This window comes from Natrinema sp. DC36 (assembly GCF_020405225.1).
Classification (GTDB): domain Archaea; phylum Halobacteriota; class Halobacteria; order Halobacteriales; family Natrialbaceae; genus Natrinema.
In genome coordinates this window covers 2,411,847-2,524,239 of sequence record NZ_CP084472.1, presented here as the reverse complement: position 1 = coordinate 2,524,239, position 112,393 = coordinate 2,411,847, and the positions used below count along the sequence as shown (strand labels likewise).

The following is a 112,393-nucleotide window of genomic DNA, read 5'->3' as shown; positions in this document are numbered from 1 at the left end:
CTCGAGGCCATTCAGGAACACGACCTGCTCGATAACGCCACCCGCCGCGGCGAGCAGGCCAAGGAACTCATGCGCGACGACGCGCCCGACTCCGTCGTGGACATCCGCGGCAAGGGCCTGATGCTCGCCGTCGAGTTCGATACTCCCGAACGGCGCTCCGCCGTCGTCGAAGCCGCCCTCGAGCGCGGCCTGCTAACCCTCGGTTGCGGGAAGAAGACCATCCGGCTGCTCCCGCCGCTGGACTCGAGCGAGCGCGAGATCGAACTGGGTATCGGTATCTTCCTCGAGGCGATCGAGGCCGTCAGCCCGAACGCGAAAGCGGCGTAATCTCGCCACCCGATTGTCTGATCGATTTTCGTTTCTCTGGCTGGCTCGAGCGCATTTTCTCATCGCTTCTGAACAGTCTAATAAACGAATACTGATCCACTCGTGCTGTCGACGATTATCCGACTCCCCACGGACGGTATAGCGAACGGACTGCGTTCCGATTCGCGCGGCCGAACGACGACCAGACGCATGCGCGGACGGCTCGTGGCCGAGGCCGTTTCTCACCCGTTCTTAGAGCACGACCCACAGTATCGCCGCGAGTACCATGAGTCCCGCTCCGGCCACCGAGAGCCGGAATACCGTGGGAGTCAGTTCGGGTGAGTCGGCATCGGAGCGGAGCAGTTGATAGCAGTTCACGAGAACGACTCCGCCCCCGCCGATTCCCAGCATCGCCGCGAGGAGGCCGTGGAACGCGTCGTCGAAACCGTCACCCAGAACCGACGATACTGCAAACAGGAGGAGGCCGCTACCGACGACTATCTGAGACACGTGATACACGAGGGGTCGATTCACACTCCCACTTACCTGATAACTATCTAAAAGTTTTCGCTGATATGCCGTCCCGCTCGTCCGTAAGACGGCCGAGAATCGGGACCAGTCAGTCGAGCGAGCGCTCGAGGACCGAAACGCCGTCGAGCGCATCCAGCGCCTCGAGCACCCCTTCGAGATGCCCGGGGCCGCTCCCCTCGAGCCCGATCGTCACGGGCGTCCGATTCGGGTGGTCGACCGCGGTGCGACGGGCGCGCTCGAGGACGTCCAGTTCGGCACCCTCTGTTTCCACCGTCTCGACTACCGCACCGACGCTCGTCGGCCAGCCCGCGAGCGCGAGTCTCGCTTCGGCGTAGCGCTCGAGTTCGTGCAGCCCGGTTCTGGTCAGTTCGGCGTGCTCGGTGAGGTTCACGTTTCCGCCAGAGATGACGACCCCGACGTGTTCGCCCTCGAGAGTCAGATCGTCCGACAGCGCGGCGGCCAGCGGGGCGGCGCCGGCGCTCTCGGCGACCGTCTTCGCGCGCTCGGCGAGTAGTGCCACCGCGGCGGCGATCTCCCGATCGCTCACGCTGACCACGTCGTCGACGACCTCGCGGGTGATTTCGAACGTCGTCTCGAGCAGTCGCGTATCCGCGATCCCCTCCGCGACGGTGTCGACGTCCGGGAGCTGGCGGATCTCGCCGGCCTCGAGCGACGGTTTCGCGTGCGCTGCGCCCTCCGGTTGCACTCCGATAACGCGGATATCGCGCTCTGCGGCCTTCAGTACCGTCCCGATTCCCGAAATGAGCCCGCCGCCGCCAATCGCAACGAGGACGGTGTCGATCCGGGGGTACTGCTCGAGCAATTCGAGGCCGATCGTCCCCTGTCCGGCGACGATGTCCGTGTCGTCGAAGGGATGGACGAACGTCTCACCGGTTTCGCCAGCCCGCTCGAGGGCGTACTCGTAGGAGCGCTCGTAGATGTCGCCCTCGACGACGACCTCGGCCCCGTAGCCGCGGGTGGCTTCGATCTTCGCGGCCGGCGTCACCTCGGGAACGACGATCGTCGTGTCGATGTCGAGCAGATTGCCGGCCAGCGCCACACCCTGCGCGTGATTGCCCGCGCTCGAGGCGATGACACCCGTCTCGCGCTCTTCGGAGGACAACTGGGCCATCGTGTTGTACGCGCCGCGGATCTTGAACGAGCCCGTTCGCTGAACGTTCTCGAGTTTGAGCCCGATCGAGTCGGCACCGCTCAGCTCGGCGAATGTCCGTGACGTATCCAGCGGCGTCCGGTGGACGACGTCGTCGATTCGGTCTCGAGCGGTCTCGACGTCCTCGAGGGTAACGAGCGCCTCCCCAGCGTCGCGATTCCTGCTCATCCGTCGTCCTCACCGAGCGCTCCGCTCTCCCCGAGCGGCCCGCTTTCCCCGTGCTCTACGGTCGCCCCGTCCTCGACGCGTGGAACGGGATGCCGGCGCTCGAGTTCCCGGATCGTGCCGACGAGCACGTCGACGCCGTGTTGCAAACTCGCCTCGTCCACGTCGAACGTCGGCGTGTGGTGGCTCGTCGGGTGGTCGGTGCCGACGATCATGTAGGTCGCCAGCCCGCCCTCGTCCTGGACGCGCTCCATCAGGAAGGTCGCGTCCTCGCTCGCGCCGAAGTCGGCGGCCGGTAGTACGTGGTCGATCCCCTCGACGCCGCTCGCTACCTCGCTGACCAGGGCCTGCAGTTCGGGGGCGCTGTCGGCCCGCGGAGACTTGCTGACCACGTCGACCTCGGCCTGGCAGCCGTGCATCTTGGCCGCCGACTTGATCGTGCGCTCGAGTCGCCGTTCCATGAACTCCATCAGCGCGGTCGTCTCGCCGCGGGCTTCGGCTTCCATGTACGCGTGCTCGGCGATGACGTTGCTCGCGGTCCCCGCCTCGGCCTTGCCGATGTTCACCCGGGTCATCCCGTCGCTGTGGCGCGGGATGCCGTAGGCGTTCACGATCGCGGCTCCCATCGCGTGCATGGCGTTGGCACCCTCCTGCGGGGCCTTCCCCGCGTGCGCCGAGGTGCCCTCGATCGTCGCGTCGACGTGGCACATCGCGAGGGGCTTCTCGATGCCGGCGACGATCTCGCCCGTGGGATGGTCGAGCCCGACGTGGATCGCGAGCAGGTAGTCCAGCCCCTCGGCGAACTGGCTTTTCGCCATCGGACAGCCCCCGCCGCCCGTCTCCTCCGCGGGCTGGAAGAAAACGACCAGCCGCCCCGAGAAGTCGCTTTCGGCGATTCGCTCGAGGACAGCCAGTCCCCAGGTCATGTGGGCGTCGTGGCCGCAGGCGTGCATCGTCCCGTCGATCTCGGAGCGAAAGCCCTCGTCGACCGGCTCGTGGTCCTCGTCGGTCGACTCCTCGATGAACAGTCCGTCGATGTCGACGCGCAGTCCGATCGCGGGCCCCTCGCCGCGCTCGAGCACCGCGACTGCGCCCGTGTTGCCGCCGGTCATCCGCTCGAGGAGGTCGTCGTCCGCGCCGCGCTCGCGGGCGCGTTCGACCCAGGGCTCGAGGTCGTCGTCCGTGACGGCCATCCGATCGGCGGGATCGTAGGCGTCGGGGCCGACGGCCAGTTCGTCGACGCCGATGGCCCTGATCTCCTCGACGAGTCGGGCCGTGGTAAGGAATTCGCGCCACGCTGGCTCGGGGTGGCGGTGGAAGCTGCGCCGGAGGCTGACGAGACGGTCCCGTATCGGCTCGGTCATGCGGGGTACTGACGCGCCCCAGGGACTTAGTTATACACAATCAGTGTTTACGACGGCTACACAAAAAGGATAAGAGAGCGCGTGACAATGGTAGGCCAACACGGAACTCTCCATGAGCACGGATCCAGACATCGTCGTTCTCCGAGAGGGGACGGAAGGGCTGTCGATGGAGTCGTACGCCGAAACATTGCGCGAACGGTTGCCCGATCACACCGTCGCGCTGGCGCGAACGCCGACGGAAGAACGCGAACTCGTTCCGCAGGCGCGGGTCGTGACCGGTATCACGATCGAGGAGAACCTCCTCGAGCGCGCCGACCGGCTCGAGCTGTTCGCGTGTACCTTCGCCGGCACCGACCACGTGCCGATGGACGCCCTGGCCGACCACGGCGTCACCGTCACCAACGCGGGCGGCATCCACGCGCCCGGCATCGCCGAGCAGTCGATCGGCAACATGCTCGTCTTCGCCCGCCGGCTCCACGAGGGGTGGCGACGGAAGGCGAACGACGAGTGGCGCCACTTCCAGTCCCACGAGTTCACCGACAGTACCGTCACGATCGTCGGTCTCGGCTCGATCGGTCAGGCGATCGTCCAGCGCCTCGAGGGGTTCGAGGTCGAGACGATCGGCGTCCGCTACACGCCCTCGAAGGGCGGCCCGACCGACGAGGTGCTGGGCTTCGACGAGGACGATATCCACGAGGCGTTCTCCCGGAGCGACTACGTCGTCCTCGCGTGCCCGCTCAACGACCTGACCCGCGGGCTGGTGGGCGAAGACGAACTCGCCACGCTCCCGCCGAACGCGGTCGTCGTCAACGCCGCTCGCGGCGGGATTATCGACACCGACGCGCTCGTCTCGGCGCTGCAGTTCGAGGGGATCCGCGGGGCCGCACTCGACGTGACCGACCCCGAACCGCTCCCCGCCGATCACCCGCTCTGGGACCTCGAGAACTGTCTCATTACGCCCCACACGGGCGGTCACACGCCGAAACACTGGGACCGACTGGCCGACATCGTCGCGCACAATGTGACGGTGCTCGAGGATCGAAACGACCGCGGGGACGGCGGCGACCTCGAGAACGCCGTCGCTCGACCGAACGCGAACTAACACCGATGGCCACTGACGATCCCGAACCCACGACGGACCACAGCGATCAGACCGCGACACCGAACGAAACCCACCTCGGGCCGCCGTCGGATCCGCGAGCGGGCGATCCTGCGGCGGATCCGCGCGCAGACTACGACTACGTCGGCGGTGGCATCGACCGCCCCGAACTCGTCTCCGCGCTCGACGAGCGCGTCGACGGCGAGGTCCGCTTCGACGAGTACAGCCGGCGACTCTACGCGACCGACGCGAGCGCCTACGAGGTAACGCCCGTGGGCGTCGTGCTCCCGCGCTCGACCGACGACATCGCCGCGGTCGTCGACTACTGCGCCGACGAGGGGATCCCGGTCCTCCCGCGCGGCGGCGGCACCAGCCTCGCCGGCCAGGCGGTCAACGAGGCCGTCGTCCTCGACCTCACGACGCACATGGACGGACTGTGCGAGGTCGCGCCCGACGAGCGGCGAGCGACGGTCCAGGCGGGGACCGTTCTCGCCGATCTCAACGACGAACTCGCGCCACACGACCTGAAGTTCGCGCCCGATCCCGCGGCCGGGAACCGGAGCACGATCGGCGGCGCGATCGGGAACAACTCCACCGGCGCGCACTCGCTGCAGTACGGGAAGACCGACGCCTACGTCGAGGAGGTAGAAATCGTCCTCGCGGACGGGTCCATCGAGCGCTTCGGCGAGGTGACGGTGGCCCAACTCCGCGAGAAAGCCGATCCGGACGGCGACCCGCTCGAGCGAATATACGACATCCTCCTGCGGGTTGTCGACGAGGAGGCCGACGCGATCAGCGAGGTCTTCCCGCAACTCAAACGGAACGTCTCCGGCTATAACCTCGATCGGCTGGTCGCGGAAGCATACGGCGAGCCCGAGGCGTTCGACGAGAACACCGACGAGACGGTCGAAATCGGCGACGAGCCCGACCCGAACGCGACCGTCAACCTCGCCCGCGTCTTCGCCGGGAGCGAGGGAACGCTCGGCGTGGTCACGGAGGCGACCGTCTCGCTCGAGCCGGTCCCCGAGACGACGGGCGTCGTCCTGTTGACATACGAGGACCTGCTCGAGGCGATGGCCGACGTCGACACCATCGTCCGAAACCACGACCCCGCAGCGATCGAGGCGATCGACGACGTGTTGCTCGAGCTCGCCCGCAATACCGAGGAGTTCGCCGATGTCGCGGCGAACCTCCTCGAGGGAACCGAGACGGCGCTGCTCGTGGAGTTCTACGCCGAGAGCGAGGCCGGCGCTCGCGAGAAAGTGGAGGCGATGCTCGCGGATCGACTGCCCGATTCGAGCGCGCCGGAATCCGACGGCGGCGCGACTGCAACTGAGTCAACTACCGATTCGGACCCCGTTCGCGCGTTCGATGCTCTCGAGGCATACGCGCCCGACGACCGCGCGGAACTCTGGAAGCTCCGCAAGAGCGCGGCACCCATCCTACTCTCTCGAACGTCCGACGCCAAGCACATCTCCTTCATCGAGGATACGGCCGTCCCGACCGAGAACCTCGCGGACTACGTCGCCGACTTCCAGGACGTACTCGAGGAACAGGACACGTTCGCGAGCTTCTACGCCCACGCGGGGCCGGGCTGCATGCACATGCGGCCGCTGGTCGACACCAAGAGCCCGGCGGGGTTGAACCAGTTCGAGGCGATTTCCGACGCCGTGACCGATCTCGTCGTCGAGTACGGCGGCTCCGTCTCGGGCGAGCACGGCGACGGCCGGGCCCGAACCCAGTGGAACCGCAAACTCTACGGCGAGGACGTCTGGTCGCTCTTCCGCGACGTGAAGACCGCGTTCGACCCCGACTGGCTCCTGAATCCGGGCACCGTCTGCGGCGACCACGACATGACCGAGCACCTGCGGTTCTCGCCGGAGTACGAGTTCGACGCGGGCTTCGAGCCCGTCCTCGAGTGGGAGAACGACAACGGCTTCCAGGGGATGGTCGAACTCTGCCACGGCTGTGGCGGCTGCCGTGGGTCCCAGGAGACGACCGGCGGTGTGATGTGTCCGACCTACCGCGCGGCCGAGGAGGAGAGTCTGAGCACCCGCGGGCGCGCGAACATGCTCCGCGGGGCGATGAACGGCGAACTCGACGCCGATTCGACCGATCCGGAGTTCCTGGCCGAAGTGATGGACCTCTGTATCGGCTGCAAGGGCTGTGCGCGGGACTGCCCGAGCGAGGTCGACATGGCCAAACTCAAAGCCGAGGTCGAGCACGCGAACCATCGGGAAAACGGCTCGAGCCTCCGCGACAAGCTGTTCGCGAACGTCGACCGGCTGAACGCCGCCGGCTCCGCGCTCGCGCCGCTCTCGAACTGGGCTGCGTCGCTTCCCGGTGCGGGCACGATCGCCGAGAAAACGGTCGGCATTGCACGTGAACGCGACCTCCCGACGTTCGAGAGCGAGAGTTTCGAAGACTGGTTCGAGAAGCGAGGTGGCTCTCGAATCCCGCTCGAGGACGCCTCCCGGAAAGTCCTCCTCTTCCCGGACACGTACACGAACTACAATCACCCGCGGGCGGGGAAGGCGGCCGTCCAGGTGCTCGAGACGGCGGGGGTCCACGTCGAAATCCCCGACGGCGTCACCTCGACCGGCCGGCCGGCCCACTCGAAAGGGTTTCTCGACGTCTCGCGCGAGCGCGCCCGAACCAACGTCGAGACGCTGGCTCCGCGAGTCGAGGACGGCTGGGATGTCGTCTTGGTCGAGCCCTCGGACGCCGTCATGCTCCAGTCGGACTACCTCGATTTGCTCTCGGGACGCGACGCCGAGCGGGTCGCGGCGAACACCTACGGCGTCATGGAGTATCTCGATCGGTTCGACCTGGCGGCCGGGCTGCCGACCGCCGAACTCGACGAGCGGCTGACCTACCACGGCCACTGCCACCAGAAAGCGACGAAGAAGGACGGTCACGCGGCCGCGGTCCTGCGAACGGTCGGCTACGAGGTCGACGCGCTCGATTCGGGCTGCTGCGGGATGGCCGGCTCCTTCGGCTACGAGGTAGAACATTACTCCCTGAGCCGATCGATCGGAGCAATCCTCTTCGATCAGGTCGACGACAGCGAGGGCGAGACCGTCGTCGCGCCGGGCGCGTCCTGCCGGACGCAGCTTTCGGGGTATGAGAACTGTGACGATCCGCCCCATCCGATCGAGACCGTCGCGGCCGGGCTCTCGCGGTAACGCGCCGTCACCCTCGAGCAGTCGCAGTCGTTCTTCGTCCGTCTATCGGACCTGCGGTCACTCGTCGTCCGTCGACCCCTCATCGGTCGTGTCGACCGGTGCCCGCGGCCGCTCCTTTCCCGGATGTTTTGACTCTCCGAACCCGCCGCTCAAGACCCGTGCGAGCGTCTCTTCGACGGACTCGTCGGTTTCGGTGACGCGGTCGGGGTCGGCCTCGACCGTGAACCCCGACGAGATGTTCGGCGCCGTCGGAATGAAGAGGACGATCCGTCCGTCACTCGTGGTGTGTCCGGTCTTGAACGCCGGCATCTGGGTGCCGTCCCAGCCCTCGACGCTGACCGATTCCTGCAGCGCCTGTTCCTCGCCGAACGTGGTCTCGGCGGCGACCTTCGACGCGTTGTAGAGGACGCGAAGCCCCGGAACGCGGTTGACGACGCCGTCGACGCTCCGCGAGAAGACGCCGCCGATCGTCGTTCGGGTGAACGAGCCGACAACGATCGCCACCAGGACGAACACTCCGAGCGGAACGACGATTCGGAGGACGTAGGCCACGAACGCTCGAGTCGGCTCGTGGCCGATCAGGCCGCGGAGCAATTCGCCGTCGTACACGATCGTCGGTGTGAGTCCGGCGATGATCGCGTAGACCCGATAGACGACGTACAGCGTGACGAGTATGGGGCCGATGATGATCAGCCCGCTCGCGAAGACACGCTTCCACGACCTCATGCTCGTAGCGTGTGTCTGCTGGGACATGATACCTTCCTTTCGCTGGCACCGTCTAGTTCAGCACCTCCTCAGCTAGTCTTCGGCCATTCAGCGCTTGATTCGGTCGATCCGCATTGAAACAGTCTGAAACCACTTTTCGACGTGTTTCGCTCGCTGTAGTTGCGGTGACCGCTCAATTCGTGACGTGTAAGGGCAGTCAGCTAGCCGCCAGCATCGACGACAAACTCTGTTTCGGCGAGGTTGTATTTCTCACCTCGGTAGTATTTTTTTCAGATAGTTTAAACGAAATAAATATGTTCTTGAGGTCGGAACACGTTCAGCATGCAGCGTCGATCCATTCTTGCGTCTATTGGAGTCGGTGTGGCCGCCGGTAGCGCCGGTTGCGTAGAATCTGTCGCCGATATAATTGACAGTTCAACGAGGATCGGCTGGATAGGCGTAAGTAACTACGATACTGAGCCTCACCGGTTCGAGGTACAAGTGGAACGTGGCGGTTCTACTGTTCATGAATCCTCGCACGGAATTCGAGGCAAAGAAGACGACATGCTTTTTGGAGAGGCTTTAGAGTGTACGTGGGGTGACACAGAGGGAACGTATCGTATTCGTTCAAGAATCGACGAAAGTGAGTGGGTTGAACGATCCGTTGCTGATGCGATAGACGGTACTGTCGACTGTGTAACAGTGAGGGTGAGTTACGGCGATCTCGGGGATACGCTGGACGTATTCATCAGAGAGAACTGTGATGACGTTCCGACATACGATGGAGGGTGTGCATTCGCAAACGAATGAGCGAGCGTGGATCGTGACGGCCGACCCGTGCGCTACGGCCAGAGCCCGCGCGTCTCCTTCGCCTCTGCGATCCGTGACAGCGCCACCACGTAGGCGGCGTCGCGCCACGTCAGTCCCTCGGCGTCGACCTCGGCGCGGACGTCGCCCCACGCATCGAGCATGTGTTCCTCGAGTTCCTCGTTGACCCGCTCGAGCGACCACTGGCGGCGGTTGATATCTTGCAGCCACTCGAAGTAGCTCACCGTCACCCCACCTGCGTTCGCCAGGATGTCCGGAATCACCGGGACGTCTCGCTCCTCGAGGATGGTGTCCGCGGCGAACGTCGTCGGACCGTTCGCGCCCTCGACGACGATGTCGGCCGCGATGGCGTCGGCGTTGTCCGCGGTGATGACGTTGCCGACGGCCGCCGGAATCAGGACATCGGCGTCTAACTCGAGGAGTTCGGCGTTCGAGAGCCGACGGACGCTGTCGTCGTCGTCGAGTTCGTTCGCGAAGCTGGTGACCGCTTCCGGCTCCTCGTCGTGCGATGGGATCGCATCGACGTCGATCCCCTCTGGATCGTAGATCGCGCCGTTGACGTCGCTCACGGCGACGACGGTCGCGCCCCAGTCCTCGAGCAACCGGGCGGCGTTGGCACCGACGCTGCCGAAGCCCTGGACGGCGACTGTCGTGTCCGAAATCTCGCGATCGTAGTACCGAATCGCTTCTCGCGCGGCGATCGCCGTCGAGCGGCCGGGGGCCTCCTCGCGGCCGTAGGAGCCGCCGATGACCGGCGGCTTGCCGGTGACGACGCCGGGGATGGTCTCGCCCTGTTGCATCGAGTAGGCGTCCATGAACCAGGCCATCGTCTGGGCGTCGGTGCCCATGTCCGGCGCGGGGACGTCTTTCGTCGGCCCGACGGCGTCGCGCAGTTCCTCGGCGAACCGGCGGGTGAGCCGTTCCGTCTCGTCGTCGGTCAACGATTTCGGGTCGACGGCGATGCCGCCCTTTCCGCCGCCGAAGGGGAGGTCCATCACCGCGCACTTCCAGGTCATCCACATCGAGAGCCCGGTACATTCTTCGGCACTCACCTCGGGGTGATAGCGCAGGCCGCCCTTGTAGGGCCCGCGAACGTCGTCGTGCTGGGCCCGATAGCCGGTGAAGACCTCGACATCGCCGTCCTCGCGCTCGAGGGGAACCGAAACCTGCTGAACACGCGTCGGGTGCTTCAGCCGTTCGACGACGCCGGGGTCGACGTCGACGTGGGTCGCGGCTCGCTCGAGTTGCCTGCGGGCGGTGATCAGCGCCGAGTCCAGGTCGTCGTCCGATACAGTCTCGTCCGCGGATGGTGTCGTGCTCATGAGTTAAGCGATTGTGATGGTCGGCGGCGTTCGGTGATCGCGTGTTCGATGGCGGGCAGCGTCAGGTCGTGAACAGTCGTCGCGGGAAGTCCGCCAGCGTCTCCGCGCCGTCGCTGGTAACGTGAAACGTCTCGCTGATCTCCATGCCGATCTCGTCGGTCCAGATCCCGGGGATCATGTGGAACGTCATGTCCTCCTCGAGGATAGTCTCGTCGCCCGGTCGGATGCTCGCGGTGTGCTCGCCCCAGTCCGGCGGGTAGCCCAGCCCCATCGAGTAGCCGATGCGGTCCTCCTTCTCGAGGCCGTACTGCGCGATGGTGTCGCGCCACGCCTTCTCGACCGACTCGCAGGTGACGCCGGGTTCGGCGGCGTCGAGCGCGGCCTCGAGCCCCTCGACGACGATATCGGCGGTCTCCTGGAGTTCGTCGGGCGGGTCGCCGACGAACGTCGTCCGGGCCAGCGGCGAGTGATACCGGTGACGACAGCCCGAGAGTTCGATGATGACCGGATCGCCGTCCTCGAACTCGCGGTCGGTCCAGGTCAGGTGGGGCGTCCCGGTGTGATCGCCCGAGGGCATCAGCGGGACGATCGAGGGGTAGTCGCCGCCGTACTCCTCGGTCCCGGTGATCAGTTGCTCGTAGATCGCTGCCGCGGCCTCGTACTCCGGCACGCCCTCCGCGATCGTCTCCAGGCCCGCCTGCATGGCGTTTTCAGAAATCCGGGCGGCTTCGCGCATGTACTCGAGTTCCTGTTCGGACTTTTTGATCCGGACCCAACCGACTAGCAAGGTTGCGTCCTCGAACTCCGCTTCGGGTAGGTTCTCCTGCAGGCGCGTGTACGATTTGGCGGTGAAGTAGGCGGCGTCCATCTCGAGGCCGATCCGGCCGTCCGCGACCTCGAGTTCCTCGAGGACGCCGGCGACGTAGTCCATCGGGTGGAGGTCGTGGGGGGAGTGGACGTGGTCGTCGCTGTAGGCGCGGATACTGTCGTCGCCGAGGTGGGTCGTCGCCCGCGCGCCGCCCCCGTCCATGTCGCGGCCGATCCAGACGGGTTCGTCGCGATCAGGGGTGACCACGACGGCCTGATGGACGTAGAACGACCAGCCGTCGTACCCCGTCAGGTAGTTCATGTTCGCCGGATCGGCGACGACGATCGCGTCGAGGTCCTCCTCGCGCAATCGCTCTTTGGTCCGAGCGACCCGCCGCTCGTACTCGGCCTCGTCGAAAATATGCTCTCGTGGCATGATAACAGGGCTTCTACGAGCAGCATCGATCAGGAGCGCTAAAAGTTTTTCGTGTATATAGAATACAGATACTGTTTACAACTTCGGGCTGTGCCGTCGAGAGCATCGGACAGCGACTCGAGAGCGGGTGAGAAACAGTCGGTTCGCACACGCCCACTCCGCTCCCGGCGAACCACCGCCCGTTAAGACACGTCGGTTCGTCCCGGCGGATATGGCAATCCTCGAGACTATCGCGATCGCGTTCTGGGCGATGTTGCCCGCCTACGTCCCCAACAACGCCGCGGTGCTGGCCGGCGGCGGTCGGCCGATCGACGGCGGCCGAACGTGGGGCGACAAGCGCGTACTGGGCGACGGAAAGACCTGGCGCGGGACGGCGATGGGAATCGCCGCGGGCCTCGCGCTCGCGGCCGTGCTCACCCTCGTCGAGCCGGCCGTCAACGACGCGCTCGGCTTCGCACTCCCCGAGTTCACGCCGCTCGCGGCGCTCGGCCTCGCCGGCGGTGCCATGCTCGGCGACATCCTCGCGTCGTTCCTCAAACGCCGAAGCGGCCGCCAGCGCGGCGCGATGTTCCCCGGCCTCGACCAGTTGGACTTCGTCGTCGTCTCCCTCCCGCTGGTCGCCCTGCTCGATTTCGAGTGGTTCAGCGAGTGGTTTTCGCTCGAGGTCATCCTCGTCGTCGTCGTCCTCACGCCGATCCTCCACGTGACGACGAATATGATCGCGTACGAGCTCGGGCTGAAAAACGAGCCGTGGTAGTCGTCTGGAAAGCGGGCGGTTGACTGCTTGCTACTCGAGCGTCGCTTCCATGTCCGCAACTGCGGCGGCGTGGGCCTCGTGTGCCCGTTCCAGATCGATCGGATCCGAGATCATGCTGAAGAAGCCGTGGATCATGTCGTCGTAGTTGTGGTACTCGACGGGGACGCCGGCGTCCGCGAGTCGGTCGGCGTACTTCGCACCGATGTCGCGCAGCGGATCGAAGCCGGCGGTGATGATTGTCGCCGGCGGGAGTTTCGAGAGGTCGTTCGCGCGCAGCGGCAGTGCGTAGACGTTTCCGAGGTCGATATTGGTCTCGTAGAGGTGGCCACGGAACCACTCCATGTCGTCTTCCGTGAGGAAGTAACCCTCCTTGTTCTCCTCGTAGGCCTCGGTGACGGTCGCGTCGCCGACACTGGGGTAGAGCAACAGCTGATACGCGATCTCGGGGCCGCCCCGATCTCGAGCGAGCAGCGACAGTCCCGCCGCGAGGCCGCCGCCGGCGCTGTCGCCACCGACGACGATCTTCTCCGGGTCGGCGTTCAGTTCGTCGGCTTCCGCGGTCGCCCACTCGAGCGCGGCATAACAGTCCTGTAACCCCTCGGGGAAGGGGTGATCCGGCGCGAGCCCGTAGTCGACGCTGACGACGGGATAACCGGTGTCGTCGGCCAACTTCCGACAGACGCCGTCGTGAGTGTCGATGCTGCCGACGACCCACCCACCCCCGTGGAAATACAGGAGCAGCGGCCGGTCCTCCCCTTCGGTTCCGGGGTCGTAGCTCCGCACCGCGAGGTCGCCGTGTGGCCCGTCGATGGTGTGGTCCTCGACGGACGCGAGTTCGATGTCGGGCTCCTCGACGACGCGCATCTCCTCGAACATCCGTCGAGCCTCCTCGGGCGTGATTTCGCTGAACTCCGGAGTGTCGAGCGATTCGTAGAGTTCGAGAAACGCTTGCACGTCCGGATGCGGCTCGGCTGCACTGGCTGGTGTCATCAGGGAACACACGCGCTAGCAGCTATAAAAATGTATACGTACTGGCATTCTCCGCTCGTTCCCTCCCAGCGTCCCGTTCCACACCGCTTATTTCGGTTCGGCGCGCTCTCTCGAGCAATGACGAATCAGGACCTCATCGACGCCCTTCGCGCGGCAGACGCCGTCCAGTTCGGCGAGTTCGAACTCTCCCACGGCGGCACCAGCGAGTACTACGTCGACAAGTACCTCTTCGAGACCGACCCGGACTGCCTCGAGTTAGTCGCCGAGGCCTTCGCGGACCGAGTGTCGGCCGACGACAAACTCGGCGGCGTCGCGCTGGGCGGCGTCCCCCTCGCCGCCGCAACGAGCGTCGCGGCCGGCGTCCCCTACGTCATCGCGCGAAAGCAGCGCAAGGAGTACGGCACCGGCAACCTGATCGAGGGGCGACTCGAGGACGGCGAGGAGGTCGTTATCGTCGAGGACATCGTGACCACGGGAACGAGCGTCGTCGAGGCCGTCGAAGCGCTTCGGGACGCCGGTGCGACCGTCGAGCGCGCGCTAGTTGTCGTCGATCGCGAGGAGGGCGGCCGCGAGAACATCGAGGACGCCGGTGTGGAGATGGAAGCGCTGGTGACTGCGAGCGAGTTACTCGCCGATCGCGACTGACCGACCGGCGTCCCGGTAGCGAGCGGAACGGCGGTTCACTGCCCGTAGGATTCGAACTGCTCGAGCACCGTTTCCAACTGCTCGTCCGACAGCGTCTGGGGCTCGAGCCCGGCCGCGCGGGTCTCGAGGTACAGTCGAGCGAGGCTCTCGACGTGGTGGGTGTTCTCGAGGGCGGTTTCGATATCTGACGCAGTAACCACGAGCCCGTGGTTTTCGATGAACGTCGCCGTCGCGTCTGCTTCGTCCATCGCGCGGACGATGTGTTCGGCCAGCTCGTCGGTCCCGTACGGCGCGTACTCGGCGACCGGGACGCGCTTCCCGACCGCGACGATCATGTAGTGAATCGGCGGCAGCGGCTCGTGTGCGACGGCCATCGCGGTCGACCACGGCGAGTGGGTGTGGACGATCGCGCCGACGTCTTCGCGCCGGTAGATCGCGGCGTGCATCGGGACCTCGCTGCTCGGGGCCATCTCGCCGCCGCGCCGATCGCCGTCGACGCCGACGACCGGGACGTCATCGACGTCGAAACTGTCGTAGGGGACGCCGGTGGGCGTGACCGCGAATGCGTCGCCGCCGGCACCGTCGCGGACGCTCAGATTCCCCGTCCGGCCGGGCGTCAGCGCGGCGAGTGCCGGCGCGTGCTCGACCACCGCTCGTCGCTGGGACTCGAGCATCACAGTACCACCGCCGTTAGCGCCGCGAACGAATCTATCCTGTGGTCCGGCCGGCGATTCCCCTCGAGCGCCTCGCCGTCGCGTTCGCCGTCGGGGTCGAACAGCACCGTCTCCAGCCCGACGGCGTTCCCGCCCGCGATGTCAGACTCGATGTCGTCACCCACCATCACCGCCTCCGACGGCCGCCGGTCGAGTCGCGACAGGGGCAGCGTGAACATGACAGAGCCCGGCTTCTCCCGGCCGGTCTCTTCGGAGGTGAGAAGCAGGTCGATGTGGGACTCGAGTCCCAGTGCGGCGAGTTTCTCGAGTTGGATGCGCGTCGTGAGATTCGTGACGATGGCGACGTCGATCCCGTTTTCGCGAAGCGTCTCGAGGGTTCGCTCGACATCGGGATAGAGCGCCATTTCGTCGATATACGCCTCCCAGTAGGCCTCACCGAGCGCGAGCGCGTCCGCCGGTTTCGGGCGACCGACGCGGCGCTCGAGGGCGCGTTTGAAGTAGAGGAAGCGCTCGTGGGAGGCCGCCGTCCCGGGGAGTTCGCGCTTCGTTGCACGGCGTCCCGCCTGGTAGAACTCCTCGAACGACTCGCGGTCGAAGTCGTAGCCGAGGTCCCGCGCAGTCGCTCGAGCGGCGTCCTTTCCCGCCTCGTTACACGGCGAGTAGGGATAGAACGTGTCGTCGAAGTCGAAGAGAACGGCGTTGACGCTCATACCGGCCTATCGAGGGGACGGGAAAAACGAGTACCGGTCCCGAGAGCGACGCGGCGATGAAGGGACGCGAAGGCGATTCCACGGACGAATCGGATCGGCAGACGTCCGGACTGGCAAGTTCGGCGGGAACTGATCGCCCGGCTCTGTTACTCTGTTAATCAAAACGACGGGGGTTCGTGAAAACATCACGTTTTTAAGATGATGCCGACTCTAAACGGAACTCGAGGGGATACTTGATGATCGACGATGACGAGATATTCGAGGCGTTGGCGGACGTTCGCCGGCGTGAGCTATTAGTCGAGTTACTGGGCCGAGATCGGCTCCGCATCTCCAAACTGACTGGCATTTCTCGACAAATCGCCGAAGCAGACGGGGGATTGCTCCGCACGTATCTCTCCGGATCCGGCGAGAACTCGGACGCGGACGTGGAACTGCTCCGGAAGCACCACGTTCACCTGCCGAAACTGGCTTCGTACGGCTTTATCGAGTGGGATCGGGACGAACACATCGTCACGCGAGGCCAGCGATTCGAGGACATGAGACCGTTTCTCGAACTGATAGACGAGCATCGGAACGAGCGTCCGATACCGGAACGGAACCCGGTACGTCTCTCCGTCGACGACCGGTGACCGCACACTCGGAGTTGCGTTCTCGTTCGCTCGCCCGCTTCGCCTGCGTTGGAATTCGATCGCGTACTGACAGTCTCCGGTCGAGTGCGATAGTTCCCCGTCGACTCCCATTCGAGCGACGGCAACCACATCGCCGTCCAAGCCCCATCACAACGCTTTTATTCCGTTCGAGAGTAGCCGTAGCCACGATGGTAGGTGTCCGCTTTACAGGGGCGTTTGCCCGTTTCTAATTCCCACCTACCGCGTATTGCGTCGGCCACAGTCGACCAGTGTGCGGGACGCGGCGCGGACACGCCACCGGGATTTTCACCACTTCCACAGTCATGTCAGAATCAGATTCACAGCGGCAGATAGCGGTCGTACTACCCGACGGATCGGAGCTCGAGGTCGCCGAAGACGCCACGGTCGAGGACTGCGCCTACGAGATCGGCCCCGGTCTCGGCAGCGACACGATCGCCGGCAAACTCGACGGCGAACTCGTCGCCAAGGAACAGCCGGTCTACGACGGCGCGGAACTCGAGATCGTCACGAACCAGTCCGAGGAGTACCTGCAGGTCATGCGCCACTCCGCCTCGCACTGTCTCGCACAGGCCGTCGAACGGCACTACGACGATGTCGACCTCGCCATCGGCCCGCCGACGGACGAGGGCTTCTACTACGACTTCGACAACCTCGATATCGACGAGGAAGACCTCGCGGCCCTCGAGGACGAGATGGAAGAGATCATCGCCGAGGACTACGAGATCGAGCGCGAGGTCGTTTCGATCGACGAGGCCGAGGAGCGACTGGCCGACGAGCCCTATAAACTCGAACTCCTCGCGGAGTTCGCCGAGGAGGGAGACACGGTCACGTTCTACAGGCAGGGCGAGTGGGAGGACCTCTGTGCCGGCCCGCACGTCGAGTCGACGGGCGAGATAGGTGCCGTCGAACTGCTCGAGATCGCGGGTGCCTACTGGCGCGGCGACGAGGAGAACACGATGCAGACGCGCATCTACGGCACCGCCTTCGAGGACGAGAGCGATCTCGAGGAGTTCCTCAATCGCAAGCAAGAAGCCGAGAAACGCGATCACCGCCGAATCGGCAACGAGATGGATCTCTTCTCGATCCAGGACGTGACGGGGCCGGGGCTGCCGCTCTATCACCCCGCCGGAAAGACCGTGCTCAAGGAACTCGAGGGATTCGTCGAGGATCTCAACGAAGACGCGGGCTACGACTACGTCGAAACCCCCCACGTCTTCAAGACGGATCTCTGGCACCGCTCGGGTCACTACGAGAACTATCAGGACGACATGTTCATCTTCGACGTCGGCGACGACGAGTTCGGCCTGAAACCGATGAACTGTCCCGGCCACGCGGCTATCTTCCAGGATCACTCCTGGAGCTACCGCGACCTGCCGATCCGCTACGCGGAGAACGGCAAGGTCTACCGCAAAGAGCAGCGCGGCGAACTCTCCGGACTCTCGCGGGTCTGGGCCTTCACGATCGACGACGGCCACCTCTTCGTCCGCCCCGAGCAGATCAAATCGGAGGTCGAGCAGATCATGGACATGATCACGGACGTGTTGGACACGTTCGACCTCGAGTACGAGATGGCCCTCGCCACCCGCCCCGAGAAGTCGGTCGGGAGCGACGAGATCTGGGACCGCGCAGAGGAGCAACTCGAGAGCGTGCTCGACTCACACGGCCACGAGTACGAGGTCGAGGAGGGCGACGGCGCGTTCTACGGGCCGAAGATCGACTTCGCGTTCGAGGACGCCATCGGCCGCTCGTGGGACGGTCCGACGGTCCAGTTGGACTTCAACATGCCCGAGCGCTTCGACCTGAACTACGTCGGCGAGGACAACGAGGAACACCGCCCGGTCATGATCCACCGCGCGCTCTACGGCAGCTACGAGCGGTTCTTCATGATGCTCATCGAGCACTACGAGGGTCGGTTCCCGCTCTGGCTCGCGCCCGAACAGGTCCGCGTGCTGCCCATCTCCGACGACAACCTCGGCTACGCCCACCGCGTCGCCAACGAGTTCGACGACTTCCGCGTCGAGGTCGACGGCCGCGATAGCACCCTGGAGCGGAAGATCCGCGCGGCACACGACGATCGGGTCCCCTACCAGATCATCGTTGGCGACAACGAGGAAGACGACGGCAGTATTTCGGTCCGGGACCGCTTCGAGGACCAGGAGTACGACGTCGAAATCGAGGCGTTCCGGAGCCATCTCGAGGCCGAGCGCGAAGAGCAGCGGACGGAACCGGACTTCCTGCGGTAACGACCGCTACCGAGCGGTTCGACATTTCTCTGCTATCGTGCTGCCATAGTGGCCGCTCAGTTTGGGTATCGGTCGCTCGCTCGGACTCACTCGAGTGAGACACTGCCCGCTCGAGTGCGTGCCACATTCGTGCTGATTTCACGAGCAGAACCCGATCGTAATACCCATAGTTGCGGAATCGTGCATATCCGTATGAACAGAGCCGAGAAGGCAGCCCTCCAGCTGCGGGCCGTCGACGTACTGCGGATGTTGAAGGAGACGAGAACGTACGATGAACTCGCCGAGACGACGGGGCTGCCGGCGGGCGATCTCAACCGATACGTCAACGGGCACGTCCTTCCCGGTGCCGATCGCGCGCGCGAGGTCGTCGACGAGCTCGGCCGGGAGGCATTAGCCGAGGAGCTCGACGCGCGCATCCGCGTCGACGACGAGGGGTACGTGGACAATTCGGCAACCGTCTTCGATCAGCCCTTCCTCGATCTGGCCGCGCCGGTCGTGGCCAACGGCTTCGACTTCGAGCGACCCGACGTCGTCCTCACCGCCGCGACCGACGGAATCACGCTCGCGGCGGCGCTCGCGAGCTACTACGGCGTCCGCTGTGCCTACGCGAAAAAGCAAAAGGAGACCGCCGTCGAGGAGTTCATCGAGGCCCGCCAGCGACTCCAGTCCGGAATCGAACTCACCTACTATCTGCCCGCCTCCGCGATCGATCCGGGCGAATCGGTACTGGTCGTCGACGACCTCATTCGCTCGGGCGAGACCCAGGAACTCCTGTTGGACATTGCCCACACCGCCGAGGCCGAGGTCGCCGGCGTCTTCGCGCTCATCGCGGCCGGCGAGGACGGCATTCGGCGCGCCCGCGAACGCACCGACGCCCCGATCGGCTCGCTCGTTACCGTCTGATACGGACTGCTGTCCGTCGTGTTCGGCCCAGTCGTCGGACGGCCGCGAGTCGGATGGTCGCAGTCGGACGGCCGCAGTTGTACCAGGAACCCGGTCCGGCAATCCGTCTGACAGGGTGCCCGAGTGACTCGAGTTTCGATCCTCGACGTGACGACCGAACGGCGATCGTCCTCAAGATCGAACGGACGATTCGTCGAGCGATTGGTTCGCCAACAGCTGCCGAGTAATCGCCCGAGGGGAACCGTGTGAACGGTTGGCACATTATTAATCATTAGGTTTATGGTGGTGTCGCCAGTTAGTGGAGGTACGCACATGACGAAGACAGTCATCCTCGGCGTGATCGGGTCCGACGCACACGTCGTCGGGATTACCATCCTGGAACAGGCGCTGGAGGCAGCCGGATTCGACGTCGTCAACCTGGGCGTGCAAAGCTCCCAGGAGGAGTTCGTCGAAGCCGCGTCCGCCAACGACGCCGAGGCTGTACTCGTCTCGTCGCTCTACGGCCACGCCAAACAGGACTGCGAGGGCTTCCACCAGCGAATCGCCGAATCCGACATCGACGTCACGACCTACATCGGCGGCAACCTCGCCGTCGGACAGGACGACTTCGACGAGACGCGGTCGTTCTTCCGAAAGATGGGTTTCGATCGGGTCTTCGACTCCGAGACCGACCCCGAGGAGGCCATCGAGGCCCTAAAAGCCGACCTTGACATCCGTTCGGCCGAGTCCGAACGGGAAGGCCAGACCGTCTCGGTCTAATCAGTACCGTTTCTTGTCATTCCGTTTCGCGTCACACTGCTCGATCAGTAGTCGCTGTTCGTTACTCTGCGTAGTCGCTGTCGACGTCTGCAACAGGGACTCCGACGGCGACGAACGATCACCGAACGATCGTCACCGGCACCGGCGACCGGCGGGCGACCGTCTCCGCGACGCTGCCGAGAAGGATTCGACTCGCGCCAGTCCGGCCGTGGCTGCCGACGACGATGTGGTCGATATCGTGTTCGGCGGCGTAATCCACGATCGATCGTGAGACGCTCCCGAGGACGTGTTCCGTCTCGAGTTCGACGCCGTGTTCGGCCGCCTGTTCGCGCGCCGTCTCGAGGATATTCTCGGCTCGCTCCTCGTGGTGGCCCTGTACCTCGTCGTAGTTCGCCATCGCGGTCCCTTCGATGCCGCTGACCGCGTAGAAGTCGCCCGGATCGAGGACGTAGAGTGCGGTGATCGTCGCCTCCGGATACTCCGTGCAGGCGAACTCGAGTGCCTCGGTAGACTGGTTCGAGTCGTCGACCGCCACGAGAACGTGTCGTGCCATACGAGATCGTTCGCGTGCCGACGGAATAAGTCCACCTCTGGACCCGGCGAGTTGGGAATCGGATACTTCTACGGAGCGAGTACTCGTTCGATTGCCGCCCGAATCCGCTCGGAGCCCGGCCGATACGCGTCCTCGCGGGCTGGAAGCGGAATCGGCACGTCGTAGCCCGTCACCCGCTCGATGGGTGCCTCGAGCGACCAGACGGCCTCGTCCGAAATTCGAGCCGCGATCTCGCCGGCGAACCCGCCCGTCCGCGGGGCCTCGTGGACGACGACGCAGCGACCGGTCTTGCGGACGGACTCGAGGACCGTTTCGGTGTCCATCGGACTGATCGTCCGCAGGTCGATCACCTCGATATCGGCCTCGAGACCCGCGACCGCGTCCTCGACCTCCCGGACCATCGCGCCCCACGCGATAACCGTGGCGTCAGTTCCCTCCTCGACCACGCGCGCCTCGCCGAGCGGGACGACGGTTTCGTCGGGGACCGGTCGCCGGGCCGCCCGGTACAGCGGCATGGGTTCGAAGAAGAGCACCGGATCGGGACTTCGAATGGCCGAGCGCAGCAGTCCGGCCGCGTCCCGTGCGCTCGAGGGGATCGCGACTTTCAGCCCCGGGATGTGGGCGTAGCCCGCCTCGTAGCTCTCGGAGTGGTGCTCGAGGGCCGAGACGCCGAGGCCGTACGGCGCGCGGACGACCATCGGACAGGTGATTTTCCCGCGCGAACGGTGGCGAATTCGCGAGAGGTGCTGGTGAATCTGGGCGAACGCCTGGAAGCTGAACCCGGCGAACTGGATCTCGGCGACCGGCCGGTAGCCCGCCGCCGCGAGGCCGACGCCGAGGCCGACGATGCCCGCCTCGGCCACCGGCGCGTCGTGAACCCGACCGGGGAAGGCGTCGAGGAGGCCCTGCGTCGCCCGGAAGACGCCGCCGTCGACGCCGACGTCCTGGCCGTAGACGAGCACGTCGTCGTCGCGCTCGAGTTCGGCGCGTAGCGTCCCCCGGATGGCTTCGACCATGTTCAGTCGGTCGGCGTCCTCGAGGGCAGCCTCGGTGGCTTCTGCCGTCTCGCTGGCGCCGCTCCCCTCACCGATACCCGTGTCCGACGTCGATGACCCACCGTCACCTCGCTGGCCCCCCTCGGCTGGCGCGACCGTGTGCCCGTCGTCCGCGACGAACGCCTCGCGCTGGCGCTCGAGATACGGTGGTCGTTCCGCGTACGCGTAATCGAACATGTCCACCTGTTCGGCGGTCGCTTCCGTCTCCCGGGCCGCCTCGAGTGACTCCTCGAGATCGGTTTCGATCTCGGACTCGATCGATTCGATGGTCTCGTCGTCGAGAATTCCGCGGTCTCGGAGGTAGCGTTCGAACCGCAGGATCGGATCCAGCGGTTCCCACTCTTCTTCTTCCTCGGTCGTCCGGTAGACGGAAGGATCGTCCGCCGTCGTGTGCATCTCCCGCCGGTAGGTCGTCGCCTCGATCAGCGTCGGCACGCCGCGCCGAGCGCGCTCGATGGCCGCTTTCGTAACCGCGTAGACGCCCAGAATATCGTTGCCGTCGACCTGAACCGGTTCGATCCCCGCGGCGACGGCTTTCTGGGCGAGGGTCGCGGCCCGCGTCTGTTTCGACAGCGGCGTCGAGATCGCGTACTGGTTGTTCTGGCAGAAGAAGACGGTCTGGGCCTCGTAGACGCCGGCCAGATTCATCGCCTCGTACACCTCGCCCTCGCTGGTCGCACCGTCCCCGAAGTAGGTGAGCGCGACCGACTCCGTATCGTTCATCGACTCCGCCCAGCCGATTCCGGCGGCGTGAAGCGGCTGGGTCCCCACGGCGATCGACGGCGGCATCATCGGCACGCCCTCGGGCGGTGCTCCGCCCTCCTCGAGTCCCATCGCGTACTCGATGATTTCCTGTGCCGACCCGCCGCGGGCCAGCGCCGACGGATGTTCGCGGAACGCGGGTACCGTCCAGTCGGTCTCGTCGAGCGCCGCGGTGCTCCCGACTTGGGCGGCCTCCTGCCCCGTCGCGGGCGCGAACGTCCCTAGCTCACCTCGTCGCTGGAGAGCGATCACCCGCCGGTCGAGTCGCCGCGATCGCTTCATCGTCCGGTACCACTCGAGCAGTCGCTCGTCGTCGATTTCGGGCTCGAGGGACTCGTCGACCCGACCCTCCTGATCGAGTATCTCGACGCGATCGATCGAGAACGCGGCGACCTGAGAGCGCGGCATATCTCCGGTACGACGGTTGGCTACTTAGTGCCCGTCTCGGCCATCGCGTGGCCGGCGCTCGGCGCTGCTGTGGGAGTCGTCGGATAGGCGACTGCACGGTCCGCACGGTCGCTCTCGACTCGAGTCGCAGAAAAATCGACGTGAAATCGGCTGTGGTGACTATCCGCGTTACTTCGCGCGGCCTTGACCGCCGTTGTTGGACGGACGGACCTTCTCTGCACCTTTACCGCGGTTGTTGAGGCCGCGGTTCGACTTGCCGGCGTTGGTGAGTCCGCGGAACGCGCGGTTCGTGTGGTCGTCGTCGCAGATCCAGTTGAGATCGTCGTCGTTCTCGATCGCGGGGTGGTTCGGATCTACGAGGATCATCTCGAACCACTTCTGGCTGCCGTCTTCCCCGACCCAGTAGCTGTTGAGCACGCGCAGGTTGGGGTACTTCCGGGAGACGCGTTCCTCGCCGATGCGCTGGATGTTCTTGCGCCGCCCGATGCGGTTGACACCCTGGCGCTTGGAGCGCCGACCGGCCTTGTGTCGCTGTTTCCGGGCGGTCCCTTTGCGGACCGAGACCCGGGTCACGATGATGCCCTGTTTCGCCTTGTAGCCGAGTTCGCGCGCCTTGTCGAGTCGCGTCGGGCGATCGATTCGCTCGATCGCGCCCTGATCGCGCCACTCCTGTTTGCGCTGCCACTGTAGCTCCCCGAGCTTGCCGTCGTCGGGGTCCTTCCATGCGTCCTTGATGTGGGAATAGAAGCTTTTTGCCATTGTATTCACCCGCGGGCGTTGCGTGGTTCAATCCCGACCGGGGCCGAGCCCCGCGGATCACATCCCGACCTGTGACGTGATGTCGTACAGGTGCCCGCTGATGCCCGCGCGAACCAGCGAGTCTACCGAACCTACCCAACTCTCGAGTATAAGGGCTTCGAACTCCGATGCGGAACGATTCCAGCGAGACGAGTGAACGCCGCCTATCGCATCAACGGGTTACCGCACCGGGACGCGCTCGTGCACGCCGCCGGGCGTAATTCCGTTGACCGTCGCGAAGACGGCTCCCAGGACTAGCCCGTAGACGAGGTGGCCGAGGCCGAACACGAGCGCGCTGACGAGTTCCGCCGTGGCTCCCGAGACGGGGAGGAACGGCAGCGGCAATGCCGCAACGCCAGCCCGTTCCATCGCCAGCGGAAACACGACGCCGCCGGCGAAGAGCCCGATAACGGAACCGAAGACGAGTCCCATGATGACGTAATCGCCAAACGAGCCGATCTGCTCCCGGACGAACGACCGCGAGGCGATAGCGGCGAACAGAAGCCCGAAGATGATGCTAATCATCAGGTGAATCGTCCAGCCGATGCCGATCGCCGTGCTGGGCTCCGTCGCGAGTCCGCCGAGTAGTTCGATCTGGTTCCCACCCAGGTGAAGGACCAGTCCCATGGCGATACCGGCGATGAGGCCACCCGTGACGCCACCGCCCCAGATTCCGATGCTGTCGGTATCGTGCTTGTTAGTACCACTCATATGTCGAGATACGGATCTGATCCTGATCAAGGTCTCCATTCGTCGGTTTTCGAGACACACTGGAAACGGTGAGTGTCCCTGAAGCTGCCGTTGCGGACGAACGCGTAATTGGGGCGTCTCTCATCCGATAGTGCCACGGATAACCACTCGAAACCGATCCGATAGTACTGCTCCCGAGATCTTGCTTTGGGGCGATACAGCGGTTGAGAAGTCGTTATTCAGGATTTGTGTAGTAGCTACTATATACGGGTTGGGCGCGTGTTTCTCACATGGTCTTTCGCATCATCGACGCGATGACCGACGGGTTCTCCCGCACTACCGAGCGGAACGGACTCGTCTTCGTCGCCGTATTCGCCGTTCTCGCACTGTTGAACGCACTCGTCGCCCCGGTGGAAATCGGAACTGCCACCGGTGCAACGCCCGCTACGGGACTGGTCGGACTCGCCACCGGAGTGCTCTCGCTCCTAATCGGGCTCGGAACGATCGCCGCGGCCATCGTCGCGCTCCGGACGTTTGCGTCCGACGAAACCGAGACGATTCCCCGCGAGTTCCGCCGCCGGAAGATCGCCACTGCCACGCTCAACGCCTTCGTCGGCACCATCGTCTTCGTGGTGCTCGTCGCCGTCGGCAGTATCTTCCTGCTCGTGCCGGGACTGTTCGTGCTCGTCAGCCTCTACTACTGGAGCGCGTTCGTCGCGATCGAGGATCAGAACTTCGTCCGGGCGTTCCGCAGCAGTTGGACGCTGACCCGGGGAAGTCGCCTCCGCCTGTTCGGCCTCGGAATCGCTGTCGTCGTCCTTGGCCTCGCCGTTAACGCGACCGTCGCGATTCCGTCGCTCCTGCTCGGCGACGGCGCCGGGCTCGTCCTCACGCAGCTCGTCGCTGCGGTCGTCACGGTGTACACCATCGCGACCACCGCCCGCGCATACGACCAGCTTCGCGGCCTCGAGCATCCCGCTGATCCGGAGCCACGACCGGGATCCGCCGGAATGGCCGCCTGAGACGGCACTCGAGCGTTTCGAACGGCCGCTACTCGAACGGGCGGGTATCACGCGTTCCCGAATTTCATATAGCGGTATGAAATTCATTGGGCCGAACGGAGGGCCGTATTCCATCGATTGACCCGCTGCGCGATCGATCTCGAGAACGCTGCTCGAAGCCGTTGGGTGGGCGAGCCGTGTACTGATTGGGGAGGAAAGCGTTTTTCACGCCGATCGTCCGCTCACTGTCGTTTCCGGGGGTATCCGTCCGATACCCGACTTCGAACCCTGTAACGGAGCCGAGACGTACGGCTCCGGTATCGGGAAGAATCAGCTCGAACCGCCACTTGCAGAAAATCAGGGTCTCAGACGAATTCGGCGACCGTCTCGAACGAGTCATCGGCGATCGCCTCGGCGAGTTCGTCGCTCGCGAGTCCGTCGGGGACGTGCTGGGGGTACTTGCGCCGGAAGTAGCCGACGATGTTCGTCAGATCGCGTCGGAGGAATTCGTCGGCGTTCTCGTGGTCCGTCGGGACGGCCTGGGGCCAGTCGAAGACTTTCACGCCCTCCTCGTTGACGAAGACGTTGTACTCGCTCATGTCGGCGTGGACGTACCCCTTCGCGTACGCGCGCGAGACCTCCGAGAGCAGGAGATCGAGGACGCCCAGGACTTGCTCGTCCTCGAGTCGGGTCTGGGAGAGTTCGACGCCGTCCATCTTCTCCATCACGATGGCGTGGCGGTTCTGGCCGATCGGCTGTGGCACCGCGACGTCGGGATAGAGTTCCTCGAGGATGCCGTGTTCGCGCTCGGCAGCCTTTCGGGCGGTGTACATCCAGGAGACGTGGTCGTTCTCGGACGTGTAATCGCGCTCCTTGTGGACCTTCCGAAAGTTCGTATAGCCCTCGCGGTGATACTTCAGCGCCAGCGGCTTGTACGACTTGACCTCGTAGACGTCGCTCTCCTTGCCGACGCCCAGCGGCGAGCCGAACTCGGAAATGGTATCCTGTTCGACGAGCGCCCGCAGGGCCAGGGTATCGTAGCCTTCGAACTGGAGGGTGTAGCCCTCGTACTGGATCGTTTTCTTCTCGACCAGTCCGCGCTCGAGACAGCGCCCGAGCCGATAGTCGACCTCCTCCTCGCTCAGATCGGAGAACTTCGGGAGCTTCTCCCGCTGGACCCACTCGGAGAACCGCATCCCCTGTTCGACCCCCGAGAGGAGATAGAAGTCCTCCGCCTCGAGTTCCGGGAGCAACCCGGCGACGTTGCGCACCATACGAGCCGATAGCCGGCGTGTACGTAAAAACGGCGTGACGAGCGCTCGTACTCGGGGCCGATCAGCGGGATCGGCGCTCGTCCCTGGGATCGATCGGCGATATTGGCGTTCGTACCGCGATCGGGAGCGTGTCGATGCTCGCTCGAGGCGACGTGACCTGACTCGAGGCTCCCGTTCGAGGGAGCTCGAAGCCGCGTTTCCACCCAGAATAAACCTTCTAGTGCTATACGAAATGTCGATGGCGTCGGAATCACTTTCCACCTCGTCCGCGTGGAGTCGGACATGACGGCACTGTCCGATCGGGACTGGCGACTGATCCGGGACGAACCCCGTGACGGGGCGACGCAGATGGCCCTCGAGGAGATCGCCGCACGAACGGCGCTCGAGGACGACGTTCGAACCGTTCGAACCTACTCGTGGGAGCCGAGTACGCTCTCGCTGGGGTACCGGCAGGACGCCGACACGGTCGACTGGGACTTCTGCGAGCGCGAGGGGGTCGACGTCACCCGCCGGCAGACCGGCGGCGGCGGGATCTATCACGACCGACACGCCGATATTTCGTACACGATCGTGGCTCCCGCCGACGAGGTTCCGGGGGACCTGATGGAGTGCTACGAACTGTTCTGCGAGCCGATCCTCGAGGCCTTCGATCGGATGGGCGTCGACGCCGCCTTCGCGTCGGCCGAACGGGACGCGATCTATCAGCCCTCGTGCTATCTGCGGGACATCAACCCGGCACACGACATCGTCGCGCCCGCGGAGGCGGGCACGGGAGCACGTAAGATCAGCGGCAACGCTCAGTACCGCCAGCGCGACGTCGTCATCCAGCATGGTTCAATCAGTTACGCCCTCGAGCCCCGGAAACACGTCGGGGTGTTCGATACCGAACTCGAGGAGTCGACCTTCACCGATCGGGTGACGAGCATCCGTGACGAGACCGGGATCGATCGCGAGGAAGCTGTCGACGCGATCGCGGGGGCGCTGCGAGACTGGTGTGACGCCGAGGAGTCGACCTGGAACGACGGCGACCTCGAGGCCGCCCGTGATCTCGCCGACCGGAAGTTCGGTTCTGATGCGTGGGTTCGGAATCGGGAGATGCTCGAGGTGGACAACCAGTGACCGTCGGCGATCGACCGGCGTCTCGTAGACGGGCTCGAACGATTGCTGCGGTGGCGCGTGCTGTCCTGCGATGAACGACCAGTGAATCGCAGGTAAAACACCGCGCGAGGGATGAGCGAACGTAGTGAGCGAATCGGCTGGGGAGGACGTGGTATTCCTAGTTACCAGAAGTAGGTGACAGCTATTTACTCCGGTATGATACAACCTATCTGTTCAAAACCGATCACCGGTTCTCATACTGGCATCTAGGGATTTCCACACCCTCCCCAACCGATTCGCTCGGTCTTTTCATTCCCTCGCTCATCCCTCGCGCGGATTCGAGCGACGGTTCGCCGGTGGCGAACCGTAGCGCGGCACGCGCCACCGCACGTCTCTCGGCCGGTATGGAGTCGTCGTCCGAACTCGAGTCGCTCCGAAGTACCTATCACGAACGGGTACTGACGAGTGGCCATGAAGGTCGGCGCACACGTTTCGATCTCCGGTTCGCGCGTCTCGTCCGACGAGGAAACGCCGCCGTACGACGATCTCCGCAACGCGGTCCACCGCCAGACCGCGTTCGGCGGCAACTGCGGGCAGGTGTTCACCACCTCGCCGCAGGTCTGGGCACAGCCCGAGATCAGCGACGAGGCGGCCGCGGGCTTCCGAGAAGCGAGCGACGAACGACTCGAGGGGCCGTGGGTCATCCACTCGGCCTACCTCGTCAATCTCTGCACGCCGAAGGACGACCTCCGCCGGAAGTCCATGGAGAGCATGCAGGCGGAACTCGACGCCGCCGAGCGACTCGGGATTCCGTACGTCAACGTCCACCTCGGGGCCCACACCGGCGCGGGCGTCGAAGGCGGGCTCGACAACGCCGCGAGCGTCATCGACGATCTCGAGGTGCCCGACGACGTTCGGATCCTCATCGAGTCCGACGCGGGTAGCGGGACCAAGCTGGGCGGCGAATTCGACCACCTCGCGGGGATCATCGACCGCACCGAGACCGATATCGGAATCTGCATCGACACCGCTCACACGCTCGTCGCGGGCAACGACCTAACGACGCCCGAGGCCGTCGACGAGACCGTCGGCCGCTTCGACGACGTGGTCGGCCTCGAGTACCTCGAGTACATCCACCTCAACGACTCGAAACACGACGTGGGCACGCACAAGGACGAGCACGCCCACATCGGCGAGGGCTACATCGGCGAAGACGGGATGAAGGCAATCGTGAACCATCCGGATCTTCGGGAGCTGCCGTTCGCGCTCGAGACGCCGACGGAGGACGGCCGCGGCTTCGCGTGGAACATTCAGCGGGTCAAAGAGCTTCGCGACGACGAGTAGCCGAGACCGCCAGGGTAGCGCCGAACGTCACGGACCTGCAGCGGATCCGGGAAATCGACCCGTTTTTACTCGAGACGCTCGAAACGCCGTCCGTGCGCGAGTTTTCCGAATCCTACCTCAGTCGGACCCGCGAGGGGATGTGGGCCGATTCCCGCGATGCGCTCGAGCCGCTCGCCCTCGACTCTCGCGACCGTATTCTGGACGCGGGCTGTGGGACCGGCGAGTTGAGCCGCGTCCTCGCGGCGGAGTCGCCGGGCGAGGTGATCGGCTGTGACGCGGATTCCGACCTGCTCGCGGCCGCGAGCGAGCACGTTCCCACCGTCGCCGGCGACGCCGTTCAGCTCCCGTTTCCCGACGACACCTTCGACCTCGTGGTCTGTCAGGCACTCCTGATCAACCTCCCCGATCCCGCGGCCGCGCTCGAGGAGTTCGCCCGCGTCTCCACCGACCTCGTCGCGGCCGTCGAACCCGACAACGCCGCGGTCGAGATCGACTCGAGCGTCGACGCGGAAGGCCGACTCGAGCGACGGGCGCGGCGGGCCTACCTCGAGGGCGTGGACACGGACGTGGCACTCGGGGCTGGCGCTCGCGACGCGTTCGAGACGGCGGGGCTCGAGGTGCTCGCAACTCGCCGGTACGACCACGTTCGAACGGTCGAACCGCCGTACAGCGACGGCGCGCTGACGGCGGCCCGCCGGAAGGCGACCGGCGACGGGCTGGCCGACGACCGGGAGACTATCCTCTCGGGGGCGGTGACCGAGTCGGAGTACGACGAGCTTCGCAGTTCGTGGCGGGAGATGGGGCGAACCGTCGTCGAGCAGATGGGTGCGAAGGAGTATCGCCGCGCGGAAACGGTCCCGTTCTTCGTCACCGTCGGGCGGGTTACCGCCAGTAGCCACTGAAACGAATCACACACCGATGGCAACGCCATTGTACGAGCGGGGGTGCAGTGACTGGGACTGGTAACTGGCAGTGGCTGCTATCGTCCAGTTCCGAGAAAGGGACGTGTGGCAGCGGCGTTGCGCCACGGCTCACCACGGGAGAAGCGCCCGCAGACCGCTCCCGACCAGTCCGCCGACGAACCCGTCGATGGCGGTCAGCACGGAGAATGCGAGCACGATCAGAACGACGCTCGGCAGTCCGAGTCCCGTGAGCATCGGGCTGATCGGGCCGATCGATGCGAGTACCAGCAGCGGCGGTTCGTTGTACAGTCCGAGAAGCGTCCCGAGGAACGCCGTCACCGTTCCCGCGACGCCACCGACGATCGCGCTCGCGATCACCGCGTGACCGATGCCGGAGACGATCCGACCGACGGCGTACGCGGCGATGAATCCGGCGACGACGCCGCCGCCGAGACGAGTGAGCAGCGGGACCATCAACCCGGTGAGGTTGACGAGAACGCCGACGGTGGCGGCGCCGGCGATGATCCACGTGTCGACCGCCTCGATCGATGGGTCGTTCGCTTCGACGCCGACCGTCTCGTATTCACTCATCTCTCAAGTTCACCACGTTTCTGAACAGCGTACCGATTGCGTGCGTCTGCATTACTAGCTTAGCGGTTCCGTCGTCTCTTCGGTCGTTTTTCGAAGGAAGTCGGTCGGTTCCTCGGCCGTTTTCTCGACGTAGTCACCGGTTTCGTTGGTCGTTTCCTCGACGTGATTACCGGTTTCGGTGGCCGTCTCTTCGGTCGATCCGACGAGCTGTTCGTCCGTCTCGTTCGGTTCGCTGGTGACTGTCTCCGTCACGTCTTCGGTGGTGTTCCCAACGTGGTCAATCGTCCCGGTGACCGTTTCTTCGGTGTGATTAACAGTGCCTTCGACCGTTCCTTCGGTGTGGTCGACGGTGTCGTTGACTGTCTCCTCAGTGTGATCGACGGTGTCGTTGACCACCTCTTCGGTTCGGTCGAGCGAGTCGTCGACCGTCCCGGTGGTCTCATCGAGGGGGTCACCGGGTTCGTCGACCGGTTCGGTCACGGCGTCGTCATCCCGTCCGTCAGTCTCGTTCGATTCGTTTCCAGTGTCACCCAACGTCTCATCGGATCTGTCCGCTCCGTTCGGCCAGTTTGCGGAGTCGTTGGCCTCATTCTCGTCCGGCGTCCCGTCGGTTTCGTCGTTCGTCCCGTCGCTCTCGGTAGCGGATGCGCTCTCGTTGGCGGGCGCGTCGAATATCGCAGGCTCGGGGATACCCGCGCTCGAGTCCGTTTCGACCGAATAGCCGCTCGTCGAGAGTCCTCGCATGGTGATCGAGCGAGCGTTGACGACGACGTTGCTCCGGTCGGCGGTGACGCACTCGCCGACCTCGGAGAGGTTGTTTATCCCCTCGTTTTGCCGGTCGGTCTGCAACGCGATGGTCGCCTCCGGTTGCGTCTGCTCGAGCTCGACCCGTCTGTTCCCGTCGAGATAGATGGTGACGTCCTCGTACGCGTCGTTGCGGACGACCAGTCGATTGGTATCCGACGAGAGTTGCTGGACGCAGACGGTGGCACCCTCGATCACGCCGAGTTCGACCGTGGAGAGGCTATCGTCTTCCTGTGCGGCTGCTGGGAGCGTACCGATTCCGGTCGCAGTACTCCCGACGACGACCAGCAAGACGACGCCGAGCGTGCGGGGTCGGCTCATGTATCGGGCGAGTCAACCGGCTGCGTTCGTAGTAGCGTCGTCGCTCGTGCCGGTGTCATTCGTCGGCACTCCGTTGGGTGTTGGTTTCGGCGCTCTCGCGGAGCCGTGCGCTCGCTTTCTCGACGACACGTCCGACTCGCTTTCGCAATCGCGCGATGGCTCGGTCGACCTTGCTCGGTTCCGCCAGCGCGTCGTCGGCAACGTCGTCTCGGGGTTTCCACGCGATACAGAGGTTGCCGCCGAGGATGCCCAGCAGCATCCCCAGGAACAGCCCGCCGAGGGAACCGAACAGCGAGAAGATCGACAGAACGACGCCGATAACACCGATCTCGTGGGATTTAGACGGGCTGTACAGTGCGTACACGCCCGTCAGGAAGACGAACACGCCGATCAGGGCACCGATGGTGAGAAAGCCCGCCATCTCTCCGCCGATGAAGATGAGATCGGGCAGTATCTGCATCGGTACCCAGGTGATGAGGATCCCAGCCAGACAGAGCAGGACGCCGCCCATGAACGGGCGTCGCGTCCGCCAGTCGTTGAACCGGTTCCATCGGCTCCCGATCCACCCGGTTCCCCGCTTCCACCGGCTTTCAAATCGGTCGGGATCGGTTTCGGAGTCGCTCTGGCTGTTTTGAGTTGCCATTGAAAATCACTCGCTCGAGTTGTATTCAACGCCGACGTCGAGACCGGGGAGGGTGATCTCGTTCGAGGCGAGGTACACCATGTCGATTTCGACGTCTTCCTGAACCATTCCGGGCGCTTCTCCGCTAACGTTGGTGAGGTAGCCCTCCTCGGGATCGGCGTTCTCACCGGCCGTCTGCTGGAACTGCTGTTCGGGGTTTTCGCTGGACTGGGCGTTGATGACCTGACCGTTGAACTCAGCGTTCTCCGCGTCCAGCCCGGTCAGCTTGATGTACTGCTCGTCCGCCGTGACCGTCTCGTCGGCGGTGAACGAGATCTCCATCGTCCCGTCCATCATGGGCACTTCCTGCTCTCTCGTCAGCACCAGTCCGTCGATTTCGACGCCGCGCTGCTCGACGACCACGACCGGCGTCTCTCCTTGATCGCCTTCGCCGGCGCTGGGGTAGAGGAGGAACTCGTCGGATCTGATCTCGTCGGCCTCGACGGTGAACCCGCTCCCGCTCGCCAGCGGCGCAGCGTAGGCCGTCCCCGACGAGAGGACGATCATTCCTACGAGCGCGACAACCAAGAACGATGCACCGGTTCCGCCCACTAGTCGCTTTTTATTGTACATATTACTCCCTTTTATCGATTAGTATCTCCGAAAATTCGCGGCGATTCGCCGAGATCGGGCCTGAATCGTCCGATAATCGGCCGAGTCGGTGTTGCATTGTGAATGACACAAGAACACACCCAACACGATTTGTAATCATTTTACCTCCTTGTATACGGGGGGATTTATACGAAATTCGGCCACAAATAGTATATATTTGAGATGAATCTCCCGAGTAGTCCACTCCTCGCTGCTGTCTCGACGAGCCGAGAGAGAAGCGAGTGACGCCGTTTGTGAGTGGAACGGTATAAATCGACGTGGAAACGCGGGAGAAGGACTATTGGACGGAACGGTCCGCCTCAGAGCATGCAAACGCAACGGTTCGACGCCGACGAAATCGTCGACTTCTACAACGAGACCGCGTGGGAGTATCGCGTCTTCTGGAGTACCGCCAACCTTCACTACGGCTTTTACGACGACGAATCCACGACCCACCGAGAAGCCATGACGAACTCCAACCGCGTCTACGCCGACACGCTCGAGGTCGACGAGACGGACACGGTGTTGGACATCGGGACGGGGCGCGGCGGATTCCCGACGCACGTCGCTGCCGAACACGGAGCCGAGGTCCACGGCATCGACATCGATCCGCTGCACGTCAGCGAAGCCCGGGCGAACGCCCGCGAGCGCGGGGTTTCCGAGTCGACCGAGTTCAGCGTCGGGGACTACCACGACATTCCGTATCCAGACGATACGTTCGACGCGGTCTCCGGTATCGAAACGGTCTGTCACTCGGATCGCAAGGAACGGGTCCTCGAGGAGATTCGCCGCGTCCTCGCGCCGGGCGGCCGTCTCATGATAGCCGACGGCTTCAGGAGTCGAACCGCGCTGACCGACCCGGAGGCGGAGAAGTTACGAACGGTCCTCGACGGATGGGCCGTTCCCGACTTCGCGCATATCAGCGAGTTCCGGGAGGCCCTCGAGGGACTCGGATTCACGGACGTGACGTTCGACGACCACTACGAGCAGATCATTCCGTCGTCGCGACGCCAGTGGGTGCTCTCACTGGCCGTCACGCCTCTCCTCAGGATCGCAGCCGCGCTCGGCCTCAAGAGCGAGTCGTCCGTCGAGCAGGGCGTGACGCTCTACCACCAGTACGAAATCATCGAGCGCGGGATCGCAGTTCACGGCAACTTCACCGCCGAACTTCCCGAGTAACGTCTCCGATGTCATCGCCAGTGATCTATCGACGATTCCGAACTGAGCGCCGGTATCAGCGGCAGACGACCGTCTCGGAGTACGGACCGGCCGACCGCTGTCGGACTCGCTTTGCGACCCTACTGTCAAGCGGTAACAAGAAGTACGTTCACAGTGAGGTAACTATCGTGCGATGAGATACGCAAAATGCATCATCATCCCTGACGATGAAGGGTTGCACCCCGTCGATAAGCGGATCGCGGACCATCCCGAGGTCTCGCGCGAACTCCTTCACAACGTCAACCTCCTCGCCGACGAGACGATCGTCACGATCTATCAATTCGCGGGTGATCGGGACGCCCTCGAGACGATTCTGGAAGACTCACCGATGGTATGCAAGTACCAGCTCTCGGGCGTCGACGACGAGATTCACGCCTACATCCACGTCGAGGCTCACACCAGGCTCGTCGGCCTGTTGAGCATGCTCAAGGAGTTCGAGTTCATCTTCGATACGCCCCTCGAGTTCACGCGGCGCGGCGGGTTGCGCGTCACGATGATTGGCGACGTCGGGAGCTTTCAGGACGCCATTCCGGACGTTCCCGACGGAATCAGATTCAAGCTCCTCAAGACGGGGGAATACGAACCGAACACGGACCGCCTGTTCTCTCAGCTCACCGGGCGCCAACAGGAGATCCTCCAGACCGCCGTCGATATGGGCTACTACAACGTGCCTCGAGCGGTGACGCACGAGGATATCGGCAACGAGCTCGGCTGCACCGGTGGAACAGTGGGCGGCCACCTGCGAAAGATCGAGTCAAAAATCCTCACACAGATCATTCCGTGACGGCCGCGGTCGCGCGAATCAGGACGCGAGACGAGGGGAGACCGGCTGCAACCTGCGGAGTATGACGGGGATGGCGGCTGTGACCGCCGTAGTGCGACGGGGATCGGATGACCGTTTTTCTCACGAGGCAGTAGTTGGTGGCTGTATTACGCCATCCTGGCGATCCATCACAGTCGGTCTCGAGCGTCGATAGCGACCGATCCGGCAACCCGCGAGATCGGTGGCCGCAATATTGCGATATCGTCGGCCGCAATCTCGCGGGATAGCCGGCTCGATCAACGGGGTAAATCGGGCGCTATAGCGCCGAACGGCTAGAAACTGAAGAGGTCGACGCCGCCGGTCACGCCGACGACCTGACCCGTGATGTATTCGGCCTGTTCGGAGCAGAGATACGCGATCAGGTTCGCGACGTCTTCCTCCCGTCCCAGTCGTCGCATCGGCGTGGCCTTCGCGATCCGGGCGAAGTGCTCGTCGACCCCCTCCAACTGGTCGATCGGCAGGTCCGCGAGTGCGCCGACGACGATGCTCGGGGCGACGACGTTGCTCGTGATGCCGTGCTGGGCTCCCTCGAGGGCGAGCGTCTTGCCGAAGCCGATCAGCGCGGACTTCGTCGCGCTGTAGGAGGCCTGACCGAAGCCGCCCTGCCAGCCGGCGACCGAGGACATGGTGATGATGCGTCCCCACTCCCGCTCTTTCATTCCGGGGTAGACCGCACGGGTGACGTTGTAGGTCCCCGTCAGGTTGACCGCGACGTCGCGATCCCAGATCTCGTCGTCGAAGTCCTCGATCCTGTCGCGGGCGTCGACCAGCCCCGCGTTGTTGATCACCACGTCGATGCCGCCGACGTCCTCGTCGATCGCCGAAACCGTCTCCGCGACCGCGTCGCGATCGGTCAGGTCGCACTCGAGCGCGCGGGCCGTCCCGCCCGCGTCTTCGATGTCGTCGACGACCGTTTCGGCGGCATCGATGTCGACGTCCAGCGCAATTACGTCGGCGCCTTCCGCGGCGAGTACCTCGCAGTCGACGCTCCCGATCCGACCGCCCGCCCCCGTGACGAGCACGGTCTTGTCGTCCAGTCCGAAGTCCATGCGCCGAGAGTGACCGGCGACGACGAAGGAAATTGCTCGACGGATCGCAGGTCGTTTATATCGTCGCCAAACTCGTTCCCGGTGTATCGATCGCGATTCGGTCACTGATTCGATAGGCGTTCCCACTCACGGAAGCCGAGAGTCCATCGGTGTCGACCTTCAACTCCCCCGGATGGCAGTGGGTATCCTTTAGCAAATCAGGAGCGGTAACGAGAACGAATGTCCCGAGACGCGACACTCTGGTCGACGGCGTACGAACGGTTCGGCATTCCCGAAACGCTCGAGCCGTATCCCGACGAACCGGTCCACCGATTCCTCGAGAACGCCGCGGCCGACTACCCGGAACAGGGGATCGTCCAGTACGGCGAGCGGTACACCTATCCGGAGGTGCTCGCAGACGTCGAACGACTGGCGATGGCGCTACGCGAGCGCGGCGTCGAGAAGGGCAGCCGGGTCGCGACGATCCTGCCGACGTCCGTCCAGTTCGTCGTCGCCTCGAACGCCATCTCGCGAGCCGGCGGCGTCCACATTCCGAACGACTTCCTCGACGCCGAGGACTCGCTCGCCTATCGGCTCGAGGAGGGCGACCCGGAGGTCCTGATCGGCCACGACGAACACCTCGAGCTGGTGCGCTCGCTCGCGGACGACCTCGAGCTGGACGACATCATCCTCACGTCGCTGGACGACTACTCGGCCGATCCACCGGACGACCACGAGGCGGTCGACGGAGCCGAGTGGCTACCGGCGGTCATCGAGGGGGCCGAGCGAGCGCCCCCGGACGTCGATTTCGACGTCGAGACGGACGTTCACACGCTGCTGTTCACCGGCGGTACGACCGGCCTCCCGAAGGGGTGTCTGCTGACCCACCGCAACCTCGTGGCCAACGCGTTGCAGGGCGTCGCCGCGCAGTCCCAGCTGGCGGAGATGATGCGCGGCAGCGAGGCGGCGGTGATGGCGCTGCCGATGTACCACTCGTACGGCTACTCGATCACCAACAGTCTGCTCGAGCTCGCGCTCGACCTCCTGGTCGTTCCCGACGCGCGGAACACGGGGCAGATGAGCGAACTGGTCGAGACGCACGACCCGCTGATCATGTTCGGAGTTCCGACCCAGTTCATGGAGCTCGTCGACGAAGAACTGTCGGCGGAGGTGCTCGGCATCTCCGGCTCCGCACCCCTGGCGAGCGAGACGAAATCGGAGTTCGAGCGCGAGTCCGGCGGCGTCTCCCAGGGGTACGGGCTCTCCGAGATGTCCCCGATCACGCACTTCAACATCCACGGGATCCACGGGTTCTTGACCGGCTCGTCGGACGACGACGGCCTCGATCAGCCGACCATCGGCATCCCCGTCCCGGACACGGACGTCAAACTCCGCGATGTCGACACCGGCGAGGAGATTCCGCTCGAGGCGGCCGCGGCCGACGGACTGGAGGGCGAGATGCTGGTAAACGGCCCCCAGCGGATGAAGGGATACCTCGACGAGGGCAGGGACCCCTTCGACGACGAGGGGTACGTGGCCACCGGCGACATCGCGAAAGTCGATTCCGAGGGGCGGTTCTACGTCGTCGACCGCGTCAAGCACATGATCAACGTCTCGGGGCTGAAGGTCTACTCCGAAGAGGTCGACGAGGTCCTGTACGGACTCGAGGGGGTCAAACGACCCGCGACGGTCGGCGTCCCCGATCCGGAGCGGCCGGGAAGCGAACGGGTCCGGATCTTCATCGAACCGAAACCGGACGCCGACCTGACCGAGGCGGACGTGATCGATCACCTCGAGGGGAACGTGCCACAACACGCGATGCCCTCGAGGGTAACGTTCGTCGAGTCGATTCCGCTGACCGACATCGAGAAGACGGACAAGGAGGCGCTTCGCGAGCGCGCGACGGCCGGCGCTGCCGACTGACTCGCTTCGTCCAACCGACGACGCCCAAAAATCGAGTATTCGAGGATCGGCGTCCTCGTCGACCGACGGCGCTCGGCTACCGGAATCAGCTGACGAGCCAGATGAGGGCCCCTGCTACGATCAGTGCGAGACCCACGGTCGACGTGATCGGTTCCGGGAAGACGAAGAGCACGACCCCGGCGGCGACGAGCAGCGCGCCGAGCCCGTATTTCGCTCTGGCTCGATCGAACCAGCTCCCCGACTCGTCCGAAGTCGACTCTGCCGATCGTCCTCTCGCTCGGTCTAGTATGCTTCTCGAGTCGTCTTCGGTTCGCTCGGTTTGTTTTCGTCTCATACATCCTTCTTCTGTGTTACGTGGGAACTGCAGAGTGCTTTCCAGTGCCTGCCGTTGAAATTCACACCAATAGATAGGACTGCACAGCGCCCCATAATCGCGCTTTTCAGCGAAAATCCTCTGGTCACTGGTATGATAGTATAGTAACGACGTTTGCTATGTCCGCAACCACTATTAATTATAAAAATTACATATTCTGGATCGTATAACGGATGCAATACTCGAGCCAGAGGAGACGCCGTTCAGAAGCCGTCTTCACCGAAACGCAGCGGACAGTCTCTCCGTCCTGAAGGGACCGAGTGAGAGGGCGATCTGAGTGACGAGAAGGCACTGCTCTCTCGAATCGCACTCGAGACGCGACGCCGTTTCGAACGACCCGTGGTCGAGAATCCGAGGGCGGCATGATCGGTAGACACGTAACTTGAGTCGAGATCGATCCGCCGACCGTCACGGGATGGAATATAAACCTCCGCGTATTCCACGGATCACACTGTTCGTCGGTTGCTCCCTATTCACAGGTAGCGGGACCCGCCCATCCGGCGGGCCCGAACCGATAGCCATGACGAACGACGAACTCATCCAAGAGATCGACGCATCGCTCGAGAAGTCGGACGACGAACTCGAAGACGACTTGCCGGCGCTACTCGGCGAGATGGAGGGGCAGACCGAGGAACTCGTCCGCGAATACCCCGAGACGTTCGGCCGCGTGGTTCAGCGAATGGAATCGATGGACATCGCGTCGTTCGTCTCCGAGAACCCCGACACCGCCGATCAGTTCCAGGAACTGCTCTGGGCCGGCATGAACGTCATCGTCGAGACCTCGCCCGAGGTCCGCGAGAGCATCGACGAGGACATCACCGTCAACTTCGAGGCCGACGACTGCCCGATGGAAGGCCACCTCGAAGTCGACGAGGACGCACGGACGATGCGCGGCGGCGCGGGCAAACTCGCCGATCCGATGCTCGAGATCACCGGCCCGGCGGACACGCTCGTTGGCCTCATCGTCGGCAGCGTCGATCCGATTCAGGGCTTCATGAAGCAGAAGTACCAGATGGACGGGCCGGTGCAGAAGGGCACGCGCCTCGCGCCGATCATGAACTCGCTGTCCGAACAGGTCCCCGCGGAGTCATAGAATGCGCCTGACCGAGGACCAGACGGCGTTTCGCGACGATCTCCGGGCGTACCTCGAGTCCGAGATCGAACCGATCGTCGACGAGGCGGATCGCAACGGCCCGATGACGCGCGACGACCTCGTGGGGTACCTCGACGGGTTGCACGATCTCGGGATCGGCTTCACCCCCGACACCGTCGACCAGTACTTCGGCGACGTCTGGCGGTTCGTCATCGCCTCGGAGGAGATCAGCCGCGTGTGGCCGAGCCTGAACGTCGCGCTCCAGATGTCGTTCCCGTCGCTGTTCGTCCGCTTCGCCGCCGACGAGACGCAGCAGGCCATGCTCCCGAAACTCGAGGAGAACCGCTGTCTCGGCTGTCTCGCGGTGACCGAACCCGAGGGGGGAAGCGACACGGCCCACCCGAACACCGTCGCGCGCAAGGACGGCGAGGAGTTCGTGCTCAACGGCGAAAAGGTGTGGGTCGGCAACGCCCAGATCGCCGATGTCGCGCTCGTCATCGCCCACGACGCCTCGGAGGACGCCCAGGACATGTTCCTGGTCGACCGGGCGAACGCCGACTTCGAGACCGAGGAGATGAACAAGCTCGGCTGGAAGGGCGTCCCGAACGGTCGAATGGTTTTCGACGACGTCCGGATCCCGGTCGAGAACCGGTTCTCGACTATCTTCGGCGACGCGATCGCCGACGGCCACGACATCCACGATATCGTCCCGTTCCCCGAGAACGTCAGTCAGCTGTTCTTCGAGCACAAGCCGCTCAACGTCATGTTCTCGTTCATGCGAACGGGGATGGCGTTCATGGCGGTCGGGATCATGGAGGCCGCGTTCGAGGACGCGTTGGCGTACGCCCAAGAGCGCGAGACGTTCGGCGAACCGATCGGCCAGCACCAGCTGGTCCAGGAGAAGCTCTACGACGTTCGGACGTCGATCGAGGCCTCGCGCGGCCTCTCCCGCAGCGCGGCCGAAGCGCTCGTCGACGGGGATCCGGACGCTCGACTCCTCTCCTCGCTCGCGAAGGGGTACGCCTGCGAACAGTCGATCGAGGCGACCAGCGACGCGCTGCAGGTGCTGGGCGCGTCGGGGCTGGACCTCGAGAACCGCATGGAGCGCTACTATCGGGACGCCCGCGTGATGACCATCCCGGACGGAACCACCGAAATCCAGAAGCTCATCGTCGGCAAGGAACTGACCGGGATGAGCGCCTACTGACCGTTCGGCTCGCTCGCGCTTCGTTCCGATCGGGTTTCTCGGTCTCGCTCGGTTTCCTCGGCCCCGTCGGCTGCGATGCCGCGAGCCGCGCGGACCCTCACACGGACCGTTGTCGGTCATTTCCGGAGCAACCGCGAACCGTCCTGCGGTCGCTCCGGGACATCGTTACAACAGACCGTGTCAGTCGGTGGATCGAACGACGATCCGATCGTTCACCGTTTCGATGTTGCTAACGGGGATCCGCAGTCGACCGGCGTCGTCGGATCGGCTGGTGATCACGGACGACGGTCCGCTGTCGGAGTCGACGACGAGATCGCGGAGGGAGCCGGATTCGGGATCCATCGTGATGGTGTAGAGCGTCCCGTAGTCGGTGCCGTCGATTCCGACGATCGGCTTGCCGCTGAGACTTCGTGCGAATAATTCGCTCATATGGTTTCAGCCCACATCCCGTAGTAAATGATTTTTGTGGCTTATTCGGGAAACTCAGTTCAGATGGTATGTCCGGCAGCCGACGCCTGACCGTATAAATCACCGCGGATACGCGGAACAAGGCTGAGGCACGTCACCGATGATCGATGGATACGCATCGACGATGGCAGATTCTAACGCCAGCACCGGACCCGACGCCGGCTCGAACGCCGACCCTGACGAGCCGCCATCTCGCGTCGCGCCGGCCTCGCTCGTCGAGACGATCGAGTCTCTCGAGTTCGATGCGCGAGAAATCGAAGCCGCCATCGCGGGCGGGCTCGCCGGCGGCTTTCAGGCCGCGCTGGTAATCCAGGTGTACGACACCGACGCGATCAAGCGGGTCGGTGCGATCTTTGGGGCCCCGACCCTGAACGGCGGCTGGCTCGGGATGTTCGCGCTCGGGGTCCTGTTCGCGCTGCCGTTCAGCGTCTTCGTCTCGAGTTCGATCGACGCCTTCGTCTCGAAGGTAATGCTGCTCTCGAGTCGCAACGAGTCCCTCCAGAAACTCCTCGTCCCGCTGCTCAAGCGGTCCGCGCTCACGACGACGACGCTCGCGCTCGGCAACGGCTACGGGGTCGCCGTCGGCGCGGTCCTCTCACTGTTCGTGTTTCCCATCTGGTTGACGGTCGCGATGGGTGTGCCGATGGCGATTCCCAACGTCACCGTCGGCGGCCTCGTCGGCGTTATCGCGTGGGCCCTCTACGGCGGGACGCTCGGGCTGGTGTACGGACTGATCCTCGAGTACTGACGGAACCACCGGTCAAACGGGACAACGGACACTCGACGGAAAACGGGGTCTCGGCTCCGAATTCGAGTCGGCACCGTACTTTCTTCTCGATAGGCTCGAATGGATACGGCCATGAATCGGGCCAGACTCGCAGGAGCCGGTTTGTTTGCCATCGGATTTATCGGGTACGTCGTGGGGGTCTCCGTCGAGTACCCCGGGCGGGCGTTTTCGATCACGGCGATCATCGTCGGTATCGCTCTCGTCGCGATCGCAGGACGGTCCGACTCGGGAGAGAGCGTATGAGTCTCGACGCGATGGTGTATACGCCCGATGGCGCCGAGCAGTACGACGATCTGGCGACCGCGATCGAGACGCCGGGGGAAACGTGGATACACGCTGCCGACCCCGCGCCAAGCGAGGTGGACGCGATCGCGGAGCGCTTCGACATTCACCAGTTGGCCATCGAAGACGTGCTCGACCAGGGGACGCGACCGAAGACCGAGGAGTACGAGACGCACACGTTCGTGCTGCTGAAGACCGTTCGGCTCAGTCAGCGCGACGATATCGCGTTCCACAAGGAGGTACAGACGAGCCCCGTCGGGTTCTTTATCGGTACCGACTGGGTGGTGACGATGTCGACGACCGACGTCGAGCTCGTCGACCCCTCGGCGTCCCGGTGGGCGAAGAACGGCCACCGATTCGCCGACCGAGGGACCGACTTCCTCGTCTACCGGATCATGGACGCCATCGTCGACGACTACTTCGTTCTCCTCGACGAGATCGAAGCCGATATCGAAGCGGTCGAAGAGCGCGTTCTCGACGAGCCGGACCCCCAGCTATTGGCGACGCTGAACGACGTCCGGCGGGATCTCCTCGCGTTCCGAAAAGTCGCCTGGCCCGCTCGAGAGGCCATTTCGTTCCTCTCGCGCGGTGACGTTCCCCAGATCGCCGATCAGAACGAGAAGTACTTTCGAGACGTCTACGACCACCTCGTTCAGGTCGTCGACCTCATCGAGACGTACCGCGACCTCACCGGCGGATCGCGGGATATCTACCTCAATACCGTCTCGCAGTCGACCAACGACGTGATGAAGACGCTGACGGTCGTCGCGACGATTTTCATCCCGCTGACGTTCATCGTCGGAGTCTACGGCATGAACTTCGCCGACACGCCCCTGGCCATGCCCGAACTGTACTGGACGTACGGCTATCCGGCGACGATGCTCGGAATGGGAGTACTCGCCGGGCTGCTGCTCGTCCACTTTCGCCGACAGGAATGGCTTTGAATCGGTCGCCAGGGGACGCTCGAGGACGGAACTGAAAGTGGTGTGGTCAAGGACGGAGCGAAAGGGAGTGCAGTCGAGGACGGAACTGAAAGTGGTGTGGTCAAGGACGGAGCGAAAGGGAGTGCAGTCGAGGACGGTCTGGAAACGAGTCACCGCGCTCGAGCGGTCTCGAACCAGGACGCCACCGGATCGCTTCCGACCGGTGGCTGGCAGACCGTTCGTGCCGTGAGTCGAATCAGAAGATGAACCGGGAGTCGACGTCTGCCGAAATTTCGGCGAGATCGACCGCGGCGTCGGAGTACTGCAGGATCTTCTGCATGTCGCCGTCGATCTCGAAGTCGCCGGACATCAGCATGTCGATGACGCCGCCCTCGCCGCGGACGAGCCTCGTCCACTGCTCGTAGTCGCCGACGAGTCGGAACCCGTACTCCCGCTCGTCGAGGTCGGTGATCGTGTCCACCGCCCGGCACTCGCCGTCGTAGAGGTCCAGATACGAGTACACGGTGCCGTCGTCGGCGATGTTCTCCTCGAGTTGCGTGATCAGTTCGGCGAGGAGGTCGGGGAGTTCCGCCCGCAGTTCCGGCCAGGTTCGGTCGGGTACCTCCGCCATCGTCGTCTCCAGGACCTCCTCGGTGACGCGTTCCTCGAGCGGCCCGCTACGGGACTCGATATGCTCGCGTACCTCGGCGGGCGCTTCCTCGAGCATCTCCTCGAGTTCGCTCTCCGAGGGCTCCGAGAGTTCGTCCTCGACCGCGTCGACGATCTCCGGCGGCAGGTCGGCGATCGCGTTGCTCTCGAGGGGGATGTCCTCGATCTGGAAGATGAACGAGCCGTCGAAGTCGACGCCCCAGCCCGCCGAGTGCTCCCCGTACTCGTCGTTCTCGTTGATCGCGTCTCGATACGCCTCGAGCCACGGTTTGGTCGGAAAATACTGTTCGATCGGTCGGAGTCGTTGCGTGCTCATGTGTGGCCACCGGGCCGTGATGGACCCGATATAGAACTGTGCACAGTGTGAACGTCTGTTGTGATTGCTCCGCGTATCCGAGGGGGTTTATCAGCCATCGGGTGACGCTCGAGATGAGCCGCTCGCTGCCGGCCGTACCCGTTCGGCGGATTTCCCGCTGACTTCCGCGTCCGTCGATCGGTCCCCGTGCGAACCACACTCACATATATCGCCTCGGATTCCCGGACGAACGCTGAAACCGACGAATCTCGTCCGTGAACCCATGGCTGACTGGTTTCCGTCCAGAGAGTGGTTGGAGAGTTACCGCGCCAATCTCAACGAGGACGACGCGTACGCGGCCGAAAGCGACGGCTGGGGCGTCGATTTCAACGGCGACTTCCGGTTCGTCCTGACGCGACTCCCGCTCGAGGAGACCGCGCTCGGGGACCTCCCCGACGAACTGACCGCCGACCTCTACGACCGGATCGACGCGCTCGAGGACGACGAGTTCGACCGCCTGCGGGAGACCGCGACATCGGCTTTCGAAGAGCGACTCGAGTCGGGTGAGGGCGAGGCTGACGACAGCGACCGAGAGCGGTTCCGGCGAACTCTCTCGGGCATAGCGCTCGCCGACGTCCCCGACGTGGCCTGGCCGGCGCTCGAGGACCAGATCCGGGGCGACCTCGACTCGCTGCTCGCGCAACTGGAGACGTACGTCGTCGACGATTCGCGAGTCCACGCGCACCTCGAACTGGAAGATGGCGTCTGCCGGCGGGCCCAACTCGTGGAAGAGCCGTCGGCGCAGGATCCGGGGTTCGAACTCGAGGCACCCTACGAGACCTGGACGGACCTCCTCGAGGGTGCGGACGTCATCGAATCGGTGATGTCAAACGAGATGTCGCTCGAGGGAAGCGTGACGCGGGTCATCCACTACGGCGACGCCGCAGCGGCGATGGGTGACGTCGCCGGCGAGACCGACGCGCGATACCTGTTCTGATACGGTCTGCTGTAACGATTTACCGGCGCGACCGCAGGCCGGATCGCGGTCGCGCCGGTAAATCGTTACAGCAGACCGTATGAGCGGATCGGTCGAGCGCGGATGCTCGGCGTGACTTCAACTGCCAGTTATTCGAACGAGTACGCTCATTGTCGACACCGGCGACCTACGCTTGTGTCACAAGTTACCACAACAGACGGGTTCCGGGCGGAACGGATCGACACCGAGAGCAAGTGGTACGACCTCTTCCAGAAGGGGGTCGAACTCGGCACGTGGAACGTCGAGAAGCTCTTCGAGGAGGTCGGCTTCGAGGAGGACCGCGAGATCTGGCACTCGCTCGAGCCCGTCGAACGAAAGCAGATCCGGTATCTGGTATCGGGCTTTCTCGACGGCGAGTTCGCGGTCGGCGAGGACGCGAGTCATCACCTCCAGCGCATCGTGGGTGCGCCGTGTTTCGACGACAACGAGGAGATGGAGATGTACATGACGATGTTCACGCTGACCGAACACAAGCACACGCAGTTCCTCGACGTCTACATGCACGAGGTGATGGGCGACCAGGACGTGTTCGCCGATCTGAACCCGAAACGCGGCGGCGCTCGGATCCCGATCGTGCAGGCGACCGGGCTCGGCGAGATCTTCGACCGACAGGGGCAACTGACCGCCAGAGCGGCCCACTCGCGGGACCCCGTCGATATCGCGAAGGCGCTGACCGTCTACCACATGATCGTGGAGGGACTGCTCGCCCGCGGCGGCTTCTACGCGATCAACAAACTCTCGCGGAACGCCCCGCTCCCGCTGTTGAACCACGGATTCAAGTTCATCAGCACCGACGAAGGGCGGCACATGACCCACGGCGTCGAGGCGCTGGGCGAACTGCTCGCGAAGGAACGCGCCGGCGAGCCCGAGTTTCAGGGCGTCGGCCGGGCCATCGAGGACGTCCTCTACGAGAACGTGGCGTCGGTCGCGGACTTCGGCTACATGTTCACGGACGCCGTCGGCGACCCCCTCGAGATCAGTTTCGACGACCTCCTGATGCGGGTGGGCCACCTTATCGACGGCCAGTTCAACGAGACGCTGGCCCTCGACATCGACCACCGGAAGATCATCGGCCTCGTCGCCGACCGCCATCAGGAGTGTCTCGAGACGGACATCGACGAGGAGGTCCGGGAGTACCAGGAGGTCTACCAGCGCAAACGCGGCGTCGCGGCGGACGGAGGGCGATACCATGAGTGACGACACCGAAACGGCGACCGAGTCCGATACAGCGACCGAGACCGAACTGCGGGAACTGTCCCGCGGCGCGGAGTTCACCGCCTCGGAGGACGAGGTAATCGACGCGATCGAGGACGCCGCCGACGAACTCGGCCAGAGCTTCGAGACGGTGCGCGATAACGTCGCCTACATCATGGACTCGACGTTCGAGGAGGAGGGCGTCAGCACGTCGTTCAACGAGAGCATTAGCGGTGCCAGCCTCGAGCACGACGAGGTCGGCACCGGCGACCCGCGTCTGGAAGCGCTGGAACTGTACAAGCTCCGCCAGCGGATATAGATGTACGAGATCACGTTCCACCTCGAGGACGGGACGGAGACCGTCTCGGTCGGCCCGGACGAGTACGTCCTCGACGCGGCCGAGCGCGCCGGCCTCGGGCTGCCCCACTCCTGTCGAAACGGGATGTGTACCTCCTGTGCCGGCGAGTTGCTCGAGGGCGAACTCGACGGGCGCGAAGGGACGGGGCTCACCCCCGAACAGGAGGACGACGGCTACGTGTTGCTGTGTTGTTCGTACCCGCGAGCGGACAGCGAGATCCGGGTCGGAGAGCGGGTGCAGGACGACCTGCTCGGGCTCGACGCGCTGTAATCCGGAAACGGCTCCGATTGCGGCCGCTTTTTCAGGTGTGTCTGGTGTGAATTGAGGATCGAATTTCGGCGGAGAAGCGGTGACGGAAAGCGTCCTGCTATCGCGGCAACAGGGGGTATAGTAACCGGTCTGCGAGACTGGAGTTCTCGCGGATAGCGCGCGCCACCGCAGTGGGTGACCAGGCCGGAGAAAGACGTCGTTTCCGAAACGAATCAGTCCGCGGGATGGACGTCGGTCACCGTTCCCACGCCCTTGCTGCGGCCCTCGCGGAAGACGAACTTCTGACCCTCCTCGACGAGGTACGGGCGGAACTTGAACCGGACGGTGGTCTCGCCCGTGTCGCCCGGCAGGAGCCGACCGTTCTCGGGGTAGAAGGCCGCGGCCTCGCCGATCGTCTCGAGGTGAACCACCGGTTCGTACCCCTCCCCGATTCGGGTGGGGTGATTGAGAACCATGACTTCGGCTTCGAACTCCCGGACGGGGTCCGGATCGGCGTCGCGGGGTAGGAGGACCATACCGCGTTCGACCGCGCTCTCCGCGATTCCCTTGAGTGCGATGCCGACGATCCGGCCCGCCTGGGCCTTGTCGACTCGGTGATAGTGCATCTCGATCGAGCGAACCTCGACCTCCTGGAACCGGCCGTCGGCCATCGGGCCGAGCAGGAGTTCGTCGCCGGCCTCGACCTCGCCGGCCATGACGGTGCCGGAGGCGACCGCGCCGACTCCCGTGACCGAGTAGCTTCGGTCGACGTACATCCGGAATTCGCCGGTGTCCTGGGACGTTTTAGGCAGCCGATCGAACAGTTCGTCCAGCGTCTCGAGACCGGCCATCGTGATCGCGCTGGTTTCGACGATCGGAACGACGCGCTCGCTGACCTCCTCGACGGCGGCGTCGACGCCGTGGCGGGCGACCCGCAGCGGCGATTTGTCGACCTCGCGGAGGAGTCGCTCGACCTCGCGTTCGACTTCCTCGATGCGCTCCTCGTCGACGGTGTCGGTCTTCGTGATCGCGACGATCGTCGGGAGGTCCGTGGCGAGCAGGACGCCGAGATGTTCGCGAGTCGTCCGGGTCGGCCCGTCGTCGGCGGCCACGACCAGCAGACCGTAGTCGAGTTTCTGCCCGACGAGGCCGCGGATCGTCGTCCGGAGCCACGGTTCGTGGCCGACGGTGTCGACGAAGGAGACGAGTCGATCGGCCTCCCGGACGACTTCGGCGCGATCGGCCTTACGGTTCGGATTCCGCACTCGAACGGGTCCGTCGCCGTCGAAGCCGTAGACGGCGTAGGAGAGATCTGCCGAGAGCCCGCGCTCGACCTCGTGGGGCTGCACGTCGAGAAACGCGCGCGTCGCACCGTCCCCGTCGTCGGGTTTGCCCGTTACGAGCGACCCCACCAGGGTACTCTTTCCGTGGTCGACGTGGCCCGCCGTCCCGACGACGACGTGTTCGTCGTCCGTCTCGAGGACGCCGCCCTCGCGAACCTGAGCGACGCCGACGAGCCCTTCGTTGATCCCCCAGGTCTGCACGTCTTCGATGTGTGCGTCGGCCTCCTCGGCCAGCAGGGAGAGGACGTCCATCGTCTCGGAGAAGGTGTCGGGATCGATGCCGGCGAGACCGCCGTTGTCGGTGACGCCGACGACGTACGTCGCCTCGCCGTCGCCCGAAAGGAGTCGGTGTCGGAGTTGCGCGGCCAGGCTCTCTCGTCGTCCACCCTCGAGGTGGACGTCTCGCGACAGTCGTTCCTTGAACTCGACGTTGCCACCGTCCTGTTCGCCACGGTCCAGGGCTCGCTCGAGGAGAGCCCGGTCACGGCTCATATCCCCTGGTAGCGGGGCACATGGCAAAAGCCTTCCCGTGTATTGACAATGTTTGACATGGTACAACTCCTGAATCGAAGAAAACTACGCCGACAGGGACTCGAACGCCGCGAAAACGTCCTGAAGTGTCCGAGATCGTCGCGTGGCCGCGCGACCGGGCCGAACGTGCCGGGGCCGCTTTCAAGCCCCTCGAGTCCGTACCTCGAGCCATGAGCGTCAGTGGCCTCTGTCAGATCTGTGAATCCCGTCCGGCCCAGGAGCGATGTTCCAACTGCGGGACGCTCGCGTGTGCGGTTCACTACGAGGACAGCATGGGGTTGTGTGCCGACTGCGCCTCGCAGGCTCAGCCGGGCCCCGGGAACGACGACGTGGAGATCAACCAGCTCTGACCCGACCGACGAAACCGAGGATGGCGATCTCGTGACCTCGATACGCGACCTGCTCGGCGACTCACTCGGCGTCGGCGAGACGTATCGGCTCCGACTCGAGGAGTACGACGGAACCCTCGTCGCCGACCACCCGAACGACGCCAGTCCGATGGACATCGCCGTCGTCGAGGGGCTGGCTCGCCTCGAGGAGCGGCCGCCGGCGGAGCCGGTCACGGTGGAAGTCGTCGCTCGAGTGGTCGACGGTCGTCTCGCGGGGCGGGTAGTCGATGCCGATCCGGACCACCGGTAGAACGCCGGCGAGAAGGCGACGGACCGCTACTCGTCTCGATACTGATTTAGCCGCTTTTTGAGTCGCTTCGCGGCTTGCCCGCTGGCGGTAGCGAACTCTTCACCGCGATCCTCGCCCGCGAAAATGATTCCGCGCGAGGAGTTGACGAGTCCGACGCCGTCGGCCAGCCCGTACTCGATCGCCGCTTCGGCGTCGCCGCCCTGCGCCCCGATTCCGGGGACGAGGAAGGGGAGATCCGGGACCTGCTCGCGGAGGTCCTCGAGTTCGTCGGGCTGGGTCGCGCCGACGACGAGCCCGACGTTGTCGTTTTCGTTCCAAAGATCCGCCAGCGCGGCCACTCGCTCGTAGACGGACTCGCCGGTCTCGAGTTCGAGGTCTTGCAGATCCGCGCCGCCCGGGTTCGAGGTTCGACAGAGAACGAACACGCCGGCCTCCTCGTTCGCCAGGAACGGCTGCAACGAATCGCGTCCCATGTAGGGGTTGACGGTGATCGCGTCGACGGTCTCGAGCAGCCGCGCGTACTGCCGCGTCGTGTTCCCGATATCGGCGCGCTTGGCGTCGAGCAGGACGGGTACGCCCTTCCCATGGGCGTAGGCGACGGTCTCCTCGAGGGCGCGCCAACCGTCCGGGTCCTCGTAGAAGGCCGCGTTCGGCTTGAAGACCGCGGCGTGCTCGTGGGTCGCATCGATAATGCGCCGGTTGAACGCCCACCTGGGGAGGTCGTGTTCGTGCAGGTGATCGGGAATGAGCGACTGGTCGGGATCGAGCCCGACCGAGACGACGCTGTCGACCGTTCGGATGCGGTCGTGCAGGCGATCGAAGAAGTTCATGCCGGGAGTGGTCACGCGATAGTCGAAAAGGTTGCTATACGCACCTATCGACCGGCAGCGAATCGGTATCAGTGCCGATCGGCCCGACAGCGGACGAGCAGTGGCATGCCACGGTACACCGAACCGTTCCAAATACTTTAGACATCAGCTACTTCGTTCCTATAATCGTTTGCCACTGTATGGGAATACGACAGAACGCGACGTCGTTCTCGCAGCGACTTCGCGAGCGAGTTCAATCGACGCTGACGAACGAGACGGAGACAGCGGCCGACGAAAGCGATCGGGGGAGAGGGGACAGCGTCTCGAGCAGGTTCGGCAATCTCTTCCACTGCTCGCGGTGTGGCGACGTCTACATCGCCACCGAGAAACGCGTCTGCTCGGGCTGTGACGAGGAGGTCGAACAGGTCAGCTCGACGCTGGCCTGCAACGGCCGCTAACGGTCCCGGACTCCGCTCTCGGTCGCTCGGATTCGCGATTCGTTTTCGTTATGCCTCGAGCACTTCGATCAGGTTCTCCTCAGGATCTCGCAGGAACATGATCGTCGTCCCGCTCTCGGTCGTCCGGGGCTCGCTGAGCGTCGGCACGTCCTCGGGGAGCGCCTCGGCGAAGGACTCGAGGTCGTCGACCGAGAGGCCGACGTGTGACGCGCCCGGCTGATTGAGCCCCGCCGCCGGAGAGCCCCGCGCTTCGGGCTCGTACTCGACGAGTTCGATCCGGGCTCCGTCCGCCTCGAGGTGCGCGAACTCCGCGCTCGCACCGTCGACGCCGACGGCGTCGGAGAACGCCTCGCCGCCGACGCTGAATCGGTCGGCGACCGAGAGGTCGAGCACGTCGCGGTAGAACGCGAGCGTCTCCTCGAGGTTGGCCACGGTGATTCCGACGTGGTGTGCGCTGAGGGCAGCCATGGTTCTGTCGTCCCAGCGCGGCGGAAAAACGCTTCCGTCTGATCGCCGGTGGCGACGGGGACGATCGCTCGAGACGCGCCGATTAGTGGGGGAGCCCGCATACTCCCGCCGTCTCGTTTTACGTCGGCCGCCGATAGGACGCCGCACCATGGGAGACGCAGCCATCATCATCCTCGCGGGTACCGAATCGCAGGCCGATACCGGCCGCCTCGTCAACGGGCTCGAAGCCGCCAGGGAGTTCGCGGAGACGGCCGGAGACGATCTGGCGTTGATCTTCGACGGGGCGGGGACGCAGTGGATCGAGGAACTCGAGGACGAGGGTCACCAGTACCACGACCTTTATCGGGCGGTCCGCGACGAGGTAGCGGTCTGTGACTACTGCGCGGGGACGTTCGGAGCGGACGAGGCCGTCGACGACGCCGGTATCGTGCGCCTCGACGAGAACGAGGGCCACCCGAGCGTCCGGTCGCTCGTCGACGACGGGTACGAGGTACTCACGTTCTGACGGCCGCGCTCGATCGCGGGTTTCCCGCCGTCCGCTCAGCGAGACGGTCACCCCAGCGATGTGGTGCACCGGTTGCCGTTACGCTAACTGGACATCGGCGACGCGTCGATCGCCGACTGGGTCTCGATAACCGACGACATCGACGAAGCCTGCCGGGCCCAGATCGACTACCGAGGAGCATCCCCTCATCCCCGACGAGGTCGAGGTCTACGGGTACGTCTACGAGGTCGAGAGCGGCGCGCTCCGCCGTCCCGGCGAACGGGTCTCCGAGGGGGTCAACACGCGCGTCTCGGAGTAAGCGCCCGCCGGCGTCTCGGCCCGCGATTCCCGTCCGCGTCCGCTCGCGATCAGTCGTCCGCCGTCGAGCCGTGGTCGCTCGCCTGATTTCGCAACTCGGCCGGCATCGCGGGCACGTCGCTCGCCGAAACCGACCCCTCGGCCTCGAGTTCGTCGATCGATTTCGGGAACTCGCGGAGTTCCTTGTGGATCGCGAGCCCCGCCTTCGCGCCCTGTCCCATCGCGACGGGGATCTGGTTGTGGCCGGGCGTCAGGTCGCCGACCGCGTAGAGCCCGTCGACCGACGTGCGGCCGTGGTCGTCGACCGCGACCGTGCCGTCGTCGTTTACGTCCGCGCCGAGGGACGCCGCGATTTCGTTGTTGTACTCGGAGCCGTACATCGCGAAGCCGCCGCGATACTCCCGGGTCGAGCCGTCGGCGAACTCGAGCGCCTCGAGCCAGCCGTCGTCGCCGTTTCTGACGCCCGTCACGTCCTCGCGAACGATGTCGATGGGATGGCCCTCGAGCAGGGTCGCGGTCTCGTCGCTCCAGGTCGGCTCGTCGCCCCGCGTCAGCAGGTCGACCTCGTCGGTGAAGTTGAGCATGATCATCGCGACGTGGGCCGCGCTCTCGCCGTGGCCCATCACGTAGACCGGCTCGTCGACGAACATGTAGGCGTCGCAGTGCAGGCAGTAGTGTAGCCCGCGACCGGTCCGGGGCAGCGGCGGGTCGGGTCGCTCGTCGCTGAAGCCGGTCGCGAGGACGACCTGTTCCGCGGCGGCCGGCCCTTCGGTCGTCTCGAGTGCGAACGAGTCGCCGGCGCGTTCGACACTGGTCACGAACTCCCGCCGGTAGTCGGCCCCGTAGGACCGGAGCTGGTCGACGGCCGTCGAGAGGAACTCGTTTCCCGACACCGACTCCGGCGTGCCGATGACGTTGTGCGTGTCCTGCATCATCGCCGCGCGGCCGCCGCCCCGGTCGAACACGGCGGTCTCGTGGCCGAGTCGCGCGGCGTACAGCGCGGCCGTCAGCCCCGCGGGGCCGCCGCCGACGACGGCGACGTCGTACCGCCGCTCCTCTGCGATCGAATCGCGGGTCGTCCCATCTGACTCACTCATAGTAACTCGGTTACCACTCCTCACGTATAATTATCAGCTATCGTGAAGGTAACTCGGTTACGGATCGGTAAGCGACCCCACGACAGCAGTCACGAATACATGGCGGCCGCGGCCGTTCGCCCCTCGGGAACGGCGGTGGGACGGTCCAGTTACCCGAACGGTCGAGAGTAACAGCTAGTAAGTCGGTTACAGGTGGTAACTATAAACGACGCCAGCGCCAACTCACGCGCATGGAAGAGTCGACACGGGAACTCGAGGTCTGGTGTGCGGGCGAGGAGTGGTGCCCGATCACCTCGACCGCAACGCTGCTCGGCAAGAAGTGGCACACCGTCATCGTCCACCGGCTGCTCGAGAACGGGCCGCTCGGGTTCAACGCCCTCGAGGAGGAGGTCGGCGGCATCTCGAGCAAGGTCCTCTCGGATGCGCTCGAGGACTTGGAGGAAAAACGCCTCGTGAACCGCGAGATCGTCAACGAGAAACCGGTCCGCGTCGAGTACTCGCTGACCGAACTCGGCGAATCGCTCGAACCGGTCATCGTGGAGATGCGCGACTGGGGACGCGAACACCTCGCGGCCGCGTCGGACGAATCGGATTCGATCGCCTGAGTCCGGCGTCCTCGGGCCGGTTCGCCGTTGCCGGACTGCGGCGCCGCAGTCCGGTCAGTAGTTATGTGGCTTCCCGTTCTCACGGTCGTTATGACCGATCCGTTCGTCGTCGTCGGCGGTGACGCAGCCGGAATGTCCGCGGCGAGCAAGGCCAGGCGCGAGGCGCCCGACCGGGAGATCGTCGTCTTCGAGAAGGGAGAGTGGGTGTCCTACGGCGCGTGCGGACTCCCCTACTACGTCAAGGGAGAGATCCAGTCGCTCGAGGAACTCGTCTCGGTCACACCCGAGGAGTTCCGCGAGGAGCGCGACATCGACCTCCGGACGGGCCACGAAGTCGTCGCCGTCGACACCGACGAGCGAACGGTCACCGCCGAGAGCGAGTCGGGGACGGTCACGCAGTCCTACGGCGACCTCCTGCTGGCGACCGGCTCGGAATCGGTCGTGCCGCCGATCGACGGCACCGACCGCGAGGGCGTCTACACGCTCGGCTCGATGAGCGACGGGAAGGAACTCCGCGAGTACGTGGCCCGCGCCCGCGACGGTGAGGGCTTCCAGCAGCCCGATCGGGGACCGGCCTGTCGCTACCTCGAGGACTGTGCGGGGCCGGTCGGCGTCGTCGGCGGCGGCTACATCGGGATCGAGATGGCCGAAGCGCTCGCTGCCAACGGGTTCGAGGTGAACCTCTTCCAGCGCGGCGACCGCGTGCTGAAGGGCTTTAGCGAGGCGACCAGCGAGTACGTCGTCGACCACCTCCGGGAAGAGGACGTCGCGCTCCATCTCGGCGCCGAAGTCACGGGACTCGCGGGCGGCGACCGCGTCGAGGCCGTCGTCACCGCAGACGACCGGATTCCGGTCGAGATGGTCCTGATCGGCACCGGCGTGCGACCCCGAACGGAGCTCGCGGAAGCCGCCGGAATCGAACGCGGCGCAACGGGGGCGATCGCGACCGACGCCTACCGCGAGACGAGCGCGCCGGACGTCTACGCCGCGGGCGACTGCGCCGAGGCCGCCCACGTCGTCACGGGCGAACCGGCGTACGTCCCGCTGGCGCTGACCGCCAATCGGCACGGTCGGGCGATCGGTCAGACCGTCACCGGGACGCCGACCGAAGGCGGCGGGGTCGCCGGGACGGCCGCCGTGAAGGCCTTCAACGTCGAGGCCGCGCGAACCGGAATTCTGGACCACGACGAGGCCCGCGCCGCCGGGTTCGATCCGGTAACCGAGACGGTGACGGCGAAGTCGCGCGCGGGCTACTACCCCGACGGCGGAAACGTGACGATCACGCTGACCGCCGACCGCGACTCCGAGCGCGTCCTCGGGGCCAGTCTCGTCAGCGAGTACGGCGAGGGGGCGGTGCATCGAAGCCACGCCGTCGTCGCGGCGCTCTCGGAGCGGGCCACCGTCGCCGACGTGGAGAACTACGACCTCGCGTACGCGCCGCCGTTCAACACCACGTGGGATCCCGTCCTGGTCGCCGCGAAGGTCCTCGGCGGAACGCTTCGGGGCTGACCGACCTCGAGCCGCGTTACCCCTCTGACCGGAGTTCCGGCAGGCCGGCCTCGATCTCGTCGCGCCGATCCTCGAGCCACTCGGGGAGAACGAGGCGCTCGCCGAGTTCCTCGAGGTCCTCGTCGACGGTGTATCCCGGTTCCTTCGTGGCGAACTCGAAGAGGACGCCACCGTGTTCGCGGGCGTAGACCGATTCGAACCACTTGCGGTCGATGATCTCGGTCGGCCGGAGCCCCTGCCCCTGAAGCACGTCGCGCCACTCGGGCTGGTCGTCTCTCGTCGTTCGAAACGCCACGTGATGGACGGTACCGGCACCGGGTTGTCCGCGCGGAGCCTGTGGCTCCTCACAGATATCGACGACGTATCCCAGCTCGCCGTCGCTCTCGTAGCGCCGACGGCTGCCGGCTTCGTCGGTTTCGCTGTATCCCATCGTCCGCAGGAGTTCCGCGGTCGGATCGGCCGTCGACAGCGAGAGCGTCACGCCGAAGAAGCCCCGAATCGCGTGCTCGTCGGGAACCGGTCCCTCGGGCGGATCGCCGGCGGGTGCATCGGATCGGGCGACCAGCTCGAGCGGGAGGCCGTCGGGATCCCGGAACGAAACGACGGTGTCGCCGAACCGCGTTCCCGTCTCGGCGTCGACGCCGGCGTCCGCCAGTCGGTTGGTCCAGAACTCGAGCGACTCGGCCGGGATCAGGAACGCGACCGCGCTGGCCTGGCCGGTTCCGACCCGTCCCGGACGGGCGTCGGTGTACGGGAAGAACGTCATGCTCGTTCCGGGGCTCCCGCCGTGGTCACCGTAGAACAGGTGATAGACCGAGACGTCGTCCTGATTCACGCTTCGCTTCACCAGACGGAGCCCGAGCGTCTCGGTGTAGAACTCGAGATTGCGACGGGGATCGCTCCCGATAGCGGTCACGTGGTGGATGCCGGGAATGTCTTCGGGCATACGAAGCCGTACGCGAGTCAGCGTCAATAAACCCGGGAACGAACGGAGAAGAGCGCAGGTGACGGGAGAAGATCGCCGGGAAGGACTGGAAAGACCGCTGTGGAGTGCCGTGGGTTCGGCTCCTCAGAAAATACTGTGTGCTCGAGCCGTCACGACTGCGGCTCTCGTGCGTCCGATTTCACAAACAGGGCCTCGTTGAGGGAGTAGACGTGCTGTCTGGCGTCCGCGAACGAGATTTGCGAGTCGACGAGGTCGTGCTCCTCGAGTTGCTGTAACGCGTAGCGGACCGTTCGAGCGGGGAGCATCGTCTCGTCGGCGAGTCGAGACTGGGTGAGACTTCCCTCGTGTGCGAGGACCGTCAGCACGAGTTTGGCGCTCGGCGGGGTCTCGTCGACGGCGTCCGGAGCGGTTTCCGCGGTGAGAACGACCTGGTCACTCATTTATCGTCCCTCTCGACGCGAACCGTCTTTAATGATGCCTTGCAGTCCGCGTCGTTCAACCAGCGGTCGTATCGTAGCCACTGACCGTCATCGTACAGCTGACCGCCTAGCGTTGCGATCAGTACGTAACTGGTTTCAGTGGCTACTATCGGAGCCCTCGCGGGGCCATCGGCAGCGTCACTCTCGGAGGAAATCGCTCGCGAGGTCGGGAAAGACCGTCTCCCCGAAGTGGACCGCGAGGACGACGACGATCGGACCGAGGAACAGCCCCCACCAGCCGAAGGCGAGCGTGCCGAGGAAGTAGCCGAGGAGGACGAGTCCCATGTGAACGCCGCTACGCGCGGAGAGGAACGACCGCGCGAAGAAGTCGGGGATGGTATCGATGACGACGAACGTGAGCGCGAAGAACGCGAGCGGGTGCCAGAGCGGCTTCGGGGTCGTCAGCGCGACGCCGAGGAGAACCAACCCGTAGGGGACGTAGACGATCTTCATCCCGACGGCCGGGATCAGCGTCCCGATCCCGATGAGCAGGGAGAGCAACACCGGCGTCCCGACGACGGTCCCGCCCGAGGCGACGAAATTGAGCCCGTAGTATATGACGACGGCGGCGGTGGCTGCCACCAGGATTACCGCCAAGTTGCTGAGAAAGACCGTCTCGAGGTCGTCGTCGACCGCCTGGGTGTACGAGACGATGTCGTCGTCGTGGTCGATACTCTCGTAGAACCACCGACGCAGTTTCTCGTCGTCCCGCAGGAGGTAGAAGAGAATCGTGAGCATGAGAAAGAACCGGGCGAGGACCGAGAATATCGCTCCGGCGATCGACAGCAGCTGACCGACGGCTCCCGGGACGCCCTGTCGAAGCGCACCCGCGAACGAGCCGCCGGAGCCGCTCCCGAGCGCGTCTCGAAGTTCACCGACGTTTCCCCGACGAATCGGCTGCAGATACGGTTCGAGGGTCGACCGGTAGGCCTCGAGGTCGCTCGCGGCGAGGAACTGATCGAGTTCCCTGAGCCCGACGATGCCCGCGTAGGCGACGACGGCGATCATCGGCAGGATGACGAACAGGATCGTGGCCGTCGCCGTCACGTTCGGATGGTCGATGACCCGATCGATCTGGCGGTAGAGCGGCCGCGTCGCGTAGTACAGGAAGACCGCGAAGAGCAACGGACCGATGTACCTGAAGAGAGCGAGTCCGATCAGCACCGCGAGGACTCCTCCGAGCACGACCCAGGCGACGCGCTTGCCGTCCCAACTGTCGAACACGCCCATGGTCACTGTCACAGGAGTGAGCGCCAAAAGCGCCCTGCCGGAAAGCAAAACGGTACTCGATGCGTGACCGTCAGCTCGAGGAACTGCCGTACGCGTCTCGGCGCTCGCCGACGACGATCGATCGCGCTGACGGAGTTACCCGATCACGGCTCGCGCTTGAAGGTATTCGACGCGGATCGCGTTGTCCCCGAACCAGTCCTCGAGCGCGGCGACCGCGTCCCGGCGGAGCGCGGCCCGCGCGTCGTCGTCGTTCATGCGCTGGAGGACGGGCGAAAGCGGACCGGACTCCTCGGCGAACTCCCGCCAGAAGTGGTGTGGCGTGGCGTAGCGGAACTCGAGCAGCCGACGTTGGAACGAGAGGGCGGCGACGTCGGCGAACTGCTCGCGGACGAACTCCGGCTTGCCCCACTGCAGGTGCGACCACGGATCGCTCGGCGGTTCGGCGACGTGGTCGGTCAGGACCGCTGTGAGGTCCCCGACGACGCCGTTGGGCGACCACGCGGTGAAACAGACTCGACCACCGGGTTTCGTTACGCGTCGGAGTTCCGCGCCGGCGCGGGCCGAGTCCGGCGCGAAGACGTGGCCGAAGTTCGAGAGGACCACGTCGAACGCGTCGTCCGGGACGGGAAGGGCCTCGGCGTCGCCGGTGAGCCAGCCGATATCGTCTTCGGCGGCGAGCGAGGCGTTGTCACGGGCCAACTCGAGCATTCCGTGAGCGAGATCGAGGCCGACGACGTTCGCGCCCGCTCGACGGGCCGTCAGCGCGGCGTTTCCGGTCCCGCAGCCGACGTCGAGGACGCGGTTGCCCGGATCGATCCCCGCGGTGTTGACCAGTCGTGCGATGGCGGGCAGCATGTTCGGTGCCATCGCGGGATACCGACCGGCCGACCAGACGTGTCTCGCCGATCGATCGCCGGGCTCGGTGGGATCGTCCATAGTCGGTGGTCGGTCGCCAGCGTCAAAAGTCGATAGCCGCCTCGAGTCCGCTCGTCGGGCTGCCGTCGAAGCGTTTCGATCTCGGCTGCCGGCCACTCCGCCGTCCCGAATGGCCCGCTCGTTGGGGTGAGTGAATCGTCCCCGCGAGCGAGCGCTTATCTGCCGCGGGGTGGACGGGCTGGGTATGACTCGCGTCGCACTGATCGCCCACGACGAGAAGAAGCCGGACCTCATCGAGTTCGCGCGGACTCACGAGGAACAACTGCGAGCATACGAACTGATCGCGACCGGAACCACCGGGCAGCGGCTCAGAGACGAGACTGATCTCGAGGTCGAACGCAAGGAGTCGGGACCGCTCGGCGGGGACCTGATGATCGGTGCGGAGGTCGCGGAGGGGAAACTCGACGGGATCGTCTTCCTCCGGGATCCGCTGCGAGCCCAGCCCCACGAGCCCGATATCTCGGCGCTGTTGCGGATCTGTGACGTTCGCGACACGGCGCTCGCGACGAACCTCGCCTCCGCGGCGTTCCTCATCGAGGGACTCGCGGAGTAGTTTCATCGCGGGCTCGCGAAATAGTTCCTCGTCGGCTCCGAGAATCGATCACTGCGGGGGAGCATCGATCTCGCATTTCCGCGAGGACACGCTATTTAATGCGTCGGCTTCGAACGTACTGGTATGACTGTCTACGAGAGCGACCTCCCCGGCGTCGGGAAGAAGTTCGAGGTCGAACTCGAGAACGGAGAACGGCTCGTCATCGTGACGCACAACACGGGGAAACGGGAGGTGTACCTGAAGGCGGACGCGGACGCGGACGGCGACAAGCTGTTCGAAGCCTCGGATCGGCTCGCCCGGAAGATCGGCACCATCCTGGAGGGGGCGTACTTCCAGCCGGTGCAGGCCGACCAGGTGGAAACGATGCTCTCCGAGGACACCTACCTCGAGTGGTACGGCGTCGCCGAGGGTGCCGAAGTCGCCGGCCAGAGCCTCGCCGAGGCGAACATCCGCGACCGGACGGGCGTCTCCATCGTCGCCATCCAGCGCGATGACGAGTTGATTTCGCCGCCGACGCCCGAGACGGTTCTCACGGTCGGCGATACGTTAGTCGTCACCGGCGACCGCGAGGGCTGTGCCCAGTTCGAGGAACTGCTCGGAGCCGGACTCGAAGAGTGATCGCCACGGATACATCCGCCGGAGGTGAGCGGTAGTGGCAACTGAAACGGCGCTCATCGACGTCGGCATCCTCTTTACCGCGGCCGCGTTCGCCGGCATTCTCTCGAGTCGGATCGATCAGTCGGTGATCCCCTTTTACATCATCATCGGCGTCGTGCTGGGCTCGAACGTACTCGGCGAACTTCCCGCGCTCGTCGGCAGCGAGGTCGGCGTCGGCGGCGTCTCGGTCGTCGTTCCAGAGGTGACGATCGGCGGGATGGACCTCCTGGCAGCGCTGGGCGGACTCGCGCTCGGCGAGACGGACTTCATCGTCGTCGGCGCCGAGATCGGGATCGTCCTCCTGTTGTTCTTTCTGGGCCTCGAGTTCAACCTGGATCGGCTGCTCGCGAGCAGGGATCGGATCGGCAAGGCGGGGACCGTCGATCTCGCGATCAACTTCGGGATCGGACTGATCTTCGGCTACCTCGTCTTCGGGGACTTTCTCGCGGCCTTTCTCACCGCCGGGATCGTCTACATCTCCTCGAGCGCGATCATCACGAAGTCGCTGATCGATCTGGGCTGGATCGCCAACAGCGAGGCCGAACCGCTGCTCGGGACGCTCGTCTACGAAGACCTGTTCATCGCGGTCTATCTGGCGATCGCGTCGGCGCTGGTGCTGGGCGGCGGCGACGTCGGGGCGGCCGCGGGCCAGATCGGCATCGCGATCGGCGTCATCCTCGCGCTGCTCGCACTCGTTACGTTCGGAACCGACTTCTTTCAGCGCTTTCTGGACGCCGACACCAACGAGTTCGTCGTCGTCCGAGCGCTCGGCGTCACGATCCTCGTCGCCGGGATCGCCCTCGCGATGGGCGTTAGCGAGGCCGTCGCCGCGTTCTTCGTCGGCATGACCTTCTCGTCGACCGACCACGTCCACGACCTCGAGCGACTGCTCGAACCGCTCCGGGACGCCTTCGCGGCGATCTTCTTCTTCTGGATCGGCCTCGTCACCGATCCGGGGCTGTTCACGCTCTCGATTCTCGGGATGATCGCCGCCGCCGTCGTCGTGACGACGCCGACGAAACTCGTCAGCGGCTACCTGGGCGGCCGGATCTACGGTCTCGACGACCGTCGCTCGCTCCGGGTGGGCTTCGGGATGGCCACCCGCGGCGAGTTTTCCTTGATCATCGCGAGCCTCGCGCTCTCGGGGGCCGGCAGCGGCATCGCGACGGTGACGGCACAGACGATCTACGCCTTCACCGTCGGCTACGTCCTCGTCATGAGCATCCTCGGCACGTCGCTCATGCAGTACTCGAGCCGGATCGAACCCGTCGTCGTCTCGGCGCTCGAGCGGCGGCGCTCCGGCTCCGCCGAGGCGGTACAGGAGTGAGAGCGGGGTGGCGTCTCCGAAGGGATAGCTTCAACCCGCTCGAGTCCCCTTTCACTCCTATGCCACAGGCGGTCGTCTTCGATCTCGATTACACGCTCGCCGTTCCCCAGCGGGATCGAGCGACGATTCTCGAGGATGCCACGACCGCAACCGGTGCGCCGTCGCTCACTCGCGACGCGTATCTCGCGGCCCACCGCCGGAATCTCACCACCGAGACGCGCGAGCCCATCTTCGCCGACCTGCTCGCGGACAGCGAGAGCGACGCCGACCCGGCCGCGGTCGCGACGGCCTATCGCGAGACGATCGCCGACGACCTCGAGGCGCTCCCCGGCGTCGAAGCCATGCTCGCGGACCTGCGCGGCGAGTACCGGGTCGGCCTGCTCACCAACGGCCCCGTCCGCGCCCAGCGGGACAAACTCGAGACGCTGGGCTGGGAGGACGCCTTCGACGCCGCGCTCGTGACGGGCGAACTCGAGGCCGGCAAGCCCGATCCGCGCGCGTTCCAGGCGATCACCAACGAGCTGGGCGTCGATCCCGCCGACGCGGTCTACATTGGCGACGAGGTCGAAGCCGATATTCGGGGCGCGACCGAGGCGGGGATGCGAGCGATTCAGGTACTGCTCGAGGACGGCTCCGAACCCGATTCGCGCGCGATCGGTCACGTCGAGCAGCGGGAAATCGCGGCGACGCTTCCGGAACTCGTTGCGACGCTCGAGTGAAACGGATCCTGTGAGATCCGTTTCGGCCTGACGAACGTTTTCTATAGACGAGCCGTTGCGCTCTCCACGGAATCGATCAGTACAGGGGAAGGGCAATGTCACTCGAGACTGGTCAACCGGCGTGCGGTGGCGCGCGCCGTGGGCCGACCGAACACCAGTGAGGTCGGCCAACGACGTTGCGCGAGGGATGAGCGAACGCTAGTGAGCGAATCGGCTGGGGAGGGTGTGGAAATTCCCTGTTGCCACGGTAGCAGGATACTCGATCGCGTTCCTTCTCATTAGAATCCATTTGGCGAAACAACCCTTCTATTAGTTCTAAAATGGCTTCTTCTGGCAACTAGGAGTGCCTCACTCTCCCCAGCCGATTCGCTCGGTCGCTCCGCTCCCTCGCTCATCCCTCGCGCAGCATCGTGCCGCGGTTCACAGTGGTTCGCGGCTCCCTGCGGTCACCGCTCACACCATCGAGGCCGTCACTTCGTTCGGGCCTCGCAGTTCACCGCGGCCCAGCGCGCGCCACCGCTCGAGGAATGGTCAATCAGGGGAGATCCGCCCTACGCGTCGGGTTCCTCGAGCCGCCGGCTCACGGTCTGTAACACGTCCGTGGCTCGCTTGACCTCGGCCCCGCTCTCGACGAACACGAGCGTTTTCGGCGGCTGCGTCGTCTTCGGCCGCACCCGGAGATCGACATCGGCTGCCGCCTCGGCCGCGACGTCTTGCCCCGCCTCGAGCTCGAGGTGCGCCCTGTCGTCGTGAACGAACGCGCGACCGATCCGCTCGTCGTGACGAGTGATGTCGTAGGCGCGAGCGCCGTCGGCCGTCGGTTCGACGTCTCGATCGGCGTTGGTCACGGCGAAGTGTGCGAGTTCGCCGTCCTCGCGGCCGTCGATTTCGCTCGAGAGGAGTTCGGCGATTCGGCGGCCGTCGGTGATCCGGTCGTCGACCATACCGACCGGTCGGGGCGGCGGGATTAACCGTCTTCGGTGTCGAGCACGGCCGATCGGGCGATCGGGGCGAGGTCGCCGACGTCGATCCCCTGACGGCGGGCGTAGACGACCGCGGCGGCCTCGATGGTCAGGCCGAGTTCCTGTTGCAGCGTGTTGATCGCGCCGACGGCCTCGTGTTTCTCCATCCCGTCGGCGACCAGCGAATCGAGCACGCGTTCGAACGCGGAGCGCTCTTGCAGGAGGTCCTCGCTCGGGGCGAACTCCTCGGGCACCGTCACCTCCGCGGGATCGAACGTCACCTCGAGGCCGTCGTCACCGCGCTCGAGGAGCCCTTCCCGTGTGGCGATGTCGATCAGCCGTTTGGCCTGATCGGGGGAGAACCAGTCCCGATCGAGCGAGAGGGCGACGACGACCTCGTTTTCCTTGAGGCGACGCGCGCCGTGCTGGATGAACGGGGCGGCGACCGCGACGCGAAGGCTCATCGGAGACGACTTGCTCGAGCGGTGAGAAAACGATGGCGGTTCCGGGCGATGCCCGTCTCCGAAATCACGGTCGGCGGACAGCGCGCGCCACCGCACGTCGGCCCGCGATCAGTCCGAGGCGCGGCCGCCGCTGCCACCACTGCCGCCGTTGCGGTCGGCTCGGGACGGCGGCGGGAATTCGGTGGCGGTTGCCTCCGGCGTTTCGGGGAGGACACAGCGGTCGGGTTCCCGGTTGACGTGGTAGTATTGCTCCGGCGCGTTCGCGAGGGGGTGTGCGGGGTTCTGGTCGCTGTCGATGCGGGCGGCCCGGACCTCGTCGAACCCGTTGAGTCGGGCCTGAATGCCGCGCCAGTGATACTGCGTCGCGGTCGGGACGGTAACCGGACGGGGAGATTTCCCGTCGGGATGACGGGTCGCGAGGATGGCGTTGTTGACGTTACTGGCGAGCGCGTCGTGATCGATGAGGACGCCGACGGCGGCGTCCCGCGGCGCTCGAGCGGCGAGGACGTCAAGTCCGAGATGCAACGCCCGATACTCGGCGACGTTGTTGTCCGGCGGCGTATCCGCGGTCGCGACGCGTGCGACGCGCGTGCCGTCGCGCGTTTCGATAACGGCACCCAGCCCACCACCAGCGTCCCGGAAGGACCCGTCGGTTGCGACGTAGAAATCACGATGGTGGGTCCGCGGGGGGTGGGCGATGTGGGGCGTGGGCGACTCGTCGAACAAGTCCCGCAGTGCGGGCCGGCCGTGAGCGGCCATATCAACGCGTAGGCTATTTGCACACTTAACGATACCGCCCGTGGTAACAGCTGACATTGTTTCACATGGGAGTCAGCCGTTCGACGCTATATCTGTGTGGTTCCCTCGAAAAAACTAACTAAGTATGACGGTCATCTTAATGAGACTGTTTCGGGCATTTTGAGGCTGAAACAGCTGAACTACCGATCATCGGGGGATCTCGGTTTCGACCGACCGGTCCGAACCCTATCTGTGTTGGCGGTAGGTGTAATACCGCCTGGTACTTGGTCAAGATATGAACCAGACGAACGCCAGCCGGATGGAAGCGGCGTGCTCTCTCCTCGCGGAATCCGAACGACGGTACCTGCTCTACCAGTTGGCGGACGACCGAACCGCAAACCTCGAGGATCTGGTCGCGCAGGTCGCCGCCTGGGAGCTCGACGTCCACGCCCACGCGGTCGACAAGGAGAGCAGACAACGAATGTACGTCTCGTTAGTCCACAACCACTTGCCGCGGCTCGAGGATTACGACATCATCGAATACGACCTGCGAAGCGGCGACATCGTGCTGGCAACGGGATTCGATGACGTCAAACCCCTCCTCGAGCAGTTCCGGCAGACCGAGGACGAACCCGAGATCCGCGAGCGACCGCCGCTCTAAAGCGCGCCTATTCTGAGTCCTCGTAACCCGCTGGAAGACGGCTGTCCGAGCCCGCAACAACACGGCTATCCGAGGCTGCGATCCGGTAGCGACGGATGTCGCTTCTTCAGCCCATGATGGAGACGGCTCAGTGGCGGCTCGATCCCGACCTTTCGAACCGAAATGTATAGGCGATTTCTCTCGAGACAGTCACCGTGTCCCGGTATCGAAACCTCGGTCTCTTTCTGACGCTCGCAACGTTGTGGGGCGCGGCGTTCGTCGCGATCAGTGCGGGGCTCTCGTATATTCCGCCGATCCTGTTCGCGGCGTTGCGCTACGACATCGCCGGCGTCGTGATGCTCGGCTACGCCGCGGTCGCCGTCGATCGATGGCGACCTCGCACCGGAGCCGAATGGCGGCAGGTCGCCGTCGGTGCCGTGCTCTTGATCGCGGCCTACCACGCGTTCCTCTTCGTCGGCCAGCAGCACACGACGGCGGCGGCCGCCGCTATTCTAGTGAGTCTCTCGCCGATTCTGAGCACCGGATTCGCTCGAGTGCTCGTTCCCGCAGACGCTCTCTCCCCGGTCGGCATCGTTGGCGTCGTCGTCGGCCTCGCCGGCGTCGCGGTCATCGTTCGGCCGGATCCGTCGAACCTCCTCGCGACCGGCATCGTGGCGAAGGGGCTCGTCTTCTGTGCCGCAGTGTCGTTCGCGCTCGGCAGCGTTCTCACTCGCCGTTTCGACACCTCGCTGCCGATCGAGACGATGGAGGCCTGGTCGATGCTCGGCGGCGCGCTCGTATTACACCTCGTCAGCGCCGCGATTCGCGAACCGCTCGAGCCGGCCGCGTGGACTCATCCCGAGGCGATCGGCGCGCTGGCCTATCTCTCGCTCGGCGCGAGCGCGATCGGTTTCCTCGTTTACTTCGACCTGCTCGAGCGACTGGGGGCCGTCGAGATCAATATGGTCTCGTACGTCGCACCGATCGTCACCGCGGTGGTCGGCTGGCTCTATCTCGGCGAGGTGGTCGATACCGCGACGCTGATCGGATTCTCGCTCATCGCGGTCGGTTTCTGTCTCGTCAAACGACGGGCGATCCGACGGGAGTTCGGCCACGTTCGATCGCGAGGCTCGAGCGAGTAGTCCGGCGCCGCTACCGGCGATGGGCGTGGCCGACGTACAGCGCGAGGAGATTGCCGGCGATCAGTCCGAGAAACAGAACGCCGTCGAACGAGGACGACAACCCGGTCGCGAGCACGGGGACGTACAGAATCGGCATTGCGATCGCCGTCCAGAATCCCGCGGCGCGGATCGGGGTGGCGAGCCCCGGTGTCGCTCGCTCGAGCATGCCATCTTCGTCATCACGACGTTCGCTCGGCGGGCTCGAGTCGGCGGATCGACGGTCGGTGGGGGAGGGTGGGCTCGCCATTGGGGGAGGTACGTATTCTCGGCGACGACGCAAATACCGGTCCGACCGTTTCGAATAATCGCGACTGATTCAACGGAATCGTCCGCAGTGAACGAGCGGTTTACCGATCGAAACGATAGTCATAGCCGCGATTAGGCAACTGATTCGCCCGCACAGGCCAACAGATCGCCGCGGTACTCCCGTACTCATTGAAACGATGTACACACTGATCGCAACGCTGTCGCTCGATCAAGTGGACAATGACTTTCAGTGGCACCTATAGCCGACAGTAGACGCAATCGAGCCGTGGTGCGTGACAGTCGACGAACGCGACCGGTCGAAATGGCGATCCGAATCCGATTCGCCGATCCGGACTCGACTCGCCGATTCGAACCCGATCTAGCTCAGAGTTTAAATGAGAAGGGGCGGCAACGCACGCCATGAGTGATATCGAACGCATCGAACGGCGGCTGTCGACCGTCGAACGCGCGGTCGTCGACGGCGATCTCGAACTGGCTGCCGTCGGCGACGCCGCGTCCCTCACCGAGGATCTCGCGGCTCTCACCGACCGGATCGACGCGCACGAGCAACGAATCGCCGATCTCGAGGGACGGATCGACGCACTCGACGGACTCGTCGGTTCCGTCGAATCCGTTAACGAGACCGTCGAGAAGCGGGCCAACGGGGCCGTCGCAGCCGTCGATCGGCTCGAGTACCGTATCGACGAACTCGAGCGCGTCCTCGACTCTCGCGACGCCGATGGAGTCAGGACCGCTCCCACCGATCGAGACGACGTCCCGCTCGAACGTGGCACTGAGACGGCCGACGGCGGAGGGGACCCCTCCGATAGCGACGGAGCGGGGATCCGAGGGAAGACGGCCGCGGCACCCGACTCGGCCACCGATGGATACGGTCGCGGGGCACTACTGCCAGTCGATTCGAACGAGCAAGCCGACGGCTCGCTCTCCGTCGAACAGACTGCCACGGAGATCGTCGCAGCACCGACCGGCGAAGGCGAGTGCCCAAACCGACAGGACGGGCGCAGTTTCGACGATCGAGCGGACTCGATGTCGACGAGCGCCGATAGCACCTGGAGCGGAAGGCAGGCCACACAGGACGCACTCGACTGCCGGCTCGCGGACTCGGCGAACGGCGACCGCTCGAGCGAGGGATCGGTGTCGAACGAGGAACCAGCGTCGAACGTGGACGACGAACCCGGAGACGGCGTATTAGAATCACTTCGGTCGAAGCTCCCGTGATCCGGATCGTCGTCGCCGTTTTGCTCGCGGTCGCCCTCATCGTTCTCGCCGTCCCGGCGATCGAGCGGGGTGCATCGCTGAACACGCAACGGCAGGTCGAAACGAGCATCGCGGCGATCGACGATGCGGCGACGTCGCTCGTGGAAACGGAAGAGATCTCTCCCGACGACCATCCGAACCCCAGGCGAGTCGTCGACGTGCAATTGCCTCGAGGATCGCTCACGACCGAATCCGTCGCTCACTTCGAGATCATTGTGGCGGAAACCGGACGGTACAGCTCCGTTCGGTACGTTCTCGACGACGGGACAACGCGGACCGGGGTGATCGACGAACCAGTGGTCTGGAACGACCCACACGGGAACGAATCGGTCGAACTCGACGGAGCTGGTGAGGTGCAACTCGTGTTGTCGCTACACGCTGACGAGAACCGAACACCGATCGTCGTCGCCACCCGTGCTCGAGTTTAAAATGGATGCCGCTGCCAGCATCGGTATGTCTCCGGACGGGATCACGCGCCTTCGATCGGTCGTCGACGATCTGGCCCTCGGCGGCGTGTTCGGAAGCCGAACCGACACTCCCTCGTCGTGTGGCTGCACCGTATCGTTCGACGACGAGACGCTCGTTCTCGACGCGACCGACTGCGACGGCGACCTCGAGAACGCGACCGCCTGCCGTCGAACGGCGATCGAAGCGCTCGCCGATCGAGCGGCTACACGAATCGTCGTCAGATCGAACGGCCTCGAACGCCGGTACGCCGACCGCGGCGTCGACCTCCTCGAGTCCGCCGGGCGGTTCATCTCGCTGCTCGGCGAGCGCGACGAGCGGCTGGCCGCGGCCGCTGCGCGGGACCCGATCGCCGTCGCTTCGGAGGTCCGAACGAGAGCCGGACCGATCGCCGATATTGGCGTCGAATCGGGGCTGATCGCGGCGGCGACCGGTCTCGAGAGCGACGAGACGGTCCTGCCCGCCACCGTCGGGCTCACCATCGGCCAGTACTTCGTCGACCGAACGATCGACGACGGCGCGCATCTCCGAGACCTCCAGTCGCTGCGGACGGGAAGCGAGGTGCGGATCTACGGCCGGCCCGGCGACGTTCCGCGCTACGCCCTCGACGTGGTCGATACGTCCCTTTCCGACGCGGACCGACGACGGCTCCTCGAGGGATACGAGGCGATCGCCGAGGGAGTCGTCGAGGGCGACCGCGCGCCCTCCCGAGCGATCGAGTACGCCAGCGACGGGCCGGCCGACCCGCTCTTGACGGCTATTCTGACGAAGCACACGAGCGGGTACGGGATTCTCGAGGACCTGTTCGCCGATCCGCGCGTCACCGACGTGTACGTCACGTCGCCGGTGGCAGCGAACCCGATTCGCGTCGTCGTCGACGGAGAGTCGATGCCCACGAACGTCCAGCTCACGCCCAGCGGTGCGCGAGCACTCGCCTCGCGGGTTCGCCGCACCAGCGGGCGGGCGTTCTCCCGGGCGAGTCCGACGGTCGACGCGACGGCCTCGCTCGGAGACGGTACCGGGATTCGGGTCGCGGGTGTCACAGATCCGGTCGCGGACGGAATCGCCTTCGCCTTCCGGGAGCAGCCCGCTGACGAGTTCACGCTCCCGGCGCTCGTCGCGAACGGAACCGTCCCTGCAGCGGTCGCGGCGTTTCTCTCGGTCGCCGTCGAACGCAACGCTGCGACCCTCATCGCCGGAACCCGGGGATCGGGGAAGACGACGCTACTGGGGACGCTCCTGTACGAACTCACACCGAAAACGAGGACGGTTCTGATCGAAGATACGCCCGAGCTCCCGGTGGAGGCGTTGCAGTCGGTCGGCCGCGACGTGCAGGCGCTCCGAACCGGAACCGGCGACGGTCCCGAAATATCGGCCGCGGAAGCGCTCAGGACTGCGCTTCGTCTCGGCGACGGAGCCCTCGTTGTCGGCGAAATCCGCGGTGAAGAAGCACAGGTCCTCTACGAGGCCATGCGGGTCGGTGCGAACGCCAACGCAGTACTGGGAACGATACACGGCGACGGTGCCGACGACGTCTACGAGCGGGTCGTTTCTGACCTCGGTGTCGAACCGTCGTCGTTCGGTGCGACGGACATCGTCGTCACCGTTCAGGCCTACCGGGCCCCCGACGGACGAAATCGACGACTCGCCAGGGTCGAGGAAGTCGTCGGGAACGGCGACGACATCCGGTTCGAATCGTTGTACGAACTCGAGGGCGACCGCGCCGTCGCGACGAGGCGGATCGATCGCGGCGAGAGTCGGATCGTGAACCGACTCGCCGGGCCGACTGAAGACTACGCCGCCGTTCGGCGGGCGATTTCCTCGCGAACCGAACTCCTGTCGACGCTCGCGAACGACGGCCGAACGAGCCCACAGGCGGTCGCGACAGCGTACGCCGACCGCGGCGACCAGAGAGGAGATGTCTCGCGGATCGGCGAGACGGCTCACACCGATCGGACCGACGAGTCACCAGCTATCGATCGGACCGACAAGCCACCAGCTACCGATCGAGGCGGCGAGTGATCTCGAGATGCCGTTGGTATCGATTCTCGTTCAGGCGCTCGCTGCACTGTACCCGGCCGACGTCGCCGTCAGTGATAGACTCGCGGAGTCGCTGTCGTTTACCGACTCTCGCTATGACGGCGAGACGATCGTCCGAGCGGGATACGGAGCCGGTATCGTTGCCGCCGTCATGCCGCTGCCGTTGTTGCTGACGTCGGCTCCGATTTCGTTCGTCCTGTTTTTCGTGCTCGTGTTCCCGCTCGCGGCGATCCATAGCGTCCATTCGATGCCGCACTTGCAGGCGGCGTTCCGCAGAACCGAGGCGCTCGGTGAGACGCCGAACCTCGTCGGGCGGGCCGTGTTGCGCATGCAGGTACAGCCGGCACTGGAGAGCGCGGTTCGGTTCGCGGCCGAGACCGGCTCCGGCCCGTTGTCCACGAGTCTCGCCGGCCACATCGATCGATCGATTGGAACGTCCGGGACGGGTCTGCTCTCGTTCGCCGAAGAATGGGCCGAGTGGTTCCCGGCGCTTCGGCGGTCCTCGCATCTGCTCGTTGCCGCCCAGGACGCACCTGACGCCGAACGCGTCCGAACGCTCGACCGGTCGCTCTCGGCCGTTCTCAACGGCACTCGAAACCAGATGGCGGATTTCACGTCGGCGATCCGCGCACCGGCGACCGGCCTGTTCGCCTTCGGGATCATGCTTCCGCTCGCGCTCGTCTCGCTCGTTCCGACGGTGCCGATGGTCGGCTATTCCGTCAACATCTGGCTGTTCGTGCTGCTGTACAACGTCGTTCTCCCCGGAACCCTGATCGCGGCGAGCCTCTGGCTGCTCGTCCGGCGACCGGTCGCGTTTCCGCCACCGACGATCGACCACGATCATCCGGACGTTCCCGATCGGCTCCGATTGCGGTTGCTATGGGGCATTCTCGCGGGCCTCTGTGGGTACGTGACAATCGTCGCGATCGGGCCCAGTCACCTCGCCCCGGTCGCGGCGATCGGCCTCGGCGTCGGCGTCGCACTGGTGGCAACGTATCATCCCGTCCTCGCGGTTCGGCAGTACGTCCGCGACGTGGAGGCCCACCTGACCGACGCGCTCTACATCGTCGGCCGACAGGTCGCCGAAGGCGAGTCCGTGGAGTCGGCGGTTGAACTCGCCGGCGACCGCGTCCCCGCCGAGACCGGTGCCGTCTTCGAAGACGCCGCCGGTCTTCAGCAGCGGCTCCATACGGGCGTTCGAGAGGCGTTCCTCGGTCAGTATGGTGCCCTTCGGAACGTTCCAAGCCCCCGGACTCGAGGGACCGCCGCGTTGCTCGCGATCGCCTCGGAGGAAGGGAAACCAGCCGGCCGCGCTATCGTCTCCATGGCCGACCATCTGGAGGAACTCGAGGAGGTCGAAGCCGAGACGAAACGAAACCTCGAGCAGGTTACCGGGACGCTCGACAACACGGCGGCGTATTTCGCTCCGCTCGTCGCCGGCGCGACCGTCGGCATGGCCGCCATGATGTCGAGCGAGGATATCATCGCTTCGGGCGAGGTGAACGCCGCCGCGTTCCCCGCGGAATCGCTCGCGATCGTCGTCGGTCTCTACCTGATCGCGCTCTGTTTCATCATCACCCCGCTCTCGATCGGGCTTCGTCACGGCCTCGACCGGGCCCTCGTCGGGTATCACGTCGGTCGTACCCTCGTCTCGGCGATGATTCTCTACGTCCTGACCGTAGCCGTCATCGGCGTCTTGCTCTGATCAACTCGGTCCCGCGCTCGTCGCGTCGCGGCTCTCGATCCGGCCTCGGTTCAATCTGGACTCGGTTCGATCCGGACTCGGATTTAAATACGAATACGCGGCCACCAGCAGCATGGATCTGGAAGCTCCGGTCGACGCGTGGTACGTCTGGCTGGCGGTCTCGATTATCAGCGCCACCGTCGCCGGTATCGCACTCGGGCTACCGACCGGACCACCCCCGGACACGAACCGAGCCGTAAACACCATCGAGCGAACCGCAGGGAGCTCGTACGACGCGAGTGCCACGTACGATCACGACGCGACCGAGATCAAGTTCGATGGCCGAACGCTCGCGATGCGAAACGAGCACGGCACCTCCCGGGCGAGTCTCAGCTACGGCCACGTCGTCCCCGTGATGGGGCACGAACGCCTCGAGAACCTCACAGCGGGCCGATCCTTCGAAGAAGAATACGCGGCGGAACTCGATGATACGGAGACGCACGCGCTCGACGACTTTCTCGAGGACGTCGAAGACGCATATGACGATAACACAGGTGAGTGGCGGACTGCAGACGATCAGCTACGGGTCAGAACGATCAGTACGACACCGGTTCCGACGATACGCGCGTCAATCGAACTGATCTATGCAGCTGGCACGACTCATGAGGCCACATTTGCGTACGAGGCGAACACTGACACGAAACTGACGTTTACCGCCGAAAGCAGGGAACTGGACACATACATCGAGAAATCCGTCGAAGCGTCTCCCTCGAGAGAAACCGCACCCGCTAGACCGTACGATTTCCATAAGAACAGTTGGTTGAAATTTCCAGTCGACGTTGAGATCGACGCCGAGGGCGCGACCATCTGTAAGGAGACTATTCGGGCCGACCGTGGCAGTGAGATGGTCCCTCTCTGTGGGCCCGGTGGAGAAACAATCGATATCACGGATACCAACCTCGAGACCCGCGGATACGTGAACAAAAACCAGGAATCGGAGTCGTTCTATGTCACGCTCGTCAGCGCCTAACGGACAGCGCGGGCAGACCGAGCCGCTCGCCGCACTCGTCGCCGTTTCGGCGCTTATCGTCGGTATCGGACTCTACGGCCTCTATCTGACGGATACGCTTCCCGGAACCACCGACCGGACGACCGAAGAGACGGCAGTGACTCGGATCAAAGGGGACATCGAGACCGATGGCGTCGTTCGCAGTTATGATCACGACGAACTCGAGGCCCTGATCGAGACGGCGTCGCTCCCGCACGGACGGAACGTTTACGTGCAGGTAACGGTCGTCGATGACGGCCGTGAGACCGTCGTCGCCGACGCGTTGTTCGGAACTGACGGGCAGCCGAATCGCGATCCAATCGAGAGCGGCGAACTCGAGGGGCCGCCGGCCGAAGCGGGCGTTGCTACCCGTCCCATCGCCGTCGCCACGAGGCCCGGTGCGGTCCGCGGTGGAACGCTACTCGTTGGGGTGTGGAACGGATGAGCGTCGACCGCGCCGTGAGTACGGTCATGGACGTCGCGATGGCCCTCCTGCTCATTAGTGCCAGCGTCCTGCTGATCGGGATCCACCTGCACAACTCGGACGACGAGCTCGACGAGAATCGGGCCGACCGGACGGCCGAACTTCTCGGCGAATCGACCATCAGCGTTCAGTACAGCCTCGAAGACGCTGCGCCGATCGCGGATCGGGAGGGGGAGTACCACCGAACCGAGTACGGCTCCGCCACCGGACTCCTCGCGGACGCAGCCGTCGCGAACGCCCGCGTCGACGGCACTCGAATTCGCCCTACAGGGAACGAGTTCGAAACCGCCGTCGGTGCGTCCGTCGAAAGCGCCCTCATCGGGTCGAACCGCCATTTCTACGTCATCGCCGAGTGGGAGCCCTACGACGGCGCCTCGATCAACGGTACGGCGACGGCCGGTGAACGACCGCCGCCGAACGAGGACGTCTCGAGCGTCACGCTGACGGCCTCGAGCGGGATTCCGGCCATCGATTCGGACGAGGTCGAAACCGCGTCCGTGGACGCAGACGCGTACGAAGCGGTTGGAATGGTGATCGGAGACGCGATCGTCGACGGCTACTTCCCGCCCGCGGCGACCCAGCGATCCCTCGAGAGCCAGGGGCTCTCCCACGAACTCACCGTCTCACAGTACGAGCGGCTGGTGAAACCGCTCGAGTACGAGTTCACGGGGACGACGGCTCCGGCTCACCACGGTCCGCTCAAGCGCGAGGAGGCGGACGCGGTCGAAGCGAACGCACAGGTGGTTCGCGGGATCGCGGACGCGGACACATTCGGCCGGAGTGGGCTGGGACACTGGCTCGGGGAGGACCTGCAAACGGCGCTGGCAGACGAAATCGCGGCGATCGAGGAGCAGTACGACGGCGAGCGACGCGACGAGGAGATCGCCGCGTTGCTCGCCGACGAAGTATCGACCGACGAGGTCACGATTACGATTCAAACCTGGCACGTATGACACGCAGACCCCACACAGTTTCGATCGCAGACGACGACCGAGCCCGGATTCCGTTCGCCCTGATCGCCGTGCTGCTACTGGTCAGTAGCATCGCGATCGTCGGCGTGTTGGAGTCCAGAGACACCCCAGCCGTCGACACCGATCGGGCGCTCGCCATGGATCGCGCCGAGTCGGTCGCGATCGCCGAACTGCGGCAGGCGGTCGTCCGCGCAACCGAGGATGCCGCTGGTGCCCCCGTCACGTCGACCGACGGGGCAGATGCCCCCGTTCGCGCCGCGATGGACGACGACGAGGCCGTCTTCGACCAGTATCTCAAACTCCTCATCTACCGAGAGGTTTCGGAGTCGTTCGCGAGCGCTCATCAGCAATTCGATGGGGAGACGACCGCCCGTGCCGCCGTCGAACGGATCGACTGGAGCGACAGCGACGACCTCGAGGCGGCGATCGATCGAGTCTCGCTCGAGAAAGAGGAATCGGGGGTCCTCACCGTCACGGTTGACGGCATCGAACTCACCGTCGACGAAACGGAGCGTCAGCCAGTCACCGAGCGGCGGGAGCTGTCGGTGACTGTCGGCACGCCGCTCTATCAACTCAAAGACCGAACCGACGAGTTCCAATCGCAGCTCAACACGGGCTTTTTCGAAAGCGACGGCCAGTACGACGGCTTCGGGCGGTACTTTGCCGCTCGGATGTACCCGTACGCGTGGGGGAAAGCCTACTACGACCGACTCGACAGCGGTGATCGCGCCTTCCACAACCTTACTCCCAACGAGCACACCGAAGTCATGGTCAACGACGCCGTCTTCGGACTGCAGGAGAAAACCTTCGGTACAACCGACCCGTACAAAGACCGCGCCATGCTCTTACCGACGCTCTGTATGGCCGGTGATCTCGCCTCGAGCGCGGGCGATATCGAGACCGCGGACTTCCTCCCGGACGGGGAGGCGAGTAATCTCTCTAATCGGACTAATATCTGTAATAGTGATCTAATCGATCAGGAAGGGGAACTTCCGGATCCGCCGACTGTACAGGATATAATGCTGACGATGCTCGAGGACAACGTCGAGACCGATGTCGAGATTCAGGCCCACCCGTTTGCCGATGTTGCGTATATGCAGATGGTGGCTGGAATGAACATGGATCGAGTAGAGTCGGAGTTTAACGGACGGCTTAAGAAAAGCAACCAATTTTCCAAAGCATATCTGGAAAGCTACTACTCAGACAGAGTAGATAACCAAGGTATAGCGGACAGGGTAGGGAATCTGAGAGACGATGATAGCGGTGTTATGGAGCGCATTGAGAGAGTGTTCACAAATGAATACCCCGGAAGTGATCAGATATCGAATTCAATAAACGACATTTACCAGGCAGAAATTAAGTCGACTGAATCTAGATTGCTTAGGAATGACAACTTACCAGAACCATTGCCTCCGAGTGAATGGGCTCCAAACCCAAAAAACTGGTCTGGTTCCGCTAACAGAACGTATTATGCTGGTATCTCACCAGCAGATGCTGATGCCTCAATTAACATAATTTCAGAAGAAGATGATACTAGCTTCGATAACCGAGATCTGGCTCGAATCACTATTGACTATAAGAATTCTATTGGAGTCAGGACAGAATGGGTGCATGAAGACGAAAATGATTCATCACGTACACGCTGGAACTGGAAAGATAACATAACATATAGTGCAAGCTATGAGATTACTGGAGATTTTATCTCGAATGATATTGAAGTTGAGAGGGAAACCCGTGGTATTCAGTCGCTCTTTAAAACAAATTCGTGGGGTGAAGAGTATAGTCCAGTTTGGAATTTTAGAAATATCAAGAGCAAAGCTATCAAAGAGGTATTTAATCTGAGCTCAACCTCTGTGCAGTCACAAGAACGGGAACTTGAACGGAAGATTGAGAGTTCAAGTGAATCGATAATCACGGCAGGGGACTTCGACAAGGCGATTCCATACTTTTCATCTCCGAATATTGATGTCAAGCCACGGAACAAGGACGAACTGTACCAGTGGGTACTAGCCGACCTTAATCAGACACACTACAAAGTCATAACGACCGTGGAACCCCATCAAACTGATCTCTGGAATATGGTTGAGAAGCCAAGCCCTCTCAAGAAAATTAAGAGGAATGTGAGTAGTCTAGAAGGCGAGATAGTGTATCAAAACGTCTCCGAACCGTACGATAATACAGCCGATCTCCTCCGGGCAGAGGTTCGGAAGCAATATTTTGAGAATACATACGATAATATCGATCGGATCAGTAGCTGGCACGACGATACACTCGGTGAAAGTAATGCCATACTCAATGATCTTCTTGGAGGCCTTCTCGATACCAGTAATGATCTCCTCGGTGGTCCAATGAACTTCGTTGATCAGAAGATGGATCCCGAAACGCGTCCTGAAGATGCACGAGTATCGCTCAAGGGTCCACCATTGATGGAGGACGTGAATTATCAGGTCGAGGCGTCACCGACGTATCTCTCGTTAGAAACTATTAATCGAACTGATGTCCCTGCAGTCCGACCAGAAGGAGGTGATGCACTCTCTATCGATAATATCAATGAGACAGATCATGCCCCGTTGGGAGTTGGATACTTCGACGGTGTCGGACATCCCGGTTTCCCTCTTATGCCGTGGCCATCACTGTTCTACCTGCAGCTTGATGCGTATTATCTTGAGATACAAGGAGAATACGCCCGGTTCGAAGTACGTGGCAATAGCGGAGACCCAACGAGCACAAGCGGAATAACATATGTGCGACAAGATACAGATGTAACGATTGATACACCACCTTGGGCTAAAAAGGACGAACTTGTAGCCGGGTCTGTTGAACCGATCTCATTCGATAATAACCTCGCGATCCCAATCGTTGTTCCGAGTCCCCAACTACTGGCTAAGGGATCCCCGGGAGTCGGTGATACATGGCGATACAAGACTTCAAATTCTCCACAGGAGGACTGTTCAGTCGCTTGGAACAGTACTGGCCCTAGTTTTGAAGCAAATAGTAACGAGTGTATATCCGATAAGGCTACAGGAAGTTTGCCAGTTTAGTCTTATAGTGGCCATAACTAACTATATAAATACTATTTAATCTAATAATAGGTGCTGATACTCACGAACTGGTAATCTTACAAACCTCACCAGCTAATGACGAAAAATAGAGTTGGCCATCAGAAAGTGCAGGTGTAGCACCTATAGATTCACTCACTCCCTCTCCGATATCTTCATATTTCCAATTCACTGTTCCGTTCTCAGAATCGAAGGCAATCAAATCACGATAATTAGAGAGATAGACAATCCCATCAGCAACTATCGGCTTTGAGCGCACACTGTATCGAAGGTCCTTCGGTCCCCAAACATGATCTTGAGACTCTTGATCAATAGCAAAAAACTTCTGAGCACCCGCACCAGCTCCACCGAAATAGATCGTCCCATCTGCTATTGATGGACTCCATTCTACGCTTGCGTTAATTTCTATTGACCACTCTTCAGAGCCATTCTCAGTATCGATCGCATAAAGACGCTGGTCTTCGCCACCAACATAAACTGTCCCATCTTTGACTGCAGGATTACTCTCACCTAACGGTTCTCCTGCTGGGTTTTCGAATTGCCACTCAACTTCGCCAGTCTCGAGATCCACCGCATAGAGGGTATTTTCACCCGCAAAATACACAGTTCCATCAGCAACGGCAGGAACATTTGTATGCGGTCCACCGCCCTGATAATCTCGCATATTATGCAGGGGTTTTTCGTCACCAAATTCCGGATCAAAGCGATGGAGAATCAGATTCTGCGTACCGACTACAGCATTGTCAGCTATCACAGGATTTATGCTACTGATTCCCACATCATTCCGCCAGAGCACCGAATCGCCGCCACGCTCTACTGCGACAATCCCGTCTTTCGTTCCGGCATACACCCCTTTATCAGAAACAGCGGGATGAGCACTAGGTGAGGCATTCACTTGTTTCTTCCACTCGAGTTCCTCAGTCGCAAGATCAACTGCGTGGAGATGGTTGTCCGCAGCGACGTACAACGTCCCGTCAGCGATTGCTGGACTATTACTAATCACTCCCTCCGATTCAAAGACGGTCCGCAGTTCTACCTCTCCACCACTCGGTCCAGTCGCTGTCGGATGATGACCAGTATTCTGTGGGTCGACGCCGTACATCGGCCATGTGGTAGGCGGGAGGTCATCGCTGTTTTCAGGTTCGTCACTCGTCTCGTCACTATTCATACAGCCAGCCAGCGTTGCAAGCCCCGCAGTAACGCTCGCACAACTCGCCAACCAGTTCCGGCGTGTCCGAATCGATTTCCGACCCATGTTATATACGATCACTTTACTTCAGCAAAGTATAATTCTTAGGATACTGTCTCGATCAGGAACGCTGACGTCGAATGCGATCGTTTGCGGAGTAGTAGTTGACTATCGTCGGATTCTCGCCTCAAGCGACAGCCATCCCGAGAACCAGAGTGACCGCCTTTCAGGACCGGGACGGAGGTTGAAAAAGGATGCCGCACCACTGTCGGTATGATTGCTATCGCCGGCGCGAAGGGCGGCTGTGGAAAGACGGTAACGACGATCGGACTCGCGGAGGCCGTCGGGAGACGTGGAACGACGTCGATCGCGGTCGACGCCGATTGTCAACTGCCGAACCTGCACGTCGCGGGCGGCGTTGATCGGACGCCGACGCTCGCCGCACTCGAGTCTGACGCCACCGTCGAATCGGTCGTCCAGCCGAGTCCACGAACGTCGAACGTCGGGCTGCTGTCGGCCCCCGAATCGTCGAACCGGGTAAACTTCGAGGTGGCGCTCGACCGGCTCGAGTCCGACACCGTCCGAACGTTCGTGGACTGTCCGTCAGGGGCGGGGATCGACGTTGTCGAACCGCTCTCGGCAGCCGAGGGAGTGATCGTCGTGACGACTGACAGCGAGCGCAGCATCTCCGCCGCGGAGACGACGATCGAGATAGCTCGCCGACTCGAGGTGCCGATACTCGGAACGGTAGTAAACAGATGCGAGAGCGTCCCACAGACGATCAGGTCGTGGACCGACGTGCCGGTCCTGGGCCGGGTACCCGACGGAACGGCACCGCTGACGGACGAGGCGACTCGAGCGGCCTACGACGAGATCGCGGCGACGATAGCGACGAGAACCGCGATGGACGGATCGGCTCCACCGTACGACGAAGACCTGCTGCGGACCGGTTACGATCCACTCGATCGGGCGTTCGGTGGCGGGCTGGAACCGGGATCCATGGTCGCGGTCGTGGCAGCCCCGGCCAGTCGCTCCGAACGGTTTCTCTCCGAGACAACCGCCGTCCGTGGCACGCTCTATCTGTCGACCGAACGGTCGCCGGCCAACGTTCAGCGAGCGCTCGAGTCCGTTCCGACGGCGACGGGAAAGCCGACGGTTCGCCGCCTCTCTGACGAGAACGGGATCGCCGAGGCGAGGTCGATGACCGATAAACTCCCGGCGTCGTCCACGCTGATCGTCGATCCCGTGAACGCGTTCGAGCGGGACGGTCGTGACGAGTACGTCTCGTTTCTCGACGACCTCAAAGAGCAACTGGTCGAAACCGGGAGCATTGGCCTGTTACACTGTCTGAAGGGTCACACGATTCCGTCGAATCGAACAGTGACGACGCACGCGGCCGATGCGGTCTTCGAGATAACGGCGGTCACGCCCGAGACAGGGGCGAACGTCGAACACTATCTGTCGATTCTGAAGTATAGAGCCGACGGGGCGACCACGGAGGCGATCGAACTCGAGTTCGGAGAGGAGACGGTCGCTCCGAATAGTAACGGGTTCTGACTCGCTCTCTGAGACGTAGCCGACTCGTACCTGATCTCCGGTATCGGACCGATCAGTGGACACCGATTCGATCGGTCAGTCGTTTCTCGCAGCGTTCGATCCGCCGAGCGACCGTCCGAACGGCGTCGACGGTCGGACAGTCGGGATGGACGTCGCGAACGGGACGCCGACGGGCCTGCGCGTCGGCGACCGCCGGCAGTTCCTCGAGCCCGATCGCCGGTGCGCCGAAGTGTCGTTCGACGCGGTCACCGATCCGATCGATGGCCGCAGTGTCGGCCCTGTTGAGGACGACGGCGGCGATCGGCGTCTCGAGAGCGAGAGCGAGCCGCTTCGTCCGGAGCGCATCGGTCAGAGCCGGCTCGGTCGGCGTCGTCACGAGGACGGCCAGGTGGGCGCTTGCGAGTTGTCGGCCCACGTCACGCGCCAGCCCGGCGGGACAGTCGACGAGGACGCGACCGAACTCGCGTTCGATCCGATCGATCACTCGCGCGAACGCGGTCAGGTCCGCAGCGCGAGCGCCGGCGAGGGTTCGCCCGCACGGAAGGACGCGCACCGCATCGCGGCGGTCGATCGCCTCGAGCGGTTCGGCGCGACCGGCGAGCACGTCGTGGAGGTCCGGGCCGTGACCGCGCGGGAGGTCGGCGGTCGTGAGGTCGCCGTCGACGACGACCGCGTCCAGTTCGCGACCGAGGTTCAACGCGATCGTCGATTTACCGACGCCGCCTTTGCCGCCGCTGACGGCGACGATCATCGCTGCCGTTCGAGAACGTCGGGCGTCGGTTTCCACTCGGTCAGTGACGCGAGCGCGTCGCCCTCGGTTGCCGACCGATCGGTCGGTGCCCGCCGAGCGGCAACCACTTCGAGCGGCGGCTCAGCGGGCGCTGCGGGACTCGCGAAGCCGATACCGCGGTACTGATTCGGTTCCACGATCCCGTCCCAGCCTGCGTCGGTCCACTCGGGATCTGGATGCGGTCCGCGACCTGGATGCCAGAGGGGGCCGTCGAGTCGGCTCTCGATACGGACTCGCTGCGGCGTCGTCGCGGTGGTCGCGACGGTCGCGGAAACCAGCGTCACTCCCTCGATCCGGTCGATCTCCCAGTCGAGTTCGATCATGCTCGTGTTGGCCGCTCGATATCGGATAAAGGATCGCCGAATTCAGGCCTCGAGGTCGAACTCGCCGGCCAGCGCGTCGGCCGACGACTCGAGCACGACGCTCTCGCCGGCGGTCATCGAGTCCCCGATATCGACCGTAACATCCTCGAGATCGACCGTCGGGGGAAAGAGCAGGTCGACGCGGCTGCCGAAGGCGATGTGGCCGATCCGTTCGCCCCGCTCGAGATCGTCGCCGCGCTCGGCGTAGGGGTGGATGCGGCGGGCGAACGCGCCGGCGATGAGCGTGACGTCGGCGTCGTGGTCGGGTTCGTCTGGGTGTGCGTTCGGGTCGTCGGCTGCGATCGATTCCGTCTCGTCGCCATCGGCTTCCGCCGACGGCAGTTGCGAAGAATCGGTCTCGAAGCGGACGTGGACGCGTTCGTTTCGGTCGGACTCCTTCGAGAAGGCCGGACGGTTCGCACCGGAGACGTGTTCGACGTCGGTGACCCGGCCCGCGAAGGGAGAACGGACGACGTGGACGTGCCAGACGTTCATGAAGACGCCCAGCCGAACTCGGTCGCCTTCCTCACGGAGAACGGAGACGTTTCCGTCGGCCGGCGAGACGACGCCGGTCGGCGGCGGGGAGCGCTCGGGATCCCGAAAGAACGCGAGGGTTCCCGTACCGACCGCGAGCGCGACGAGACTCGCTGTAACGCTAATGAGAAGGGCAAACGGGGCGGCGAGCAGTGGAACGATGGCGTACTTCCAGGCCCCCGGCGCGAATTTCATGGGCCAATTGACGTGAGCGAGGCGTATGGCCGTTACGGATCGACGGATCGGAACGACGGTTCTCCTCTCGAGTCGCTACCGCGATCCGTCGACGGGAATCGTGAAGGTAAACGTCGAGCCTTCGCCGGGTTCGGCGTCGACCCAGATGCGGCCGCCGTGGCGCTCGACGATGCGGCGACAGAGCGCGAGTCCGATTCCCGTCCCCTCGTACTCCTCGTGACTGTGGAGGCGCTGAAATACCCGGAACACTCGATCCTGCTCGTCGGGTCCGATGCCGATCCCCTCGTCGCGGACCGAAATCTCCCACGTCCCGCCGCACTGCTCGGCGGTGATGTCCACTCGCGGCGGTTCGTCGCCGCTGTACTCGATCGCGTTCGAGAGCAGGTTCTGGAACAGTTGGCGGAGCTGATGTGGGTCGCCTCGCACCTCGGGTAACGGCCCGATCAAAATCTCCGCGTCCGATCGGTCGATCATCATCTGCAGGTCGGTCAGCACGTCCTCGAGCACGGCGTCGAGATCGACGGGTTCGAAGGGGTCGCCCTGCGAGTCGATTCGGGAGTACTCGATCATCTCGCTCATGCGATTCGCGCCGTCGACCGCGTAGTCGATGAACTCGCGGCCGTCCGCGTCGAGTTCGTCGGCGTACCGGCTCTCGATGAGCTGGAGGTAGCTCGAGACCATCCGCAAGGGCTCTTGCAGGTCGTGGGAGGCGGCGTAGGCGAACTGCTCGAGGCGTTCGTTCGACGCCTCGAGCTCCGAAACCGTCTCGTTGAGGCGTCGCTCGTACCCCTGGCGCTCGATCGCCGTCGCGATGATCGTGGCGACGCTCTCGAGGAAGTCGACGTCGTGGTCGGCGAACTCCCGTCGATCGGTGTCGTAGACGTCGAGGACACCCCACGGGTCGGATACCGGTCCGATCGTGACGGTGATGCCGCTCCGGACGTCGCGATCGCCCGATACCGACGGACCGTCGAACCGGTCGTCGGACTCGAGGTCCTCGATCACGACGGGGCCGTCGCCGGCCAGTACGGCGGCAGCGATCGAGTCCGACACGGGCGTCGTCGCACCGTCGGCGACATCGATACCGCTGCCGGCCCGGAGTCGGAGCACCGCGGCGTCGGAGTCCGCCGCGTCGTGTTCGAAGACGGTCGCGTACTCCGCGTCGAGCGACGCCGCGACCAGTTCGGTTGCTTTCTCGAGCAGAGCGTCGATATCCCCGTTCTCCAGGGCGTTTCGACCGAGATAGGAGACCGACTCGAGCTGGACGACTTTCTCCGTCAGGGTTTGCTCGGCCTCTTTGCGCGGCGAGATATCCCGAAAGAGGCCGACGAAGTACCGATCCCCGTCGAACGTGAAATCGTTGAGCGAAACACCGAGCGGGACCTCGTTGCCGTCCGCGTGCTGGCCCGGCAGCTCGACGTAGGTCCAGTTGATGTTTCGCTCGCCGGTCTCGAGGTAGCGCTGGAGCGCGGAGAGGTGGGTCTGGCGCAGTCGTTCCGGGATGATAGTGACCTTGCTCGAGCCGACGAGCTCGTCGGGATCGTGGCCGAGAATGCGTTCGACGGCCGGGTTGGCGTACTGGATGTCGCTGTCCGTATCGAGGACGATGATGCCGTCGGGGAGCGCGTTCGCCAGCGCCTCGAAGGTCCGACCGTACGTGAGATCGGAGTCGGACGCCGCCGACGAGCGGGCGGGGACGCGCCGTCGGCGGACGATTCCGGTGATCGTCGGTTCCCGATCGGTGTCGCCTCGCAGCCGTACCTCGAGGTGGACCGTACAGGGGATGCTCCCCATCTTCGTTCGAATCGAAACCGGCGTCGACGTCGGCGACGAACTCCCTCCGTCGAGATCCGAACCGAGCGACTCGAGGCTCGTTCCGTCGTCGAAAAGCGCGTCGAACGGCCGCTCGTCGAGTTCGCTCCGCGCGTAGCCCGTCAGCCGCGTGAACGCGTCGTTGACAGCGACGATCGTCCCGGACGGCGTCGCTCGAAAACAGGCGACGTCCGCCGCCTCGAGTAGCCCCTCTAGCCGGGCGGGGTACGAACCGGCTTCGGACTCGTCCGCAGCCGCGGACGGGTCATTTGACGGGCCGGGATTCATTGACCCGAATTTGGTCGTAGCGTAGATAAGGACTGTGGAACGAGGTGTGGCGGGGGGTCAGTCGGTCGGACGCCGATCGTCACTCCTGAGCGCCCGTCAGTCCCAGAACGCCTGCGTCCGGGCGTACTCGCGCTCCTTCGAGAGGATGTCCCGATAGAATTCGGCTTCGTCCTCGCGAAGTTTGTTGATGATCTGAGCGGCGTTGTGGGGGCCGACGCCGCGGGCGGCCATCGCGATGACGGCCTGCTTGCCGTGGCTCTGGACGAGGCCCGCGGCCCGGAACGCGCGTTCGGTCATCTCCCGCTGCTCGTCGTCCTTTTCCTGCGACCGGACCGCTTGCACGACCTCGTCGGCCCACGGGTTCAGGGAGGCGATCCGCGTCGACCCGCACTCGGGACACTCGGGTTGGTCGGGCACCCGCTTGACTTTCGTCTTCACCTTCCACTCGGTGCAGTGGGTACACAGCAGAATGACGCGGTCGTCTTGAATCCGCTCCTTGACCGTCTTGATGACGCTCGCATCGGCGTTTTCGGGCGCGAGGAGTTCCTTGCCACCCGACGAACGACCGCCCAGTCCGACCGGCGTGCGCCCGCGGTGGGTCACCAGCTCGAGGTCCCCCGACTGGGCCCGCTCGAGCACCGAACTCGCGCGTTCGATGTCGAGGTCCTCGTGGAACACCTCCCGAATCGCCTCCTCGTACATCGGCGTGTCCTCGAGCGCGGCGAGCAAGCGGTCGTTCGAGATGCGGCCCGACCCCTGATTCTGCCAGCGCTTGAGCGCGCCGAACTTCGCCGAGACCTGTGCGAGGCGGAAGGCGAGCGCGTCCGAGCGCTTGAGCCCGAGTTCGACGATCGCCTCGACGTGGTCAGGGTCGGTCTCCTCGAGCACCGCGAGCACGTCGCTCGTCGCGATCGAGTTCGGCACCTCGAGTTCGATCCGGTAGGGATCGGTCTCGAGGCCGACGGACGACCCCGCGCGCTGGCCCAGCAGTGCCGAGAGAATTCGTCCGAGCGTCTCGTTCGCCGTGTGGCCGAAGGGGGCGTTGAGCACGATCGTCCGGCCCTGCCGCTCGAGCACCAGTCGATCCGCCGTCGGCATCGGCGCGCCGGCGTCGATCTGGGCCTCGAGTTGCGCGCAGGCCTCGGTCAGGGTGTACTCGTCGGCCGGATAGCGGCCCGCGAGTTCGCGGCCGACTGCGGCGGCGTCGGCACCGGTTTCCAATTGGGGCTCCGCGACGGCCCGAATTTCGCCAACCTCGCCGGCGACCGCGGCGGGGACGGGAATCTCCTGGCCGATCCACGACGGCACCTCGCCCGCGGGGTCCTCGATCGGACTGACCTTGACCCGGGCCTCCTCGTCGTCGATCTCGGCGATCCGCCACATCTCACCGCGCTGGATGAACACCTCGCCGGGCTGGGCGAAGTTGACCACGAAGCGCTCGTCCAGGGTCCCGATCTGGCCTCCCGATGCGATGTCGTGGACCTCGTAGGTCTCCTCGTCGGGGATCATCGAGAGATTGGCGTAGACGTACTGCCAGGTGCCGCCGGTCGTCTCGATGCGATCTTCGGCCTCGTCGAACCACAGAATCCGATTCCGGTGGAGTTCGGAGACGATCTCGCGAATAGTCGCTTCGGGGACGTTCCGGAAGGGATACGACCGCCTTACGGTTTCGGCGGCGTCGTCGACGTACGTGTCGCCGCGACTCTGGACGATCGCCGGCAGCTGATTCGCGACCACGTCCAGACTCCCCTCGTGGATCGCCGCCGGCTCGACCTCGCCGTCGCGGGCCCGGCGGGCGATCGCCAGCGCTTCGAAGGTGTCGTCGGGTCGCGTCGTGACGATCGTGCCGCTCGAGACCTCGTCCTGTCGGTGGCCCGCGCGACCGATCCGCTGGAGGAGGCGGGTAACCTGTCGGGGACTCTTGTACTGGATCACGTGATCGACCTGCCCCACGTCGATCCCGAGCTCCATCGAGGACGTACAGAGGAGGCCGTCGATTTCGCCGGCCTTGAACCGGTCCTCGACGTCGATCCGGGCCTCCTTCGAGAGCGAGCCGTGGTGGACGCCGATCGGCAGGTCGAGTTCCTTGAACCGCGACCCCAGCGCTTCGGCCGTCTGCCGCGTGTTGACGAAGATCAGTGTCGATTCGTGTTCGTCGACCAGATCCCGGATCAGCCGGACGTGACTGGCCGTGTCGGCTTCGGTCATGAGTTCGCCGGCCAGTCGTTCGTCTTCCTCGGTCACGGCGGGCTCGCGGACCGTCACGTCGACGTTGCTCCCGACGTCGATCTCGCGAATCTCGCAGGGGCGGCCGCCAGTGAGGAACTGGCCGACCTCTCCCGGATCGCCGACGGTCGCCGAGAGCCCGATCCGCTGGAACGGCCCCGCCAGGTCCCGGAGTCGCTCGAGGCCGATCGCCAACTGCGCGCCCCGCTTGGACGCTGCGAGTTCGTGGACTTCGTCGATCACGACGTGAGAGACGTCCGCGAGCGCCTCCCGCAGCCGCTTGCCGGTGAGCATCGCTTGCACGGTTTCGGGGGTCGTGATCAGCACGTCCGGGGGATCCTCGGCCTGTTTCCCCCGCTGGTACTGGGTCGTGTCGCCGTGGCGAACGTCGACCTCGAGGCCGAGGTAGTCGCCCCACCACTCGAGGCGCTCGCGCATGTCGCGGTTGAGCGCCCGTAGTGGGGTGATGTAGAGCACGCCGAATCCCTCCGGCGGACCGCCGTCGGCGGGATCCTCCGACGAGGATTGCCTCGGTGTGCTCGGCTCACCGTCGTCCGCCACGAGGTGGTCGAAGACGGGCAACATCGCCGTCTCGGTCTTGCCGCTCCCGGTGGGCGCGATCACGAGCGTGTTCTCGCCGGCCGACAGCGGCGGAATCGCCAGTCGCTGCGGCGCCGTCGGCTGCGAGAAGCCGCGTTCGGAGAGCGCTCCCCGAACCGTCGACCCGAGGTGCGTAAACGCCGCGACGTCCCCGTCAGTCATCGAAACGCGCTAGGGACGAACGGCGGATAAGGACCACGTTTTCGGCCAGTTACCCGCGACCGACGCCGTGTATTTCTCCTCGCTATCGTTCCGCTTTCCTTCTGCTTTCCTTCCGCTTTCCTTCCGCTTTCGTCTCGCTGTCATTCCGATTTCGTCATGCTATCGTCTCGCTGTCGCCTTCACCGCGGGACGACTCACTCCTCGAGTCCCGCATCGTGATCGCTATCGGACTCCGCGTCGACCGCGTCGTCGCCGTCCTCGTCCGTTCTCCCTTCGTCGAGTTCGTCGGTATCGTCCTCGTTCAGCCCCGTCACGTCGGACTCGTCGCCGCTCTCGATCGTCTCGGTGGACGAGTCGGGATCGGACCCGGCCTCGGCCGCTTCGTTCCTGGGCCCGTCGATGGAAATCTCAGTGACATCGTCGGGAACGGTCTGACCGGTTCGGTTCCGTATCGTCTCGATCCGATCGTCGGGGACGGCGTCGACGGCTCGGCTCTGGACCTCGTCCGGAACGGTCTCCACGGCTCGCTCTCGGATTTCCTCGACCGCGGGGATCGACTCCCTCGAGTCCAGAAGCCGCGACACGGCGTACGCGAGCGCGATGATCCCGACGGCGGTGAGAAGGTGTCTGGCGAGGCCGCTCGTCGAGGAAGCGTCAGCCGTCGATTCCGATCCGGACGCCGCCGAGGGCGATCGATCTCGAGCAGGTGTTCGTAGTCGCATCACGAGACGTACGGGTCCGGCCGGCAAGTGGGTTCGGCGTGCGAAAGCCGGCAGCGTCGACGGGACTCGGTCAGTACCGCTGGTTCGGGTTCAGGCCTCGAGGGTCTCATACGGACTGTTGTCAGTCAGTTCCGGAGCAACCGCGAACCGTCCTGCGGTTGCTCCGGTACATCGGTACACCAGACCGTATCAGGCCTGGAGATGCTCGATACGAGCGTAGCGGCCGGCGCGCCAGCCGGCGACGATCGCGACGATCGTTCCGGCACCGAGCGCGAGCGCGAACCCGCCCGCGTAGACCTCGGGCGGCGTCCGGAGGAGACGCTCGAAGCCGAGCACCGACGCCGAGAACCGGTTCAACCCGATCACGGCTAGCGGCGTCACCGCGACGGCGAGCAGGCCGCCGAGCAGACCGATGACGAGCCCCTGCGTGCCGATCGTGCCGGCGAGCAGCCGGCGAGAGAGGCCGATCGCACGGAGGGCCGCCAGTTCCTCGCGCTGCTGGTGGGCCACGAGCGCGAACAGGTTGGCCGTCAGGACGATTCCGCCGAGGACGGCGAGCCCGACCAGCGTCGCGCCGCTCGCGAGCACCATCGTGCGCTCCTCGAGCATCGACTGTACCTGATTATCGCTGGTCCGAACGTCGTACTCGGGATACGCCTCGCCGAGCTCTGCCGCCACGGCGTCGCGGTCGGCGCCGTCCGCCACGTCGGCGGTGAGGTAGGTCGCCCGGTCAGTTCCCGACGTGCCGGCGATGGCCTGCAGGTCGCCCAGCGGGACCGTCACCGCCGGCGAGCCGAGGTACTGCGAGTAGTAGCCCGAGATCCCGATGACGGTGAGCTCGTTCGCCTCCGCCGTGTGTCGGCTGGTCCCGACGTAGATCGTGTCGCCGACCGAGACGCCCAGTTCGTCGGCGACCTGCGGATCGAGAATGATCTCGTCGCGCTGGGGCTCGTCAGGTGGGGGGCTGGCGGCGGTCTCCCTGTCCACCTCGAACCCGTGGCCCGCTTCGAAGTCGAAGCCGTCGTGGGTCTCCTGGACGCCGACCGCGGGTCTGCGCTGGAGGTCCGACGGATCCGTTCCGAGGTAGACGTCGTACATCGCGATCGGCGAGGCCGAGGCGATATCGTCCCGCGCGGTGAGCTCGGCTGCCGTGCCGTGAGCGCCAGATATCGGGTTTTCAGTGCCGCTGGACCCCGGATCGACCGGGGAGCGCGAGATCCAGATGTCCCGACCGGCGCTGTCCAGTCCCTGCTCTCCCTTCTCGACGACGCCCACGCCGAGGCTCGCGAGAACGGTCACCGAGAGGACGGCCAGGGTGACCGCGAGCACGGTGAGGACGGTTCGGCCGGGGGAGCGCCGAAGCTGGGCGAGCGCGAGTCCGATGACGGCTCGCGTTCGAACGACCGCGCCGCCGACGCTCATCGTCCCACCTCCGAGAGAACTGACGTTCGCGCGGCTACCGCGAGCGGGTAGGGAACGGCCACGAGGCCCGACAGGAGCGCGACGGCGATCGCGTACGGGACGAACAAGGGATGGAACTGGGCGACCGCCCCCGGCGCGATAGTCGCGCTGGCGATCGCGTTGACGCCCACGATCCCTCCCGCGCCGAAGACGATTCCCACGAGCGAGCCGACGAACGTGGTGATCCCCGTCGAAATCGCGACGACGGCGAGGCGACCGCGAGTGGGAACGCCGATCGACTCGAGGACGGCCAGCGTCCGCCGGTCCTCGTCGACGGTCATGCCCATGGTCGTCGCGACGAACGAGGCACAGATCGTCACGCCGACGATCAGCGCGATCACGCTGGTCGCGAACGCCAGGCCGTCCTCGAACAACGCGGTGGGATCGGCGGTTCCGGCGATCTCGACCGACGCGTCGGGATACGCGTCGGTGGCGGCCGACTGCGCCGCGTCGGAGTTGCCCCAGACTAACACCCGATCGGCGAGTTGGCCGTCCGCGGCCCCGGAAAGCGACTGGAGTTCGCTCGCGTGCACGAGGGCGATCGGAGCGCCGCCCTCGCTGCCCTTGCCGCCACCGCCGCCACCGCCATCCCCCACGGCCGCAACCGTCACCGTTACTGCCGTCTCGTTCGACTGCATCGGCCCCCTCGAGACGGCCAGCTCGTCGCCGCCTGACGCGTCGAGTCGGTCGGCGGCGGTGCGAGAGAGCACGATCTCCCCGTTTCGCGGGCCGTCGTACGATCCGTTCGCGTAGTGGGAGTCACCCGGCTCGAGGCGGTCCGTCGGTAGTCCCGCGACGGTCCGCGATTCGCCGTCGGGAACGACGCCGACGAGACGGACCGTCCGCGGGTCGCCGTCGGTCGACTCGAGTCGCGCCGTCTCGACGAGCACCGGGGACGCGTGCTCGACGCCGTCGTGCGAGCGGATCGTCCCGGCCCGTTCGTTCGTCGCTCCGAGGCGGGGGCCTTCGACCCCGTCGACGGACGAGAGGGTGCTCCCCTCGGTCGGCGTAATACGGACGTCCGCGTCGTCCCTGCTCGTCGCGCCGCCGTCGGCCAGCGCCAGCGCGATGCCCGTCACGACGAGCAGGAACGCGATCGTCAGTGCGACGGCGCCGACGGTCGACGCGATCCGGCCCGCCGTCGTTCCCGTCGCCCGCTGGCGCCACCTCGCGAGCGTCAGTCCGACGAGGCCCGACCACCGGGTTCGTCGCCGCGTCTCGACGCCCTCGGGTAACTCGTCGGTCTCATCGGACATCGTCCACCCGCCCGTCGCGAAGCGTGACGACGCGGTCCGCGACGGACAGCGTGGCCGCGTCGTGCGAGGCCACCAGTACCGCTCGGTCGCGCCCGATATCGGTCAGGAGCTCGAGGACGTCCCCGCCGGTCGCCGTGTCGAGTTCGCCCGTCGGCTCGTCGGCGACGATCACGTCCGGGTCCGTCGAGAGCGCCCGCGCGATCGCGACCCGCTGTCGCTCGCCGCCGCTGAGTTCGCCGGGCAGGTGCGTGGTGCGATCGCCCAGGCCGACCGCCTCGAGCAGGTCGGTCGCGCGCTCTCGCCGGTCGGACCGGGGGACGCCCGCCTGCACGAGCGGCAGGGCGACGTTCGCGCGGGCGGACAGCGACGGCAGGAGGTGGAACCGCTGGAACACGATCCCGATGTGGCGTCGCCGCGCCCGGGTTCGCTCCCCGTCGGACAGCGCCGCGAGGTCGGTGTCGCGCAGTTCCACGCTGCCCTCCGTCGGCACCAGCAGCCCCGCGACCGCGTGCAGGATCGTCGACTTCCCGCTTCCGCTCGGGCCCTCGAGTCCGACGATGGTCCCCGTCGGGACGTCGAAGGAGACGTCGCGGAGCGCGGTCACCGTGCGCTCGTCACCCGATCGGAACCGGCCCCCGCTCGAGCCGTAGCGGTGGGTGACTCCCTCGAGGCGAACGGCCGTCGTCGATTCGCGCTCGTCCGTTCGGTCCCTCGCCGGCGATCGCGAATCCTGAACTGATCGGTTGAACATCCTCACGGGGGTCTCACTGCCAGCGGACGGCGCACCGGCACATTGTTTCGACCCGGTTACCCCTGAAAGACGCCCGTTAACCCCGTTCCCGTCGCCGGCAACGGTCGGGTAGCCACTCCGAGATGCGAGCGTTAGCGACGCTCCATCGCGTTGTGTGACGGTCGCCTCCTCGAGAACGTTCCGCCGCGGTAGGGACGTACTGTCCGCTGGACCGGCGCTGAAAGGTGGGCGTACAGGTTGGCGACCGTGGTAGTCAGCTTCTGGGAGGGGTTCGATCGCCCGGACGGCGGCCGGATTCCGGATGCGTCGGACGACAGCAGTCGGTCGTCACGTCAGCCGCTCGCCGTCGTCGTCGAGGAGGATCCCGCAGTCGTCACAGCACCACCAGCCGACCAGCGGATCGCGTTCGGGCACCGCCGCGCCGCAGTCGGGACACCGTTTCGGCTTCTCGTCTCGAGCCTCGAGTATCCGTCTCCGAATCTCGCTCGAGGTGGCTCCGGCCCCAGCGTCGCGATCGGTCGCGCCGATCCCGCAGGTGACCGCGAAGCGCTCGGCGCGCTGGATGAGGAGGGCGCGCCCCTCGTCGGTCAGGGCGTAGCTCGGCCGGTCGTCGGCTCCCGCGCGGTTCGCGAGGAGGCCGCGCCCGACGAGGGTCCGCAGGTTCGGCTCGAGTCGGGTTCGGGTGACGCTGGGATACCGGCGCTCGAGGGCGTGGATAATCCCGCGCTCGTCGCAGCACCGACCGGTCCGCTCGCGGCGGGCGACGGCCTCGAGACAGTCGCGCTGGAAGGCGGTGAGTTGGATCCACGTCGGCGGTCGCGGGTCAGGGAGCAATTCGGATCACCTCCCGCGCCGTCGAGGCGGTGCTAGTGGGGGTTGGGGCTCGGGTGTTACAGGGAGCGGGAACCCCAAATCTTTGTGCTGGCGATACCTCCTGCCGTGTGTGGGATTTTCGTCCCACGGAACGCTCGAGATTCATTCTGGATCACGGAGCTTCTGCCGGACGGCGCTGGGACGCCGTCCGGTGTGACTACCCGGAGAGAGCCATCCTCGCCGAGTTAGTTACTCCTACCAACTACATTCGGGCTAATATTGCATAAATGAATTGGTTAGGCAAATATGGCTAAAATACCCTCATTCAGTATAATGCGGGCTGTTAGGGCTATCTATACCGTTATGGGTAGTAATGAGGCAATCTGGGACATGGATGACGATCTGGGATGATCGGATCCTCGAGATCATTCGAGAGGAAGACGCGGGGAGAGTGGGGGATCTCACGGAACGGAACGGAACGGGATTAGAATTTCTCAATCCTCGGTATCCCGGCGATGCAAGAAGCTCGCAGAGCACGGATTGCTCACTCCTCTCGGGAATGGTGTCTACACAATCACCGACCGAGGAAAAGCGTACCTCGATGAGGAGTACGACGCTGAAAACGAGGTTTATCTCACCGGAAACGACTCACAAGACGACCCCCCTGCAAGTCATTCCTCGGAACCGTAATAAATCGGAACCCACTTGATGGATTGTGCGCTAGACGAGCGGTCCTCGAATATTTCTCTGAAGATCCACAGGACTACATACTTGTCGCAGATGTACTTGTTTGATATGTTCGCTGGGATGTGAGGACGGTGCGGTCGCGAACACTAAACGATCCCCTTTTCAGAAAATTGTAGCGTGGAATTACGCTCAAAGACCCCTACATCAAGAAGATTCTAATCACACTATGAATGAGATGTGAAATATTCACATCTGCCGACACTGTAATTCGCTTAGGAAGTCACTCGATAATCTTCAGGACGATTGTTTTCGGTCTGGCTTTGGATCTCGTTCCACGATGGAGGTTTCTTCAAACCATCTCTGATTTTTTCTTCAGTACTAGTCTTTTTATGTCCGATATTCTCCAGTGTCTCAAGTATATCCTTTTTAAATAAATCTTTATCATTTGTATATTCCTCTGAAAAATCTATTAGTCCGTTAATCATTTCTTGATACCAATTCGTATGCTTCCAAATACGATAAGTTGCTGATGGCTCTCTTCGATATAGGTAGGACAAGCGCCCCATTCCTTCTTCCAACATACCACCATTCATACATATAATGTCCAGATCTTTCTTCGGTGAGTTTTTTTCTATGAATTGGTGGATGTCTTCTTTCACCCGTTTTTCGTCAAATTGGCACGCAAAGAATACGTATCCTTTCAGATCGTGAGCCATATCTGGATCACCCTCAACGTTTTCCACAAACCTATCAATATACCTTGTTGCTTTATCCTGTTCCTCAAATATTTTAAAATCTCTTGAGTAACACTTTGATTCTACCAGATAGGTGGATTCGACACCTTCTTTCGCAAAATGAAGGAGTCCGTCTGGTACGTGGTTACCACCAAAATGGAGTGTATTTGCGTACGGAAATAGCGCGTGGGTGAACTCTATCCCAAGTCTTTCGAACATCTCATTGTAATTGATACCAAATCTTCGTTTTGAGAGTTCATTCGCTTTAGGTTTATCTTCGACTCGATCAAGAAGAGTACACCAAGAACTCTTTGAGGTGTATTGTGGACCTGGTGCCCCAGGACCAGTGTAGTGTATATTTTCCACACCACCAAGTTCGTCACCTATCTTAGAGGCATTAAGCTCATTGGTGTCGAGAAAATTTCGGATCGCCTCTTTCGAATCAGCTGGTTCTGTTATCAATTTCGGAATTTGCACCCAATCCACAAATACATCACTATACTGTGGGAATGAGTACCATTGATGTTCCAAGTCAAAATATGGTGAAATATGTAATATGGGATCATTTCCTTCAATAGTAACATCTGATAGGGAAACATCTTCTATCGATCTCGACTTAGTAAAGTTAACTTCGATATCTTCTGTGTAAGGATCAAGTACCTTTTCTAATTTTTCTGGCCAAACCGATTCAAAATATCTTGTCTTTGATGATATAGGTTCGTTTCTATCTAAGTTTGTATCACATTCCTCACATATTTCTGGGATACTATTTTCTGGGTATTTGTGGTAACAACTGGGACAGGCTCTGATTTCGTCCTTCTTAAACACATCTTCATTAACTCCGTCTTCAATGATCTCCAACTCATCAGTATCTATCTTTGATTCTTTTAGAATTCCTCCTCTAGCAGTTTCTCTTACGACTTTTGTAAGGACTTCGAACTTATTTGGATCTGTGATCCATTCTTCCCTCATTTTACCACCCGAGCTCTTCAGAAACCAAATGAAATACTGCTTGGCGGGTTGCTGGTGAACAATTTTTCTTTTGCACTCGAAACGTGTTATTGTCTTCGTTTAAAGTCAAAGTTACGTGGTCAATATTTTTATAATCAAACATTTTTCCTATCTCTTCTTTCATTTCTGACTGTGTTGCCTCCTTCTCAAATTCTATTTTTTCACCTATCTCAGATGGCTTCACAAACTCTCGAATCCCTTCTAGATCATCAAAAAATAACTTAATATTTGCAAGTTCTAAATTACGATCATGACGGAGGTCCTCATGGGTATCGTCTTTCCGGACGTCTCTATTATGCACTGCAGAAAGCTTTGCATCTGCTGTCCTACCTCCAAAACCTTCTAGCGTTGTAAGCATACCAATGCTGTCCATAACATCCCAAATATTGTCTTCAGAGAGTGTTTTTTCCCGTAGAATATTAATCTCTCTTGTTTTTTGTTCACCTCCATCTGTTACTAATTTCGCCCCATTACACAACTTTTCTAACCGATCAACGAGTGTTTTTCGGTGTTGCTCTTTTTTCTTCCCATCAAACACTTCTACCATTCCAGTATCAAGATGCATTCGAGCTGCAGATCGGATTCGAGGATTGTAGTTCATTGAATATCCCTCTTGTCCGTCAAATATGCTATCCTCTGTCCCTACAGCCCAAAATTCGATAAATATGTGATCCTCATCTTCAAATTTAATCACCCTTGGCTTTGGTGCCTTCTCTAGTTTTCCAGCGATTGGTGCGAGCCCCTCTGCAGCAGATGCATATGTTTCGTCAATGTCGTCTCGCTCTCTGGCACGTTCTGCAAATTTTTCTTCAGCGTCGTGAGGCCCAGCGGCGTCTGTAGCAATACCCCCTACTACTCCCTCAAATCCATCTATAGTATATAAATAAGAGCTAGTACTTGCAAATTCAAAATGGGCATCATAATATGCAGTCTCTCTGGAAGACAGTTGCTGAACGAGTTTCTCTATCTTCTCATCTTTTTTTAAGCCCGAATCAATATCTACGTTATGAATGTAAGAGAGCTTCGAACTTCGGTTTCTTAGAGTCATTCGGCGGTCTTCTCGATGAACAGTCCTTCGCAATCTTTGGAATAGATCCTCGTCCAATGAGTCGATCCACTCCTTAAACTCTTCTCGAGAAAACAAGGCATCTAAGGCTTCAATCTCCTCTCTCAGTGAGCCATTCAGCCCCTCTTCTACACCTTTTGATATTTTATTCGCAGATGATCGAAGTACACTTAAATCATATGTATTTGCGAAAACATCTCGTTCTGATTTCATATACTACTATCAAGTATAGTCCTGACATATATATTTACTTGAAATTATATTACAGTACTAAATCCGTCCTAAGATATGGTCGAATATCTTCCTTCAGATAATTCACAAACTGCCCGGATTCATAATCGCTTGGTTGATAAATGTCCACATATCCACTTTCCGTCACAAATGTCTTCATCTGTTTACCGTCCCGTGAGAAATTCAACCCAATTTGGTTAGTTGCATTGTGTGACAGAATCTCACCAATATCGGAATCATCCAATAGATTGTTCCCGTGAATGACTCCGTTATCTGCATTTCCTTCTCTACCATAGAATCCTATTTTCCAAGGTTCTACATCCGAATACTCATCTTCAACGGTCTTTCTGTAGGCTTGAAGATCTATTTCCGCCCTTTCGAAGTTAATACCGAAATTTGATCTGATAATCTCAAATACAAAGTCGGCAGAGCTACTTCCTAAGACCAGAATATCATCTGGAATAATCAATAGATCTGTATATCGCCAGGCAAGGTCTGCTCCCTCTATAACTGAGATCGAATCACTCTCTTCAGAAATCGAAATTGACTTCCCATCTTTGAGATACTGTTCTGCAGCAACTCCCTTGAAAGCTAATGTATTTCCGGATAGGTCAGTGATCGATTCTCTAATATCAATACATTCTATGGCCTCAAATCCGTGTTTGTCTACCGTATTTGTGCAGGAATCGATTTCTTCAACACTACCATTCGAAATGGCAATACTTCCGGATTTCATGGATACTAGCTCTTAGTGACGACCCTTACTTAACAACTCTGCAGAACGCTGACGTAGTGTTTCCTCATAATATACTACTGCTGCACCAGCATCTTCAACATTGCTGGACCTTCATCAATTCTCTCAAGGATCTCTTTGAGCACTCACCACTCCAAGAGAGCGAACCGACCGGCGGTTCCGACAGCCACTCGAGCACACTGCCGAACTACCGGCTCGCCCACGATGTCACTGAGACCGATCGATGGGCTGACTCGAGTTCGGATCGAACGCGGCGTCCGACGACGTTCGCGACGAGCACGCGGACTACCGCTGTCGTGAGGATCGGCGACTCGAGATGGTGCGATCTCGTCGAACGGCCGTGGCAGTGCCCTCGAAATCGCGCGGGTTACGCGAACGAGTGGGCAACGGGATACTCGGAATCTCTGTGTAAACGACAGCGGCGACGGTCGATACGGCTCTCATTCGAAGACTGTAAGACGTGCTCGCTCGCTGCGCGCGAGTCACAGCTCACTCGAGTCGCGACCTCCGGACGAGAAGGCGTCGACTATCCCTGGTACACGCGGGACGGCGTGGAGATCGGCCCCGCCGAGAACGATGTCGTACTCGTGTTTGAACCGCTCGAGTTGCAGACTGTCCACCGGAAGCGGCAGTAGTATGGGCGGCTCTCTCCGATACTATCGGTCGAAAAATATATTATTGCGAGATAGTCATCTCTAGCAGATGTCGCCCTCCAGACCGTTCTTCGATCCCGAGACCGGAGAACTCGATACCGTTCCGCTTATCGAAGAAGCGATCCCCCTTGCGAGACTCATCGGGGCCATCGTGTTGGTTGCCCTCGTCCCGATCCTCTTTCGGGTCGTCTTCAACGGCCTACTAGGGTTGACTTCCGGACTCGGCTTTTTGTACATGCTCGCAAGCCAGTTCATCCTCGCAATCGGCACCGGACTCGTCCTGCTCTATGTCATCGTCCGCGCGAACCAGATCATCGACGAGTGAGTTGCTGTCGGACGCAGATCGGATGACGATCGGGGACTCACTGAAATACAATCGGCGAGGACCGCAACGCGACTGCGTTCGCTCCCGGCTCGACGGTGCCCTCACCGTTGGCGTACCGTATCGGCGACACGATCACCTAGACGTGCTGAGTCCGCGCCCACACCCTCTCGCCCTCGAGGGGCGTGCTAATCTCGTCGAGGACGGCCCGGACCCCCGACACGGTCCTCGTTCAACTCAGAATCTGCGGCCGTCTCGAGTGGAGTGAATTTGAACAGCTGTCAGACAGTCCGGTGCGCTCGCTTCCGCCCTCCCCGATTTGAACAGATGGAAGACGTTCCGACTCGCCTCGCTTCGCTCGGCTGCGTGGGCGTGCGACTTCCATGTTCAAAATCGTGTCGCGGTCTCCTTTTACGACGACCAGTCCGCTCGCTCCGCTCGCGGTGTTGGTCGTCGTAAAAGTCCGCCCTCCCCGATTTGAACGGGGGGCAAGTCGATCTACAGTCGACTGCTCTACCAGTCTGAGCTAAGGGCGGGCACCCAAACGTAGCCGCCGTGGAACACATAAGGGTTATTATTCGAGACTGGACGAACGTGTAACTGAGCCGGAACAGCAGAATGATTGATATAGGAGGGGTGATAACACGGAGGTACTTCGGCCATGAGCAAGATCACGTTCCGCGCGGACGACGACCTCGTCGAGCAACTCGAGGAGCTCGACGCCTCCAAGAGCGAAGCGATGCGAGAGGCGCTCAGATCGTACCTCGAGGGGAGCGACGAGGCTGCGGGCAGCGAGGATCGCCCGGAATCGGACCGGGCGCGGACGGACGTGATCGACGAACTGATTCGCACGCGTGTGGACGACCGACTCCGGGAACTCGGCATCGACCGCGCGGGCTCGAACGCACGCGACCCGACGCCGTCGCCCGAACCGCAGGACGTCAACGTCTCGATCTCGCTCGAGGGGGCGGCGGTCCAGTCGAGCGAGCGGAACTCGCAGTCGAGCGGACAACGGCAGACTGGTGCGCGCGAGCCGACTCCGAACGACGGAGAGGCGGCAGGGGCTCGTGAACGCGCGGGGACGCAGTCCCCCGACGGACGAGAGAACGGACGGCAGTGCAACCAGTGTGGCGACCGACTCGGCGGCGACCACGTGTACTGCCCCAACTGTGGCGAGAAGGCCTCCCGACGATTGTTCTGTGAGTGTGGCGACGAGATCCGATCCGACTGGTCGTTCTGTCCCAGCTGCGGTCGTCGGACGCCCGCGGCGGACGTCCTCGAGTCCGACGGGACGCAGTTCTGACCGGTGTAAGACGAAGACAATCACTGTCGACGAAAGCTTTATTATCTATGCCGGACATCGGGTTATTCGCGTAAGACGGATTGTCTTACACTCGTCGTAAAGACGGGAAATCGCCCGATGACGGGCGGTTCAAACGTAAGACACGCCGCGTCTGACAGGGGCGCGCCACCGTCTTACCCCAAACGGGGAATACAACCATGGAGCGTGTGACACTGCGAATTCCGAAACAGCAGATCGATGAGGTAGAGCAATTAGTCGACTCGGGCGAATTCCCGAACCGGAGCGAAGCGATCCGGTCGGCCGTCCGTGAGATGATAAATGAACAAGGGGACGGCCCCACAGACCAATCCGGCAAACGCAACTGGGCCAAGGTGTAACGATGCAGGATATCGTTCAGGACGCCCTGGAGAACGCGGAGGAAGAAGCCCGGGAGATGGACGCCTCGATGGACGATGACGACGAGTTCGGGGAGCCCCGAATCGTCATCGTCGGTGCGGGCGGTGCCGGTAACAACACCATCAACCGACTGTACAACATCGGCGTCGACGGTGCTGACACCGTGGCGATCAACACGGACAAACAGCACCTCAAGATGATCGAGGCCGACACGAAGATCCTCGTGGGCAAATCGCTCACGAACGGGCTCGGCGCCGGCGGCGACCCCTCGATGGGCGAGCGCGCGACCGAGATGGCCCAGGGAACGATCAAGGAGGTCCTCGGCGACGCGGACCTCGTGTTCGTGACCGCGGGGATGGGCGGTGGCACCGGCACGGGTGCCGCCCCCGTCGTCTCGAAGATCGCCAAAGAGCAGGGTGCGATCGTCGTCGGGATGGTCTCGACGCCGTTCAACGTCGAGCGCGCCCGCACGGTGAAAGCCGAGGAAGGCCTCGAGAAGCTCCGCGAACAGGCCGACTCGATCATCGTCCTCGACAACAACCGACTGCTCGACTACGTCCCGAACCTGCCGATCGGCAAGGCGTTCTCGGTGATGGACCAGATCATCGCCGAAACCGTCAAGGGTATCTCGGAGACGATCACCCAGCCCTCGCTGATCAACCTGGACTACGCGGACATGTCCACGATCATGAACCAGGGCGGCGTCGCCGTCATGTTGGTCGGCGAGACCCAGGACAAGAACAAGACCGACGAGGTCGTCAAGGACGCGATGAACCACCCGCTACTGGACGTCGACTACCGCGGCGCGTCCGGTGGGCTCGTCCACATCACCGGCGGCCCCGACCTCACGCTGAAAGAGGCCGAGGGAATCGCGGACAACATCACCGAGCGCCTCGAGGCCAGCGCAAACGTCATCTGGGGCGCCCGAATTCAGGAGAACTACAAGGGCAAGGTTCGCGTCATGGCGATCATGACCGGCGTCCAGAGCGCACAGGTGCTCGGACCGACCACCCAGAAGCAGGCCGACAAGTCCCGACAGAGCATCGAGGGCCTGAACGATGCCGACTTCGACGCGAGCAATAACGTCGAAAAGACGGGCAAAGAATACGGCGCGCAGAGCGACGGCGGCCGCGAGCAAGTCGAGAAACAGAACGGCGTCGACGTAATCCGGTAATCGCGACGGGACGCCGCTCGACCGATCCGGCACGACCACACGATTGACACACCACCGTCGTGCCGACCGGCAGTCGGTATCACCAGTCGCGTTTTACGGTCGTTTGGTTTGTGAGCGATAGCATTCGGCGAGATGGCTGTCTTCGGTATCCGATATCGTCCCGCTCACCGACGGCACGCTCCATCGGTGGCCGATTCGTTCGACTGTGTATAACACGACGTATACACTGTAGAACGTCCGTCGCGCTGCCGGCTGAGAACGAACGGTCCCGGGACGGAACGACCGACGGGACGAGATCAAGACGACAGGGATCGGAAAACGGGACAGTTGAGCGGAGACCGAACTCGGATTACGCGAGCGACTCGAGCAACGAACACTTTCGACAGACCTCTCGGGTCGTCGTCGAGCCGCACTCGACGCACTCCTGCAGGTCGGCACCGTCGTCGCCGGCGTACTTTTCGGCGGCGATCGACGCCAGTTCCTCGTATCCCGAGAGGATCGAGTGCCGGGTCCCGGGGTGGTTCTCCTCGAGGTCGTAGACGAGTTGCTGGATCTCACCGCGGTAGGCCTCGCTGGCGTGGGGGCACTCGGTGATGTGGGCCGGGAGGTCCTCGACGTGGGCGTAGAGAGCGACTTCTTTCTCCGGAACGTCCCGGAGCGGTTTCGCGCGCGGGACGAACTCGTCTTGCTCCTCGCGGTCGGACAGCGGACCGAGGCTGGCGTCGAAGTGTTTCGCCATCTGTTCGACGTCGCCCTCGAGGACGTTCATCAGCGCGGTCTGGGCCTCGTCGTCGAGATTGTGACCCGTCAGGAGGAGGTCGGCCTCGAGCGCCTCGGCGTACTCCGAGAGGAGGTCCCGCCGGAAGACGCCGCAGTAGGCACAGGGGGCCATGTTTTCGGGGTCATCTTCGACGACGTCGTCCATTCGGACGCCGAACTCCTCCTCGTAGCTGACGAGTTCGTGGCGGATCCCCAGCTCCTCGCTGAGTTCGACGCAGGCCTCGACCGACTTGTCACGGTAGCCCTCGATCCCCTCGTGAATCGTCAGGCCGACGAGTTCGATGCGGGGGTCCTCGGCGAACGTGTCGTGGAGGATCTGCGTGAGAACGACGCTGTCCTTCCCGCCGGAGAGGCCGATCACCCAGGTCTGGGGGTTCTCTGGCGTTATATCGTGGGGGACGAGATCGTCCCGCCGGATCCGGCGACGTACCCGCTTTTCGACCGACTCGCGAAAGTGGTCCGGACAGAGGTGGGCTCCGGAGTACGCGGCGTGCATGATCGCCTCCTCGTTACACCGGTTACAGTCCATTAGCGGGCCGTTGTCGCCCCCCGCCAATCACGGTTTCGTTGCCGAGTGTGATCGCGTCCGACGCCGCCCTACAGCCACGGTGGAACCCGGTGAATTGCGGTCGCGTGTTCGCGCGGGAAGACACACTCCTGTCGGCCGCCGCCGCTGCCGTCCGGTACCCACTGGATCACCGGATAGTTCGTGATCCGCCCGTCCCCGTTGCGTACCGGTCGGACGTCGTGCGGGTACGCCCCGTCCTCGCCGTACAGCGAAACCTCGCCCGCAGCACCCACGTACTCGAGGCCGAGCATCGCGTCGACGATGGCGTCGAGATCGGTTCGGTAGTCGAGGGTCCCGGCGTCGGTGACGGCCTGCGCGTAGCAGTGGATCGCGTCGTACGTGCTCACTCCCGTCTCCAACGGCTTTCCCGGCGCTTCGTCGCCGGCCGCGTCCTCGTAGGCGTCGACGAACTCCAGCGTCTGATCCGTCAGATCGACGATCCCACCGCCTCCGACGTGGCCGGTCGTCTCGTACGAACGGGCACCCCTCGTTAGCTCCCAGAAGTCGGGGAGCATCGAGGCGTAGTGGATGCCTTCGATCGAAAACGGGTACAGGTTGGTAATCCACTGCATCTGCAGTTTCCCTGCCGAATCGACGAACCGGAAGAGCGCGTCCGCAGCTTCCGTTTCGATATCGTCGAATATCGGCCTGTCGTTGCTAACGCTGCGGGAGACGGTCTCTTCGTACACGATCTCCAGCCCTCGGATTCGACCTCGTCGGTGAACCGATCGCGGAACAGAACGGTCCACGGCGCGTCCTCGGGGAGGTGGGCGAAGTCGGTCCAGCCGTGTGTGTCCGCGAGGAACGCGGCGTAATCGCCCATCAGTTCGGCCTTGAAGTTGCCGTTGATCGGCCCCGTTCGGAAGACGTTTCGGTACCGGTCGTACGCCTCGCCGACTGTTTCCTCGAGGATCGCCGTCGATCCCGTTCCGGTGAGAAGACACGGAACGTCGTTCTCGGCGGCGATATCGACGATTCCGCGGGCCACCGACGTCGTACTCGCCTCGACGAGGACATCGACGTCGTCCTCGTGAACGAGACGACCGGCGGCTTCCAACGCAGTCGTGTAGTAGCTGCGGGTCCCTTCGGATCCGGCCGCCGACCTCGACGAACGAGGACCAGCCGAACGCGGCTGTCGAGCACGCCCCCGTTTTCGTTGAGTTCGGCGACCGCGACGTCGGCGCTTCGTTGCGATCCGAGCCCGATCGGCAGTTCCAGCGGGGCGAGATGCCCGATCTTCACTACGCCCGTGTCGTCGGACGGTTCGCCGTCGTCGGTCTCGTTCCCGCTCGAGTCCGTATCTGAAGCCGTCGGTTCCGCAGTATCGCTGCAGCCGGCGATCGCTGTCGCTATCGCACCCGATCCAGCGATTCGGAGGAACGTTCGACGATCGGTTCGGCTTCGGCGTCGTCCCGTCGATCTGCGTTCCGTCGGTCCCCTACCCATATCGATTCCACTATTGTTTCAATTTCCATTAAATTATTCTTCTCTGAACGGTTCGTAACCATCGTGCCCTCGCTACCGGACTGAGCAGGCCCGAAGCGGTCATCGGTCCGTCGGTCCGTCATCCCTCGTCGCCGGCCGATCGCGGCCTCAGGCCGGGACCGGATCCGTCTCTTCTTCGGACTCGTCGTCCGCCTCGACGGCCTCGGCGCCGTCCTCGAGGGCTGCCAGCAGCGTGTCGACGTGTCGCTCGCGGCTCCCAGACGAGAACAGTTCGTGACCGCCGTCGTACAGCACGACGTGTTCGGCGGGTACGCGCTCGCCGATCGCTCGGAGGCTGACGACCGGATCCCGCAGCGAGCAGAAGACGACGGCGTCGTGATCGATCGTCAGTAGCTCGTCCTGTGCGCGGCGAGTTTCCCGGACGAACGCCGGGGAGACCCACGACGGGGTCGTTGCGATCTGATGGTCGGTAGCCTTCGAGCCGAGCGCCGCTCGATCCATGTCGCCGACGGGGAGACACGGGAACGTGGTCGGCAGTTTCGACACCGCCTCGAGCAGCGGTTCCGGGAACCCCTTGCCGTACCCCCACCACGGACTCAGGTAGACGTGGTTGTCCGCGCCGTCCAAGGCCTGTGCGACGAGCGCACCCGCGCTGTGGCCCAGCAGCTGGTACTCCTCGAGGTCGCGGACGTACTCGGCAACCGGCTCGAGCCAGTCGGCTTTGAAGTCGTCGATGTTCGTGGGGAGCTCGAACGCGTGGACCCGGTAGCCGGCCTCGGTCAGCTGTCCGACGAGCCAGCTGACGTTCTCGTGGGTCCAGCGGTTGCCCCAGCCCATGACGAAGACGAGTTCTTCGTCGCCGTCCTCGTTGAAGATCCGGTGTCGCATAGGTGTCCGTTCGCCGGGAGACGGTAAAAACCTGCTTCCTTGACACGAGCGGTTCCGCCGACGAGCCGAACTCGCGGCCGCGGACACCGATTCCGTCGATCGCACCGACACGGTCGAGCCGGTCGACGCCGAGGGTTCCGTTCATCCGACCCGTTCGACAGGCCGTCGACGCCGCGACGGACCGATCCAGAGGGACGTAACGGGAAACCGTTTTGCGACTCGAGACCCCAGACTCGCGTAATGAGTGGATTCGAACGGGAGCGCGCGGTCGACCGTCTCGAGGGACTGGTCGACGCCGTCGAGGGCGAGCGGATGCCGGTACCCGTTCGCGAGGTGTGGGCCGTGGGCGACGTGGCGCTCGGACTCGATCCCGTCGAGCGACTGGACGTCTACATTACGAAGGATATCCTGCTGCGCGACGACAGCGAGCCGACGGCCTCGAGCGCGGACGGCGACGGTGACGGATCGGATCCCGAGACCCGGTTCCGGGACTCCCACGGTATCGAGGGGGTCGGCAAGACGGTCCGGGCCGACTGGGCCCGCGAGTACCCCCAGTACCTGCGGGCAAACGCGAACGGCCACGCTGCCCCCGAGCAGTGTCTCGCGGCCCACCTCCTCGGGGACGACGAGCCGATCCACCTCGAGGTCTGTAACTCGTCGTTCGAGGACAACGTCACCCAGCGGCTGCGCGGGGCGCAGTTGCGCGATGAGTACACGCAGTTGCTCGACCCCCGCGGGGTCTGTCTCTGGGCCGACGGCACCAGAAGCGAGGAGGCGTTCCGGAAGCTCCGCGAGAGCGAGCTCGCCCTGCCGACGCTGTCCGCGGCGCTCGAGATGCTCGGGCTGGACGGCGACGAGGCCGAGACAGCAGCACAGGAGCTCCACGCTTGGCGCGAACAACAGGACGGCGTGACGGTACGCGGCGACGTGGTCTGACGCCGTCGGTACCTGTAGTAGCCACTGAAAGTCAGTGTATAACTCGTTTCAGTGGCCACGATACCTCACACGTCCTGTAAGTCTGCGATCGTCGTACGGGCCCGCTCGAGGCATTCCTCGATCGTCGCGCGATCGACGTGAACGACGCCGCTTTGCCGATCGTACTCGATCAATCCGGCGTCGGCCAGCTTCGGGAGATGAATGTGTACGAGTTCCGTCGCAACGGTCCGCCGATCGGCGTCCGCCGCGACCGGCTCCGGTGCTCGTTCGACGACGTAATCGACGAGTTCCTCGTGCGAAACGTGCTCCGTCTCCGTCCGCATCGCGTACCGACAGAGGGAACGACGGCACGGATCGCTCAACGCGACAAAAGACGAATCGATCGGGATGGAGTCCTCGCTCCCCATTCCGTCTTGGTCAGTCATCACCTCCCAATGAACGGTCCCACCGGATAGGGACGGGGCGTAAGTATTCACGGCCTTTTTACGACGGTCGCGATCACTCGTGAGGAACGGGGCCGAAACGGAGATACCCAACCGATACGTATCAGCGGTATCTCATGGCGATGCTACTTGCGACGCTTGTAATCGACTACCCTATTCTCCGCGAAACGCTGTCGCGCGCACCGAATACGAAAGTCACGTGGGAACAGTCGGACCTCACCAGAGACGATACCCATCAGATGCTCGTCTGGGTCGACGGCGACGACGAGGTGGCTGCGTTCGACGCCGGTCTCGAGGTCGACCCGACCGTCAAAACCCCCTTACAGGTGGTCGACCTCGACGGTCGCCGACTCTACCAACTCGAGTTAACGGACGACGGTCAGCGGGCGAGCGTCTATCCGACCGTGATCGAAGCGGGCGATGTCTTACAGGAGGTAACTGCGACGCACGAGGGGTGGCGCTTTCGCGTCGCGTTCCCGAGCGAGGAGGCGCTCGAGGGGTTTCACGCCTTCTTCGTGGATCAGGATCTCGCTGTCGAACTGCAGCAGTTGCACGATGGGCGCGAGCTCACCAACGACTCCGGCTCTCAGTACGGGATCACGGATCGACAGCGGGAAGCGCTCGTCGCGGCCGTCGACGCCGGCTACCTCGACATTCCGCGGTCGTGTTCGCTCGCCGAACTCGGCCAGCGACTCGGCATCTCGCCGAACGCGACCTCGGAGCGCTTCCGGCGCGGTGTCGAGACGCTCATCGAGAACACGGTGTACCCGGACGCTCAGTCGCCCTAACCGTCAGTCACTCCTCCGGCGCGATGCCGGGGACCGAAATCGCGTCCGGGGGTTCCTGGACGAGCCATGCCGGCACCACTCGAGTGAGGACAACCATGCCCGTCAGTTCCACGAGCGTCTGCGTGACGACGACCGCCGGTGCGAGCTCATAACCCGCCGGGAGCGCGAGCGCCAGCGGCAACACGACCAACGAGTTCCGTGTCACGGCGGTGAAGACGAGCGCGCGGCTTTCACCGGTCTCCAGCCGAAGCACGCCGGCCGCCACTCGGCCGATAATCGGCATGACGACGAGGAACGCGACGTACACCGGGACGACCGCCGCGATCTGCCCGATCGAATCCTGCACGCGGGGGAGCTGTGAGGCGATCACGACCAGCAGGGTCGCCCCCATCATTGGGACGGGAAGCCATCCCATCGCCGACTGCCATCCGCGAGCGATCCCCGAGCGCGTCGCACCCAGTTCGGTGAGCCACGCGAGCGTCAGCGGCAGGGCGATGAGGAAGAGGAACGCCTCGAGGAACGGCTCGGGATCGACGGCTGTCGCGATCCGACCCCCCATGAACAGCCAGAGGTAGAGCGGCAGGAGGAGCAACTGCAGGAGCAAGAGCGCCGGCGTCGCGACGGTGATCTGCTCGGCGTCCCCGTCGGCGAGCTCCGTAAACGGGATCACGTAGTCGATGCAGGGCGTCAACAGCACCATGAACGCGCCGACGAGAATCACCGGCTCCTGCGGGAGAAACCGGGTGAGGCCGTAGACGACGATCGGGACGACGAGGAAGTTCAACCCGAGTGCGCCGGCCATGAACCGACCGTTGGTGAACCCATCGCGAAATCGGCCGAACGGGATCTCGAGGAAGGTCGCGTACAGCAACACCGCCAGAACGGGGGTGATGAGTCGCTCTAAGAGCGGCGCAGTCGACGGCCGCCCCGCGCCGATTCCGACGGCGAGTGCGACCGCGATCGCGTAGACGAGAATCTGCCGGCGCTGCAACCACTCGGTGGAACGCATCATCCGATCGTTGGTGGACGGATCGTAATAGGGCATCGGAGCAGTCAGATGACCCGATCGACGGCGCGGTGCGGTCGTATCGCCCCCGAGCGAATCGGGACTGCCGAGACGCGAATCAGAACCGCGACCGTCGGCTCCTCGAGTCTTACGGCAGGTCGCTCCGGCCGAACCAGAACTGGGCCGCGATCAGGAGCCCGAGAGTCATGGCCACGAGAACCCCCGCACCGGCGAGATCGTAGGTCCCCTCGAGCAGGATCGCGTTCGGATCGTAGTAGCGCATGGGTGCGATTGCCCCGATGGCTTCGGCGTCGGTCCCGGACAACAGCGACTCCGACAGGAACAGCGCGAAGGTAACGCCGAGGGCCACCCGCTGGGCGATCGCGGCCCGGTCGAAGACGACAGACGCGAGCAGGCCGATCCCGGCGCAGGCGAACAGATAGGGGATCGAGAGCAGGTGGACCGCGAGCACGTCCGCGGCGGCGAGGGGATGGTCGATCAATCGCGCGCCGACGTAGACGACGATCGGCGGCAGGACGTTCGCGCCGACGATCGGAACGGCCATCGCGGCGAAGCGCTCGGCGACCACTCGAGACCGAGAGATCGGCATCGACAACAGGACGTCCATGCGACCGCGATCGACGTCGTCGGCGATCGTCCCTGCCGTGGCGTAGGCCAGATAGAGGCCGAGCAGGATGATCCATCCGAACGTGTAGAGTTCGAACGAGAGGAAGCCGCCCAGGCTCGCCATCGTCTGGACGCCCATCACCTGCAGGATCGGCTCCGGATAGGCGGCCAGCAGCTGATCGAGATCGATCTCGGCCTCGAACGAGGGGTACACCCAGATGACCATCGCGGCGAGTAGGGACAACCCGACCGAGAGATAGATCCCCCCACGAACCCGGTGACGACCGTCGTACCGCGTCAGTTCAAACATCGCCGTCACCCCCGACGCCGTCGTCCGCCGCGCCGGTACCGGCGGGGACTCGATCCCCAGCAGCCGAGCCGGCGTCCGTCCCCTCGTCGCCGTAAAACCGCATGAAAACCTCCTCGAGCGGCGCTTCCTCGATCGTGCAATCGAGCAGTCGGTATTCCCGAAGCCGCTCGAGCAGGGTGTTGATATCGCCGGTGAACGTGAACGCGTATTCGGTCCCGTCGCTCGATCCGGCGCCCGATCCGGCACCGCGCTCGGACTCGAGGCCGTGGATGCCGTCGAGTTCGAGGGCTCGGCTCGGGATCGACTCCGCGGCGTGCAGGCGGACGAACTTGCCGCTCCTATCGAGGAGCGATTCCACCGGTTCGACCGTGACCAGCCGCCCGTTCCGAATGACGCCGACGCGGTCGCAGAGCTTTCGCACCTCGCTCAGGATGTGCGAGGAGAAAAACACCGTGAGCCCCCGCTCTCGTTCGGTCCGGAGGAACTCCGTAAACCGCTGTTGTAACAGAGGATCTAACCCGCTCGTCGGCTCGTCCAGGATCACCAGCTCGGGATCCTGCATGAACGTCGTCACGAGCCCCAGCTTCTGGACGTTCCCCCGAGAGTACTCCCGCACCGGCCGATCCAGCGGCGGGTCGAACAGTTCGAGCAACTCCCCGCTGCGCTCGTCGCCCTTGATCGACGCGTGCAGGTCGAGTATTTCGCGACCCGTCGCCGTCTCGTCGAACGCCGGGCTGTCGGGGAGATAGCCGAGTCGCCGCTTGGCCTCGAGGAGGTCCCCCTCGTCGGTGATGTCGCGACCCAGCAGCCGCGCCGAACCGGCGGTCGGCGAGATGAACCCCAGCAGCGTCCGGATCGTCGTCGTCTTCCCCGCGCCGTTCGGGCCGAGGTAGCCGAAGATCTCCCCCCGCTCGACGTCGAACGTCACGCCGTCGTTTGCGAGCACCTCCCCGTAGTCCTTCGTGAGCTCCTCGAGTTCGATTGCGGCCATACCGTCTCGGTTCGAGAGCCGTTCGTATGTATCTACAGGCCGGTCGCGCATCTCAGAGGAGACGACTCGAGCGGGATCGACCGGCTCAGAACTCGGTGCAGACCGGGATCCCCATCGTCTCGTACTCGCCGAGTCGGTCCATCACGCCGGGAACGTCCTCGAGCGCGCAGGTCTCAGTGACGATCTTCCCCGGATCGATCTTCCCGCCGTCCATCATCCGGAAGATGTCGTCGTACTCGTTGGGTGGCATCCCGTAGGAGCCGTAGAACTCGCGCTCGTCGGTGACCATGGTGTCGACCGGGACGGAAACGTCACCGCCCTCCTCGGACGTCGTCATCCCGATCTGGAGGTGTTGCCCGCCCTTGCCGAGCGAGTTGATCGAGTTTCGGACCGTCTCCGCGATCCCCAGCGCGTCGATCGAGACGTCGACGCCGCGGCTCTTCTCGGTGTGAGCCTTCACCGCCTGGGGAACGTCGTCGACGCGCTCGGAGTCGACCGTCTCGATCGCACCGAGCTCTCTAGCTAACTCGAGCTTTTCGGGGACGACGTCGATCGCGATGACGTTCCCGCCCAGGGCGCTGGCGATGTGAACCGCGGAGAGGCCGACGCCGCCGCAGCCGTGGACCGCGACCCAGTCGCCGGGGGTGACGTCCACGCGGTGGACGATTCCGTGAAACGCGGTCGCGAACCGACAGCCCAGCCCCGCGACCTCGGCGGGATCGACCGATTCGGGGACCGTCACGAGGTTCTGATCGGCGTTCCGGACCGGGTACTCCTCGGCGAACGCGCCCTGCTGGAAGGGGACGAAGCCCATCGGCACCGATTTCTCGCAGATGTTCGCCCGTCCTTCCCGGCAGTGCGGACAGGTCCCGTCGCTCAGGTTGAACGGATTTGTGACGAGGTCGCCCTCGCTGAAGCGCTCGACGCCGTCGCCGACCTCGACGACCCGGCCGACGGGCTCGTGTCCGAAGATCAGTCCCGGCGTGGGCATCAGTCCGATCCAGTCCCAGTCGCCCTGCCAGGCGTGCCAGTCGCTCCGACAGATGCCGCAGGCTTCGGTTTCGACGACCACGCCGTTTTCCTCGCACGTCGGTCGGTCAACTTCCTGTATCTCGAGGGGCTCGTTCGCGCCCTGGAAGACTACTGCTTTCACGGCTACTCGAACGACATCCTCCACCATAAATATAATGATTAATAATTATATATTCTGTGGTGGCTGTCGCTGACGGGATGCCCGACGGCCGTTTCAGTCCGATCCGGACCGGGTTTCGGTCGACCCCGAGTCCCATTGAAACCGAGCTCCATCGAAACCGGGTCCGGTGAAACCGAATCCGCTGAAACCGGGTTCCGACGAATCCAGGAATCCAGGCGTTCAGCCCATCTTCGGAACGCCACCGAGGTTCACTTTGACCGTCTTCACCTGCGAGTAGTCCTCGAGCGCCTCCTCGGCGAGCTCTCGACCCGTGCCGCTCTCCTTGTAGCCGCCGTGGGGTGCCGGATCGAAGAGGTCGTTGTAGGTGTTGATCCAGACCGTCCCGGCCTCGAGTTCGGCCGCGAACTCGTGGGCCGCGCCGAGGTCCGTGGTCCAGACGCCCGCGGCGAGCCCGTACGACGTGTCGTTGGCCCGCTGGAGAACGTCGTCGCGGTCGCTCCACTCGAAGACGGAAAGCACGGGACCGAACACTTCCTCGCAGCCGACGCGGTCGTCGTCGCCCACGTCGGTGAGCACCGTCGGCTGGACGAACGGGGCACCCTCGAGGTCGTCGTCGACCGCGGCGTTTTCGCCACCGATGCGCAGCGTCGCGCCCTCGGCGACGGCGTCGTCGACGTACTCGCGAACCGACGACTGGTGGGTGTGATCGATCATCGGCCCGACGTCGGTCGTCGGCGCGAGGGGGTCGCCGACGCCGAGGTTGTCGATGGCGCTCTCGAGCAGGTCCAGGAACTCCTCGCGGATCTCCCTGTGAAGGTACAGCCGTGACCCCGCCGTACACTGCTGTCCCGAGTTGAAGAAGATGCTCACGATCGTCCCCAGGATCGCCTGCTCGAGGTCGGCGTCCGGAAAGACGATGTTCGGACTCTTCCCGCCGAGTTCGAGCGACGTCGGCGTGATCGTCTGCGCGGCGCTCTCGAGAGTGGCAACGCCTGACGCGTGCGAGCCGGTCAAACTCAGTTTGTCGACGTCGTCGTGAGCGGTCATCGCCGCGCCGACGTCCTCGCCGAGGCCGGTGACGACGTTGACCGTTCCCGGCGGGAGGACGCGATCGCAGACCCGCGCGACCTCGAGCGACGAGAGCGTGGCTCGTTCGGACGGTTTGAGGACGACCGCGTTGCCGGTCGCCAGCGCCGGGCCGAGCTTCCACGCGACGAACATCGCGGGGAAGTTCCACGCGGAAATCGCGCCGACGACGCCGTACGGTTCGCGGCGCGTGAAGACGTGTTTCTCGTCGCCCGTCGGCACGACCCGGCCCTCATCGGTCGACCGCGCGAGCGCGGCGAAGTGGCGGAACTGCTCGATCAGCACCTCGCAGTCGACGAACAGCGCGTGGAGGTTCGGCTTCCCCGCCTCGAGGCTGTCGAGTTTCGCGATCGCCGTCTTGCGATCCTCGAGTCGGTCGGCGATCTCCGCGAGTCGGTCGGCGCGCTGTCTGGGGGAGAGCTGGCCCCAGCTTCCCTCGAACGTCGCCCGCGCGGCCTCGACGGCCCGATCGACATCCGCGGCGGAGCCGACCTGGACCGTCGCGAGCGCTTCGCCCGTGGTCGCGTCGATCGCCCGTCCCTCCTCGCCGTCGGCGGCGTCGACCCACTCGCCGTCGATCAGGTGGCCGTACCGGTCGCGCGAGAGAACCGTCTCCGCCGCCGAACGGTGGCGCTCGAGGACGGAGTCACCGACGTCGTACCGATCCCGATCGTAGTATCCGGTCTGCATCGCCGATCACCGCACCTCCGTCGCAGATCGATCGCGTCGCGCTCTCGTCTCGAGCGAGCCATTGCCCCGTCGCGTTCGCCCCGTCGCCTGTGAGGAAACACCACGCATGATCTCTAGCGGAGCCATCGCTACCGAGACGCCTCAGCGTGACCCCTCGGAAACGCGGTTCTCTTTAAACGCCGCCGATGACCGGCGGCCTCGAGCGAAGACGCGG

General features: G+C 63.7%; 110 protein-coding genes, 1 tRNA gene and 4 pseudogenes (1 of these 115 running past the window's edge). 55 read left to right on the top strand and 60 right to left on the bottom strand.

Translation table 11 applies throughout. The features are described from left to right. Positions 1–327, top strand: the 3' portion of a protein-coding gene (locus LDH74_RS13140; RefSeq protein ID WP_226039169.1) for an aminotransferase class III-fold pyridoxal phosphate-dependent enzyme. 1,035 nt of this gene lie to the left of the window's left edge; the window shows 327 of its 1,362 coding nt (coding positions 1,036–1,362); the start codon falls outside the window, past its left edge; its stop codon occupies positions 325–327. A 231-nt stretch (positions 328–558) separates the two neighbouring features. On the opposite strand, the gene LDH74_RS13135 is transcribed toward LDH74_RS13140, so the two are convergent. The 3 genes from LDH74_RS13135 to LDH74_RS13125 all read right to left on the bottom strand — a co-directional run bounded on the left by LDH74_RS13135 (position 559) and on the right by LDH74_RS13125 (position 3,537). Next, positions 559–840 carry a hypothetical protein gene (locus LDH74_RS13135; protein WP_226039168.1) on the bottom strand — a complete coding sequence of 94 codons (282 nt, stop codon included), beginning with the start codon at positions 838–840 and terminating at the stop codon, positions 559–561. Positions 841–925: 85 nt separating this feature from the next. After that, positions 926–2,176 (bottom strand): threonine ammonia-lyase, encoded by a 1,251-nt coding sequence (gene ilvA / locus LDH74_RS13130; RefSeq protein ID WP_226039167.1) that lies wholly within the window; start codon positions 2,174–2,176, stop codon positions 926–928. Next, positions 2,173–3,537, bottom strand: coding sequence for an amidohydrolase (locus tag LDH74_RS13125; protein WP_226039166.1), 1,365 nt, complete (start codon positions 3,535–3,537; stop codon positions 2,173–2,175). Before LDH74_RS13125 ends, ilvA begins: the two co-directional genes overlap by 4 nt. 112 nt (positions 3,538–3,649) lie before the next feature. Between LDH74_RS13125 and LDH74_RS13120 the strand changes: the two genes are divergently transcribed. Further along, a complete protein-coding gene (locus LDH74_RS13120; protein ID WP_226039165.1) occupies positions 3,650–4,639 on the top strand; it encodes a D-2-hydroxyacid dehydrogenase in 990 nt (329 codons plus the stop codon). A 5-nt stretch (positions 4,640–4,644) separates the two neighbouring features. After that, positions 4,645–7,821, top strand: a complete 3,177-nt coding sequence (locus tag LDH74_RS13115) for an FAD-binding and (Fe-S)-binding domain-containing protein (protein ID WP_226039164.1) — start codon at positions 4,645–4,647, stop codon at positions 7,819–7,821. A gap of 57 nt (positions 7,822–7,878) precedes the next feature. Here LDH74_RS13115 and LDH74_RS13110 read toward each other — a convergent pair whose 3' ends face one another. Both LDH74_RS13110 and LDH74_RS13105 read right to left on the bottom strand, forming a co-directional pair. Continuing rightward, on the bottom strand, positions 7,879–8,547 hold the full coding sequence (locus tag LDH74_RS13110) for a DUF502 domain-containing protein (RefSeq protein WP_226039163.1): 669 nt from the start codon (positions 8,545–8,547) through the stop codon (positions 7,879–7,881). A gap of 52 nt (positions 8,548–8,599) precedes the next feature. Then, positions 8,600–8,798, bottom strand: a pseudogene (locus tag LDH74_RS13105) (IS6 family transposase); the annotation flags it as partial. A 109-nt stretch (positions 8,799–8,907) separates the two neighbouring features. Between LDH74_RS13105 and LDH74_RS13100 the strand changes: the two are divergent. Further along, the gene (locus tag LDH74_RS13100) at positions 8,908–9,336 is read left to right on the top strand and encodes a hypothetical protein (RefSeq protein WP_226039162.1); all 429 of its coding nucleotides are present in this window, start codon (positions 8,908–8,910) and stop codon (positions 9,334–9,336) included. Positions 9,337–9,368: 32 nt separating this feature from the next. Here the strand turns inward: LDH74_RS13100 and gdhB are convergent, their stop codons facing one another. Continuing rightward, a complete protein-coding gene (gdhB, locus tag LDH74_RS13095) occupies positions 9,369–10,676 on the bottom strand; it encodes a glutamate dehydrogenase GdhB (RefSeq protein ID WP_226039161.1) in 1,308 nt (435 codons plus the stop codon). A 61-nt stretch (positions 10,677–10,737) separates the two neighbouring features. After that, on the bottom strand, positions 10,738–11,919 hold the full coding sequence (locus tag LDH74_RS13090; RefSeq protein WP_226039160.1) for a M24 family metallopeptidase: 1,182 nt from the start codon (positions 11,917–11,919) through the stop codon (positions 10,738–10,740). A 211-nt stretch (positions 11,920–12,130) separates the two neighbouring features. Between LDH74_RS13090 and LDH74_RS13085 the strand changes: the two genes are divergently transcribed. Further along, positions 12,131–12,676: a CDP-2,3-bis-(O-geranylgeranyl)-sn-glycerol synthase gene (locus tag LDH74_RS13085; protein ID WP_226039159.1), complete on the top strand. Its 546-nt coding sequence runs from the start codon at positions 12,131–12,133 to the stop codon at positions 12,674–12,676. 30 nt (positions 12,677–12,706) lie between these two features. Here LDH74_RS13085 and LDH74_RS13080 read toward each other — a convergent pair whose 3' ends face one another. After that, positions 12,707–13,666 (bottom strand): alpha/beta hydrolase, encoded by a 960-nt coding sequence (locus tag LDH74_RS13080; protein WP_226039158.1) that lies wholly within the window; start codon positions 13,664–13,666, stop codon positions 12,707–12,709. A 117-nt stretch (positions 13,667–13,783) separates the two neighbouring features. Here LDH74_RS13080 and pyrE point away from each other — a divergent pair, with 117 nt between their 5' ends. Beyond that, positions 13,784–14,311 carry an orotate phosphoribosyltransferase gene (gene pyrE / locus LDH74_RS13075; protein ID WP_226039157.1) on the top strand — a complete coding sequence of 176 codons (528 nt, stop codon included), beginning with the start codon at positions 13,784–13,786 and terminating at the stop codon, positions 14,309–14,311. Positions 14,312–14,346: 35 nt separating this feature from the next. On the opposite strand, the gene LDH74_RS13070 is transcribed toward pyrE, so the two are convergent. After that, complete coding sequence (locus LDH74_RS13070; protein ID WP_226039156.1) at positions 14,347–14,988, bottom strand: class II aldolase/adducin family protein; 642 nt, start codon at positions 14,986–14,988, stop codon at positions 14,347–14,349. Further along, positions 14,985–15,695, bottom strand: coding sequence for an HAD-IIIA family hydrolase (locus LDH74_RS13065; RefSeq protein WP_226039155.1), 711 nt, complete (start codon positions 15,693–15,695; stop codon positions 14,985–14,987). Before LDH74_RS13065 ends, LDH74_RS13070 begins: the two co-directional genes overlap by 4 nt. Positions 15,696–15,931: 236 nt before the next feature. Between LDH74_RS13065 and LDH74_RS13060 the strand changes: the two genes are divergently transcribed. The 4 genes from LDH74_RS13060 (at position 15,932) to glmS (ending at position 20,250) form a co-directional block, all read left to right on the top strand. After that, positions 15,932–16,324, top strand: a complete 393-nt coding sequence (locus LDH74_RS13060) for a hypothetical protein (protein ID WP_226039154.1) — start codon at positions 15,932–15,934, stop codon at positions 16,322–16,324. A gap of 323 nt (positions 16,325–16,647) precedes the next feature. Then, positions 16,648–18,588, top strand: coding sequence for a threonine--tRNA ligase (thrS, locus tag LDH74_RS13055; protein ID WP_226039153.1), 1,941 nt, complete (start codon positions 16,648–16,650; stop codon positions 18,586–18,588). A gap of 192 nt (positions 18,589–18,780) precedes the next feature. Beyond that, positions 18,781–19,491, top strand: a complete 711-nt coding sequence (locus LDH74_RS13050; protein WP_226039152.1) for a phosphoribosyltransferase family protein — start codon at positions 18,781–18,783, stop codon at positions 19,489–19,491. 312 nt (positions 19,492–19,803) lie between these two features. Further along, entirely contained in the window at positions 19,804–20,250 is a 447-nt protein-coding gene (gene glmS / locus LDH74_RS13045) for a methylaspartate mutase subunit S (RefSeq protein WP_226039151.1), read from the top strand. A 118-nt stretch (positions 20,251–20,368) separates the two neighbouring features. Here glmS and LDH74_RS13040 read toward each other — a convergent pair whose 3' ends face one another. The 4 genes from LDH74_RS13040 to LDH74_RS13020 all read right to left on the bottom strand — a co-directional run bounded on the left by LDH74_RS13040 (position 20,369) and on the right by LDH74_RS13020 (position 24,537). Then, on the bottom strand, positions 20,369–20,803 hold the full coding sequence (locus LDH74_RS13040) for a universal stress protein (RefSeq protein WP_226039150.1): 435 nt from the start codon (positions 20,801–20,803) through the stop codon (positions 20,369–20,371). Positions 20,804–20,871: 68 nt separating this feature from the next. Next, positions 20,872–23,028, bottom strand: a complete 2,157-nt coding sequence (gene pdhA, locus LDH74_RS26660) for a pyruvate dehydrogenase (acetyl-transferring) E1 component subunit alpha (RefSeq protein WP_345778527.1) — start codon at positions 23,026–23,028, stop codon at positions 20,872–20,874. Positions 23,029–23,196: 168 nt separating this feature from the next. Beyond that, complete coding sequence (locus tag LDH74_RS13025; protein ID WP_226039149.1) at positions 23,197–23,787, bottom strand: 50S ribosomal protein L15e; 591 nt, start codon at positions 23,785–23,787, stop codon at positions 23,197–23,199. Positions 23,788–24,006: 219 nt separating this feature from the next. Then, positions 24,007–24,537, bottom strand: coding sequence for a hypothetical protein (locus LDH74_RS13020; RefSeq protein ID WP_226039148.1), 531 nt, complete (start codon positions 24,535–24,537; stop codon positions 24,007–24,009). A gap of 269 nt (positions 24,538–24,806) precedes the next feature. Between LDH74_RS13020 and LDH74_RS13015 the strand changes: the two genes are divergently transcribed. Then, positions 24,807–25,538, top strand: coding sequence for a hypothetical protein (locus tag LDH74_RS13015; protein WP_226039147.1), 732 nt, complete (start codon positions 24,807–24,809; stop codon positions 25,536–25,538). Between the two features lie 344 nt (positions 25,539–25,882). On the opposite strand, the gene LDH74_RS13010 is transcribed toward LDH74_RS13015, so the two are convergent. Beyond that, a complete protein-coding gene (locus LDH74_RS13010; protein WP_226039146.1) occupies positions 25,883–26,791 on the bottom strand; it encodes a serine/threonine-protein kinase RIO2 in 909 nt (302 codons plus the stop codon). 282 nt (positions 26,792–27,073) lie between these two features. Here LDH74_RS13010 and LDH74_RS13005 point away from each other — a divergent pair, with 282 nt between their 5' ends. From LDH74_RS13005 to LDH74_RS12995, 3 genes are all read left to right on the top strand, one after another. Next, on the top strand, positions 27,074–27,910 hold the full coding sequence (locus LDH74_RS13005) for a biotin/lipoate A/B protein ligase family protein (protein ID WP_226039145.1): 837 nt from the start codon (positions 27,074–27,076) through the stop codon (positions 27,908–27,910). Positions 27,911–28,360: 450 nt separating this feature from the next. Beyond that, on the top strand, positions 28,361–29,233 hold the full coding sequence (locus LDH74_RS13000; RefSeq protein ID WP_226039144.1) for a deoxyribonuclease IV: 873 nt from the start codon (positions 28,361–28,363) through the stop codon (positions 29,231–29,233). Positions 29,234–29,325: 92 nt separating this feature from the next. Further along, the gene (locus LDH74_RS12995) at positions 29,326–30,135 is read left to right on the top strand and encodes a class I SAM-dependent methyltransferase (RefSeq protein WP_226039143.1); all 810 of its coding nucleotides are present in this window, start codon (positions 29,326–29,328) and stop codon (positions 30,133–30,135) included. Positions 30,136–30,264: 129 nt separating this feature from the next. On the opposite strand, the gene LDH74_RS12990 is transcribed toward LDH74_RS12995, so the two are convergent. From LDH74_RS12990 to LDH74_RS12975, 4 genes are read right to left on the bottom strand one after another with little or no spacing between them, the layout of a single operon-like run. Continuing rightward, positions 30,265–30,726, bottom strand: a complete 462-nt coding sequence (locus tag LDH74_RS12990) for a hypothetical protein (protein ID WP_226039142.1) — start codon at positions 30,724–30,726, stop codon at positions 30,265–30,267. Positions 30,727–30,780: 54 nt separating this feature from the next. Next, complete coding sequence (locus tag LDH74_RS12985) at positions 30,781–31,851, bottom strand: hypothetical protein (RefSeq protein WP_226039141.1); 1,071 nt, start codon at positions 31,849–31,851, stop codon at positions 30,781–30,783. A 55-nt stretch (positions 31,852–31,906) separates the two neighbouring features. Continuing rightward, on the bottom strand, positions 31,907–32,494 hold the full coding sequence (locus LDH74_RS12980; protein WP_226039140.1) for a DUF6114 domain-containing protein: 588 nt from the start codon (positions 32,492–32,494) through the stop codon (positions 31,907–31,909). Between the two features lie 6 nt (positions 32,495–32,500). Further along, positions 32,501–33,106, bottom strand: coding sequence for a DUF6230 family protein (locus LDH74_RS12975; RefSeq protein WP_226039139.1), 606 nt, complete (start codon positions 33,104–33,106; stop codon positions 32,501–32,503). 345 nt (positions 33,107–33,451) lie between these two features. Here LDH74_RS12975 and LDH74_RS12970 point away from each other — a divergent pair, with 345 nt between their 5' ends. Together LDH74_RS12970 and LDH74_RS12965 are read left to right on the top strand one after the other, a co-directional pair. Beyond that, positions 33,452–34,303 (top strand): methyltransferase domain-containing protein, encoded by an 852-nt coding sequence (locus LDH74_RS12970; protein WP_226039138.1) that lies wholly within the window; start codon positions 33,452–33,454, stop codon positions 34,301–34,303. Positions 34,304–34,475: 172 nt separating this feature from the next. After that, positions 34,476–35,126, top strand: a complete 651-nt coding sequence (locus tag LDH74_RS12965) for a helix-turn-helix domain-containing protein (RefSeq protein ID WP_226039137.1) — start codon at positions 34,476–34,478, stop codon at positions 35,124–35,126. A gap of 311 nt (positions 35,127–35,437) precedes the next feature. Here the strand turns inward: LDH74_RS12965 and LDH74_RS12960 are convergent, their stop codons facing one another. Next, positions 35,438–36,214 carry an SDR family NAD(P)-dependent oxidoreductase gene (locus LDH74_RS12960; RefSeq protein WP_226039136.1) on the bottom strand — a complete coding sequence of 259 codons (777 nt, stop codon included), beginning with the start codon at positions 36,212–36,214 and terminating at the stop codon, positions 35,438–35,440. 219 nt (positions 36,215–36,433) lie between these two features. On the opposite strand from LDH74_RS12960, the gene LDH74_RS12955 reads away from it, so the two are divergent. Continuing rightward, entirely contained in the window at positions 36,434–38,116 is a 1,683-nt protein-coding gene (locus tag LDH74_RS12955; protein WP_226039135.1) for an AMP-binding protein, read from the top strand. 85 nt (positions 38,117–38,201) lie between these two features. On the opposite strand, the gene LDH74_RS12950 is transcribed toward LDH74_RS12955, so the two are convergent. Then, positions 38,202–38,450: a hypothetical protein gene (locus tag LDH74_RS12950; RefSeq protein WP_226039134.1), complete on the bottom strand. Its 249-nt coding sequence runs from the start codon at positions 38,448–38,450 to the stop codon at positions 38,202–38,204. A 559-nt stretch (positions 38,451–39,009) separates the two neighbouring features. On the opposite strand from LDH74_RS12950, the gene LDH74_RS12945 reads away from it, so the two are divergent. Continuing rightward, positions 39,010–39,582 carry an SCP2 sterol-binding domain-containing protein gene (locus LDH74_RS12945; protein ID WP_226039133.1) on the top strand — a complete coding sequence of 191 codons (573 nt, stop codon included), beginning with the start codon at positions 39,010–39,012 and terminating at the stop codon, positions 39,580–39,582. 1 nt (position 39,583) lies between these two features. After that, complete coding sequence (locus tag LDH74_RS12940) at positions 39,584–40,789, top strand: acyl-CoA dehydrogenase family protein (protein ID WP_226039132.1); 1,206 nt, start codon at positions 39,584–39,586, stop codon at positions 40,787–40,789. Positions 40,790–40,969: 180 nt separating this feature from the next. On the opposite strand, the gene LDH74_RS12935 is transcribed toward LDH74_RS12940, so the two are convergent. Continuing rightward, a complete protein-coding gene (locus LDH74_RS12935) occupies positions 40,970–41,218 on the bottom strand; it encodes a PRC-barrel domain-containing protein (RefSeq protein WP_226039131.1) in 249 nt (82 codons plus the stop codon). 163 nt (positions 41,219–41,381) lie between these two features. On the opposite strand from LDH74_RS12935, the gene LDH74_RS12930 reads away from it, so the two are divergent. From LDH74_RS12930 to LDH74_RS12920, 3 genes are all read left to right on the top strand, one after another. Next, complete coding sequence (locus LDH74_RS12930) at positions 41,382–42,005, top strand: hypothetical protein (protein WP_226039130.1); 624 nt, start codon at positions 41,382–41,384, stop codon at positions 42,003–42,005. Between the two features lie 278 nt (positions 42,006–42,283). Continuing rightward, positions 42,284–43,270, top strand: a complete 987-nt coding sequence (gene corA / locus LDH74_RS12925; RefSeq protein WP_226039129.1) for a magnesium/cobalt transporter CorA — start codon at positions 42,284–42,286, stop codon at positions 43,268–43,270. A gap of 42 nt (positions 43,271–43,312) precedes the next feature. Beyond that, positions 43,313–43,516, top strand: coding sequence for a hypothetical protein (locus tag LDH74_RS12920; protein WP_226039128.1), 204 nt, complete (start codon positions 43,313–43,315; stop codon positions 43,514–43,516). Here LDH74_RS12920 and LDH74_RS12915 read toward each other — a convergent pair. Then, a complete protein-coding gene (locus tag LDH74_RS12915) occupies positions 43,506–44,234 on the bottom strand; it encodes an SCP2 sterol-binding domain-containing protein (protein ID WP_226039127.1) in 729 nt (242 codons plus the stop codon). The two genes, LDH74_RS12920 and LDH74_RS12915, sit on opposite strands and share 11 nt — an antisense overlap. 262 nt (positions 44,235–44,496) lie before the next feature. Between LDH74_RS12915 and LDH74_RS12910 the strand changes: the two genes are divergently transcribed. From LDH74_RS12910 to LDH74_RS12895, 4 genes are all read left to right on the top strand, one after another. Further along, positions 44,497–45,210, top strand: a complete 714-nt coding sequence (locus LDH74_RS12910; protein ID WP_226039126.1) for a sterol carrier protein — start codon at positions 44,497–44,499, stop codon at positions 45,208–45,210. A 174-nt stretch (positions 45,211–45,384) separates the two neighbouring features. Continuing rightward, positions 45,385–46,446, top strand: coding sequence for a ribonucleotide-diphosphate reductase subunit beta (locus LDH74_RS12905; protein WP_226039125.1), 1,062 nt, complete (start codon positions 45,385–45,387; stop codon positions 46,444–46,446). After that, entirely contained in the window at positions 46,439–46,762 is a 324-nt protein-coding gene (locus LDH74_RS12900) for a hypothetical protein (protein ID WP_226039124.1), read from the top strand. Before LDH74_RS12905 ends, LDH74_RS12900 begins: the two co-directional genes overlap by 8 nt. Continuing rightward, the gene (locus LDH74_RS12895) at positions 46,763–47,071 is read left to right on the top strand and encodes a 2Fe-2S iron-sulfur cluster-binding protein (protein WP_226039123.1); all 309 of its coding nucleotides are present in this window, start codon (positions 46,763–46,765) and stop codon (positions 47,069–47,071) included. Positions 47,072–47,283: 212 nt separating this feature from the next. Here the strand turns inward: LDH74_RS12895 and LDH74_RS12890 are convergent, their stop codons facing one another. Beyond that, positions 47,284–48,885: a GTP-binding protein gene (locus LDH74_RS12890; RefSeq protein WP_226039122.1), complete on the bottom strand. Its 1,602-nt coding sequence runs from the start codon at positions 48,883–48,885 to the stop codon at positions 47,284–47,286. Between the two features lie 209 nt (positions 48,886–49,094). Between LDH74_RS12890 and LDH74_RS12885 the strand changes: the two genes are divergently transcribed. Then, positions 49,095–49,274: a hypothetical protein gene (locus LDH74_RS12885; protein ID WP_226039121.1), complete on the top strand. Its 180-nt coding sequence runs from the start codon at positions 49,095–49,097 to the stop codon at positions 49,272–49,274. A gap of 31 nt (positions 49,275–49,305) precedes the next feature. Beyond that, positions 49,306–49,563, top strand: coding sequence for a hypothetical protein (locus LDH74_RS12880; RefSeq protein WP_226039120.1), 258 nt, complete (start codon positions 49,306–49,308; stop codon positions 49,561–49,563). 26 nt (positions 49,564–49,589) lie between these two features. Here the strand turns inward: LDH74_RS12880 and pyrF are convergent, their stop codons facing one another. Further along, positions 49,590–50,393, bottom strand: coding sequence for an orotidine-5'-phosphate decarboxylase (gene pyrF / locus LDH74_RS12875; protein WP_226039119.1), 804 nt, complete (start codon positions 50,391–50,393; stop codon positions 49,590–49,592). A 179-nt stretch (positions 50,394–50,572) separates the two neighbouring features. Here pyrF and LDH74_RS12870 point away from each other — a divergent pair, with 179 nt between their 5' ends. Continuing rightward, positions 50,573–50,830, top strand: coding sequence for a hypothetical protein (locus LDH74_RS12870; RefSeq protein ID WP_226039118.1), 258 nt, complete (start codon positions 50,573–50,575; stop codon positions 50,828–50,830). Positions 50,831–50,878: 48 nt separating this feature from the next. Here LDH74_RS12870 and LDH74_RS12865 read toward each other — a convergent pair whose 3' ends face one another. Beyond that, a complete protein-coding gene (locus LDH74_RS12865; RefSeq protein ID WP_226039117.1) occupies positions 50,879–51,298 on the bottom strand; it encodes a VOC family protein in 420 nt (139 codons plus the stop codon). Positions 51,299–51,446: 148 nt separating this feature from the next. Here LDH74_RS12865 and LDH74_RS12860 point away from each other — a divergent pair, with 148 nt between their 5' ends. Together LDH74_RS12860 and LDH74_RS26655 are read left to right on the top strand one after the other, a co-directional pair. Further along, positions 51,447–51,803 (top strand): DsrE family protein, encoded by a 357-nt coding sequence (locus LDH74_RS12860; protein WP_226039116.1) that lies wholly within the window; start codon positions 51,447–51,449, stop codon positions 51,801–51,803. 87 nt (positions 51,804–51,890) lie between these two features. Further along, positions 51,891–52,101, top strand: a pseudogene (locus LDH74_RS26655) (carbonic anhydrase); the annotation flags it as partial. Between the two features lie 49 nt (positions 52,102–52,150). Here the strand turns inward: LDH74_RS26655 and LDH74_RS12855 are convergent. Further along, positions 52,151–53,197: an NAD(P)/FAD-dependent oxidoreductase gene (locus tag LDH74_RS12855; protein ID WP_226039115.1), complete on the bottom strand. Its 1,047-nt coding sequence runs from the start codon at positions 53,195–53,197 to the stop codon at positions 52,151–52,153. 230 nt (positions 53,198–53,427) lie between these two features. Here LDH74_RS12855 and LDH74_RS12850 point away from each other — a divergent pair, with 230 nt between their 5' ends. Both LDH74_RS12850 and LDH74_RS12845 read left to right on the top strand, forming a co-directional pair. After that, a complete protein-coding gene (locus LDH74_RS12850) occupies positions 53,428–53,802 on the top strand; it encodes a helix-turn-helix domain-containing protein (RefSeq protein ID WP_226039114.1) in 375 nt (124 codons plus the stop codon). Positions 53,803–53,892: 90 nt separating this feature from the next. Then, the gene (locus LDH74_RS12845) at positions 53,893–55,311 is read left to right on the top strand and encodes an FAD-dependent oxidoreductase (protein ID WP_226039113.1); all 1,419 of its coding nucleotides are present in this window, start codon (positions 53,893–53,895) and stop codon (positions 55,309–55,311) included. 16 nt (positions 55,312–55,327) lie between these two features. Here the strand turns inward: LDH74_RS12845 and LDH74_RS12840 are convergent, their stop codons facing one another. From LDH74_RS12840 to LDH74_RS12825, 4 genes are all read right to left on the bottom strand, one after another. After that, complete coding sequence (locus tag LDH74_RS12840; protein WP_226039112.1) at positions 55,328–56,257, bottom strand: ring-cleaving dioxygenase; 930 nt, start codon at positions 56,255–56,257, stop codon at positions 55,328–55,330. A gap of 149 nt (positions 56,258–56,406) precedes the next feature. Beyond that, positions 56,407–56,697 (bottom strand): helix-turn-helix domain-containing protein, encoded by a 291-nt coding sequence (locus tag LDH74_RS12835; RefSeq protein ID WP_226039111.1) that lies wholly within the window; start codon positions 56,695–56,697, stop codon positions 56,407–56,409. A gap of 177 nt (positions 56,698–56,874) precedes the next feature. Next, entirely contained in the window at positions 56,875–57,966 is a 1,092-nt protein-coding gene (locus LDH74_RS12830; protein ID WP_226039110.1) for an AI-2E family transporter, read from the bottom strand. Positions 57,967–58,101: 135 nt separating this feature from the next. After that, on the bottom strand, positions 58,102–58,902 hold the full coding sequence (locus LDH74_RS12825) for a methyltransferase domain-containing protein (protein ID WP_226039109.1): 801 nt from the start codon (positions 58,900–58,902) through the stop codon (positions 58,102–58,104). 184 nt (positions 58,903–59,086) lie between these two features. Between LDH74_RS12825 and LDH74_RS12820 the strand changes: the two genes are divergently transcribed. The 4 genes from LDH74_RS12820 to LDH74_RS12805 all read left to right on the top strand — a co-directional run bounded on the left by LDH74_RS12820 (position 59,087) and on the right by LDH74_RS12805 (position 62,158). Then, entirely contained in the window at positions 59,087–59,455 is a 369-nt protein-coding gene (locus LDH74_RS12820) for a methylglyoxal synthase (protein WP_226039108.1), read from the top strand. A 123-nt stretch (positions 59,456–59,578) separates the two neighbouring features. Further along, entirely contained in the window at positions 59,579–60,073 is a 495-nt protein-coding gene (locus LDH74_RS12815) for a TrkA C-terminal domain-containing protein (protein WP_226039107.1), read from the top strand. 34 nt (positions 60,074–60,107) lie between these two features. Then, positions 60,108–61,439, top strand: coding sequence for a cation:proton antiporter (locus LDH74_RS12810; RefSeq protein ID WP_226039106.1), 1,332 nt, complete (start codon positions 60,108–60,110; stop codon positions 61,437–61,439). A 59-nt stretch (positions 61,440–61,498) separates the two neighbouring features. Next, positions 61,499–62,158, top strand: a complete 660-nt coding sequence (locus LDH74_RS12805; RefSeq protein WP_226039105.1) for an HAD family hydrolase — start codon at positions 61,499–61,501, stop codon at positions 62,156–62,158. A 551-nt stretch (positions 62,159–62,709) separates the two neighbouring features. Here the strand turns inward: LDH74_RS12805 and LDH74_RS12800 are convergent. The 3 genes from LDH74_RS12800 to LDH74_RS12790 form a co-directional block, all read right to left on the bottom strand. After that, positions 62,710–63,102, bottom strand: coding sequence for a hypothetical protein (locus tag LDH74_RS12800; RefSeq protein WP_226039104.1), 393 nt, complete (start codon positions 63,100–63,102; stop codon positions 62,710–62,712). A 23-nt stretch (positions 63,103–63,125) separates the two neighbouring features. After that, positions 63,126–63,584 carry a DUF2240 family protein gene (locus tag LDH74_RS12795; protein WP_226039103.1) on the bottom strand — a complete coding sequence of 153 codons (459 nt, stop codon included), beginning with the start codon at positions 63,582–63,584 and terminating at the stop codon, positions 63,126–63,128. 108 nt (positions 63,585–63,692) lie between these two features. Beyond that, positions 63,693–64,343 (bottom strand): ribonuclease H, encoded by a 651-nt coding sequence (locus LDH74_RS12790; protein WP_226039102.1) that lies wholly within the window; start codon positions 64,341–64,343, stop codon positions 63,693–63,695. A 274-nt stretch (positions 64,344–64,617) separates the two neighbouring features. Between LDH74_RS12790 and LDH74_RS12785 the strand changes: the two genes are divergently transcribed. Both LDH74_RS12785 and LDH74_RS12780 read left to right on the top strand, forming a co-directional pair. After that, positions 64,618–64,983: a hypothetical protein gene (locus LDH74_RS12785; RefSeq protein WP_226039101.1), complete on the top strand. Its 366-nt coding sequence runs from the start codon at positions 64,618–64,620 to the stop codon at positions 64,981–64,983. Between the two features lie 194 nt (positions 64,984–65,177). Further along, positions 65,178–66,104 carry a DMT family transporter gene (locus tag LDH74_RS12780; protein ID WP_226039100.1) on the top strand — a complete coding sequence of 309 codons (927 nt, stop codon included), beginning with the start codon at positions 65,178–65,180 and terminating at the stop codon, positions 66,102–66,104. Between the two features lie 10 nt (positions 66,105–66,114). Here the strand turns inward: LDH74_RS12780 and LDH74_RS12775 are convergent, their stop codons facing one another. Further along, complete coding sequence (locus tag LDH74_RS12775; RefSeq protein WP_226039099.1) at positions 66,115–66,390, bottom strand: hypothetical protein; 276 nt, start codon at positions 66,388–66,390, stop codon at positions 66,115–66,117. A 419-nt stretch (positions 66,391–66,809) separates the two neighbouring features. On the opposite strand from LDH74_RS12775, the gene LDH74_RS12770 reads away from it, so the two are divergent. From LDH74_RS12770 to LDH74_RS12740, 7 genes are all read left to right on the top strand, one after another. Further along, positions 66,810–67,628, top strand: a complete 819-nt coding sequence (locus tag LDH74_RS12770; RefSeq protein ID WP_226039098.1) for a hypothetical protein — start codon at positions 66,810–66,812, stop codon at positions 67,626–67,628. Continuing rightward, positions 67,625–68,095 carry a hypothetical protein gene (locus LDH74_RS12765; protein WP_226039097.1) on the top strand — a complete coding sequence of 157 codons (471 nt, stop codon included), beginning with the start codon at positions 67,625–67,627 and terminating at the stop codon, positions 68,093–68,095. Before LDH74_RS12770 ends, LDH74_RS12765 begins: the two co-directional genes overlap by 4 nt. A gap of 25 nt (positions 68,096–68,120) precedes the next feature. After that, positions 68,121–70,154, top strand: a complete 2,034-nt coding sequence (locus LDH74_RS12760) for a type II/IV secretion system ATPase subunit (RefSeq protein WP_226039096.1) — start codon at positions 68,121–68,123, stop codon at positions 70,152–70,154. A gap of 7 nt (positions 70,155–70,161) precedes the next feature. Next, positions 70,162–71,877: a secretion system protein gene (locus LDH74_RS12755; RefSeq protein WP_226039095.1), complete on the top strand. Its 1,716-nt coding sequence runs from the start codon at positions 70,162–70,164 to the stop codon at positions 71,875–71,877. 112 nt (positions 71,878–71,989) lie between these two features. Further along, positions 71,990–72,886, top strand: coding sequence for a hypothetical protein (locus LDH74_RS12750; RefSeq protein WP_226039094.1), 897 nt, complete (start codon positions 71,990–71,992; stop codon positions 72,884–72,886). Next, positions 72,864–73,349 carry a hypothetical protein gene (locus LDH74_RS12745; protein WP_226039093.1) on the top strand — a complete coding sequence of 162 codons (486 nt, stop codon included), beginning with the start codon at positions 72,864–72,866 and terminating at the stop codon, positions 73,347–73,349. Before LDH74_RS12750 ends, LDH74_RS12745 begins: the two co-directional genes overlap by 23 nt. Further along, complete coding sequence (locus LDH74_RS12740; protein WP_226039092.1) at positions 73,346–74,341, top strand: hypothetical protein; 996 nt, start codon at positions 73,346–73,348, stop codon at positions 74,339–74,341. The genes LDH74_RS12745 and LDH74_RS12740 overlap by 4 nt, the downstream gene beginning before the upstream one ends. 74 nt (positions 74,342–74,415) lie before the next feature. Here the strand turns inward: LDH74_RS12740 and LDH74_RS12735 are convergent, their stop codons facing one another. Further along, positions 74,416–74,931 carry a hypothetical protein gene (locus LDH74_RS12735; protein ID WP_226039091.1) on the bottom strand — a complete coding sequence of 172 codons (516 nt, stop codon included), beginning with the start codon at positions 74,929–74,931 and terminating at the stop codon, positions 74,416–74,418. Here LDH74_RS12735 and LDH74_RS12730 point away from each other — a divergent pair. Then, positions 74,905–77,400, top strand: a complete 2,496-nt coding sequence (locus LDH74_RS12730; RefSeq protein ID WP_226039090.1) for a hypothetical protein — start codon at positions 74,905–74,907, stop codon at positions 77,398–77,400. The genes LDH74_RS12735 and LDH74_RS12730 overlap by 27 nt on opposite strands. 61 nt (positions 77,401–77,461) lie before the next feature. Here the strand turns inward: LDH74_RS12730 and LDH74_RS12725 are convergent, their stop codons facing one another. Then, positions 77,462–78,520, bottom strand: a complete 1,059-nt coding sequence (locus LDH74_RS12725) for a PQQ-binding-like beta-propeller repeat protein (RefSeq protein ID WP_226039089.1) — start codon at positions 78,518–78,520, stop codon at positions 77,462–77,464. A gap of 360 nt (positions 78,521–78,880) precedes the next feature. Here LDH74_RS12725 and LDH74_RS12720 point away from each other — a divergent pair, with 360 nt between their 5' ends. After that, positions 78,881–80,164 carry an AAA family ATPase gene (locus LDH74_RS12720; protein WP_226039088.1) on the top strand — a complete coding sequence of 428 codons (1,284 nt, stop codon included), beginning with the start codon at positions 78,881–78,883 and terminating at the stop codon, positions 80,162–80,164. Positions 80,165–80,216: 52 nt separating this feature from the next. Here LDH74_RS12720 and LDH74_RS12715 read toward each other — a convergent pair whose 3' ends face one another. The 10 genes from LDH74_RS12715 to LDH74_RS12670 all read right to left on the bottom strand — a co-directional run bounded on the left by LDH74_RS12715 (position 80,217) and on the right by LDH74_RS12670 (position 92,157). Further along, a complete protein-coding gene (locus LDH74_RS12715) occupies positions 80,217–80,915 on the bottom strand; it encodes a MinD/ParA family protein (protein ID WP_226039087.1) in 699 nt (232 codons plus the stop codon). Then, positions 80,912–81,277, bottom strand: coding sequence for a hypothetical protein (locus LDH74_RS12710; RefSeq protein WP_226039086.1), 366 nt, complete (start codon positions 81,275–81,277; stop codon positions 80,912–80,914). The genes LDH74_RS12715 and LDH74_RS12710 overlap by 4 nt, the downstream gene beginning before the upstream one ends. A 42-nt stretch (positions 81,278–81,319) precedes the next feature. Continuing rightward, on the bottom strand, positions 81,320–82,045 hold the full coding sequence (locus tag LDH74_RS12705) for a protein sorting system archaetidylserine decarboxylase (RefSeq protein ID WP_226039085.1): 726 nt from the start codon (positions 82,043–82,045) through the stop codon (positions 81,320–81,322). A 75-nt stretch (positions 82,046–82,120) separates the two neighbouring features. Beyond that, positions 82,121–84,145: a PAS domain S-box protein gene (locus LDH74_RS12700; protein ID WP_226039084.1), complete on the bottom strand. Its 2,025-nt coding sequence runs from the start codon at positions 84,143–84,145 to the stop codon at positions 82,121–82,123. Positions 84,146–84,241: 96 nt separating this feature from the next. Next, on the bottom strand, positions 84,242–87,133 hold the full coding sequence (locus LDH74_RS12695) for a DEAD/DEAH box helicase (RefSeq protein WP_226039083.1): 2,892 nt from the start codon (positions 87,131–87,133) through the stop codon (positions 84,242–84,244). Between the two features lie 194 nt (positions 87,134–87,327). After that, on the bottom strand, positions 87,328–87,855 hold the full coding sequence (locus tag LDH74_RS12690; protein WP_226039082.1) for a hypothetical protein: 528 nt from the start codon (positions 87,853–87,855) through the stop codon (positions 87,328–87,330). A 189-nt stretch (positions 87,856–88,044) separates the two neighbouring features. Then, the gene (locus LDH74_RS12685; protein WP_226039081.1) at positions 88,045–89,277 is read right to left on the bottom strand and encodes an ABC transporter permease; all 1,233 of its coding nucleotides are present in this window, start codon (positions 89,275–89,277) and stop codon (positions 88,045–88,047) included. Then, the gene (locus LDH74_RS12680) at positions 89,274–90,572 is read right to left on the bottom strand and encodes an ABC transporter permease (protein ID WP_226039080.1); all 1,299 of its coding nucleotides are present in this window, start codon (positions 90,570–90,572) and stop codon (positions 89,274–89,276) included. The genes LDH74_RS12685 and LDH74_RS12680 overlap by 4 nt, the downstream gene beginning before the upstream one ends. Then, positions 90,562–91,323, bottom strand: coding sequence for an ABC transporter ATP-binding protein (locus LDH74_RS12675; RefSeq protein ID WP_226039079.1), 762 nt, complete (start codon positions 91,321–91,323; stop codon positions 90,562–90,564). The genes LDH74_RS12680 and LDH74_RS12675 overlap by 11 nt, the downstream gene beginning before the upstream one ends. A gap of 327 nt (positions 91,324–91,650) precedes the next feature. Further along, positions 91,651–92,157 carry a PadR family transcriptional regulator gene (locus LDH74_RS12670; RefSeq protein WP_226039078.1) on the bottom strand — a complete coding sequence of 169 codons (507 nt, stop codon included), beginning with the start codon at positions 92,155–92,157 and terminating at the stop codon, positions 91,651–91,653. A gap of 352 nt (positions 92,158–92,509) precedes the next feature. On the opposite strand from LDH74_RS12670, the pseudogene LDH74_RS12665 reads away from it, so the two are divergent. After that, positions 92,510–92,826 (top strand): annotated as a pseudogene (locus LDH74_RS12665) (PhiH1 repressor). A gap of 269 nt (positions 92,827–93,095) precedes the next feature. Here LDH74_RS12665 and LDH74_RS12660 read toward each other — a convergent pair. From LDH74_RS12660 to LDH74_RS12650, 3 genes are read right to left on the bottom strand one after another with little or no spacing between them, the layout of a single operon-like run. Beyond that, positions 93,096–94,529, bottom strand: a complete 1,434-nt coding sequence (locus LDH74_RS12660; RefSeq protein ID WP_226039077.1) for a hypothetical protein — start codon at positions 94,527–94,529, stop codon at positions 93,096–93,098. Position 94,530: 1 nt separating this feature from the next. Then, the gene (locus tag LDH74_RS12655) at positions 94,531–95,847 is read right to left on the bottom strand and encodes a hypothetical protein (protein WP_226039076.1); all 1,317 of its coding nucleotides are present in this window, start codon (positions 95,845–95,847) and stop codon (positions 94,531–94,533) included. 49 nt (positions 95,848–95,896) lie between these two features. Beyond that, positions 95,897–96,601, bottom strand: coding sequence for a hypothetical protein (locus tag LDH74_RS12650; RefSeq protein WP_226039075.1), 705 nt, complete (start codon positions 96,599–96,601; stop codon positions 95,897–95,899). Between the two features lie 720 nt (positions 96,602–97,321). On the opposite strand from LDH74_RS12650, the gene LDH74_RS12645 reads away from it, so the two are divergent. Further along, the gene (locus tag LDH74_RS12645; protein ID WP_226039074.1) at positions 97,322–97,597 is read left to right on the top strand and encodes a hypothetical protein; all 276 of its coding nucleotides are present in this window, start codon (positions 97,322–97,324) and stop codon (positions 97,595–97,597) included. 459 nt (positions 97,598–98,056) lie between these two features. On the opposite strand, the gene LDH74_RS12640 is transcribed toward LDH74_RS12645, so the two are convergent. Continuing rightward, positions 98,057–98,130: transfer RNA gene (locus tag LDH74_RS12640), tRNA-Tyr, on the bottom strand. A 125-nt stretch (positions 98,131–98,255) separates the two neighbouring features. Here LDH74_RS12640 and LDH74_RS12635 point away from each other — a divergent pair. From LDH74_RS12635 to ftsZ, 3 genes are all read left to right on the top strand, one after another. Continuing rightward, positions 98,256–98,897: a ribbon-helix-helix protein, CopG family gene (locus LDH74_RS12635; protein WP_226039073.1), complete on the top strand. Its 642-nt coding sequence runs from the start codon at positions 98,256–98,258 to the stop codon at positions 98,895–98,897. Positions 98,898–99,094: 197 nt separating this feature from the next. Further along, positions 99,095–99,274 (top strand): ribbon-helix-helix domain-containing protein, encoded by a 180-nt coding sequence (locus LDH74_RS12630; RefSeq protein WP_098725804.1) that lies wholly within the window; start codon positions 99,095–99,097, stop codon positions 99,272–99,274. A gap of 2 nt (positions 99,275–99,276) precedes the next feature. Continuing rightward, positions 99,277–100,467, top strand: a complete 1,191-nt coding sequence (gene ftsZ / locus LDH74_RS12625; protein WP_226039072.1) for a cell division protein FtsZ — start codon at positions 99,277–99,279, stop codon at positions 100,465–100,467. A 349-nt stretch (positions 100,468–100,816) separates the two neighbouring features. On the opposite strand, the gene LDH74_RS12620 is transcribed toward ftsZ, so the two are convergent. The 3 genes and pseudogenes from LDH74_RS12620 to LDH74_RS12610 all read right to left on the bottom strand — a co-directional run bounded on the left by LDH74_RS12620 (position 100,817) and on the right by LDH74_RS12610 (position 104,149). Further along, positions 100,817–101,776 carry a TIGR00269 family protein gene (locus LDH74_RS12620; RefSeq protein ID WP_226039071.1) on the bottom strand — a complete coding sequence of 320 codons (960 nt, stop codon included), beginning with the start codon at positions 101,774–101,776 and terminating at the stop codon, positions 100,817–100,819. Between the two features lie 68 nt (positions 101,777–101,844). Beyond that, positions 101,845–102,872, bottom strand: a pseudogene (locus tag LDH74_RS12615) (ABC transporter substrate-binding protein). 536 nt (positions 102,873–103,408) lie between these two features. Further along, a complete protein-coding gene (locus tag LDH74_RS12610) occupies positions 103,409–104,149 on the bottom strand; it encodes an alpha/beta hydrolase (protein ID WP_226039070.1) in 741 nt (246 codons plus the stop codon). 240 nt (positions 104,150–104,389) lie between these two features. On the opposite strand from LDH74_RS12610, the gene LDH74_RS12605 reads away from it, so the two are divergent. Next, positions 104,390–105,085, top strand: coding sequence for a hypothetical protein (locus LDH74_RS12605; protein ID WP_226039069.1), 696 nt, complete (start codon positions 104,390–104,392; stop codon positions 105,083–105,085). A 65-nt stretch (positions 105,086–105,150) separates the two neighbouring features. Here the strand turns inward: LDH74_RS12605 and LDH74_RS12600 are convergent, their stop codons facing one another. Further along, entirely contained in the window at positions 105,151–105,510 is a 360-nt protein-coding gene (locus LDH74_RS12600; RefSeq protein WP_226039068.1) for a hypothetical protein, read from the bottom strand. Between the two features lie 134 nt (positions 105,511–105,644). Between LDH74_RS12600 and LDH74_RS12595 the strand changes: the two genes are divergently transcribed. Continuing rightward, positions 105,645–106,316 carry a helix-turn-helix domain-containing protein gene (locus LDH74_RS12595; RefSeq protein ID WP_345778526.1) on the top strand — a complete coding sequence of 224 codons (672 nt, stop codon included), beginning with the start codon at positions 105,645–105,647 and terminating at the stop codon, positions 106,314–106,316. Positions 106,317–106,323: 7 nt separating this feature from the next. On the opposite strand, the gene LDH74_RS12590 is transcribed toward LDH74_RS12595, so the two are convergent. The 5 genes from LDH74_RS12590 to LDH74_RS12570 all read right to left on the bottom strand — a co-directional run bounded on the left by LDH74_RS12590 (position 106,324) and on the right by LDH74_RS12570 (position 112,179). Then, on the bottom strand, positions 106,324–107,328 hold the full coding sequence (locus LDH74_RS12590; RefSeq protein ID WP_226042526.1) for a bile acid:sodium symporter: 1,005 nt from the start codon (positions 107,326–107,328) through the stop codon (positions 106,324–106,326). A gap of 142 nt (positions 107,329–107,470) precedes the next feature. Further along, positions 107,471–108,259 carry an ABC transporter permease subunit gene (locus LDH74_RS12585; RefSeq protein WP_226039067.1) on the bottom strand — a complete coding sequence of 263 codons (789 nt, stop codon included), beginning with the start codon at positions 108,257–108,259 and terminating at the stop codon, positions 107,471–107,473. Next, the gene (locus tag LDH74_RS12580; protein ID WP_226039066.1) at positions 108,252–109,250 is read right to left on the bottom strand and encodes an ABC transporter ATP-binding protein; all 999 of its coding nucleotides are present in this window, start codon (positions 109,248–109,250) and stop codon (positions 108,252–108,254) included. The genes LDH74_RS12585 and LDH74_RS12580 overlap by 8 nt, the downstream gene beginning before the upstream one ends. An 85-nt stretch (positions 109,251–109,335) precedes the next feature. Beyond that, on the bottom strand, positions 109,336–110,403 hold the full coding sequence (locus LDH74_RS12575) for a zinc-dependent alcohol dehydrogenase family protein (RefSeq protein ID WP_226039065.1): 1,068 nt from the start codon (positions 110,401–110,403) through the stop codon (positions 109,336–109,338). Between the two features lie 219 nt (positions 110,404–110,622). Next, entirely contained in the window at positions 110,623–112,179 is a 1,557-nt protein-coding gene (locus LDH74_RS12570; protein ID WP_226039064.1) for an aldehyde dehydrogenase family protein, read from the bottom strand. Positions 112,180–112,393: the final 214 nt, after the last annotated feature.

Excerpts from the sequence above, each read along its gene's own strand:
- ilvA (WP_226039167.1), bottom strand. The coding sequence starts at position 2,176 with ATGAGCAGGAATCGCGACGCTGGGGAGGCGCTCGTTACCCTCGAGGAC.
- LDH74_RS13125 (WP_226039166.1), bottom strand. The coding sequence starts at position 3,537 with ATGACCGAGCCGATACGGGACCGTCTCGTCAGCCTCCGGCGCAGCTTC.
- LDH74_RS13120 (WP_226039165.1), top strand. The coding sequence starts at position 3,650 with ATGAGCACGGATCCAGACATCGTCGTTCTCCGAGAGGGGACGGAAGGG.
- LDH74_RS13115 (WP_226039164.1), top strand. The coding sequence starts at position 4,645 with ATGGCCACTGACGATCCCGAACCCACGACGGACCACAGCGATCAGACC.
- LDH74_RS13110 (WP_226039163.1), bottom strand. The coding sequence starts at position 8,547 with ATGAGGTCGTGGAAGCGTGTCTTCGCGAGCGGGCTGATCATCATCGGC.
- gdhB (WP_226039161.1), bottom strand. The coding sequence starts at position 10,676 with ATGAGCACGACACCATCCGCGGACGAGACTGTATCGGACGACGACCTG.
- LDH74_RS13090 (WP_226039160.1), bottom strand. The coding sequence starts at position 11,919 with ATGCCACGAGAGCATATTTTCGACGAGGCCGAGTACGAGCGGCGGGTC.
- LDH74_RS13085 (WP_226039159.1), top strand. The coding sequence starts at position 12,131 with ATGGCAATCCTCGAGACTATCGCGATCGCGTTCTGGGCGATGTTGCCC.
- LDH74_RS13080 (WP_226039158.1), bottom strand. The coding sequence starts at position 13,666 with ATGACACCAGCCAGTGCAGCCGAGCCGCATCCGGACGTGCAAGCGTTT.
- pyrE (WP_226039157.1), top strand. The coding sequence starts at position 13,784 with ATGACGAATCAGGACCTCATCGACGCCCTTCGCGCGGCAGACGCCGTC.
- LDH74_RS13065 (WP_226039155.1), bottom strand. The coding sequence starts at position 15,695 with ATGAGCGTCAACGCCGTTCTCTTCGACTTCGACGACACGTTCTATCCC.
- LDH74_RS13060 (WP_226039154.1), top strand. The coding sequence starts at position 15,932 with ATGATCGACGATGACGAGATATTCGAGGCGTTGGCGGACGTTCGCCGG.
- thrS (WP_226039153.1), top strand. The coding sequence starts at position 16,648 with ATGTCAGAATCAGATTCACAGCGGCAGATAGCGGTCGTACTACCCGAC.
- LDH74_RS13050 (WP_226039152.1), top strand. The coding sequence starts at position 18,781 with ATGAACAGAGCCGAGAAGGCAGCCCTCCAGCTGCGGGCCGTCGACGTA.
- glmS (WP_226039151.1), top strand. The coding sequence starts at position 19,804 with ATGACGAAGACAGTCATCCTCGGCGTGATCGGGTCCGACGCACACGTC.
- LDH74_RS13040 (WP_226039150.1), bottom strand. The coding sequence starts at position 20,803 with ATGGCACGACACGTTCTCGTGGCGGTCGACGACTCGAACCAGTCTACC.
- pdhA (WP_345778527.1), bottom strand. The coding sequence starts at position 23,028 with ATGCCGCGCTCTCAGGTCGCCGCGTTCTCGATCGATCGCGTCGAGATA.
- LDH74_RS13025 (WP_226039149.1), bottom strand. The coding sequence starts at position 23,787 with ATGGCAAAAAGCTTCTATTCCCACATCAAGGACGCATGGAAGGACCCC.
- LDH74_RS13020 (WP_226039148.1), bottom strand. The coding sequence starts at position 24,537 with ATGAGTGGTACTAACAAGCACGATACCGACAGCATCGGAATCTGGGGC.
- LDH74_RS13015 (WP_226039147.1), top strand. The coding sequence starts at position 24,807 with ATGGTCTTTCGCATCATCGACGCGATGACCGACGGGTTCTCCCGCACT.
- LDH74_RS13010 (WP_226039146.1), bottom strand. The coding sequence starts at position 26,791 with ATGGTGCGCAACGTCGCCGGGTTGCTCCCGGAACTCGAGGCGGAGGAC.
- LDH74_RS13005 (WP_226039145.1), top strand. The coding sequence starts at position 27,074 with ATGACGGCACTGTCCGATCGGGACTGGCGACTGATCCGGGACGAACCC.
- LDH74_RS13000 (WP_226039144.1), top strand. The coding sequence starts at position 28,361 with ATGAAGGTCGGCGCACACGTTTCGATCTCCGGTTCGCGCGTCTCGTCC.
- LDH74_RS12990 (WP_226039142.1), bottom strand. The coding sequence starts at position 30,726 with ATGAGTGAATACGAGACGGTCGGCGTCGAAGCGAACGACCCATCGATC.
- LDH74_RS12985 (WP_226039141.1), bottom strand. The coding sequence starts at position 31,851 with ATGAGCCGACCCCGCACGCTCGGCGTCGTCTTGCTGGTCGTCGTCGGG.
- LDH74_RS12980 (WP_226039140.1), bottom strand. The coding sequence starts at position 32,494 with ATGGCAACTCAAAACAGCCAGAGCGACTCCGAAACCGATCCCGACCGA.
- LDH74_RS12975 (WP_226039139.1), bottom strand. The coding sequence starts at position 33,106 with ATGTACAATAAAAAGCGACTAGTGGGCGGAACCGGTGCATCGTTCTTG.
- LDH74_RS12970 (WP_226039138.1), top strand. The coding sequence starts at position 33,452 with ATGCAAACGCAACGGTTCGACGCCGACGAAATCGTCGACTTCTACAAC.
- LDH74_RS12965 (WP_226039137.1), top strand. The coding sequence starts at position 34,476 with ATGAGATACGCAAAATGCATCATCATCCCTGACGATGAAGGGTTGCAC.
- LDH74_RS12960 (WP_226039136.1), bottom strand. The coding sequence starts at position 36,214 with ATGGACTTCGGACTGGACGACAAGACCGTGCTCGTCACGGGGGCGGGC.
- LDH74_RS12955 (WP_226039135.1), top strand. The coding sequence starts at position 36,434 with ATGTCCCGAGACGCGACACTCTGGTCGACGGCGTACGAACGGTTCGGC.
- LDH74_RS12950 (WP_226039134.1), bottom strand. The coding sequence starts at position 38,450 with ATGAGACGAAAACAAACCGAGCGAACCGAAGACGACTCGAGAAGCATA.
- LDH74_RS12945 (WP_226039133.1), top strand. The coding sequence starts at position 39,010 with ATGACGAACGACGAACTCATCCAAGAGATCGACGCATCGCTCGAGAAG.
- LDH74_RS12940 (WP_226039132.1), top strand. The coding sequence starts at position 39,584 with ATGCGCCTGACCGAGGACCAGACGGCGTTTCGCGACGATCTCCGGGCG.
- LDH74_RS12935 (WP_226039131.1), bottom strand. The coding sequence starts at position 41,218 with ATGAGCGAATTATTCGCACGAAGTCTCAGCGGCAAGCCGATCGTCGGA.
- LDH74_RS12930 (WP_226039130.1), top strand. The coding sequence starts at position 41,382 with ATGGCAGATTCTAACGCCAGCACCGGACCCGACGCCGGCTCGAACGCC.
- corA (WP_226039129.1), top strand. The coding sequence starts at position 42,284 with ATGAGTCTCGACGCGATGGTGTATACGCCCGATGGCGCCGAGCAGTAC.
- LDH74_RS12915 (WP_226039127.1), bottom strand. The coding sequence starts at position 44,234 with ATGAGCACGCAACGACTCCGACCGATCGAACAGTATTTTCCGACCAAA.
- LDH74_RS12910 (WP_226039126.1), top strand. The coding sequence starts at position 44,497 with ATGGCTGACTGGTTTCCGTCCAGAGAGTGGTTGGAGAGTTACCGCGCC.
- LDH74_RS12900 (WP_226039124.1), top strand. The coding sequence starts at position 46,439 with ATGAGTGACGACACCGAAACGGCGACCGAGTCCGATACAGCGACCGAG.
- LDH74_RS12895 (WP_226039123.1), top strand. The coding sequence starts at position 46,763 with ATGTACGAGATCACGTTCCACCTCGAGGACGGGACGGAGACCGTCTCG.
- LDH74_RS12890 (WP_226039122.1), bottom strand. The coding sequence starts at position 48,885 with ATGAGCCGTGACCGGGCTCTCCTCGAGCGAGCCCTGGACCGTGGCGAA.
- LDH74_RS12885 (WP_226039121.1), top strand. The coding sequence starts at position 49,095 with ATGAGCGTCAGTGGCCTCTGTCAGATCTGTGAATCCCGTCCGGCCCAG.
- pyrF (WP_226039119.1), bottom strand. The coding sequence starts at position 50,393 with ATGAACTTCTTCGATCGCCTGCACGACCGCATCCGAACGGTCGACAGC.
- LDH74_RS12870 (WP_226039118.1), top strand. The coding sequence starts at position 50,573 with ATGGGAATACGACAGAACGCGACGTCGTTCTCGCAGCGACTTCGCGAG.
- LDH74_RS12865 (WP_226039117.1), bottom strand. The coding sequence starts at position 51,298 with ATGGCTGCCCTCAGCGCACACCACGTCGGAATCACCGTGGCCAACCTC.
- LDH74_RS12860 (WP_226039116.1), top strand. The coding sequence starts at position 51,447 with ATGGGAGACGCAGCCATCATCATCCTCGCGGGTACCGAATCGCAGGCC.
- LDH74_RS12855 (WP_226039115.1), bottom strand. The coding sequence starts at position 53,197 with ATGAGTGAGTCAGATGGGACGACCCGCGATTCGATCGCAGAGGAGCGG.
- LDH74_RS12850 (WP_226039114.1), top strand. The coding sequence starts at position 53,428 with ATGGAAGAGTCGACACGGGAACTCGAGGTCTGGTGTGCGGGCGAGGAG.
- LDH74_RS12845 (WP_226039113.1), top strand. The coding sequence starts at position 53,893 with ATGACCGATCCGTTCGTCGTCGTCGGCGGTGACGCAGCCGGAATGTCC.
- LDH74_RS12840 (WP_226039112.1), bottom strand. The coding sequence starts at position 56,257 with ATGCCCGAAGACATTCCCGGCATCCACCACGTGACCGCTATCGGGAGC.
- LDH74_RS12835 (WP_226039111.1), bottom strand. The coding sequence starts at position 56,697 with ATGAGTGACCAGGTCGTTCTCACCGCGGAAACCGCTCCGGACGCCGTC.
- LDH74_RS12830 (WP_226039110.1), bottom strand. The coding sequence starts at position 57,966 with ATGGGCGTGTTCGACAGTTGGGACGGCAAGCGCGTCGCCTGGGTCGTG.
- LDH74_RS12825 (WP_226039109.1), bottom strand. The coding sequence starts at position 58,902 with ATGGACGATCCCACCGAGCCCGGCGATCGATCGGCGAGACACGTCTGG.
- LDH74_RS12820 (WP_226039108.1), top strand. The coding sequence starts at position 59,087 with ATGACTCGCGTCGCACTGATCGCCCACGACGAGAAGAAGCCGGACCTC.
- LDH74_RS12815 (WP_226039107.1), top strand. The coding sequence starts at position 59,579 with ATGACTGTCTACGAGAGCGACCTCCCCGGCGTCGGGAAGAAGTTCGAG.
- LDH74_RS12805 (WP_226039105.1), top strand. The coding sequence starts at position 61,499 with ATGCCACAGGCGGTCGTCTTCGATCTCGATTACACGCTCGCCGTTCCC.
- LDH74_RS12800 (WP_226039104.1), bottom strand. The coding sequence starts at position 63,102 with ATGGTCGACGACCGGATCACCGACGGCCGCCGAATCGCCGAACTCCTC.
- LDH74_RS12795 (WP_226039103.1), bottom strand. The coding sequence starts at position 63,584 with ATGAGCCTTCGCGTCGCGGTCGCCGCCCCGTTCATCCAGCACGGCGCG.
- LDH74_RS12790 (WP_226039102.1), bottom strand. The coding sequence starts at position 64,343 with ATGGCCGCTCACGGCCGGCCCGCACTGCGGGACTTGTTCGACGAGTCG.
- LDH74_RS12785 (WP_226039101.1), top strand. The coding sequence starts at position 64,618 with ATGAACCAGACGAACGCCAGCCGGATGGAAGCGGCGTGCTCTCTCCTC.
- LDH74_RS12775 (WP_226039099.1), bottom strand. The coding sequence starts at position 66,390 with ATGGCGAGCCCACCCTCCCCCACCGACCGTCGATCCGCCGACTCGAGC.
- LDH74_RS12770 (WP_226039098.1), top strand. The coding sequence starts at position 66,810 with ATGAGTGATATCGAACGCATCGAACGGCGGCTGTCGACCGTCGAACGC.
- LDH74_RS12760 (WP_226039096.1), top strand. The coding sequence starts at position 68,121 with ATGTCTCCGGACGGGATCACGCGCCTTCGATCGGTCGTCGACGATCTG.
- LDH74_RS12755 (WP_226039095.1), top strand. The coding sequence starts at position 70,162 with ATGCCGTTGGTATCGATTCTCGTTCAGGCGCTCGCTGCACTGTACCCG.
- LDH74_RS12750 (WP_226039094.1), top strand. The coding sequence starts at position 71,990 with ATGGATCTGGAAGCTCCGGTCGACGCGTGGTACGTCTGGCTGGCGGTC.
- LDH74_RS12745 (WP_226039093.1), top strand. The coding sequence starts at position 72,864 with ATGTCACGCTCGTCAGCGCCTAACGGACAGCGCGGGCAGACCGAGCCG.
- LDH74_RS12740 (WP_226039092.1), top strand. The coding sequence starts at position 73,346 with ATGAGCGTCGACCGCGCCGTGAGTACGGTCATGGACGTCGCGATGGCC.
- LDH74_RS12725 (WP_226039089.1), bottom strand. The coding sequence starts at position 78,520 with ATGTACGGCGTCGACCCACAGAATACTGGTCATCATCCGACAGCGACT.
- LDH74_RS12720 (WP_226039088.1), top strand. The coding sequence starts at position 78,881 with ATGATTGCTATCGCCGGCGCGAAGGGCGGCTGTGGAAAGACGGTAACG.
- LDH74_RS12715 (WP_226039087.1), bottom strand. The coding sequence starts at position 80,915 with ATGATCGTCGCCGTCAGCGGCGGCAAAGGCGGCGTCGGTAAATCGACG.
- LDH74_RS12710 (WP_226039086.1), bottom strand. The coding sequence starts at position 81,277 with ATGATCGAACTCGACTGGGAGATCGACCGGATCGAGGGAGTGACGCTG.
- LDH74_RS12705 (WP_226039085.1), bottom strand. The coding sequence starts at position 82,045 with ATGAAATTCGCGCCGGGGGCCTGGAAGTACGCCATCGTTCCACTGCTC.
- LDH74_RS12700 (WP_226039084.1), bottom strand. The coding sequence starts at position 84,145 with ATGAATCCCGGCCCGTCAAATGACCCGTCCGCGGCTGCGGACGAGTCC.
- LDH74_RS12695 (WP_226039083.1), bottom strand. The coding sequence starts at position 87,133 with ATGACTGACGGGGACGTCGCGGCGTTTACGCACCTCGGGTCGACGGTT.
- LDH74_RS12690 (WP_226039082.1), bottom strand. The coding sequence starts at position 87,855 with ATGCGACTACGAACACCTGCTCGAGATCGATCGCCCTCGGCGGCGTCC.
- LDH74_RS12685 (WP_226039081.1), bottom strand. The coding sequence starts at position 89,277 with ATGAGCGTCGGCGGCGCGGTCGTTCGAACGCGAGCCGTCATCGGACTC.
- LDH74_RS12680 (WP_226039080.1), bottom strand. The coding sequence starts at position 90,572 with ATGTCCGATGAGACCGACGAGTTACCCGAGGGCGTCGAGACGCGGCGA.
- LDH74_RS12675 (WP_226039079.1), bottom strand. The coding sequence starts at position 91,323 with ATGTTCAACCGATCAGTTCAGGATTCGCGATCGCCGGCGAGGGACCGA.
- LDH74_RS12660 (WP_226039077.1), bottom strand. The coding sequence starts at position 94,529 with ATGAGGGAAGAATGGATCACAGATCCAAATAAGTTCGAAGTCCTTACA.
- LDH74_RS12655 (WP_226039076.1), bottom strand. The coding sequence starts at position 95,847 with ATGAAATCAGAACGAGATGTTTTCGCAAATACATATGATTTAAGTGTA.
- LDH74_RS12650 (WP_226039075.1), bottom strand. The coding sequence starts at position 96,601 with ATGAAATCCGGAAGTATTGCCATTTCGAATGGTAGTGTTGAAGAAATC.
- LDH74_RS12645 (WP_226039074.1), top strand. The coding sequence starts at position 97,322 with ATGTCGCCCTCCAGACCGTTCTTCGATCCCGAGACCGGAGAACTCGAT.
- LDH74_RS12635 (WP_226039073.1), top strand. The coding sequence starts at position 98,256 with ATGAGCAAGATCACGTTCCGCGCGGACGACGACCTCGTCGAGCAACTC.
- LDH74_RS12630 (WP_098725804.1), top strand. The coding sequence starts at position 99,095 with ATGGAGCGTGTGACACTGCGAATTCCGAAACAGCAGATCGATGAGGTA.
- ftsZ (WP_226039072.1), top strand. The coding sequence starts at position 99,277 with ATGCAGGATATCGTTCAGGACGCCCTGGAGAACGCGGAGGAAGAAGCC.
- LDH74_RS12620 (WP_226039071.1), bottom strand. The coding sequence starts at position 101,776 with ATGGACTGTAACCGGTGTAACGAGGAGGCGATCATGCACGCCGCGTAC.
- LDH74_RS12610 (WP_226039070.1), bottom strand. The coding sequence starts at position 104,149 with ATGCGACACCGGATCTTCAACGAGGACGGCGACGAAGAACTCGTCTTC.
- LDH74_RS12605 (WP_226039069.1), top strand. The coding sequence starts at position 104,390 with ATGAGTGGATTCGAACGGGAGCGCGCGGTCGACCGTCTCGAGGGACTG.
- LDH74_RS12600 (WP_226039068.1), bottom strand. The coding sequence starts at position 105,510 with ATGACTGACCAAGACGGAATGGGGAGCGAGGACTCCATCCCGATCGAT.
- LDH74_RS12595 (WP_345778526.1), top strand. The coding sequence starts at position 105,645 with ATGGCGATGCTACTTGCGACGCTTGTAATCGACTACCCTATTCTCCGC.
- LDH74_RS12590 (WP_226042526.1), bottom strand. The coding sequence starts at position 107,328 with ATGATGCGTTCCACCGAGTGGTTGCAGCGCCGGCAGATTCTCGTCTAC.
- LDH74_RS12585 (WP_226039067.1), bottom strand. The coding sequence starts at position 108,259 with ATGTTTGAACTGACGCGGTACGACGGTCGTCACCGGGTTCGTGGGGGG.
- LDH74_RS12580 (WP_226039066.1), bottom strand. The coding sequence starts at position 109,250 with ATGGCCGCAATCGAACTCGAGGAGCTCACGAAGGACTACGGGGAGGTG.
- LDH74_RS12570 (WP_226039064.1), bottom strand. The coding sequence starts at position 112,179 with ATGCAGACCGGATACTACGATCGGGATCGGTACGACGTCGGTGACTCC.